Genomic DNA, 97,766 nt, shown 5'->3' with positions numbered 1-97,766 from the left:
GCGGGGATCGCCGTGATGGCGGCTTACAGCCTCTGCTCGGAATCCTGCACGTACCTGCAGGGATCCATGCTCGGCCTGGATCTCAAGTACCTGGGCATGCTTTACATGGGGGCTGTACTAGCTGCCGGCGGTCTCGGGAAGAACGCCGCCTGCGCGATCCTGCTGTCCCTGGGCTTGGGCGTGGAAGTCTTTTTACTCGGCTTCCAGGTCATGAACGGCGTTTACTGTCCCTATTGCCTCGCCTTCGCCGCCGTGGTCATCGTTCTCTTCGCAATGCATCTTGAGAGGATCAGGCCGTCGACGGCGATTCTCTTCGCCATAATCGGGTTATCCGTGTTCCTCTGCCTCTTTTCCGGGTCAGCGACGCCGGCCTACGCCGAAGAGACTCGGATACCCTCCTTCGGGAATGGCCCCGTCAGGGTGAGAATCTACACCGATTATTTCTGTCCTCCCTGCCGCTCGATGGAGCAGGAACTGGAGCCGATCGTCATCGACCTGGTCAGGCGGCGGATCGCCGCAGTCACCTTCGTAGATACGCCCGTCCACAGGGAAACGATCCTCTACGCGAAATGTTTCCTGGGAATGGTGACTGGGAGAAGAGATGTCTCCCAGATCCTCTGGGCGAGAGCCGCTCTCTTCAAGGCGGCGGAGAAAAATATCCGGAGCCTGCCGGACCTGGAAGCCTTCCTGGGCAAAAGGGGCCTGAAGTGCCGGTACGTCGATTCTTCCCAGGCCTTTGAAACCTTCGGCAAACATCTCAGGGATGACCGTATCGATTCCACACCATCCTGCGTAATCGAGGGGCCGGGCGGCAGGAAGAAATTCACCGGCGCACGGGAGATATTGAGGGCGCTGACCCGCCTGGGGGAAGGCGCATGAAAATAAACAACGTGTCTATAGTCTGGAGCACGGTCCGGAAGCTCTCCGGGTGGTCGAGTATTTGCCATTCGATGGCACACCGGGTTCGCCCCGGCAAGTGTCTCAATCGCACGAACATAATAAACATTATTATGCTGACTCAGGCGAAGGCCCGTACCGGATCATTTTCGGGGTTTTCCGGCGTGGAGAATATTCGACCGAAAAACCCCAACGGAGGGGAAAAATGGTCGAATACTCGACCATGCACGTCAGCCTTTAATTAAGGAAGGAGGTCCATTCATGAACCAAACGCCGATAATGCCCCGTTCACATCTTCAATCGTTCGTTTTGCCCGGCAGGCGCGCGAATCGGATTCTCAGGGAAGGTCTGGAGGTCACGATCGGTCACCATGCCGAGGCCGCAATCCTGCGGAAGTTTATCCACTGGACCGGCCGCCTCTGGGATTTCGACCAGTTCATGCACGAGGAACGTGCGCGCGGGGAACAGGAGTTCCAGGACGATCCGCCCGAAAGCGGCTGGATGGAAAAAACGGCGGACGATATCCTCAGCGAATCGATTCCGTCCTTGAGCAGGCATGCAATCAGGAAACATCTCAAGTCGCTCGTCCGGAAGGGATTTCTCTATGAGCGGGAAGACCCGGTGTATCCGTGGGAACACGAGCTCCAATACCGGGTGAATCTCTTCAAGCTCCGAAAGGCCCTGGCCAGGCGGGGATATCACCTGGATGAACGCGATTTCGGTTGAGTGATGAAACGACGGGACTGTCGACAAAACTTAAAAAGAACACCAAGGAGGTGTGCAAATGAATCTGGGACTGGATGTCGGGTACGGGGACGTGAAGGCCGTTTACCAGCGCGAGGGAATTCTGGAGATGCTCAAGTTCCCGACGGCGATCGCTTACGCGGAGCGGGAAGTCGGGGATCTGTCGGCCTTTACCGGGGGCGAGGAATACGAATACCGTGGCAGGAAATACCTCGTCGGCAGGGAAGCCCTGGTCGGTGCCTTTTCAACGCGGAGCTTCGAGTTCATGAAGAGGTACTCGCCCCTTTTCGTCTTCAAGGCGGTGAAGAAAATCCACCGGAAGACCGGTGAACTCGTCACGGACGTCGCCATGGGACTCCCCCTTTCCCATTACACGGACGTGAACCTGAAGGAACTCGTTCCCCTCCTGCAGCGGATCGAGGTGGGCCGCGAGGTCCTGGAATTGAACGCGCGGTTCTATCCCCAGGGTCTCGGGGTTCTCGCGGACTACCGGCTGTCCCAGGCGGGAGACGTCAACGCGCGGACGGACCATGACATGATCATTCTCGACATCGGGTTCAACACCGTGGACGTCATCGTGGTCGAGCGTGGACGGATCGTCAAGGGCGAATCCGACACCCTGGAGAGGCACGGGGTGTCGAAGATCTCCCTGGACCTTGCCAGGGGAATCAAGGTCCGGATGCAGCTTGATCTTTCCGAACAGGAATCGAAGGACGTGCTTAGCCAAGGCAGGATCCGGGTGTACGGCGCAGAACGGGATCTCTCCGAACTGGTCAGGGATTCGGCGGAGAAATATATTGACTGGCTGATCCAGGAAGTGCGCTCGAAGTGGACGGCAAGGATACAGCGCGCGGAGAAGGTCATCATCGCCGGCGGAGGCGCCTATTACCTCCAGGAGCACATCCCGAAGGAATACCTGCCGCTCGTTCACGTACCCGATCGCCCCGAGTATGCCAATGCGAGAGGTTTTCTGAAGGCGCTGGACGTGGAATCAAGGAAATGACCACAAAGCATGAAATCACCCTGAGGATCACCCTGACTGACGAGGAATTGATCCGGAAGATCCGCTCGATTTCCCAGCCGGACCGCGGGCGGGTGATACAGAGAGCCCTCAAAGTTTACTTCGATACGGTCGGCGGCAGGGAAGTTTACGAGATGCTCTCGAAGGAAGTGCCGGGCGCTATGCCGGGAAGAAGAGAAGACGCGCCGCCCCGTCGAGGCGCCCCGGACAAGCTGAAAGACGTTTTGGGTGATTTCTGATTTGGATTATGAAAGGTGATCAGTCGAATGAATCTCAAAACCATGAGCGACAGAAAAGAGGAATAAATGAGGTCGATGGGGCCGCTGGATAAGGAGGTCTTAAGATGAAGCGCACCATTCTAAGAATGCCGGCTGTGAAATTTGAATCAGGGCTTTCCCGGTCAACTCTCTACTTACGCATTTCACAAGGACCATGGACTCGGCCGGTGTCACTTGGCTCGCGGGCGGTCGGATGGCCTTCAGCCGAAGTGGAGGCACTGAACGCGGCGCGTATTGCAGGCAGAACCGATGAAGAAGTACGATCTCTGGTCCAAGAACTGGAAGCTGCCCGCAGGAACGCAAGGTAAGAGGGATGCCTGAAGTCAGACACATAAATTGTCCTGACTCATGCTTGACTCGACGTACACTGTCAAATTAAGTCTCGGTCAGATTATTGATTATTACCTTCAAATCCTTAACCCGGCTACGACTCGTGTTTCCGAGGAATTTATTGAAATCATTATGTTAGGGGAATGCTCTTGCATAGCAGCTTCCATTTCATAATGTGCAAATGAAGTCAAAAAAATTTTAATATATCACCGTCATCATTCTTCCATGCGTATTGTCGGCCGTTGCTATAAGCCAAAGCCAAGGAGGTTGATGAACCCCAGTTCCCCCGACAAGTTTGGCAGCGGGGGGCTAACATTATGATGCGCAGGATTTTCTCCGTTCATGGTCGCCTCCAGAAAAATTTCCCAAGCGCCTTTGCAGGGCTAAGGAACGAGAGACTGAAAATACCCGATCCACAAAGCTTCTGGCGGAGAAGCAGGCGGGGAGGCTTATACCGCAAGTTCGGGCAGCATCACAGGCAGGGCGCCGGGCGCATTTTCTGGACCATTTCTTTAATTTTGTGAGCAGAAAAATTGCATAATATTGTCGATTTTAAAAGGATAGCGTGATAATAAGTCCCTAATATGATAGGCCGATGAACAAGTTCCATCTTGTATGATCATGCTGGAGGGAAATATGGCTGGCTGACAGAACCCTGCTTCTTGATAAAAAGAGCGGGGTTTTTTTATACCGAATTGTCTGCCTGTCAATTTAGGCTAAATACCATCGAGGTCTCATGGAAAAAGTGAGGGCAAAACGAAGGTCAGTAAGTCAGCGCATCGGGGAAAAAGGCGAAGGTATATTTCGTATTTGGGGTACCGATAATCATCTTATTCCTCAAAAAACTGAGCGAGATTATGGCATCGATTTTTTCTGTCAAGTAATGGAACCTGTCGGATCATCCAGCGAAGAGATTACGGGAGCGGTTATTGGAACTCAAGTACGCAGCATTACGGGCAAGTCACGCCCCCGAGTTTTGGTCGATAAGACCGATATCGAAAGTGCTCTCCGCCTCAGTGTCCCATATTGTCTGATTGGAATTGATACTGATAACCAACATGTCCACCACTTATTTCTAGACGAACCCCTTCTCGAAGAGTTTTATTCATTTATTTGCTCGAAAAATGAGACAATGAGCCTACGGTTAGATAGATTTGAATTTGGCCCAGAGGCATTCAAGGCATCCCTTGCAAGAGCATGCTCGCCAGCTACTCAAAGCCGCTTGAAATTGATCAAGGTCAATCTCAAAATAACGTCAGACATTCCTGGAGCAGATCTCAAGATATATCAAACGCCAAGTACTGGATTAGCTATTGTAGACGTTCCCTGGATAACCCAGATTTTCAAGCTTCCGGCAGATAGACGCGAAGCAGCCGCTACAATGGTTTTTGAAGAAGGCAAATTTTCTAAATCGGTCATTTCACAAATTCCGATAAAAGAAATCTTTGCACCTGTTAAGTCTTTGGTAGACGGCCCAATCCTCTTTCGGGGTGCTTTTGAAGAGGAGGTAGAGCTATATGTAAGGCACCAGGGTAAACAGAAAACTGCCACCTTTGCCTTGCGGCGCATAGAGGACGAACGGGCATACGTTAGCGAGTCGGGTCTCATTTTAGTCATTTCCGACGCAAGACTCGATGGAGGAGTCTATAAACATTTCATGGATCTTCGGATTACCGCTTCAAATGCGGTTTCGCTAAGCAACTCATCTAAGACTTTGGATTTCTTAGAATTGCTTAATCCTGGTGCGGTTATCAATGAGGTTGGTCGAGAGGGCATCCCCATCGAACATTGGCTGGACTTACATCGTATTGGTCCGTTTGTATCAGCCATTGAAAAGGCATATAAATTTCTTGACCTCAATCTTTCTGAGGTCTTCTTGGCCGATCTCCAAAATGAAGAATTTGGAAAGACAATCACCCTTCTTGAGTCACTGATTGACGGAATTGAAATTCAACAAATCATGCCTGGCTTTGTTCTCGGACCAGCTGCCGGGACACCTCCAAAAAATGAATTATGGCGGCGTACTGCATTTCGAATTCCCATTGTAGCCAATTTAAAGAAACGAGCCGTCGAGACTTGGGTAGAGGGCACAGGAGATGTATATGTTTGCGAAGAGCCTAGCGTCATATGCGGTTTTCGGGCAACCAGTCAAGAGAGTTGGACATGCCTTCTTAGGGAGACACGTTACCAGATAGGACCCCATCCGGAAGTATGGGTAAGCAAGAATTGGCCTGCAATTCCCTTATTTAAGGAAAAACCAGAAGTTACCTGGACGTTTGGGAGTGGCATTGAACATCCGTTAGAAGGAGATATAAGGCCATTAGTTGATGATTAACTGGTTACATTCATTCACCAGATCCCTACTCATGTTTCGTCGGGCGGGAGGAAGCAATGGCAACCATTGACGACGTGATCACATGGGCTAACACCTTGCCAGCATGGCAGGGCGACGCCGTTCGACGCTTCCTGGTAGCGTGCGACGCACCAATCAGTGCTCAGGATTATTCGGAGATATTGACGTTAGCCAAAACAGACTTGAAGCTTACACCACCCCCGGAGAATATAACGCCGATTCCACCCGCTGCGGGCATGTTCTCAGGTGCTCCGGCAACGAGCGTCGCTGTCAAGCTGCTATCAATTTCCGATATCCGCGATGTCAACATCATCCACCCTGGCCAAACACAGCCTTTCTCCGAAAATGGCGTGACAGTTGTGTATGGTCGTAACGGCTCAGGCAAGTCAGGCTACTCCCGGATCCTGAAACTGGCTTGCCGGGCACGCGACAAAGACGAGCGTATTCTCCCGAATGTTTTTTCGACAGCACCAGCCGGAACACCGAGCGCGATTCTGAAAATTAAACAGGATGCCGAGACAAAGGATATCAGTTGGACACAGGGTAGCCCCGCAGATCCGATCCTGACCAATATAACCGTCTTTGATAGCCGCTGCGCGAGGGTCATCACGGATGACCGTAACGAGATCAGTTATCTTCCGTATGGGGCTGAAGTTTTTCAAAAATTGGCAGATGTCGTACTGAGGGTAAAGGCTGATTTAGAGGCAGAGGTTACGCCGCTTTTACCGGTCCAGGACTCAGGCGTGGTAGCGGGCACTCTATCAGCTACCTTTCTCGAATCCTTGTCGGAAACAACCAAGGATGAGATCATCCAAGCCGCGATCACATGGACACCTGTGGATGAAGAAGCATTGGCTAAGAGTGAAGAGCTGGCTCGTGCATCGGACGTAACAAAAGCAACTCAAGAAATCGCTAAACTTGAAAGGATAAAGAAGCGTGTCCTGGATGCTTCCAGCACCGTGTCAGGAATCGTATCCGCGTGTATGGATCTTACGAATCAAGAGTTCAGGAGGATTTTGCAAGAGTTAAGCGCCGCGCAACTCGCACATGAGACTGCTGTTGCCGAACGGAAGACGCCTGAACCACTGCCAGGAGTCGCGTCTACAAATCAATGGGAAATTCTTTATAAGGCAGCAAAGCAATACTCTGAGGAGATAGCCTATCCAGGCGAAGACTTTCCAAAAACAACGGACGCTGTCTGTGTGCTTTGTCAACAACCGCTCGGCGACGATGCAGTTGCTCGTTTTGTCCGTTTTAAGAAGTTCATGGAGGATGCCACAAGCACAGTGCTCGCGGCCAAGCGGGCTGCGCTGAAGTCGCTCCTTGACAAGGTTGAAGAAGTAGCTCCCCTGACGGGCCAGGCGCTCGATTCCATCGTCGATGAACTGGCCAGTCTGGATGTCAAGGCAGCAGATGCCCTACGAACCTATCACGCAGCAGTTCTTGCTCGCAAAGCCGCAGCAGTAGAGCTGCTTAAAGAAGGTACAGACCCAGATAAAGTACTGAAACTTCAAGATTGGCCTGAGTCAGTTGCGGCGTCACTGCAAGCAGTTGCGCAAAATCTCTCTCAAAAAGTAGTCGAAATTATAAATGCAGCAAAACCTGAAGAATACAAGAAACTCCTTACCAAAATAGCTGAACTCAAATCGCGCAAGGCTCTGAGTGCACGGAAATCCGACATAATCGCGTACGTTTCGAAAGCCCTCCGCAACGCAGTCCTGCGCCGAGCGGCTGCAACCCTTCGTACTCGTGAGATCACCAATCAAGGTAAAGCGATAATCTGCAAGAACCTAACGCCAGAGCTGGTAAGAGCTTTCAAGACGGAATTAGAAGCACTGGGAGCGATCCGGATGCCCGTATCGGTAAAGCCTTGCGGAGCTACCGGCGAGACATCACACGAGATGCTGCTGGAAGGCGGAAACGCGCTTGGGCGGACGCGCATGTCTCAAATCCTTAGTGAAGGTGAAGCGCGGGCCATCGCAATAGCAGGCTTCTTGTCGGAGCTTAAGCTTGCGCCACATGCAAATGCCATCGTGCTGGATGATCCGGTTTCCTCGCTAGATCATGTGTTCACTAGAAAAATCGCTGCACGGCTCGCCAGAGAAGGGCTGAAACGACAGGTCATCATCTTCACGCACAATATTGCCTTCCTGATGGAGTTAGAGGATGCGTGTATGGATCTGGCCAAGGCGGGTACCCCAGTTGCAGTCGCGGTGCATACGCTGCATCGGGGTGCCAAATCTTCTGGAATAACGGTGGATGGAGTGCCATGGCATGCCATGAAAGTCAATCAACGTGCTCACTACCTAGAGCAATTGGTTAACAAGATCAAATTATTGTATGAAGACAAAGTCTCTGAATACAACGAAAATGCGGCCCGTATCTATGGTCTGTTACGCGAAGCCTGGGAATCCTGTGTCGAGGACGATTTATTTTACAATGTGGTGTGCAGATACCGGAATAGTGTGCAGACGCTTAAGCTCATCCATGTCTCTATCGAGGACACTGACATCCACAGCATTGATCTCAACATGTCAAAAGCGAGCACATGGATGACGGGTCACGATAAATCAAAGATGCTGGACGATAATCGGCCTGCGCCTGATGAATTACTCGCGGACATCAAGGCGTTGCGAGATTTTTCGAAAAAGCTCATTGACCGCCGTAAGGAAACGGAGAAACGGCGCAAGGATCTTTTAAAGCCAGCGTTAGCATAAGCATACACCACCATACCGTGAAATAAAAAACCAAATGCCCTAGCGATCATAAATCGCCCCTGTCGCGTCCCCATCAGCACAGAGATTAACGGCCAGCAGGCAGCCGATCATCGAAAAAGTAAAGTTAAATAATAATTCCACATTTCATCTCGTCATCAATAAGTTGTTCCGAAAAGCGAATTCCATCTTTGTTTTGACGTCAAGTATCGAACCTAGGATTTTATTCTTAACGCAATTACCTAAACTTGTTGACTACGTCTGGAGGAAAGATATAAAATATAATGAGCGTGAAAAAGATCCAAAATTTGGGGGCATTTTTGGGGGTATTCATAAAAATCGAATAGCGAATTTTGAAGCATAAACAGTAATTTTGGCTTATTATTCGACTCCCGCCTCCACCAGAAATACACAATATTATCAACGAACTGCATTATCGGGGAGCCGCTTGGGGTACTTTGAGCGGCTCGAGCTGTATACTCTTCCACAAATATCGACCCGTCGTTGTGCGGGTCAAATAAATTGTAAAAGTTAGGATCTCTCCGTACAGATAGCTAGAAAAAGTGGCAGTCAGTTTTCTCTACCGGTGCCTTGTTCGACTCTTTCAATCTCTGTTGTCTGCTTCGTCCTTTTCCCTCCGGATCAGGTCGCGTGCACGCATGGGGTTATTGATTCCCGCAAAACTGACTTCGATCCCCCCTGTTCCTGCAGAGGCAATCTCGATGGTACCAAGTCCGAAAAGACGTTCGAGAATGCTTTGCTTGACATTGATGTTCCTGATGTCACGAACTCCGATCTCGTGAATCTTGCGCGAGATGATGCCGGCCTTGGACATCACCCGTTTGTTCGTCAGCGTGTAGACTTTGAAATTTCTGTCCAGCAGGGCGTACACGATGAACAACAGTCCAAGCCCGAACAGCGGGAGAAGAATGACGCCAAAAATGAAGTGACCGAGATAGTAGAGATAGGAAGGGTTGCCTTTCCACAGGTCGTTCTCGACCTGAAGTTTCGATTTCTTGGGTTGCGGGGGCGGGGGTGCCGCCGCCGCTTGTCTGTTCCTGCCGTCGAGAAACTCGCCACAATGCTTGCACTTGACCGCCGCGAGGAGAATAGCCTCGCCACAGAACGAGCATGCCTTTGTCTGATTCTGAGGCGGAGGTGGAGAAGCAGTAGGTGCTGTGGGTTGTGGATCTGGGAGTGTGATTGCCCTATTGCACGAAGGACAGTTGATCTGCTGGCCGAGTATTTCCTCCGGTGCTTCCAGGGACTGTTTGCAGTGCGGGCAGTTAAATCTGAAGCCAGCCATGACCCGATCCTTTCTTCTTCATTCCGGTGTCGAACATTGCATGGGCGAACCCTCATAAGACCTGCGATTGTTTTTTCCTGTCCGTATATGCCGCCGTTGAATATATGCAATGAACCGTGATACTGTCAATTATTCCGAGTATCCATGGCATTCTTCATAATTTATTCAGGGGTTTATCCAGATCCTCATAAGACCCCTGGTTACAGGGCATCCATCGGGCTACATACTGCGGATGAACCCCGGTTCAGAGCATGAGTATAGACCATGGTGGTCTTTACATCTTCATGCCCCCAAAACTCCTGCCCTGATGGGTCGGCGGCGGTATCTTATGCGATTGGCGCGGCTTGATTTGTCTGTGGTTGTATCGCCAGCGCCGTTGTCGTTATCGGTTTTGGCAAGAATGTGAATGCTTTGCAGATTTAGGAAAATCTATGGCAAAAATGGAAGGGGATTGCAAGGTGTTTTTAAGAATCCTGGAGGGATATCGCTCAAACAGTTCTAACCGCATTCAATCGCTTTGCCCGAATGCTCATGGTGCGGCTTTGTCTTTGAAGTGGCATGTAACAGATGACGAAGAAAATCTCACTTCAAGACGCAACAAATACCCCTCCCGTCCCGAAAAACACCACCCTCCTGCATGTTTCACCCCGTATCATTGTTCCCCTGAACGTCATCACTCTACCGACTCCCTCGCACAGTCAAACATTTTCAGTATAACCTCCGCCCATCGACCGGCTGGAAGGATTTCGGTCCAGCGGGCACGGCATGTATCAGCGGGTGATGGTGTCGGTGCTGTGCAGGCGCACTTCGGTTCCAGCCTGGGCCTATTGGATGCCATGCCCGCTTTACGCGGAAAGAGTCGCCAGTGGTTACGTCCGTGAGCCGATCTTTGCGGCTTTATCCGGACGAAAGCGTTTGACAATCGGCCCCTGCCTGAATATATTAGAAGATATTTTAAGTTGGGAAAGTTGTGTCCAGCATCCCCGTTACCGCCTCTGGCGTGGCAAGCAAACCAAACGCCCATGAAAAACTGGAGAGATAGACGAGATGGAAGATCGTTGGTTATCAGTAGACGAGATAAGTAAATACTTGGGTATCAGCAACGACACCGTGTACCGCTGGATCGACAGGCATGCGATGCCCGCCCATCGCATGGGCCGTCTCTGGAAGTTCAAGAAGGAACAGGTCGATGCTTGGGTGGAGACCGGCGGTGCGGCGGACAAAAGCAGGCAGGATCAGGCTGGGTGAGCAGAAAAAACGGAAATAGCAATTCAGTTGGTCCGGACATCGGGATCCTTCCCGGGCATCTCTGGGAGGCGGCCAATATCCTGCGTGGACCTGTGGACGCAGCCGATTTCAAGACCTACATCTTCCCCCTGCTGTTCTACAAGCGCCTGTGCGACGTCTATGACGAGGAACTGGCCGATGCGCTGGAAGAATCCGGCGGCGATCAGGAATATGCCGCGCTGCCCGAACAGCACCGCTTCCAGATTCCGGCCGGGGCGCATTGGAAAAAGACCCGCACCAGGGTCAGGAACGTGGGCAAAGCCATCCAGGATGCCCTGCGATCCATCGAAAAAGCCAATCCCGACACTCTGTATGGAGTCTTCGGTGATGCTCAGTGGACCAACAAGGACCGCCTGCCGGATCACATGCTGCGCGAGCTGATCGAACATTTCAGCTCGCAGACGCTTTCACTCTCCAACTGCCCGGAAGATGAGCTGGGCATAGGCTATGAATTTCTGATCAAAAAGTTTGCCGACGATTCCGGCCATACTGCTGCAGAGTTCTATACCAACCGCACCGTGGTTCATCTGATGACCGAGATGCTCGAACCCAAACCGGGTGAGTCGATCTATGATCCCACCTGCGGTTCTGCGGGCATGCTGCTTTCCGCCGTCGCTCACCTGAAGCGGCAGAATAAGGAGTGGCGGAACCTGCGGCTGTTCGGCCAGGAGCGTAATCTGCTTACCTCGGCCATCGGACGTATGAACCTGTTCCTGCACGGCATCGAGGACTTCCGCATTGTCCGGGGCGATACCCTGGCCAATCCCGTTTTTGTCGAAGGTGATCGGCTCATGCAGTTCGATGTAGTCCTGGCCAATCCGCCGTACTCCATCAAGCAGTGGGACCGCGATGCCTGGTCTGCTGATCCGTGGGGACGGAACATCTATGGCACCCCACCCCAGGGCCGCGCCGATTATGCCTTCTGGCAGCATATCATCAGAAGCATGAAGGCCGGAAGCGGCCGCTGCGCCATCTTGTTTCCCAACGGTGTCCTTTTCCGAAACGAAGAGTCGGCCATGCGCGAGAAGCTGGTCGCCCATGATGTGGTGGAGTGTGTGCTGGGTCTTGGCCCCAACCTCTTTTACAACTCGCCGATGGAAGCTTGTGTCGTCATCTGCCGCATGAACAAGCCCAGGGAGCGCAGGAACAAAGTACTTTTCATCAATGCGGTGAACGAGGTGACCCGAGAGCGGGCACAGAGTTTCCTTACCGGGGATCACATCCAGCGCATTGTCTCTGCCTACCGGACTTTCGGTGACGAGGATGGTTTCGCCCGGGTGGTCAGCAAAGATGAGATCCGTGAGAAAGGCAGCAACCTCAGCATCCCGCTATATGTACGGGCGGAAACGACTGCAGTGTATCGGGTGGCGGAGGAACAAGCGCTATATGGAAAAACCAGCCTCAAGCAGGCCATCGCAGACTGGCAGAAAAGTTCAATGGCCTTGCGGAAGTCGATGGATGAGCTTTTCGAAGTGCTTGAGCAACAGACAGATCATTTCAGTGGTGCCAGGAAAATGATTCAGGACCAAGTTCCTGACGCCGGGAAATTGATCGTGGCCTCCGGCGGAAAAGGGTCTCGAACACGAAAGCGGAGAAAGGAATGAGCGAACTGACTAAAAACAATCACGGCCCGGACTACGCGCACCTTCTCGCCGAGGTGAAAGAGCGCGTTCGTTCGGCCCAGTACACCGCGCTGAAAGCGGTCAATACCGAACTGGTCGGGTTGTATTGGGATATCGGGCGGATGATTGTGGAACGACAGACAGACGCCGAGCATGGCACAGCCATCGCCGAACAGTTGTCCAATGACCTGCGGACGGAGTTTCCAGGAATCAGAGGTTTTTCTCGGCGCAATGTTTTCTACATGCGGGAGTTTTACCTGCTTTACTGCGATGACAAGCGAGTGCAACCACTGGTTGCACAAATCGGCTGGACTCATAATCTGGTGATATTTCAACGCTGCAAAGACCCCCTGGAACGTGAATTCTATATCCGCATGACCCGCAAATTCGGCTGGTCCAGGAACGTCCTTGTCCACCAGATTGACAATCAGAGCTATGGAAAATCCCTGCTCGGCCAGACCAATTTCGACCAGACACTGACGCCCAGGCTGCGCGCCCAGGCCAAGCTGGCGGTGAAGGATGAATACACCTTCGATTTCCTGGAACTGGGCGAGGAACACAGCGAACGGGAGCTGGAACGGGCGCTCATTGCCCGGATTGAGGATTTTCTGCGGGCCATGGGCGGCATGTTCGCCTTTATGGGAAGCCAGTACCGGCTGGAGATCGATGGCAAAGAGTTTTTTATCGATCTCTTGCTGTTTCATCGGCGCCTGCGCTGCCTTGTCGCCATTGAATTGAAAGTCGGTGAATTCCTGCCGGAGTTTGTCGGCAAGATGCAGTTTTACCTGACCGCGCTGGACCGGCAGGTTCGTCAGGAAGACGAAAACTCTTCCATCGGCATCATTCTATGCAAAGAAAAGAGCCGCACCATTGTAGAATACGCCCTGCATAACAGCCGCAAGCCCATCGGCGTGGCAACTTACAAAATCACCCGCACACTGCCCAGGGAGCTAAAGGGCCAACTCCCCCGGCCGGAAGAGATCGCAGCCTTGCTAGAGGGGATTGAAGAATGATGAAGAGAATCAATGTACTAAAAAACACCAACGAGCATCCCTTGGTGGCCAGTTGCATTTTTCACTACGAGTTCGAATTCATCCATCCCTTTGCCGACGGCAACGACCGCATGGGGTCGGTTGCGGCAAACCTTGATTCTCCGGCATTGGAAGCCGCTCCTTTTGTCGAGTTCATGTTGGTGCGTTACACGATACCGTGCGCGAAGCTGTGTCGACCGACCATGTAGGCGACCAAGTAGCGGCATTGACCCGTGCGATTGGGAGCGGCGAACCGGGCAGTAACGATTTGATGTAGGCCTTGGATTTGTCCCACCGCCCTACGTTCCGGAACAACTACCTCAATCCGGCCCTGGAAGATGAATGGATCGAACGCACACAACCGGATTCCCCGCGCAGCCCTACTCAGCGCTATCGGTTGACCGGTACATGCCGACGAGCAGCAGAGGGATGCTTGCGACAAACTCGCGGCATGGCTTGTGACAATCGGGCCGTGGCATATCAGATCGATGGAGATAGTGACAAGAGATGGTACCGGACGGTGAACAAGATGAGCTGCGGCTGCGCGAGGAGAACGCCCGCCTCAAGGAACTACTGACCCGGCACGGTATCGCCTGGGAAGAACCGGCCATCCCTGAACCAGTCCCCGTCCCAACCGAATCCGCATCATCCCCAACCCATTTCACCACCGATGACAAAATTGCCCTGTTCCGCCGCCTGTTCCGTGGACGCGAGGATGTCTATCCCCAGCGCTGGGAGTCGGCCAAGGGCACATCGGGCTATTCACCGGCCTGTAGCAATAAGTGGAAGCCCGGCGTCTGCCATAAACCCAGGGTGAAATGTGGCGACTGCAACCAGCGGCAATTGTTGCCGGTGACCGATCAGGTGATCTATGACCATTTGGCCGGGAAGCAGACCATCGGCGTCTATCCGCTCCTGCGTGATGACAGTTGCTACTTTCTGGCGGCTGACTTCGATGAGGCCGACTGGCGGGAGGATGCCCAGGCTTTCATGCAATCCTGCCGGGAGCTCGGCATTCCGGCGGCGCTGGAGATTTCCCGCTCCGGCAACGGTGCTCACGCCTGGATCTTTTGTGCCGAGCCGGTTCCGGCCCGCGAGGCCCGGCAACTCGGGGCCGCTTTGATCAGCCACACCTGCAACCGCACCCGGCAATTGTCACTGGCCGGCTACGACCGCTTGTTTCCCAATCAGGACACCATGCCCAAAGGCGGCTTCGGCAACCTGATCGCGCTGCCCCTGCAGAAACAGCCGAGAGAATCAGGGCGCAGCGTGTTCGTCGATGAACACCTGCAACCCTATTCAGACCAGTGGGCTTTTCTTGCATCCATTCGTCCCATATCCCGGCGGGACTTGGAAGACGCCATTTTGCGGGCCAGTGGCGGCCGTCATCCCCTGGATGTGGCCTTTGCCGCTGAGGAAGAGGAAAGCAAACCCTGGCAACGTCAATCGCCTGTGCCCGCCCGGATTGCCGGTCCACTACCGGAATCACTGAGCCTGGTGCTGGCTAACCAGATTTTCATCGCCAAGGCCGATCTGCCACAGCCACTGGCCAACCGCCTGATCCGACTCGCCGCCTTCCAAAATCCGGAGTTCTACAAGACCCAAGCCATGCGTCTGCCGGTGTGGAACAAGCCGCGCATCATCGGCTGTGCCGAGAATTTTCCCCGGCATATCGGCCTACCGCGAGGCTGCCTCGATGCGGCGCTCGACCTGTTACAGGAGAATGACATCCGTCCGGTGCTACAGGATGAGCGCCTTTTGGGACGGAAGGTGACGGCCAAGTTCACCGGCACCTTACGCAGGGACCAGAAAGCAGCGGTGCGGGAGATGCTCAAACACGAGGTCGGCGTACTCTGCGCTCCGACAGCCTTCGGAAAGACCGTTACCGCCTCAGTCCTGATCGCCCGGCGCAAGGTCAGCACGCTGGTGCTGGTCCATCGCACCGCACTGCTGCGCCAGTGGCAGGAGCGGTTGACTGGATTTCTTGAGTTCCCGAAAGGAAGCTTGGGTGTCATCGGCGGCGGCAAGAAGAAACCGTCCGGCAAGATCGACATCGCGGTCATGCAGTCTCTTGCCCGTCGGGAGGATCTTGGCGAACTGCTCGACCAGTATGGACAGATCATCATCGACGAATGCCATCACCTGTCGGCCTTTTCCTTCGAGGCAATCCTCAAACAGGCCAAGTCGAAATTCGTGGTGGGCCTGACCGCCACCCCGATACGCCGCGACGGGCATCAGCCGATCATCTTCATGCAGTGCGGGCCGATTCGCCACAGTGCCGCCAGACCGGAAACCGCCCCGGCGCAACTGGAGGTATGGCCGAAGGTGCTACCCGCGCCGGAGATCCCGCCGGATTCACCGATCCAGGATGTGTTCCGCATCCTTACCAACGATGCGACCCGCAACCGCCGCATCGTCGGGGATGTACTGGCCGCCTGCCGCGAAGGGCGAAAGGTGCTGGTGCTTACCGAGCGTACAGGACATCTGCCGCTGTTGCGGGAGGCGTTGGGGGATGGGGTCGAACACTGCTTTGTCCTGCATGGCCGCTTGTCGAAAAAACAGCGAACAGCTGTGTTTGCCGAGCTGGAGGAATTGGACGAGTCGGCACCGAGGGTACTACTTGCCACAGGCCGCCTGATTGGCGAAGGATTCGACCATCCGCCGCTCGATACGCTGGTGCTGGCTATGCCGATCTCCTGGAAGGGAACCTTGCAGCAATACGCAGGACGTCTGCACCGGGAACACGCCGACAAGCAGGATGTGCGCATCTACGATTACGCCGAGACAGATCAGCCACAGCTCAACCGCATGTGGGACAAACGCCGGCGCGGCTATAGGGCCATGGGATACGAGATCAAACCGATGGAAACCGTTATTTTAGGAACAGGCGCGAACCTAAAAAACAGACGGCCGCTATTGTAAGCTCGCAGCTCCATCTCCAGCAGAAACCGCCAGACCGGCACGACCTGGATGGTGCCGAAGCCCACGGTGATGATTTCATCGGTACGCCGGGTCGACGCATCCTTCATCCGACTGTTCCTTCGCGCCGGAGAACATTTTTCTTTCATGCTTTCATCCTGTCCGGTTGTGGACGAGATCGTTGATCTCCGTCATAACGGAATCCACAGGAAAACCATACTGTTCTGCCGCTTCCCGGAGGGTGAGAAACAGCCCCCGGCAGCAGACGCAGACCCCCAATTCCGCCTCCAGTCGCTTGAAGATTCTCTCCGTTTCCCGGTGCCGGCTGATGATGTCCAGGATCGTCATCTCAGGCGTGATGATGTCTGCCCTCTCTGCCGCCCTTTGCCCTGGCCGGGTCTCCGGGTTCTTTTCGTCGTTCATCTCAGCGCCTCCCGGATCGCCCGGGGGATGTGCCCGATCATCTCCCCGACCTGGGTGGCCGGTGTGGGCCGGGCATGGTGTCCCGCGAGCCGGTTGCTTCGCAGGGCCGCCACGGCCGCATCCCGAAGGTTCATCCCTCCCTCGATGAGTGCGGAGACGATGCCGGTCACGGTATCGCCGGTTCCCCCTATGGCCTCCATCGCCTCTTCCGAGGGGTGGTCAACGGTGGCGAGGATTCCGCTTTCATCGGCCAGATAATCCCGTTCCCCCTTGACAAGCAGGTACCGGGCCGCGTTGCGGTGCAGGTAGGCCCGGGCGATGAGGTCCGGGACGCGGCAGTTTTCGTGGAGAATGAAGCCTCGGGTGTAGAAGGGATGGGGCGCCTCCTCGTCGGCCAGAAAGGCCAACTCCCCCACATCGGGGGTGAAGAGGTCGTAGAACGGGGCCGCTCCGCTCATCTTGGCCGCATACATGAAGCCGGCATCGGCGATCAACCGAGGTTTCGGGTCCAAGGTCCCGAGCAACGCTTGCAGGCACCTGTGCCAATGGACGATGGGCTGGAGATAATGGAAGACGATGGTTTGAAAATGGGTACGGGACAAGGTCTCGATGAGATGGGCGTAGAGGCTGCGGCTGCCCTTGCCCGTTCCCGTATCGCCCGCCAGATAGGCGTAGGGCATAGGCCGGCCGAGAGCCTCGGCCGTCTTCACTGCCGCCGCGAGCAGGGCCGGCGTGCCCCGATGGACGGCTACGCTCTCCCCTCCGATCCGCACCTGTTCATCCTGGAGGCAGACTTTTCCTTCGGTCAACGGAAAGTCGTTGGCCGGCACGGTTCCCACTACACAGAGCATCGGCGTCTGACCTCCTCGTAAGCGAGTTGCAGTGCGTAACCGCAGAGGGTGTGTCCGATTTTCCGGGGGCTGGGAGCGGAAGCGAGGTGTTTTCCCACCATCGAGGCGGCCAGAAAGGGCACGTCGGGACAACCGCCGCCGGAGATGTTGACGATCGTCAGGCTTTCCTTGTCCACGGTCAGCTTCATGTTGGCCGCCCGGACCATGAGGTGTCTGCCGAAATCCTTGGTTTGGAAGAGATTCACGGGCTGGAGTAACGGACCGGTCACCGGGACAAGGCTCAGGGGCGGCAGTCCCGCCTCGGTGAGGATTCTGAGTATCCGCAATTCCTCGATCAGGGGGAATTCGATGACCAGATCGCACCCCTGGCGGATCTCCGGCGGCGGCCCCATGACCCGGATCTCCCGACCGTCTTGCTTCAACAGGTTTTCCGCCTGAATCACCTCGCTGGTGTTTTCAAACACCAGAATCCCCCGGTCTGCCTGAGAGGCATGCCCGGGAGATTTCCCCTCGACGTCCTTGGCTTTTCGCAAACCGAACAGATTCAGCATGGCTATTCCTTGTTGATCACGATACGGAAGACGCCCTCTTCCTCATTGATCCCGGCCACGACCCAGCCCTTGCTCGCCGCGGCCCGGGACACGTTTTCCCTGGAGGCCTCGTTGTCCACCAGAACGATCATCTCACTTGCTTCGCCCGACTTGATGGCATCAAGAGTCATCAGCACCGGCTGAGGACAGGAAAGGCCGCGGGCATCGATGGTTTTACTCATTGTGTTTCCTCCTTCTTAGGCGATTTTGGTTTTCATGGTAAAGCCGATGAACAGACAGACCGCGAAGCCCGTGATCACCGCCGGGATGCCGTAGGGACCAATGCCGGTCGCCGAACTGGCCAGGCCGAAGTTATGGGCGATCCCGGCCCCGACGATCATGCCCAGAACAAACACGGCAGCGTCTCCGTCCCCCTCGCCGGCCAGAAAGAGCTGACGGCCCGGACAGCCGCCGGCCAGGCAGAAGGCCAGGCCCGAGAGGGCCATGCCCAGAAAGTTCCAGAGGTGCATCGTGTGGGCAATGGGCTGACCCTCGAAACCGGGCCTGAACTGCCCGAGGATGAAATTGACCGCGAAGGCGGTAACGATCAGGGCGATGAACCCGGACAGGAGGTGCATCTGCCGGAAGAGGACGAAATCCCGAATGGCGCCCATGGTGCAGAAGCGGCTTCGCTGGGCGAGAAAGCCGATGAGAAGCCCCACAACGAGCGAGATCGCCAGTGGTGCGTGCATCGAGCCCGGTCCCTTGAGGCTGTAAAAAAGGATCCCGCTTTTGGGCTCTCCGCTGATCTGGGGAAAGAGCAGCAGGAGTGCGAGCAGCCCCAGCATGAACAGGGGCAGCATCCATCCCGCCGCGGCATGGGTCTTCTGGGTCCTTCCCAGGTTGTACCCCCCTTTCAGAAAGAGTGTACCGATCCAGATGCCGAAGATGAGGCCTCCGAGCCCCAGGATGGCGTTCCCGTCGCCGCCGGCCAGTCGCAGGGCCGCCCGCCAGGGGCAGCCAAGAAAGACCAGGGCTCCGATCATGGCGAAGATCCCGAGGAAGAAACGCACGATCGGCGCGGAGCCGACCCGAGGCTTGAATTCCTTGAACAGATAGGCCGCTATCAGCGACCCGAGGACGAAGCCGATGATTTCGGGCCGGATGTATTGCACCACATCGGCCCGGTGCAGTCCCAACGCCCCGGCGATATCCCGTTCGAAGCAGGCCACACAGACCCCCATGTTACCGGGATTCCCCCATTTCTGAAGCAACGGCGCCAAGATGCCGATGACGGTGCCCGCACCGATGATGCCCAACGCTCCGGCGAAGATGTTCTTAACACCCTTCATGGAAATACCTCCTCCTGTGATGTGATGCCCCCCGGACCCGCCGGACTGTCGTCGGACAAAAGCTGTCTTGCGGATTGAGTGTTGAAAGCGGCAGAGCATGTTCGCGTCACAATCCCCGGAGCCGGTCGCGGCAAATCGGAACCCGCCGCAGGTACAAAGGACAGGGCGCCGCAAAGGAAACGGCGGAGACGCTTTCCGGGGTTATGGTTGATGCTGTCGTGTGATGGGAACAAAGCTGCCACCTGACCGTGCCGTGCCGTTATCTCAACGGCACGACCTTCAGGGGGCTAAAGGACAAGCAGGGGAGAAACGGCGGGACGACGTCTTCCGGAGAACCGCCCGGGTTCTCTGGCATCGCCTCATATTAAGGGTGTGAAAATAAGCAATCTGTGAATCACTGATCCTACCCCAAATGTGTCGTCTTGGAGGTTACCGAATTCTCTCTAAATTTTTTGCACCATATAAGTAAAATGATCATGTGTCAACAAAGATGTTGGCAAATATTGCGTCCCATCTCAGAAGCACGTAAACCATCCGGGTTATAGGGTACCATCACAGGGGTGACCTTCAAGCGACTGACCCGGTCCTCCCACCGTCGCACACCGGCAGACAAAGGTGATGGAACTTTTCAAGACCTGCCGACGGTCTTCCCAGCTACCAGCTGCGCAGCCAGCTCAAGGGCGTCCACCGGCCAGAGGCACTCGGGCCTCGGACGGTGGACGCCGGGACGCCCGGCTTTGGGACGGCAGTTGAGAATCCGGTCGACCCATCGGCTGGGTATGGCATCCAGGCCATATACAGCACCCACAAGCGCCCCGCAGATCGCCGCGTTGGTGTCGGTGTCTCCGCCGTGCATGACGGTGCCGACGACGGCCTCTTCCAGGTTCGGTGCATGCAGGAGCTGCCACAGGGCGTTGCGGAATGCCGTCAGGACCCATCCCTGCCGGTGGACATAGTCGGCGGGTGGGGCTTCGGCGGCGCCTCGGACCGCCTCCAGGAGGCTCGCATCCACCCCCATATCTTCAGCCCAGGTTACGATCCGCTCGTATAGATTTCGGCCGTTGCATCCCAGACGGACGGCCTGTGCAATCGCCATTGTGAACAATGCGTTGGCTTGCTGACAAACCGGATGGGGATGGGTGATCGCCCCATCTTGTCGCGCCCACTCGGCGACATGTTCCAAGGCATGATTGGCTCCGAAAATACCCAGCGGGCTGATCCGCATCATCGCCCCATTGGCCTGACTGTCACGATCGACAGCCCCCCGCAGACCTTTGAAAATGGTCTTGCCGCAATCGCAGGGATCGGAATCCAGCCAGAACAGGTAAGCCTTCCTGGCTTCCCCGGGATCATACCGCCCCCGATCCACCAGCATGCGGGCCAGCAACAGCGCCATCTCTGAATCATCGGTCGGTTGACCGGCAATTGTGTTCCAGGTTCCTCCACCGGAAAGTTCCCGGACACCGTCGGGATATTCCTGTCGAATCTGTTCGGGTGTTTGGAACTCAACCAGGCTTCCCAACGCATCACCGGCGAGCTGTCCGAGGAGACAGCCCCGTGCTCGTTCCACCATTCCTTCCCGATGCGACGCTCGAATCATCAAACCTCCCACAGATGCCTGCTTTTCAGGTCGTCACAAGAACGGCCCGGATATGCCACCACAAGCGTGGAATAACCCGTCGATACGTCTGTCACACACACGTTCGGCTCTTTCGTTGCTGATCACCCCTCTGTGCCGATGTAAGAGAGACACTTCCCCACCAAATGCGAAAGACGCGATCCCAAGTAAAGTCAGCCGCAAATTCAGAGCTTGCCACGATTGTTTCATCCTTGTGTTTTCTCAGTGCCGGCTAACGCCCCGCATACCCGGTTGGCAATGGAACGCAGCAGAATTGCCAGTCCGAACGGTATCGAAACGAGAACCCCGGGAGGCCGGGATACCTGGAGCATGTCGTCGCGTCCTGTTCTGCCGGGGAGTCATTCCCTGAAGTTTATCTGTGAATGGGGATAGAGGCGCAGCAGGAGCGCCCTGATTTCTTCCCTGTCACCTCCATCAACGAGCTCAACCATGGTGATCGCCCTTCCTTCGTCGTCGAACCCCTCCTGCCATGACACCACATACCCGGGAACCTCCACGAACATGCATCCCCCGACACCACAGCAGGAATTGTCGACGACACCGACGCCGACGGCATAGAGGACGTCCCGGTCGCCGAAACGTAACCGCTTCTCTTCAAGGCAGACAACGTACCCTGAAATCGACCGTATCTCGCATCCGATGTCCTTATGAACGTAGGACTCCATGCCCGGCACCCTCCTGTGAAGACCCTTGAAAAACTGTCGATTGTGTCATTTCGACCACGGGAAGACTGAAACAGCGACCGGCGTTCAGAACAGCCTGCCCACATCCTGTACTCTTTGACGGGCCTCCGCCACCATTGTTTCAAGAAGCTCCTCGCAGGGAAGGACATCATGAACGAGACCGATGGATTGTCCGACCATCAGGGGTGACTTGTCTACGTCCCCCTCTTCCCAGGCCTGGCTCATACGGTCGCCGGAAATCAGCGGATAGAGGTCCTCAAAGGTTCCTCCCCGCTTTTCGATCTCACTGATTTCCCTGACCACCTGGTTCTTGAGGGCCCTGCCTTGCAGGTTAAGGCTCTTGCAGATAAGGGTGGTCTCGTTTTCCTGGCGCTTGACGATCTCCTGCTTGATGTTGTCGTGCACGTGGCACTCCCGGGTGGCAATGAAGCGGGTTGCCATCATCACTCCCCCGGCCCCCAACATCAGAGCGGCCGCGAGGGACCGTCCGTTCGCGATGCCTCCCACGGTCACCACGGGAATCTTGACAGATTCCACGATGCGCGGCGTGAGGACCATGGTGGTGACGTCATCGTCGAGGGGATGCCCTCCTTCCTCAATGCCGGCGGCGTAAACGCCGTCATAGCCGACTTTTTCCACGTGTCTCGCGTGACGTACGGAACCCACCTTGTGAAAGATCTTCACACCCGCCTTTTTCAGCCTGTCTATCTGATCGAGTCCCACCGCCTTGTCCAGGGGCATGCCTGAAACCTCTATGCCGGCAACCTGCTCCTCGGCACAGACCTTCAGGTAGATCATGTGGTGTTCGGCGGTGATCCGCACCGAGGGAAGAATCGTGATCCCTACCATGAATGGTTTGTCCGTCAACTTCCGCGTTTCTTCTATGGCGGCGCGAAACTCCGCCTCGCTCTCATAATTCCCGGCTGTGAGGTTTCCCATGCCCCCGGCGTTGGAAATGGCGGCACAGAGCACCGGCTTGGCGACCCATTGCATTGCCCCGCAGATTACGGGGTACTTGATTCCAAACATTTCCGTTATCGCTGTTTTCATGCCAACTCCTTGCATTGTCGTAGTTATCGTCCATCGGTTCCTTCATCGACCATGGATCACACCACTCCTTTGACGTCCTTCCCTCAGATCAACACGGCGCAATCCTCCAGGGGATAGGCCGCGCAGGAATGGATGTAGCCGAATTGCCGGTCTGATTTTCTGATCGGTGTTCCCCGGGGCTGGAAGACCGTTCCTGAAAGAAGTTTCAGTCGGCACAGGCTGCACTCGCCGGACCGGCAGAGGCTCGGTACCGGAATTCCGTTTTTTTCCAGCGTCGTAAGAATCGATTCAGTCGCCGGCGCCCGTATCGTGGCGGTTTTCACTCCCCCCACGGACAGCGAAAAGACGGCATCTTTCTTCACTTCTTCCGGCCACCCCGGCTGCTCCCAGACCTGGAGCGGCGGGCCGGACATTTCACGGCGGACGGATCGCCGGGGGATTCCCATCGCCTCGAGTTCGGGGAGGCAGAAATCATACATCCCCTGGGGTCCGCATATGAAAAAGGTCGCGTCATGCAGGGTTTTCATCTCTTCTTTCACAACGCTCCCGGTAATGAAGCCGCGTCTCCCGTCGTATTGTTCATCAGGATTTTCAATGACCGGAACGTAATGAATGTTGGCCGATACCGCGGCAATTCGCTCGATCTCTTCCCCGAAAATGATATCCGTTGAATCGCGGTTTCCGTAAAAGAGGAACACCCTGCGGTCAAGTCCCCGGTCGTAAATCTCACGGATCATGCTCATGAACGGTGTGATGCCGCTTCCCCCGGCAATGAAGGCCACCACAGGCCGGTGTATAATGGGATTGTAGTAGAAGGTGCCCACCGGACCGGAAGTTTCTATCAGGTCGCCGATTTGGATGGTGTCAAGCAAGTGGTTTGACACAAGCCCCTCTTCAACCCGACGGATCGTAACGTCGTACCAGGCCGTCTGGTTTGGGGGCGAGGAGATGCTGTAGGGCCGGGCTGTTCTGATCTTCCCGATAGTAAGAAAGAGCGTGACATACTGACCGGCAAGAAAGGGCGGGAGTTGACCGTCGGCCGGGATGAGCCTGAAGGTCGCGGTGGAGGAAGTTTCCTGAATGATCTCCCTCACTCTGAGGGTCATGCGCGGTGGATGGAGAGCGTTGATATACCTGGCTACCTCACCCCGTTCAAGGCTGTAGTCACTTCCGAAGCGCCTGGACAGTTCGATTTCTTTCAGAACCTCTTCGTAGCAGTCCATCTGTGGTGCCAGTTCATCATTCATGGCGCGTTCCTCCCCCCTTTCATTTCTTTTATAACGGCCCTGGCCGCCGCGGCACCTGATTCCAACGTCGGCTGGAAGCCCGGATACCCCATCCACGCACCGGCACCGTGCAGCCCCTTCAGGTGGCTTCGGGGCGGGACAAACATGGTAGAGTCCTTTCTGAAATGGTTGAAGCCGTAAATAGCGCCGCGGGGATGCCCCAGATACCGCAGATGGGTAATGGGTGTAGCTATCTCCATTTCCTCAACGTGGGTTCGCAGGCCCGGATAGACCTTCTCCGCCAGTGAAATCATGGCGTCACCCATTTTAAATTTCATCTCGGCGTAACGGGCGGGAGGCACCTTGAGCCAGGATTCGCCATACTTGAGCGTCACCAGGGTTACCTGGCATGTGCCGGGAGGGGAGAAGTCCGGCACGATGAGGTCGTAGCAGGTCATCATCAGGAAGTCCCTGTCATCGATGTCCACAACCTTCATTTTCTCATATCCGACATCGACATCCGTTGACTGGGAGAGAAAATGGGTTGCCTCGGGGATGCCGGCTTCCCCGGGTGTGCAGTCCAAACCCATGTAAACGCAGAAGGCCGACTGGCTGACGGAAGCCTGCCGCAGCTCGGGAATCACGCTTTCAGGAACCTCCTCCGGGTCGAGGAGTTCCATGTATGTGGCGATCTTGGAGGCATTCGATATGACGTAGTCGGCACGTATTTCATCGCCCTCGTCGGTGATGACCCCCGTACGGCACCGTTTTTCACGACGATTTTCTTCGCACCGCAATTATAGCGGACAGAACTCCCGGCAGTGATGATCGCGTCGGCGATGGCGTTGGACATGGCCTGTGAGCCGCCCTTCAGGTAGTAGGGTTTAAACTCTATGTAGCTGAACAGCAGAGCCGCGAAATCGTTGAATGAAAGGTGCCGGGGAGGAAGCCCCATGTACGCCCAGTAGGGGGTGATCACGAATTTGAGGAGGGGATCTTCAAAGTATTCATCGAGTACTTCCCGGGTGCTCCTCAGGGCATGGGTGAAGAACAGCGGATATTTTTCGCGGCTTCTTTCGGGATCCCTCATGTAAACGGCGCTGATCACCTCGATGAAATAGGCCTTCAGGAAGTCGAAAAACCGTTGTACGGCCTCTTTCTCCCGGGGGAAACGATTCGAAAGAACAGCGACTGTCTCTTCCCAGTCGGGACGCAGGGTTATGTCGATCGCATCGGCCACGGTAACGCGAAACAGATCGGTCATGGGAACGAAGTCAAGCTTGTCCATAACCCCCAGCCGGGTCAACAGTCCCCGAAGAGGACCGGGGTACTCGGGACTTCCCATCCCGCTTAACTGGTGGAGTGCCACCTCAAATTCGAAACGCCCTCTGCAGAAACTGGTTCCGCATCCGCCGGGTATATTGTGGCGTTCAAGGACCAGGACATTGATCCCTCTTCGGGCCAGTGTGGCGGCGGCGGTCAGCCCGCCGTTTCCCGCGCCTATAACGATAACGTCGAAATCAGTCATACCCCCTTCCTCCCGTCGGGACCCCCTTTGTAACTGTTGCGGTGTTCCGCTCGAAAGAGCGTTCTCTATCCCTTGAAAAAGGACTGAACGAGCTTAAAAAACTCTCCGGAAAAAACCATGATCGCCTGGTTTCGATTTTCAACGTTGATGGCGGCTTCCAGGGATGGCGCGTCAATGTTCTGATCCAGAACACGCTTGGTCAGTTTCAACGCGCCGTGGCTTTTTGCCGCCATGGCCCGCGCGTACGACAGGGCTTTCTCGCGGAGATCTCCCCTCGGAACGACACTGTTTACAAGCCCGATGCGCTCCGCCTCTTCAGCCATGACTTTCCTTCCGGTGAGAAGCACATCAGCGGCCCTGGCCGGGCCCACCAGGCGGGGAAGATAGTAGGAACAGCCCAGTTCGCCGCCCGAAAGGCCGATGTTGATATAGGAAGCGACAAAATACGCCTCGGGCGTGGCGATACGCACATCACTGGCCAGAGCCATGGAAAATCCGCCGCCCGCGGCGGGTCCGTCGACGGCCGATATGATGGGTTGGGAGATACGCCGCATGCCGAGAATAAGACCGGCGTATCGTTCCTGGACATGTTTCAGGAACAACTCGGGGTCCTTGAAGACATCCGTGTCCTTATAAAGGATCGCGTCATTGAGGTCGGCGCCGGCGGAATAGGCATTCCCGGCGCCGGTAATGACGAGGACCTTGCAGGACGACTCGACATGAGACAAAATCTGGAACAGGTGATCGAATTCGGCAAGCATGTCCACGTTTATGGCATTCAGCTGTTCCGGACGGTTCATGGTCACCAGCCCGATGGATGGCTCCACTTCCTCGAAAATCAGTGTCTTCCATGTGTTCGGAATGTTCATCATCTCAACCACTCCGTTTCTGCCGCTCCGGCTCCGGCGGTTCCCGCGGGAACAGTCCGTCGGTGGCGTTCCCCCGGCACTCCCCTCATGCATGCCGTCTCCGGGGAAAGTGCCCCGGAGGTTCGCCATGAATTCCGAAAAGGTCAATTTCCCTTGAACATCGGTTTCCTCTTTTCCCACATGGCCGTGATGGCCTCCATCATGTCCTCGTTGGGAATGGCCGCCGAGTTCTTCTGGGCCACGTAGGCGAGCCCCGGATACACACCGTTGTCCCGGCTGTAATTGATCACGTCCTTGACGCCCTGGACAGTGAGCGGAGGCAGGGCGGCCAGTTCTTCGGCCAGATCCCTCACGGCGGCATAGAGGGCCTCCCTGTCATCGCACACTCGCGTGACAAACCCCATTTTCAGTGCCTCTTCGGCACTGAAATCGCGGCCCGTGAGGGCCAGTTCCCTGAACCAGCCGTGGCCTATGATATAGGGAACGCGCTGCAGTGTGCCCATATCGGCTATGATGCCGATCCGTGTTTCCCGGATGGAGAAAAGGGCATCCTTCGACGCGTACCGGATATCACAGGCGCAGCACAGGTCGATTCCGCCGCCGATACAGTGTCCGTGCAGGGCTGCGATGACGGGCTTTCTGCACCTTTCAATGGAGTTCATACCCTCCTGCATACGGAGTACTTTCCACTGGAGCCACTCGCGCCAGCGGGCTGAACCGTCGCCCAAAAGCTCCTGGGCCGCCATGAGGTCGAGCCCGGCGGTGAAGCTCTTTCCTTCGGCCTTTATGACCACAACCCGCACTTCGGGATCTTCGTCGAACCCGTTCATGATCGGGGGCAGTTCATCGAAAAACTCGATGGTCATGGTATTGCGTTTTTCCGGACGATTTAAGGTCAGCCAGGCGATGGCCCCTTCTTTTTCGATCTTGAATATCTCGTCTCTGCTCATTGTTCACCTCATGCGTCTTGTTTCGGGGCATTAAATGCCCGTTGACACTTCCGGGGGCAGGCGGGTACCGAACTGTGGCCGATTCCTTTCCCCGTGACGGGTACCGGGCCTTTCATGAAAACAGCCCCGTCTTGTCGAATTCATCGATCTGGCTGTCCGCGTAGCCCAGTTCCCGGAGCACTTCCCGAGTGTGGGTCCCCGCCTGCACGCCGGCCATCCCGTACTCCGGGGGCGTTCTTGAAAACTTGAGGGGATTCGCCAACTGCCGGACCGTGCCTCCCCGGGGAAGCCGGACGTCCACCACGAGACCCCGTTGTACAACATGGGGGTCCACCAGGACTTCGTCAAGGGTGAGTACCGGCTCCACGCAGGCGTCGGGTCCATTGAATATGCTCATCCACTCATCGAGGGACCGGGACCTCAGTATCTCCCGCACTTCCTCCTTTACCGCGGAAGCGTTTTGCGGCGCCGGACCGCCGGCGACCAGGTCGGGCCGACCGATGGCCTCACAGAAGGCTGAAAAAAAGTGAGGCTCCAGGCCGCCGAAGCTCAGGTGCCTGCCGTCGGCAGTTTCGTAGAAATCATAGAGGGTGCCGCCGTTCAAAAGAAATTCCTCCCTGCCCGGAGCCGTTTCACCGGCCAGGACACTCGATCCCACGAGGGCATTGAAAGCGACGCACCCGTCGGTCATCGAGATGTCTATGCACTGCCCCTCGCCTGTGGCCAGACGATGGACCACGGCGGCAAGGATGCCGATAATCGCGTTGTGCGAGCCCGAGGCAACGTCGGCAATCTGCATCCCCATCAGCGACGGCCCCGAGTCGCGCCGTCCCGAGTAGGACATGAGGCCCGACCTGGCCAGGTAGTTGATATCGTGACCGGCCCGCTCTTTCAGGGGGCCCGTCTGTCCGTACCCGCTGAGGGAACAGTAAATGAGGGCGGGGTTTGTTTTTTTCAGGCTTTCGTAATCAAGACCCAGCTTTGCCATGACACCGGGACGGAACTGTTCGACGATTATGTCATATTCCTTTATCAGTTGATGAACGATCCTTACCGCCCGGCCATCCTTCAGGTTAAGGGCAAGACATCGTTTTCCACGCCCGAGAAAGGCCGTCGCAAAGGATAGATTGGTATCGTCCAGGTAGGGTGGAACGAGGGATGCCATGTCGGGCCGGGTAGAGGATGCGATTTTCAGAACACGGGCACCCATATCGGCAAGATACACGGTAGCGTAGGGACCGGGCAAGAGCGTCGTAAAATCAAGCACCTTTAAAGTCTTGAGAGGGCCCGCCATGTCTTTTCTCCCTGTCCCGGCACGCGACGTCGCGGTCGCGCTGCCGTTACAACCCCATGAATCGTGCGGCTATTTGTTTCATGATTTCGTTGGTTCCCGCGAAAATGCGGCTCACCCTGACGTCGCGCCAGGCTCGCGCGATCGGGTATTCCTCACAGTAGCCGCACCCGCCGTGAAGCTGGAGGCATCGATCGGCCAGGCGATTTGCCATGTCCGTAATCCAGTACTTGGCCATGGAAACCTCCACGACAAGGCTCCGACCCTCCATGTGGTCCACGATGAACTTGTCAAGAAAGGTTCTTCCCAGCTTAACCTCCGTGGCCATCTCTACGATGGTGAACTGGTTGATCTGAAAACTCGACATGGGGGACCACTTCTTTTTCGAGGTATCTTCGAACGGTGTCCCTGAACATGACGTGTTCTTCGGTGTACTGAATAATCTCCATGGCCCGCTGTCCTTTCAGGAAGCTCCCCGCTCAGGGGTTCGCGGTATCCCGGACAAAGGCGGCGATGAAAATGGATTTCAATGTTTTCTTCACCAACTGCCTGTAGTTTTCTTTTTCAAGCTTGATTACAGGCCCAAACACGTTTTCACCGGCGATGAAATTGTGTATGGAATTCATGATCGCCAGGACGGAAGCCATCGATTGGGGCAGGTGTTCCGCATCCTCGCCGAGCCCCATGGAATGGACGATGTCACGAGTGAATTCAGGAACCTTCAGATCCTGGCTCGCCTCATACCGGGTCTTGGTAAAATAACGGTAGAGTACAAGATTCGATATCTCGGGATTATTGAAAAGATAGTCCGTCATGACGTCAATGCCGATGGCGATGCGTTCTTCCAGGGGTTTCCCGCGGATCGAGCGTTCCACTTCCGTGAGCTTCTTTCCAAGATCGTTGTTGATATCGATAATGACAGCCTCATAGAGGTCCTTTTTCTCACCCCAGTGGTAGTGGAGAGATGAAATATCTATCCCCACGTCGCGGGCGATCATTCTCATGGTGGTTCCATGAAAGCCGTATTCGCCGAAAATCCGGCGCGCGGCCGACAGTATTTTCGCTTTTATGGACTCCGGGTTCTGCCGGGCCTTTTCAAGTATTGACTGCATTGTTCCCTTTCAAGATCAGTTCAATGGCGCGGTCGATGTCGTCATACCGCCGGAGCCGAGGGGATTCCGCTTCCCGGGCTTTCCGGCCGGGTACAGAATCCGGCCGGAATTTCTCTGGCGGTTTTATAAAAGGAGCTTGTACAAAGCGTCCTCTATCAGACGTTTTTCGACTTTTTTTTACGAGTTCGTCTTCTTTCATCGGATGTTCTTCGACTCTTTGCAAGGCTGTCAACCCTGAAGCACAGGACCGAGTACGCTGAACATCTCGAAGAGCTGATCGAAGTACTTGGGATTTTCAAGGCTGATGATCCTGCTCCAGTTTTCCATGACATCTTCCGGCGTGGGAATTTCCTTCCCTCCCTCCGAGAGGACGGCGCCGGGACCCGTCAGGATGGCCGACCTGCTGTAGTATCCCAGCGCGGCGTTGATAAACATTCCCGAATCCCGGCACTGTTCCGAACACATGTAGAGAACCGGGGGCATGACGAACTCGGGCTTGAGTTTCTCGAACAGATCGGGCGGCAGGACGTCTTCGGTCAACCGCGATCCCGCAACGGGAACGATGACGTTGACCTTGATGTTGTACTTGACACCCTCCAGTTTCAGGGTATTGGTCAGGCCGATCAGCCCCATCTTCGCGGACGAGTAGTTGGTCTGGCCGAAGTTGCCGAAAAGCCCCGCGCCCGAGGTGGTCATTATGATTCTGCCGTATCCGTTTTCCCGCATGTTTTCAAAGGCCGGCCTCGAAACGCAGTAGGCTCCCTTCAGGTGAACGCCCATGACGGCATCCCAGCTTTCCTCGTCCATCTTGGCAAAAGACTTGTCCCTCAGAATACCGGCGTTGTTGATCAGGATGTCCACCTTGCCGTAGGCGTCCAGGGCCGTTTTTACGATATTCCGACCGCCATCCACGGTGGCCACGCTGTCAAAGTTGGGAACGGCCTCACCACCGGCGGCCTTGATTTCTTCAACTACGAGGTTTGCCGCCGCGTCGCTTGAACCCGAGCCGTCCCTCGATCCGCCGAGGTCGTTTATTACAACCTTGGCACCTCTCCTCGCCAGTTCCAGCGCGTAGCATCTTCCGAGGCCGGCGCCGGCGCCGGTGACAATTGCCACTCTCCCCGTAAAATCGATTGCTGACATAGCTGTTTCCTCCTGAAATTCATGATCGGGAACTATCCGCTCCTCTGCCCGGCAGGGCCGCTTCAAATCTTCCGGTAATCTTGACCTCACCGTTCTGGTCTGTGGCCGTCACATCGCAGGCAATGATGTTCTCGCCCTTTTCAACACGTTTGTCCGTCACGGTACCGGTGACGGTTATGGTGCTGTTCTGTTGTGTCATCCCGGCAAAGCGAACGCCGAACTTTTTAATGTACTTCTGGGGGATCCAGGACGACACGGCGCGACCGACAATCCCCATGACAAACATCCCGTGGGCTATGGCACCATTTTTCAAGCCGACCGCCCGGGCGAACTCATCATCGGTATGCAGGGGATTGAAATCACCTGACGCACCCGCATACCTGACGAAATTCCCTTTCTGGAGGGGACCTTTGACCAGTTCAGGCATCGCGTCCCCGACATCGATGTCTTCAAAATAAAGTTGTTCCGCCATAGGTTATCCCTCCTTATTTCCTCTCAATAAGCAGCGATCTGGCCTTGGCCACCTTTTCGCCCCTCTGGTTGGTGTAAAGGATTTCAACGGTTACCATGTCCATCTTTGATCCCGATTTGCTCGTTTTCTCCTCCATGCCGACGACCTTCGGCGTACCGGATATCACGTCCCCGGGATAGATGGCCTGATAGTACTCGTACTCCTCCTCCCCATGGAGCACCATCATGATGTTGATCTTGAGATCGTCGATCATGCCCGGCATGTCGCCGGCCCACAACATCGGAACCGTAAGGAAGGTCAGCGGCGCCGGTGTATCTTTGTACCCGGCCTGCAGAGCGATTTCCCTGTCCCGGTACACCGGGTTCCGGTCGCCGAGGGCACGGACCATTTCCCGTATTTTACCCCGCTCCACTTCCCAGACGATAGGGGCATATTCCGTTCCTGTCTTTGACATGTCAGCCATAGTTCATCTCCTTTTTTTACCGGCGTTTTTACACATCCCCTCTCCCCACAATGGCGATACTGCAGATATTCATCATCGGGAAACCGCCCAGGTTATGGGTCAGCCCTAACTTCGGATCATTCAACTGACGGTCTCCCGCCCGTCCCTGGAGCTGCAGATACATCTCATAGAGCATCCTGATGCCCGAGGCACCGATCGGGTGACCGAAACATTTGAGCCCTCCGTCTACCTGACAGGGTATCGTCCCGTCACGATCGAAGAAACCGTCCATGACGTCCCGGGAGGCCTTTCCCCGCTCGGAAATATGGAGATCCTCCATGGTGACAAGCTCCGTAATGGAAAAACAGTCATGAACCTCCATCATGCTGATTTCTTTGCGTGGATTTTGAATACCCGCTTCTTCGTAGGCCATGGCGCTCGCCCTGGCGGTGGTGACAAAGTGTGCCCCGTCCCAGTCGTCATAGGCTATTTCCGTCCCGCTGCTCAGGGACAGCTGAAGGGCCTTGACGGTAACGAGGTCCTTCTTGCCCATTGATTTCGCGATTTCGGGGGTAGTGACAATGGCGCAGGCGGCCCCGTCGCTCACGCCGCAACAGTCGAAGAGCCCCAGGGGAAAGGCGATCATGGGGGAGTTAAGCACCTGCTCTTCCGTAATCACTCTCCTCAGGTGCGCCTTGGGGTTCAGGGCGCCGTTGGCGTGGCTTTTGACGGATATGTGTGCCATGGCTTTCTTCACGTCCCGGATGTCGATTTCGTACCGTGCCGCATAGCCCGTGGCAAGCATGGCGAAACATCCGGGGGCCGTCGCGTTGGGGAACCAGAGGGAATTGTAGGGCCCCATGGCGGTGCTGAACTCGGGAAGTCCCCCGTAACCAATGTCCTTCAATTTTTCCACGCCGATTGCCATGGCGATATCGACGGCTCCGGCGGCAACGGCGTAGACGGCGCCTCTGAAGGCTTCCGTTCCCGTGGCACAGTAGTTTTCAACCCTCGTCACGGCGATGTTCGGCAGGCGCAGCGCGAAAGCCGCGGGCAGGGCACTCTTTCCCACATTCACTTCATCAAGGCAGCTCCCCATCCAGGCGGCGCCGATGTCCTTCTTGTCTATTCCCGCGTCGGCAATACATTCCTCAAAGGCTTCTACCATCAAGTCTTCGGCACCGTCATTCCAGCGCTCGCCGAATTTCGTGCAGCCCATACCGATAATAGCTACCGTATCCCGTATTCCCCGTGCCATGGTTCACCTCCTATCCTTCCACCCGGGGAACGGCCTTCCAGAAGTAACCCGTAAAGCCCCGTTCCCTGTCCTGGTTGCGCCTTCTGAAAGACATTCTGACCGGCATACCGACCGCGACCTGCTCCACAGTGCAGTCGGTAAAATCAACGAACGTCCTGCCGCCGCCTTCGAAACCAACCATGCCATAGACCGCCGGCGGATGTACCGATGCCGCAAGCATGTCGCCCGTGTACATGAGAACCTTTGCCTTTTTGTCGGAGAATTCATATTCTGTAAAATCGTCGACACTTCCACAGTCGGGATTCACGCACACCGAATTACCCGGGTACTGGGCCGTTCCGCACCTGTTGCATTTGAGACCCACAAGCCCGTACAGGCTCTTTCGGTTCCGCCAGAGGACCGTCAGGGAACTACTGGGATTTGCTTCTCCTCTGATTCCCTGGTCCGCCTTGATCAGGTCACGGAACTTTGAAAACTTCTGGTAGCTGTCAAGTTCGGTCCTTGATTCCAGACAGCCCTTCACCCCGCGTCGGGACCTGAGTTTCTCTATGTTTTCCGTGATTTCAAAGGCCAGAACGTCGCAGCCCTGACCGAAGCCCGCCAGCAGAATCCTGTCTCCGGGACGGGCTTCCTCAAGAGCCGCGGCGAACATCAGAAACGGATGGGCCGTTCCCGTGTCTCCGCAGACGGCATGCATGTTGTCTTGCACTTTCGCCGGATCGACGCCCAGCTTTTTCGCGATGCCCCTGTGGGTTCCTCCGAAATAGCAGGGATAGACAACCTTGTTGAAATCTTCTATTCTCATGCCCGTCTTCTTCAGGAAACCGGCCACCGCCCGGGGAATGATTTTTCCGTACCCTTCATCGCGCGACCAGCGTTCTTCCCAGCTGTAGTCAAACTCCTTGTTCCATCCCCGGTAGTGATCCACAAAATCGACGTTGACTGAATAACTCCCCTTGAATTCCGCGATGACATCCTGTGTGCCGAAGAGGAGGGCCGTGGCGCCGTCTCCGTAAAACATCTCCAGCATGGCGGCCATCCTGGTCCCGCGCTGATCCGCCGCGGCAACGAGCACGTTTTTCTTCGCTCCCGATCCCAGGGCCTCGAGGGCGGAGATCGCCGCCGTTGTCGCCGCCTTGGTGCAGGCCGTAAAATCGGCGTTCATGACCCCCCCTTCCGGCGCATTCAGCGCCGTCGAAAGGATGCCCGCATGCAGGCGGTCGGCAAAGGGGAGTGTCGTGCTGGCCAGGTAGATTCCGTCAAGTGCCCCGCGGTCTTTCCCGGTCATGCAGTCGTAAGCGGCCGCCACGGCCATGCTCACCGCGTCTTCATCCCAGTTTGCCACCGCTTTCTCGCCTTGAGCAACAGCCATGATTACCGGGAAATACCAGGCCATATTCCGGACGATGAGCATCCTGCTCAACCGGTACCGGGGAATATGAACCCCGTAGGAAGTGACACCTGCCATTACACGCCCTCCTTTCACTGTAAGTGTGATGTCTCTATCCCTTGAAGCCCCCTGTCTCCGGACGACGCATCTTGATTCCGCCGTGAACCGTACAGTCCGGGGACATGATGCCATCGACACATTCAATTCCATGATTCCATCATTTGATGTAATGATGTTTAAACGAATACTACGGATTGTCAAGAAAAAGCGGCGGGGAAAATCCCTTTTCCCGAATAACCATGGACACTGATGAAGCCATCACCCATCGAACGTTTTCGCTTTTTTGCAAGCCCTTCAAGCTGCCGATCGAAAGGGCGGGGATTCCGGGGAAATCCCTTTGACAGGAATCCTGTTTTTTCATATACTCCCGCCGCTCACTCAACAATGATCCGGCTTCATCCGCCCCATCGACCGAGGCCCGGAAAAGAGTCCGGTAGCCGCGCATGGATTGTCTCGTATGACTGATCATAAGGAATATCCTCCCTCCTGGCTTCCCTGGATCATGTGGGGGCTGGGAGCCGCTTTTTATATGAGCGGCTTTTACCAGCGGGTCGCCCCGGCGGTCATGACGGATCATCTGATGGCCGATTTCAGCATCGGCGCTGCCTCTCTGGGAAATCTTTCGGCATTTTATTTTTACAGCTATGTCGCCGTTCAGATCCCCACGGGCATTCTTGTCGATTCATGGGGACCCAAAAAACTGCTCACCCTGGGGGCTTTCGCCTCCTGTTTGGGGGCCTTTCTTTTCGCCGCCGCTCCTGCCATCATGATCGCCAATGCCGGCCGCCTCCTGATCGGCGGGGGCGTGGGTGTCGCCTGGGTCGCGCTGCTCAAGCTCTCCATGCACTGGTTCAACCCCCGAAGATTTGCCACTATAGCCGGTCTGGCCCTTTGCTGCGGTGTCGTGGGGGCCGTGTCGGCCGGTGTGCCCCTGCGGATCATGCTGGACCATTTTGGGTGGAGGCCTGTGATGCTGGTGTCGGCCGGTCTCTCCCTGGTTGTTGCCGTGGCGATTCTGATCGTGGTTCGGGACGACCCCTCCGAACATGGTTATGCCGGTTTTATGCCGCCCGACGCCTTCAGATCCGCTTCGACCCTGTCGGTACTCGAGGGGCTGATGAAGGTGTTCCGCTACAAGAACACCTGGCTGCTGACTTTTGCCCCCGCAGGGCTCACGGGATCCGTGCTTGCCTTTTCGGGTCTCTGGGGAATCCCCTTTCTGTCGACCCACTACGGGCTGTCCCCCGCGAAGAGCGCCGCCCTGACATCCGCCCTTCTTACGGCCTTTGCCTTTGGCGGACCCGTGTCGGGAGCATTGTCCGACAGGATCGGCCGGCGGAAGCCTCTGTTCCTGGGAGGCTGCCTGATTGCCGGTGCGGGCTGGGCCATGATCCTGTTCATACCCGGGTGGCCGGTATGGCTCCTGACAGTGTTGCTCATCATCGCGGGATTCGCTTCGGGTACCATGGTCCTGAGTTTCGCTTTCGCCAAGGAATCGGTACCATCCTCATTGGCCGGTACTGTAACCGGAGTCTGTAACACGGGGATCATGACGGGACCCATGGTACTCCAGCCGGCCATGGGGTGGGTCCTTGACAGGAATTGGAGCGGCCTTATTGAAAACGGGGTGAGGATCTACCATATGGAGGCGTACCGCTCGGCCTTCGTCCTCATGATCATCGGTTCGATCCTCGCGGCACTTCTCATTTATTTCACCACTGAAACACACTGCCGTCAAAGCGTCACGTGAGCATGACCGCTGTCAGCTCAATTTATTCCGGAGTTCGTGGAGGCGGGCCGCCTGGAGGATGAAGGCCTCCAGGAGCGCCGTGATGATTCGGGGAAAGCGGTTACCGTCGCTTTCTATGGTCGGGAAGGGCAAGATATCGATCCTGCCGGCGAGTTTGCGTACCTTTTCGTCACCGGGAGGCTGCGGATCCTTTTTCCCCGCCGTTTCATGAATCTACCCCCCTCAGGCGGATCATCATCCGACCTTTCCAGGTACTGTTTGGCGTACACTCCTTCACAGGACATCGCACGCGGCCCCCCCGCCCGTATCTGATTGCGGTACCGCGGCAGAGAACGCGCCCACGAGAACAGAACGAATGGTCTCGTGGTCCTTGGCATGGGCGAGTACGGTGACTCGATCCCATCCCTGCAGATTGGTTGATCCTTTGGGAACCACAATGTCCTTGTCCCGTGTTATCAGGACAATCACCGATCCGGCAGGAAGCTGCAAATCAGCGATGGCACATCCGATTGCCCCGTGTGGATCAGGCAGATCAACGACCATCAGGTCGAAGTCGCTTTCGGCCATGGTAACGAGTTCCAGGTCGAACAGGGGTTTTGGCCGCAGGGGGCACATGAGGTTGAGCAACCGTGCCACCCATCCCAGTGTGGACCCCTGTATCGCGATGGACAACAGAACGGCAAAAAACACGAGATTGAAGACCTCCTGTCCGATGGCAAGCCCGGCAGCCGCCGGGTAGGTGGCCAGGACGATGGGAACCGAGCCTCGAAGACCGGCCCAGGCGATAAATGTCTTGTTTCTCCATCCAAGCCTCATACCCGTCGTGCCCAACAATACCGCGAAAGGTCGTGAAATCAGGGTCAGAACCAGGAACAGCAGAATGCCGTCCAACCAGATTGCTCCCCACTGATGGGGGAAGACCTGGAGCCCCATCAAGGCGAACATGCCGACGTTGGCGATGGTGGAGATTGCTGATGAGAAATTCGTCACCCCCTGTTTGTAGACGAATGGGCGGTTTCCCATCAGGTAGCCCGCCACAAACACCGCCAGCATTCCGCTGGCATGGATCATTTCGGTCAGCCCGTAGATCAGCAGGATGATTCCCAATGAAAGCACATAGTAGTAACCGCGGTCCGGTGATTTAAGGCGATTGAACAGCCACAGTGCCGCCTTGGCGAGAAACCAGCCGCAGAACGGCCCGGCCGCGAACTTCCAGATGAAAAGCAACACAGGCATATGCCAGGCGGTGTGGGTGGTGGTGATCCCGTCAATCACCGCCACGGTGAGCAGGATCGCCATCGGGTCGTTGGCGGCGCTTTCGATTTCAACTGTGGACGAGAGCTTTGACGGCAGAGGTTGTCGGCGGAGTATCGAAAAGATTGCCGCCGCGTCGGTGGACGAAATGATCGCGGCGAGCAGAAGCGCCTTGTGAAGCGACCAGTTGAACACACCATAAAGAACACCGAAGGTTGCCAGAGCCGTCAGGACGACGCCCCAGGTGGCAAGTCCGCCCGCGGGAAGGGCGACTGCCTGAAAGTTTGCGCGTCTGGTGGTGAAACCGCCGTGAAACAGTATGAATACCAGGGCCAGATTCGCGATTCTATTGGTCAATCCGATATCATCAAAGTGCCAGAGCCTCAGAACATCACTGCCGAAGAGAATACCCGCGCCAAGGGCAATCAGTATGACCGGCACACTCCAGCGATCGAGCCATACGGCAGCCAGGGCAATCGCAATCAACAGAATTGGTACAACCACATAGACAACATCCATAATCCCTGCTATTCGTCTTTCTTTCGTATGACGGTTTCGTAAAACGGCACCGGAGCCATGACCTCCGGAACTATGGCCGGATGCCTGATTACGCTCCGGCCTTCGTCACTGCGGCGCACCTCACAGTACGCCTCATTCATCAGGATGTGCGCGCCGTGCCTCAAGGAACTTTTACGAAACCGTCCTCCATCGGAGGTTTTAAGGCTCTTCAGGAGTTCGTTAAGTATCGTTCACGGGGGGAATCATCATGGCCCCTCAACGCTTCGATTCAGGCACCTACCCCCGCGGCCCGTCGGAGCGAACAACCGTCATCCGCGCCGCTTTCTCGGGCCGCCCGGCATCGATGGTCAGGTTCCCTGTAGATACCTCCCCGCGCTGTTGTCCGCCTCTCCCGCACATACTCCACGACCAGTCGACGGCGGTTCGATTTTCTTGTATTCATACAGATGATCCGGGTATCCTGGATAGGCCACAGGCGTTCACAAGCGGGCATCTGCCCGGAATTCATGGTCATGGAGCAACGCGCCTTCGCGGTTGGGTTTGGAGTAAATCATAGCCGGCTTCTTCCTGTCAAGGCTGACGGCTTCGTAAAATAGCCGATTCATAGCCTCCGGGGTGTGCTCTCCGTGCCGGTCGTGGCCCGTACGATGCGCGGCCGTGCGTCCGCACCCGTCACGCGTCTTATGGCCGGTGCACGAACCAGCTTCGTGGAGGTGAGCGTGGTGGATGGTCTTGCTCATAATGCCGCATCCCCACAAGAGATGACCGCTCCGTTACCGCGCGGGACGGATGGCTCGATCCGTGTCACCCGACGCCTGAATCAAACCGGGCTCGAGGCGGTTTCGCCTCTGTGAATCGTCAGGCGCCGCGATCCAGTATCTGTTTGAGCACCACCGCCTCATTGTGCAACTGATCCCGGGCCGCATACACAAGGGTGATGTTTTTTTGGCGCGAAAGTGCCTGAAGCTCTGACAAGGCGGGATTGTTTTTCAGCTCGGCGCGATACCGCTTTTCGAACTCCTCCCACTTCTCCGGGTCATGGCCGAACCATTGACGAAGCTCGGTGGACGGCGCGACCTCTTTGATCCAACGGTCGATCTTGGCTTTTGCCTTGGTTAATCCCCGGGGCCAGAGCCTGTCGACGAGTATTCGCTCACCGTCGGTTCCGGCCGGACTTTCATACGCTCGTTTCAACATAACGGTCATACATTCCTCCATGCGCGCCTGAAACACTGCCTGATGACTTTGTAAAAGGGTATCGGAGGCATGACCTCCGCATTGCAACCGGATACCTGGTGGGCTTCTCGCGGCTGCGCATCATTCCCCAGGATGTGCCGCCGTGCCTCAAGGACCTTTTGCAGAACCATCGCGTTTGACGGTGGTTCCGGCGATCTTGTACGGAATCGTTCAGATATATCTGAACGATTTTATTTCGGAAGATAATCACTGTACTCTATGAAATATCGATAGAAAGCAACCGCTATGAGGGAGTGTGTGATCGTACCGTTGCGCAGCAACTCATGTATTTCGTGAAGAGGGACGAGTACGATCTCGATGTCTTCCTGCTCGTCAAGATCCTGTTTCTGCAGGCGGGAGACATTCTTCGCCAGAAAGGTGTGGCACATGTTGTCGAAAAAGGCAGGATTGGGGTGAACAGAACCAAGGGGGATCATCTCTTCCGCTATGTAACCCGTCTCTTCCAGCAGTTCTCTCCCGGCCGCCATCCCAAGCGACTCGCCATCATCGACGACACCACCAGGCAACTCCAGCGTTGCCCGGCGAATTCCGTGACGCCACTGATTTATCATAATCACCTGATTGTCGGCCGTAAGGGGAATGACATTGACCCAGTCCGGCGACTCAAGGACAACGAAGTCGTGGGCTTTACCCGTCCTGGGGGAACGGGCACGGTCTTTCCGCAGGGAAAATATCCCGAAGGAATACTCTTCTATGCTTCTGATGAAGTCCCATGGTTTTACCGGCATAAAAAATTTCTACAGAAAAAGGGTGTCGTGGTCAAGTCTTAATACCGACGCTTCGTACATCCGATTAGTCTTCTCCGTTGCTTTGCCCACTCTCTTTGTCATTGAGGCCGTTCCCCCACGTCATTGAGGCCATCCCCCACGTCATTTCGACCGCAGGGAGAAATCTTTCATGCCTCACAATGTGCCCGCCATGCCTCAAGGATCTCTTTTGCGACATCGTCCTCCATCGGACGATGTCCTGATTTATTCGAGGTCATCCATGGTGCGTACCTTGTATCCCCGTGTCATTTACTCCTTGACGGCTCTTTTTTTTTGCGATACATTCCCGCGATCACGGTTGAATGAACGATCATTCACGCCCCGCGGAGCAGGACGATGAGATATACCGACAAACGCTGCGATATTATGGAGGCGGCCCTGGAACTCATTGCCGAACATGGTTTTCACGGAGCGCCGATGTCCGACATAGCTGAAAAAGCGGGCGTAGCCGCGGGAACCATCTACCGCTATTTTGAAAGTAAAGATATTCTGATAAACGAGTTGAACCAGGAGCTTGAAACAATTGTCTCGTCACTGCTTCTCGAAGAATTCCCCGAGGGGGGGACAGTACAGGAGCGCTTCTGCCACGTGGTGCGGGCACTGTTCCGCTACTTTATCGATCATCCCCTTCAATTTCGCTTTATGGAGCAGTACTCCTATTCTCCCTACGGCGTCTCGCGAAGACGGGACAAGCTCCTGGGAATCAGGGGAGATGCTGATCGACAGTTGTTCAGAATGGCCATTGAGGAAGGTGTGGCTGAAGCGACACTGAAAAATTTTCCCGTGATGGTGCTCTGCGGGCTGGCGTTCGGCCCTATGGTGTCCCTGGTCCGGGACCATATTCTCGGCTTCATCCACCTCGATGACGTACTTATAGACCGCATAACCGAAGCGTGCTGGGATGCCGTGAAACGGTGAGTCCGCGATTATAAACGGCGCGGGTCTCTTCCCTGGGCTACAGTGTTTACGTTACCATAACCACATCCCGCCCGTGGAGGGTATAACGAATCAGGAAAGACCGGTATCATCATATTCTATACATGAGGTAGTCCATGAGCAGATTCCCGCAAATCCTGGTATATGGCGTTATCGTCGTTGTCTTCAGTCTGGCTGCGGCCGGCTGCGGCAACAACAACGAGGACGTGATTTTGCCGCCGCCGGAGGTTGCCGTTGTGACGATCGAACAGCAACCGGTCGTGATGACCACCGAATTGCCCGGTCGGACAAGCTCCTATCTGACCGCCGAAGTACGTCCTCAAGTGAGCGGCATTATCCAGAAGCGTCTTTTTACGGAAGGTTCAGATGTCGAGGCAGGACAGCCGCTGTTCCAGATTGACCCCGCCCTGTTCGAGGCGGCCCTGGCCCGGGCGGAAGCCAATCTGACCACGCTGGAATTGAAAGCCGGCCGTATGCAGAGGCTGCTCGACAACAAAGCGGTCAGCCGACAGGCCTACGATGACATCACTGCGGCCTTAAAGCAGGCGCGGGCAGAGGCGCAAACGGCGCGCATCAACCTGAAATACACGACCATAACCGCCCCGATTTCCGGGCGCATCGGCAGATCAAGCGTTACGGTAGGCGCCCTGGTTACCGCTCATCAGCCGGTGGCGCTGGCGACCATCCGGCAGCTCGACCCGATGTATGTCGATGTCACCCAATCCACCGCGGACATTCAGCGCCTGCGTCTCCTTCTGCAATCGGGGGAGCTCACCCGCAATAATACGGATCTGCAGAGCGTGCGACTGGTGTTGGGCGACGGCACCCCGTACCCGCTCACAGGAACACTGCAATTCCGCGATGTCAGCGTCGACCCGACGACCGGTTCCGTTATCCTGCGCATTGTTTTCCCCAATCCGGGAGAAATTCTTCTGCCGGGCATGTTCGTACGGGCCGTCCTGAAGGAGGGTGTCAACGAGAAAGCCATTCTGATTCCACAACAGTCGGTGTCGCGCAACCCCAAAGGGGAGCCTTTTGTTTTTATTGTGGATGAGGAAGGCAAGGCGCAACTGCGGTACGTCACGCTGGACCGTGAAATCGGCACTTCCTGGCTGGTGCGCTCGGGGCTGGTTCCCGATGAAAAAGTGATCGTGGAAGGGATGTTGAGGGTGACCCCGGGCATTGGGGTAAACGCCGTGCCCTTTGACGAAGAAAAAGCGGACAGCAGTGCCGAAGCGGCGGACAGAACAAAACAATAAAGGTGCCTGATGCTATCTAAATTCTTTCTGGAGCGGCCGGTTTTCGCTTGGGTCATTGCCATCATCATCATGTCGGGAGGCGTGCTGGCGATTTACAATCTTCCTATTTCCCAGTATCCGGAAATGGCACCGCCGGGCATCGCCGTCTTCACATCGTATCCCGGAGCATCGTCCGAAACGGTGGAAAACAGTGTCACCCAGGTTATCGAACAGAACATGACCGGCCTTGATAACCTGATCTATATGTCCTCCTCCAGCGATTCAGCGGGCGGTTCGCGGCTGGAGCTGAAATTCGCTCCCGGCACAGACCCGAATATCGCCTGGTCCCAAGTGCAAAATAAAGTGCAGGCAACGATGCGGAGCCTGCCCGACGCGGTTCAGGTTCAGGGTGTCAATGTCCGCAAATCCACCAGCAACTATCTGATGATCGTGGGGTTGATTTCGGAAGACGGCAGCATGGACGGCACGGATCTGCGGGATTATGCCAAGTCAAACCTGGAAAGAGTCCTCGCGCGGATTCCCGGCGTCGGCGAAGTGGAGTCTTTCGGCGGCGGCTATGCCATGCGGGTCTGGCTCAACCCCGAAAAGCTCACAGACTACTTTCTGACCGTCGAAGATGTGCTGACCGCTTTGAAGGCTTATAACGTGGAGGTTTCCGCGGGACAGTTCGGCGGAGCGCCGGCGGTTCCCGGACAGCGTCTGAACGCTCCCATCGTTATCCAGAACATGCTTTCGACGCCCGAGGAGTTCGCCGCCATTCTGCTGCGCACCAATCCTGACGGTTCCGTCGTCCGCCTTGGAGACGTAGGCCGCACCGAACTGGGAACAGAAATTTATGATATCGGCGTGGCTTCCGACGGAAAGGCCTCCGCCGGTATCGCCGTCCGCCAGGCACCGGGCGCCAACGCTCTGAGGACGGCGGACGCGGTAAAGGCCAAGATGGCGGAGATGAGCCGCTTCTTCCCGCCCGGGATGAAAGTCACCTATCCCAACGATTCCACCGTTTTTATCAAAGTCGCCATTGCCGAGGTCGTCAAAACTCTGGTGATCGCTATAATACTGGTGTTTCTCGTCATGTGGCTTTTTCTGGGCAGCCTGCGCGCCACGTTTATCCCTACCATCGCTGTTCCCGTGGTTATTCTGGGGACCTTCGCCACCTTATGGTTTTTCGGCTTCACCATCAACATGCTGACGATGTTCGCCATGGTTCTGGCTATCGGCCTTCTTGTGGATGACGCGATTGTTGTGGTGGAAAATGTGGAAAGAATCATGCGTGACGAAAATCTTCCACCGAAACAGGCCACGGCTAAATCCATGGAGCAGATCACGACTGCGCTTATCGGCATCGGCCTGGTACTTTCGGCCGTTTTCGGCCCGATGGCCTTTTTCCCCGGTTCCACCGGCGTGATCTACCGCCAATTTTCGATAACCATTATTTCCGCCATGCTGCTGTCCGTTGTGGTGGCACTGATTTTGACACCGGTACTGTGCGCGTCATTGCTTAAACCGATCAAAGCGGGTCATGATCCCGCTCAAAATACGATTTTTTTCCTGCGCCCCTTTTTTTCCTGGTTTAATAAAATGTTCTTCAGATTTCGCGAGTGGTATGTGGGCGTGGTCGGACTTTCCCTTTTTCGCAAAAAACGTTTTCTGGCCGCTTTTCTTATCGTTCTCATCTTGATGGCTGTTCTGTTTGTGCGCATGCCCACGGCCTATTTACCGGATGAAGATCAGGGAATACTGCTGGCTCAGGTGATGATGCCCACGGGGGCGACGCTGGAGCAGACAGGCGAAATCGTCGGGCGGATTCAAAAGTACTTCAACGAAAATGAAAAAGAAGCTGTGGAAACGATTATGACTGTCACCGGTATCGGATTTTCCGGTCGATCGCAAAATAACGGCATGGTGTTTTTAAGATTGAAAGACTGGCATCTGCGCGACAAAGAACATCTGAAAACAAAAGCCATCGTCGAGAGGGCCATGCAAGAGTTCTCCGGCATCCGCAACGCGACTGTTTATGTCTTTGAGCCACCCCCCGTCCCTGAATTAGGTATGTCCACGGGTTTTGATTTCCAGCTTCTCGACCGCGGCAATCTCGGCCACCAGGCACTGATGGAAGGCCAGAACCAGTTATTGGAAATAGTGGAACAGGACCCCCGCGTTACCAAAGTGCGCCCCAACAGCCTGCCCGATGTCCCCGAATACCGCATCGACGTGGATTGGGAAAAAGCGGGCGCGCTGGGCCTTCCCATTACATTCATTCACCGGACCATCTCCGCTTCTTTCGGCAGTGCCTATGTAAATGACTTCACGCACGGCGGCCGCGTTAAAAAAGTTCTCCTGCAGGCGGACGCCCCTTTCCGCATGTTGCCTAAAGATCTGGAAAATCTGTACGTCCGCAACATGCAGGGGGAAATGGTTCCTTTTTCCTCCTTCGCTTCCGGCCGGTGGATATCCGGCGCTCCTAAAAAGAGCCGCTTCAACGGCTTCCCCGCCATCAATATCTGGGGCGAACCCGCACCCGGCAGAAGCTCGGGCGAAGCCATGAAGGCTATGGAAGAAGCGGTGCGGAAACTTCCGGCCGGTTTCGGGTTCGACTGGAGCGGCCTTTCCTATCAGGAGCGGATGGCCAGCACACAGGCTCCCATGCTGTACGCCTTTTCCATTTTCGTGATTTTTCTGTGCCTGGCCGCGCTGTACGAGAGCTGGACGGTTCCCGTTTCGATACTTCTGGTGATCCCCCTGGGAGTCCTCGGCGGTATTATCGCATCAAGTACCAGAGGACTGGCCAACGACGTTTATTTCCAGATCGGTTTGCTCACCACGCTCGGCCTGGGCACCAAAAATGCCATTCTGATTGTACAGTTCGCAAAAAAAGGGTTGGAAAACGGCTTGGGGCTGATCGAGGCAACGATTGAAGGAGCGAGGCTGAGATTCAGACCGATTATCATGACTTCGCTGGCTTTCGGCTTTGGTGTTCTGCCATTGGCGCTTACCACCGGCGCCAGCGCGGGAGCCCAGAATGCCATCGGTACCAGTGTTCTGGGGGGGATGATCACAGCCACGGTTCTGATAGTTATTTTCGCACCTCTTTTTTATGTGATAATTGAAATGTTTTTCGGTCGACAGCAAAGACAGCGGGCACAGACAGGCACAAGCGCGGACAATTTCTTCACAGGGCTCAAAGATAAATTTTCCGGCCGCCGGCAAAGATAGCATCAGACGGCGCAAAGCGCATATTCGCCGTTGACGGGCGCCTGCGGGAAATCGTCGGGGACACTTCACGCAACAATCGCGATCAGTGGACAGCCACGCTCAATAACGAGGAGACCTTTAAAAACGATCGGTTTCGTCATTTCGAACGCTCCCCTGTCGCTTCGAACGCACGTGAGAAGTCTGAAATATCCCTCGCTTTGCTCGGGACAGGGATTTCTCGTCGCTACGCTCCTCGAAATGACACAATCGCGATGCTCCTCGAAATGACAACATTCAATAAGGCCTCACGAGGTTTGCAGCTCATACAAAACCTTTGACTCTGTACGTTCCATCCGGAATCTGTTGCTTTCTTCAGGGCATATTCCCTGTGGAATACAGTTTGAGAAGGAACATCGATCTTGAGAGACACTGTGACACTGTTCCGCCGGATGCGCCAGCGGACACGGATGACCCCGCGACCATTGCTGCTCTTTCTCCTCGTCATGACGGTCCTGTCCTGTCACGGGGTACCTGCCGAAGCCGATTCCCGCAGGGACCACAGGGCGAGAACGTCCGACACCGTTACCCTCTATCTGGAAAACGACCTGTTCGGTTTCAAGAACAGGGATCGCTACTATACCCATGGAACGAAACTGTCATGGATATCACGGGATCTCGATAACTATCGAGAGGTCCTGAACCTGCCGGACTGGATGCTCCGGTTGATCGATAGCCTTCCTTACGTCAATGATCCCGGGGACATCCGAACAGTCTCCCTCTCCCTGGGGCAGAACATATACACGCCGGAAGACAAGGAGCGCGGTGATCTTGTACGGGATGACCGGCCTTACGCGGGTGTAACGTACCTGGGGCTGGGTCTCCAGAGCAAAAGTACGCGCAGGATGGACACCCTTGAACTGAATCTCGGCATTGTGGGACGCCACTCCTACGCGCAGGACTGTCAGGTCGTTATTCACCGGAGAATGGGTTCCGTCAAACCCCGGGGTTGGGAACACCAGCTTCGTGACGAGCCGGTGTTGAACCTCTATTTCGAACGGAAGAGACGATATCTGGAGAGACGGTTTTCAGACGGATGGGGATTCGATGTCATTCCTCACCTGGGAGTGGCCGTCGGAAATCTCCTCACCGGGGTCAATCTCGGGGGCCAGGCCCGATTCGGATGGAATCTGCCGATCGATTTCGGCACCTACCTGATCCGGCCCGGTTCCGACAGCAGTGCTCCTCTTGACGACGGGGACCCCCGTTTCAATGAACCGATGCACCGTCTCGGCATACACCTTTTCTGCGCTATCGATACAAAAGCGGTTGCCCGGAATATATTTCTCGACGGAAGCACCTTTCGAGACAGCCACAGCGTTGACAAGAAGTACCTCGTGGCGGACTTCATCGCCGGTATCGGCGTGATCGCACACCGTTTTAAAATCACCTACTCGTATGTATTCCGGACGAAGGAGTTCACGTCACAGAGGGATGAACATCAGTTCGGGGCGATTGCCCTGTCATTTACGTTTTAAAGGAAGCATTGTCTATGGCGGCAATACCGGCCCTTTCCCCGAACCGGAAGAAACGGTTCAAGAAGTTACGCTCGAAAAAACACAGGGACAGGGAAGGACTGTTCCTGGCGGAAGGACTGAATGCCCTCAGAGAGGCTCTCAAGGAAAACCGTTATCCACTGAAGGCGATCATCGTGGCGGCGGATGCGGCGAAGGGAGCTACAGAACACCTCCTTCTTCAGACAGCCCTGACCGGCGATATTCCCCTGTACTCCTGTTCCCGTGAGACCTTGAGGGAACTATCCACGGAAGAACAACCGCAGGGAATCATCCTTGTCTGCGAAACAAGGACATATCCCCTGGACAGCATGGCCGGCGGAACGCAGGACCGCATGATTTACCTGGATGGCGTTTCCGACCCGGGAAACCTGGGATCGATCATGAGAACGGCCCTGTGGTTCGGCGTGGACCACATACTGATGGGACCATCCTGCGTCGACCCGTTCAATACAAAAGTCATCCGCTCGTCCGCGGGCGCACTCTTCGGGATGTCCATCGTTCAGGCCGTCGACACCGGAGACATTCTGAACCTCGCGCGCCGGGGCGGCTGGGAACTGGTCGCGACGGCCCCCCGAGGCGGAGAGGACCCCGGCAGTATCAAAAAATGCGGAAAATATATTTTCCTTCTCGGCAACGAGTCACGGGGACTCTCACCGGAACTGATGGACCAGGCGGACAGGACGATCACCATACCCGGCCGGGGGGGCGCAGAGTCGCTCAACCTCGCCGCCGCGGCCGCAATCCTCCTGTACGCGACAGGCGGGACGGAACACTGAAACGCGTCGTCCGGGAGGCATCTCTCTTCATGGGGAGTATACACCATGATCCCTGGTCCGCCCTGCCGAGAGAATTTTTCACAGACCCACGGGCCCGATGAATCACACCAGCCGAGAAAAGACTATCATCGACCCGTCAAGAACGGTGATGATCTCCGGTGGAAGGGCCGTGCCTCTCATCCTCACCACCGTCCTTGTCAGGCCGGGACAAACTCTCAAGGACCTTTCGTTTTTTCTCAACTTCTGGTATGAGTGACCACTGATCTGAGGACTTCGCCCTGCCGTAGGCACCGCGCGGTTTTGAGTATTTCAGAAAAAGAAAAAGGAGCGCACCTCTATGAAAGACATCGTCATCGTTTCCGCCTGCCGAACGGCAATCGGCACCTTCGGCGGAAGTCTCAGGGACACCAACGGAGCCGTTATAGCCAGTGTCACCATGAAGGAAGCAATTAAAAGGGCGGGCATCACTGTGGATATGGTGGATGATATCCGCTACGGATGCTGTCTCGAACCGGTCGATACCCTCAACGTGGCCCGCGTGGCTTCCCTTCTGGCGGGCATTCCTGAAACATCGACAGCCGTCACCATCAACCGTGTCTGCATTTCCGGCATGGAAGCGGTTATTTCCGGCATGGCCATGATACAGGCAGGGCTTGCGGAAATCATACTGGCAGGCGGCGTGGAGCATATGTCCGGCGTTCCCTACACCGTTCCCGGGGCCCGCTGGGGCTGCCGCCTGCAGGATCAGGCACTCGTTGACTGGTTGATTCACGCCCTGCATTGCGGATCCCACATCATGCCAAACCCTGAAGACGGGCCCGTCAAAGAAGGCATGCCCCTGGAACTCTTCCGGGGCAAGCCCTATATCATGGGACACACGGCCGAATTCGTCGCCCAGATGATGAACATATCCCGGGAGGAAATGGATGAAGTGGCGCTGCGCAGCCACAACAGGGCCGAAATGGCAACAGTGGAAGGGTTTTTCAAGGAAGAAATCGTACCTGTCGAACTACCCGGCAAGCGGGGTAAACCACCGGTCATCTTCGACAGGGATGAGCATTTTCGTCCCGGCTTGACCATGGAGGCCCTGCAAGACATGCCCCCGGCCTTCATTCCCAAGATCGGTAAAGTTACGGCCGGAAATGCTTCCGGGATCAACGACGGATCAAGCGGCATGATCATAATGTCAGCCGAGAAGGCCCGGGAACTGGGTCTTGAACCCATTGCCCGTATCAAGGCCGTTGGTTACGGAGGCGTACATCCCTCCGTCATGGGTCTGGGACCGGTTCCGGCAGTGCGCAATCTTACGGAACGGTCCGGGCTGGCCGTGGGTGATTTTGAAATCATCGAACTGAACGAGGCCTTTGCCGCCCAGTACATCGGCTGTGAGAAAGAGCTGGGGATCAACAGGGAGATAACCAATATCTGCGGATCGGGCATCGGGCTCGGCCATCCCGTGGGATCCACGGGATCCCGCATCATGGTAACGCTGCTCCACACCATGAAAAGAAACGGCAACACCCTGGGGCTGGCTACGCTGTGCGGCGGCGGCGGCGTGTCAATGGCATGCGCCCTGGAAATGATATAAGGCCGGGCAACAGACAGGAGAAGAGCAAGAAAATGAAGGAAAGAGATTCTTTTTACACCTTTCAGGGGGCATCGCGCTATGTTCTTGACGCCGAACTGGCAAAAATCGTCAACGTTACCATGGCCCTCGAAATGCCCCTGCTGCTCAAGGGAGAGCCGGGGACGGGCAAAACGATGCTGGCCCATGCCATCGCCGAGAGCCTGAAGATGCCGCTCATTGTGCTGAACGTAAAGTCCGGCATGAAACTGGTGGAAGCGCTGTACCAGTACGATACGCTGACCCGTCTCAATGACAGCCGCTTCGGTGACTCGAGCCGGGATGTAAGCAATATCGAAGAATACATCCGCATGGGCAAAATCGGTCAGGCCTTTACGGCGGAACAGCGGACCGTTCTGCTCATCGACGAGATAGACAAGGCGGATACGGATTTCCAGGATGACATGCTGGATATCCTGGACCAGATGCAGTTCGACATCATGGAAATCGACAGGACGGTGACGGCCCGGCACCGTCCCGTGGTTATCATTACATCGAACGCCAAGAAGGATCTTTCCGACCCCTTTCTGGGGCGGTGCAACTTTCACCACATCGCTTTTCCCGACCCGGAAATAATGCAGCAGATCCTCAATGTCCACTTCCCCTCCATCGAGGAAGACCTGATGCAGGCCTGTATCAGCGCCTTCTACCGGCTTCGGCGGCTGCAGGGAATCGAAAAGAAACCGGCCACCCGGGAACTGATCAATTGGATCCGGGCCCTCAGAGCGGATCCCCATTTCGAGGTGTCGTCACTGAAAAGGAGTTCTCCCCCTTACCTGGGCGTTCTCTTCAAAAAAAGCTCCGACCTTGCCATGGCCTCCCGCTACACGGGTACAGGCTGAAGGGGGAAATCGGAGCCGTGTTTTCAGCATTTTTCTATACCTTGAAAGGCCGCGGGATTCCCGTCACACCCACGGCCTACCTGCGTCTCCATAAGGCCATGAGCCTGGGCCTGATCCTCTCCATAGACGATTTGTACTCCGTGGCCCGGGCGATCCTCGTCAAAAGCGAACGCTATTTTGACCTCTATGACAAGGTTTTTTCGCATCATTTCAAGGACGCCGACCTGGATGACATCGGCGACATGGAACTGGACGCCCTGACCCGGGAACTGCTGCGGGACTGGCTGAAGAACCCGAAAGACGTGGCGGATGTTCTGGACATCAGCGAGGAACAGTTGAGTGCCATGACGCCCGACGAGGTACTCCAGTATTTTCTCGACCGACTCAAGGACCAGGAGGGAGCACATCACGGCGGTTCACGATGGATCGGCACGGGAGGCACTTCACCCGTGGGACATTCGGGGAACCACCCTGGGGGTATGCGCGTGGGAGGAGTGTCCCGGAACAAATCGGCCGTCAAGGTCGCCCTGGACCGGCGCTACAGAGATTATACCCAGGATGGCCCTCTCACCCAGTCCCAGATGGGAGAAGCCCTGAAGCGGCTCCGCCGCATGGTTCCCGAAGGCGCCCGGGATGTGGTCAATGTGGACAAAACAATCTACGAGACCATGAGGAACGCCGGAGAAATCGAGATTGTTTTTGATCACCGTCTGACCGACCGTCTCAAGGTGATCCTGATGATCGACAACGGTGGCTGGTCCATGGACCCTTATATATACACGGTGCAGACCCTCTTCGACTACGCTCGGAACCAGTTCAAGGATCTCACTACCTTCTATTTCCACAACACGATCTACGACACGGTCTGGCTTGACCCGCCACGGCGGCACAAGCCTGAATCGGTTCTCGACTTCGCCTCCCGAGATCCGGAAACCCGGATCATCCTGGTGGGCGATGCCAGCATGGGTCACCATGAACTGGTCTCCCGCGGAGGCGCTATCAGCTTCGGTGCGCGATCCCGCACACCCAGCATCGAAAACCTTCACTTCCTCGCCGATACCTTCCGTCATTCCCTGTGGCTTAACCCCAGTCCCGAGGAAGAATGGGAGTACATCCGGACCGTCAAGGCGATCAGACAAATTTTCCCGATGTTTCCCCTCACACTGGACGGGCTGGATCAGGCTGTTGGGTATCTCGTCGCGAAACACTGAACGGCATCCGCCGCCCGGTACTGCCCCGGCCGTCTGCCGGCGGCATCAGGCTTCCTCCACGTTGAGATCCCTGAAATACTCCGCTATGTTTTCACAGTGGTCGGAAATACGCTCCTGGTTGACAAGAACCCCGAGATAGATCGGACCTGATTCGGCCTGGCAGATTTTGCTGCAGACCCGCTCAAGATGATTGAGCTTGGCATTGGCGACCAGTTTGTCGATCTGCTCTTCCCGGGCGAAGATGGCCTCCATCGTCGTTTGGCTGTAGGTTCCCATCAGAGAAAGGGCGTCGTCGAGGTTGGCGGTTACAAGAGACCGGATCTCTGCCAGGTCATTGTCGGCAAATTCCGAAAAACAGACCATCTTCCGTGATTTTATTTCAGCGAGTTCACTGATGTTGGTTGAGTGATCGGCGATACGCTCGATATCATCCACCAGCGATGAATAGAGGAGCAGTTGCTTCGATGTGGACCTGGTGAGGAGACCTTCAGACACGCGCCGGAGAAAGATACCGATTTCCCATTTCAGGGAGTTGACGACGTTTTCAATATGACCCACAGTCTGCAGATTGCCGCTTTGAAAGCAGTCTATCAATCCTGCGGCGAGTAAATACATCCTTCGGGCAAGTACCATCTCCCGTTCCATTTCTTTCCGAGCCGCTTCCAGAGCAAGCTCCGCGTTCCCGAGGAGACGCTCGTCGAGAAAATCGGGCCAGAGCGAAAAAATCTCCCCCCGTTTCGGATACAGCACCCGTGCCAAATGGGCGAACCAGGGGAGAGTCGGGATAAAAATAAAGGCCACAAGCACGTTGAAGATAATGTGCCCCAGGGCTATCTGTTGGGAGACGCTCGACGAAAGGTTCTTCAGCACGGCCAGAAAAAGCGGGAAGGCTGCCAGACACACAACAGCCCCGACGAACTTGAAGAAGACATGCGACAAGACGACCCGCCTGCCCTCGGCATTGGCCGCCAGGGCGGTGAAGACGATAACCGCCGTGAACGCCGTACCGAGATTGGCCCCGATTACAAAAGGAAGGGCCGCCTCCAGGGAAAGCATACCATGGCCGGCAAGGATAACCAGAAGAGCGATTGGTATTGCCGAAGACTGCACCAGAACGGTAAATCCGCATCCGATGAGAACACCTGTAAGGGGACTTACGGTTTCATGGAAAAACTGCAGTATGGCGGGACTTTCCTTGAGAGGCTCCATGGCGTGAGACACAATGGTCAGGCCGAAAAACATGAGACCGAAATAAAAGATTCCCTCTCCCAGAGGCTTGAGTTTCCCCTTGCCCGTCACCCAGAGAAACGCTCCGGCAATGACAAACAAGGGTGAAAGATCGGTAACCCGCCAGACAACGAGCTGTACTGTGATGGTCGTTCCGATATCGGCCCCGATGATGACGCCGAGAGAGTGGAAAAAACTCATGAGACCGGCGCTGACGAGCCCCACCGTGAGAGCAGTGGTCGCCGTGCTGCTCTGGAACAGTACAGTCAGCAAGAAACCTGTGACAACACCCCAGAGAGGAGTTCTCACGGCATAGCCGAAGAGTTCCCGGGTACGGGTACTCGTGACGGATCGGCGAACCGTCTCGGTGACATGGACCATGGCGAAAAGAAAAAGCACCAGACCCGTTACTACCATAAAAAAAGGGGTAATCATTGTACAGAGCGATCCTTAACGGCGTTACCTGCAACGACAGGATAACTTTTCCCCCCGGTTGAGGACAGTGAAAAGACGACGGGCGCTTTAAAACGTCAGTACCTGATATCCCTGTTCCAGGTATTGTGCCAGCGCGGGATGTCCCTTCATCTCCGCGCACAGCGGCAATCCCTGTTGCCGTGCACTCTCCAGGGCTCCCATTTTACTCGCGCAGGCTTGGCAGACGCAATCGATCATGCCCCGTTTCCGGACTTCGCTGTACAGATTCGCAAAGGGGCTTTCGGGATCAGTGAGTTCTTTTACGGCTCTGGTCGCGCTTCCCTCGATCACCACCTTTACATCGTAGCCCTTTTCTTCCATGTCAAGCGCGTTAAGCAGAACATGGACGAAACACATGGACTCCCCGTTAAAGGCTGCCAACAGAACTTTTTTGCTCATTACGTTTCCCTCCCGACAGTGTTTTGTTTGTTACCGTATCACGTGACGCGATGATTACAGGCGCTCCCCCTGCCTGCCGATGACAATCGTCTCCAGGGGAACGGCTGCCCCGGCCCGTTCCATCGCCGTCCACAGAATCCGGGGCAGCCCCTGACAGCAGGGCACGTCCATGATCAGGACGGTGACACTGTTGATATGATTGCCGCGGAATATATCGGTAAATCTTTCAACGTAGGCCTCGGCATCGTCAAACTTCGGACATCCCGAAAGGAGAATTTTCCCCTTTAAGAATTCCCGGTGAAAACCGGGGCTGGCACAGGCTGTACAGTCGGCCGCCACGAGGAGATCGGCATCCTTCAAAAAGGGGGCGGTCGGGGGAATCAACCTGATTTTTACGGGCCAGTGGGTAAGTTCCGATGCCTCCCCTTCCTGCCGGACCGGTTCATTCGCCGCCCGGCAGGAATCCGGCACGTCGAAGGTTGTTATCTGTGACGACGGGCACCCGCAGGCCATGAGCTCCGGTGATGGATCGATGGAAAACATCCGGGCCTTCCGGAGGGCCTCCACGGCCTTTTCGTCGAACTCCTCGGCTTCCCGTTCAATGAGATATATGGCGCCCTGGGGACACTCGCCCAGACATGCTCCCAGGCCGTCACAGTACCTGTCGCCTACCAGACGGGCCTTCCCCTCCAGAAGCCTGATGGCCCCCTCGGAGCAGGAGGGAATGCAGAGCCCGCAGCCGTCACATTTTTCTTCGTCTATATGTACGATTGTACGCAGATGTTTCACTTCTTTTTTTCTCCTTGACCTGACCTCTGTTCGGTATCGAGAGGTGTCACGCTCGACATGCCGAAGGTTCTCTGTGCAGGCCTTACCGGACCGGTATCAGAGACTCCGCGGCATCCCCTCAATCGCGGGGAGCCCTCCGGCAGCATCGAAAGCCGGGGGGCCGCGGCACTGTCACTGATGAGTCACGCCCGGAAGCCATCGCCACGGATGGGACCAGACGTGTATGATTGTACTTCTATTAAGGGACTTCATCCCCCCGATTTGAATCGGCCGTTTTTGTCCTGTCTGCCACCTGGCAGGAGTTCCTCAGTCACGTATTGATGCCCATGCGGGGCAGTATCCAGAGCTGGAGGGCGAGCCAGCCCACCACAATGAGAATCAGTATGACAAGTTGTTTCATCGGTACAATGTCTCCCCAAGGTGTATTTATGGTTACTATAACCATTGTTGCTCCCATGTACAAGTTCGACGGCTTCGCAAAAAGTCCGGATGCATGACCTCCGGTATTATATGCCTGGATGCCCCCGTTACCCTCTCCTTGGTCCCTGTGGCGTACTCCACGGTGCGCGCCCTGACTGCGCTACTTTTTCACAAGGCCGTCCTCCATCGGACATTTTTCGATTTTGTACGAGGTCGTCAAGTTTCATGGCCGTTGCAACGGCAACGGGGAAGAATGCTGAAAATAACTTGACATATGGTTTTTCGGGACCTACATTTCAGGCCCGGTCGGAGCCGGATCCACGGCACGGCTGTTGCTGAGAGAGAGTTCCCCCTATGAAGATAGGATTACTGGGTCTTCCTGGTTCCGGAAAAACAACCATTTTCAATGCTTTGACAGGTATGCAGGCCCCCGTCGGCGGCTATGCCTCGGCAAAGACGGAGCCGAACCTCGCCGTGGTGACGGTTGCCGATGATCGAGTTAATCGCCTCGCTCAAATCTACAAACCGAAAAAAACCGTCTTCGCCACTGTTGAATGTGTTGATTTCGTCGGCTTTTCCAAGGATTCAACCCGGGACAGCGCCTTTTCCGCAAGTCAGACGGCCCTGATAAAGACACTGGACGCCCTTGCCCTGGTGATACGGAACTTCGATGACGTCGTGGAAGGTGAACCGACACCTGTGCGCGATCTCGAGATCATCGAAACGGAACTGCTCCTGGCGGACCTGATTCTCGTGGAACAGCGTCGGGAAAAGATAGCCCGGACCATGGACCGGGGAAAGAAAACGGCTGAACTGCAATCGGAGGAACAGGTTCTCAAAAGTGTTCAGGCATACCTCGACGACAACCGCCCCTTGAGGACAATTGATTTTACCGGAGACGAGGAACGCCTCATAAGCGGATTCCAGTTCCTGTCCAGGAAACCGGTCATGGTGGTCGTCAATTCATCGGAAATACATTTCGGCAGCAGCGGTTCGCTGATCCGCGCCCTGGAAGGACGATTCCGGGTCATAGAATTCGCGGGGCTCTTCGAGATGGAACTGTCCCGCTTGAGTGACGAAGAGGAGGCGAAACTCTTTATGGAAGACATGGGCATCACCGAATCGGCCCGCCATCGTCTCACCCGTTTCGCCTATGAAACCCTTGGGTACATCAGCTTCCTCACCGTCGGGCCTGACGAAGTACGGGCATGGACCCTGCGACGAGGGGCAAGCGCCCTCGAAGCGGCCCGCACTATTCATTCAGATCTCGCGCGGGGGTTTATCCGGGCGGAATGTTATACCTACGATGACCTGGTACACCTGGGATCCGAGAAAGCAGCCCGTGAACAGGGCCGGTTCAGGCTGGAAGGAAAGGACTATACCGTTCAAGACGGAGATGTTCTCAACATCCGGTTCAGCGTTTGATTCGTCGAATCCGTGCCTCTTCGAAAATCGAGTCCTGCACCGTTATGGATAATCACAGTCCTCGCCATCTCGTAAAAAACAAAAAACATCCTATGGAGAACTCTCCTGACAGGAGGTCTTGTGTCGTCTCTGGCTCGTCTCTTCCCCGCACTCGGGGATGTTCATTTTCGCGCCCTCTGGTTGGGCATGCTGCCGGGTATCCTGGCCATGCAGATGTTTTTTTTCGTCAACGGATATTTCGCTTTTCAACTGACCGGCGCCGCTTCATCCATAGGCATCATCTGGCTTGGGTTCGGTATTCCCAACCTGCTCTTCGCCCTGCCGGGCGGTGTCGTGGCCGATCACTACTCAAAGCGTCGTGTCCTTCTCATTACCCAGGTATTCCTCATGGGAGGCGCTGTAGTGACGGCCCTGCTGGTCCTGACCGGTGCCATCATGATCTGGCACATGGTGCTCATCGGAACCGTCATGGGAACGGCCTTTACCTTCCACATGCCGGCCAGGCAATCCTTCTCCGCCCAGTTGGTCACCCCTGCGTATCTCATGAATGCCATGGCCCTGAACGGTGCCGGTCTTAATGTCTGCCGCCTGCTGGGACCGCCTCTGGCAGCGGTGCTGATCGGCATATCATGGATCAACGTGGGCGGAACCTACGTGATCATGGCCGTCATGTTCGCCCTGGTCATCTTCAGCCTGTTCCGCATCACCCACAGCGGCTCCCCCGACGGCGGGAAAAAGACCCAGACGGGGTTCCGAAGCATGATCGATGGAATTCTGTATATTCGTCACAATTCCGTTGTCCTGATTCTTCTTATCATGAGCCTTGCCCCCATCATGCTCGGCCTTCCCTATCAGGCGCTGATGCCCGTTTTCGCGGAACGGGTTTTTTTCACAGGTCCCCGTGGTCTGGGCATGCTCATGATGGCCAACGGCGTGGGGGCCATGGCGGGCTCTCTCATCATTGCGTCGCTCCGGGAACTGAAGAATCGCGGTCTGGTACAGATAGGCCTGGGCATCCTTTTCGGTCTTTCTCTCGCCCTGTTTTCCCTGGTCACGTCCTATGTCCTGGCCCTGGCCGTGCTTTTCGTCGTGGGCATCGCATCCTCTTCCTACCTGGCACTCAACGCGACCCTGATAATGGAAAATTCAGACAGGGGCTACCATGGACGGGTCATGAGCATTTATATGCTTACCTTTTCGGCCCTTCCTCTCGGAAACGCGGTCCTGAGCGTCTTCGCCGACAGCATCGGAGCCCCCGCAACCGTCGGCATCGGCGGCCTCCTTCTGGCCGGGACAGTCTTTATCTTCGGCCGTTTGAGCCGTTCCTACCGCGCCCTGTGATACAGCCGGGCCGTTTTCTGCCGACACCAGAGTTTTTTTGCGAAGAACGGTAAAAGGATGCTATAGTACATGCTCAATATCCCGCTTGAAATCCATCATGTGAACCACATCATCAACAAAGAGGAGGTGGCGCCATGCAGGCCCTGTTTACATTGACATCATCGGAATCGAAGCGACTCATTGCCAAGGCGGTGGCCGCGATGCCCGAAGTTCAGGAAGCCATGAATGAAGGCTATCTCATCATCGGCAGGGGATCGACCAACGCCTATATTGCCGAGGAACTCCTGGAACGGACAATCGAAAAAGAAAAATACGTGGCCGGCCAGGTCATACGGGGCGTTCCCTGTGCCCTTATGCGCGGCGTGAGACTTCAGCCGGTTGTTTTTCACAGGGGGAACCTCCTGGAAGTCGAGCCCTCATCATTGCTCGACAAGCTCGGCCGGGGCGACATTCTCCTGAAGGGAGCCAACGCCATCGATCATTCCGGGGCCATCGGCGTCTTTATGGCGAGCCCCCTGGGCGGAACTATGGGTGAATTTTACCTGCCCATGCAAGCCCGGGGAAGCACAATCATTTACCCCGTCGGCCTGGAAAAAATGATTCCTTCCGTTGAAGAAGCGGCCCGCATGGGAGGCATCCTGACCTTCGAACGCAGCATCGGCGTCCCCGTGGGCATGGTGTGCGTGGCCGACGGCATCCCTTACACCGAGCTGGACGCCCTGGAGGAACTCTTCGGTGTCGATGCGGTCCACTTTGCTTCGGGAGGATACGGCGGCGCTGAAGGGTGCGTTACCATCGCCATTGAAGGAGACGATGTCGATGTTAATGATTGTGTTGATTTTATAGAAGAAACGATAAAGGGCGAACCGCCTCTGCCGGCGGTAAAAACGCCCTGCGGCACCTGTCCCGTCCTCTGCAGCTTCCAGGGGAAGGACGAAACGGATCTGCCGCCCTACTTGCGCGGAGAATGACACCGGCCATGGGCGGTGGTGTTCCCTTCACCGCATCAGTTTGATTTTCATGGTCACTGTCGCTTTACAGGGCCATCCGCGGCTCCCTGTCAGGACGTCCCGGATGCCCCGCTTTCCAGCGCTACGGCCCCCGTACTGGCTATGTCCTTCACGCCGAGAGGCTTGAGAAAATGCAGGGCCGTTTCAACTTCCATCCTGGTCCCGACAATCTGGAGGATACAGTAGGAGTCTTTCATGGAAACCACGGTACAGCCGAACATATCGACAGCACGAAAAAGATCGGACCTGTTTTTCGTGGTTACGGGAAGCCCCATGAGCATCATCTCGCGCTTCACCGAGTGAGAGTCATCCAGGACGGTGACGGACAGAACGTCCACCAGGCGGTCTAACTGCTTTCTCACCTTCTCCATGAAGTTCGGATCGACCTTGCTCACGGACGTTATGCGCGAAACGTTCGGCGATATGGTTTCCGCGACGCAGAGACTCTCGATGTTGTAGCCCAGCCGCCCGAAGACGCCCGCCACTCGTGACAGGACACCGGGTCTGTTATTGACGAGCATGGATATGACATGTTCCCTGACTTCACTTTTCACCGGCACACTCCTCTCAGATCATTCAGACCGCCCGTAAATCATTTCAATGTTCGATTTCCCGGGAGGAATGATGGGATAGACAAAGTTGTCCTCGTCCACGAGAACCTCGAGCAGGAAGGGACCTTCGGCCCGGCTGAGTTTTTCAATGCCCGCGGCGGGATCCTGGACCGAAACCTTTTCCGACGGGATACCGAAGCCTCTGGCAATCCCGGTTATGTCGACCCTGTCGGACAGCCTGCTGTCGCGAAACCGGGAATGATAAAAATGATGCTGTATCTGGCGGATCATACCCAGGTTACCGTTATTGTAAACGACGATCTTGACGGGAACATTGTAATATCCGATGGTGGCCAGTTCCTGTACGTTCATGAAGAAACCGCCGTCTCCCGTGAAAGCGACGACTTCGTGATCGGGAGCCCCGATCCCGGCACCCATGGCGGCGGGAAGGCTGAAGCCCATCGTTCCCATACCACCACTGGTTATCAGACCCCGGGGAATCCTCACCTTCCATGAGCGGACCGTCCATATCTGATTCAGCCCCACATCGGCTACCGCTATGGTTTTTTGGGGCATGCTCGCCTGCACCTGACGAATGAATTCTCCGGCAGGGCCGCACCCGTCGGCACAACCCTCTTTTTCAATGCGACTCCTCTCACCCTCAATCCGCGTGAGCCAGTCCTTCCGGTTTTTCGTTGTCACCAGACCGAGCAGTTCTTTCAGTGCCACCCGGATGTCAATGACTGCGGAAATGTCGGTCTTTATGTTCTTGCCTATGGATGTCGGATCCACGTCAATCTGGGCGATGGTTGCAAGGGGAGCGAATTCTTCGATCAGTGAAGTGGTGCGATCGCTGAAGCGGGCTCCCACGGCAAGGATAAAATCAGCCTGGTGTACCACGCGGTTCGCCAGGTCCATCCCGTGGGTGCCGATGAGACCGAGGTTGAAGCCGTTGGTGGTGTGGGCCGAACCGATGCCCATCATCGTGGTTACAAAGGGAATGCTCCCCTTTTCTACGACGTCCGAAAGCTCTGTGAATGCCTGGGCAAGCTTGACGCCTCCGCCGACAAGGAGAACGGGACGTTCCGATTCGTTGAGCAGACGGGCTATCTGCTTGAGACGGGGCTGTTCTTCGTCACCGAATTGAACCTGTTCGGGCTTGACGAACCCCACCTCTCGATGTTCCTCCTCGTCACACAGGGCATTCATCACGTCTCTGGGCAGATCGATCAGCACGGGGCCCGGTCGGCCGCCCCTGGCTATGGCCATGGCCTCCCTGACGGTGGATGCCACCTCCCGGGGATCCTGCACAAGAAAACTGTGCTTTGTGATAGGCATGGTGATCCCGATAATATCCGTCTCCTGGAAAGCATCGCTTCCCAGGAGATTGGTGGTAACCTGTCCCGTGAGGGCTATGAGAGGTGTTGAATCCATGTATGCCGTGGCTATTCCGGTGACGAGGTTCGTGGCGCCTGGTCCCGATGTGGCGAGACAGACCCCCACTTTGCCCGTGGCCCGGGCGTACCCGTCGGCGGCATGGGCCGCTCCCTGTTCGTGCCTGACAAGATAGTGTCGAAGAGCACATTCTTCCATACAATCATGAATGGGGAGGGTGCTCGCGCCGGGATACCCGAAAATATCATCCACTCCTTCTTCCTTCAGCGTTTTTAAAAGTATCTCTGCTCCTTTTCTTTTCATGATCAACTCTCCGTTATTGTCCTGAGGTAAACTAAAAAAACCGCCATCCTTCCGGAAGCGGCTTTTTCATCAAAAAAAGCCGCGGGCTTTTCAGGGTCCGCGGCTCGATCAATACTGCTGTGTCAGTTCAGTCAAGCGGCAGTCCCCGAGGGTACTACTACAGGTACATATACGTTGCGTACCACACATACCGGCTGACTGTTCATTCGTTTCCATCCTCCCAAAGCACTAGCATAACAGGTACGTCACATATACGAAGAAATCGACAATGTCAAGAAAAAACAGGCCCCCGGCACACCCATGGTCATTCCTCCCATGATTCCCGGTCGCGCTTCAGAAAAGTGCCGAGATCACTTCCGGCGGCATCCCGGTGCCCCGGGGAAAAGCTTTTTTCAACCGCCATGGATTCCGTGGGTTCCGTCCCCTCAAGGTAGCTTTCGAAAACACTCGTCTTCGAACCCGCCGGAGCGGGTCGTCCCGTTTCCGGGTCTATGCGGACAAACACGACTCCCTCGGGAGAAGTGAAGGTCTCCACGGGCTTCGACTCGAGAGCCTTTTCCATGAAATACAAAAAGATCGGGCTTGCCGCCCGCGAACCCGTTTCCAGTCTCCCGAGGGGCCTGAAATCATCGAAACCAACCCAAACGGCGGCCACCAGCGATGGCGTGTATCCGATGAACCAGGCATCCCTGAGGTCGTTGGTCGTACCCGTTTTTCCCGCCACGGGCCTTCCCAGGGCCTTCACGCGCCAGCCCGTTCCGCTTTGGACGACCCCTTGTAGAAGATGGCTGGTTATGAAGGCGATGCGCGGGTCGATGGCCCGCTTCAGAGATGGCTTGTTTTCCTCGATTACAGTACCGCTCCTGTCGACAATCATCCGTATGAAGAAAGGTTCAGCCTGGTCCCCGTTATTGGCAAACACGCTGAAGGCCCGGACGGTTTCGAGCAGGGTGATACCCGAACTCCCCAGGGCCAGAGACAGGTCCCGTGCCAGGGGGGAGGTGATCCCCATGTTCCGTATGTAATCAAGCGCGTACTCGATACCCATATCCTTGAGAATCTTGATGGTAACCAGGTTTCTGGAGCGAATGAGAGCCGTCCTCAGGGTTGTGGGTCCATGGAATGTTTCTTCGTAATTGCGCGGTTTCCAGGCACTGTCCTGAAGGGTGTCCCGGTAGACGATCGGGGTGTCCATAACGATCGTGGACGGCGTCATTCCCCTGTCGAAGGCAGCAGCATAGATGAGGGGCTTGAAGGATGAGCCTGGTTGCCGCACGGCCTGGGTGGCCCGGTTAAACTCGCTTTCTTCAAAGTTCCGGCCGCCCACCATGGCTTTTATTGCACCGGTCCGGCTTTCGATGCACATCAGGGCTCCCTGGACCTCGGGCTCCTGCTCAAGCTCCAGCAACAGGGGGGAGAGCGGCTCGCCGGCACGAGCGTCGAGGACTCGCGCCTCGACCACATCACCTGCTCGAAGTATCGCGTCGGGATCTTTGTTTCCTGTCGCCCAGGCCATGTCCTTCATGGCCATGACCGCTTCAAGGGGACCTATGCGGAGTCGCGCCATCTTTTCCTCCCGATCGATCCCGGTGACCAGGGCGGAGACAATCCGGCCGGTTTCAGGAATAGATCGTCCCAGATCAATCCACAGGGCTTCGAGGAAAGCTTCGAACCGTTCAGGCGGAATGTTTTCGGGAGCCCCCCGGTATCCCTGGCGGTGATCCAGTTCCCGGAGACCGCGGTCCACGGCATCCCGGGCGGCTTTCTGCATCGACACGTTCAGCGTGGTGTAGACTTCCAGCCCCTCCTTGTAGAGCACCCGGCTGCTGTAGCGCTCCTGGATATAACGTCGGACAAGCTCGGTGAAATGAGGAGCGATTTTCTCCACATCACCCGGTTTCTTAAAGGCGAGAGGTTCTTCGAAGGCTTCAGTCCTCTCATTCGCCGTAATGTAGCCTTCATCGACCATCCTGCTGAGAACATAGGCCTGTCTCTGCCGGGCCCGTTCCAGGCGGAAGAGCGGGCTGTAGGTGCTTGGCGCTTTCGGAAGGCCGGCGAGCAGGGCGGCTTCGGCAAGGGAAAGGTTCTTCGCCTCTTTTCCGAAATAGCGTTCAGATGCCGCTTCAATGCCGTAGGTTCCATGGCCGAGGTAAATCTGGTTCAGATAGAGATTGAGTATCTCATGTTTTTTCAGGTACCGTTCGATTTTCAGGGCGAGAAGTGCCTCCCGCACCTTCCGCATGTAGCTCTTTTCCGGGGTCAGAAAGAGCGTTTTCGCAACCTGTTGGGTTATGGTGCTTCCCCCCTGGACTATCCGGAGGGCCTGAAGGTTTTTGAAAAAAGCCCTTACAATTCCCTGGAAGTCCAGCCCCCGGTGGCTGAAAAAGCGGGAATCCTCGGCGGATATGAAGGCCTGTATGACATGAGGCGGAAGTTCCTGTATGTTGATAACCCTCCGGTCCTCAAGATAAAATTGGTCGATAAGCTCATTGTTGTCGGCATAGACCCGGGTTACGATGCTGGGGCGATAATCCCTGAGGACTGATATACTGGGCAGATCCCTGTCGAGAAAATAGAGAAAAACTCCCGCGAATATACAGGCGGAAAGAACCAGGGCGACACAAGCCGGGAACAGTCTCGCGAACCTGCACCTTTTCTTGCCTGGATCGACCTGCCTGTTGCTCCGGGAAGCCATGCCTGTTGTTCCCCTCATGTGCCACTGTCGCCTGCCCCGTCGCGGACTTCTTCACTAACCTTCTTTTCTCCTTTTTTAATCACCCAAATGCTTAGTTCATAGAGCATAATTATGGGGATTGCCAGGAGCAGCTGGGTCACAACATCGGGGGGGGTAAGGAGGGCACCCACGATGAAACTTACTAATATCGCATACTTTCTTCTTTTTTTCAGAATGGCGGAATTCACAATGCCGACCCTGGCCAAAAAATACATGAAAATGGGCAGTTCAAACACAACGGCGAAGGCGATCAGCAACTTCATGGTGAATCCCAGGTATTCCCGCATGGAAATCATGGGCCGTATAAACTCGGTGGTAAAGGTGAGGAAAAAGGCGAATCCCAGGGGGAACACCAGGAAATAGGCAAAAAGGGCGCCTCCGATAAAGAACAGCGAGGAAATCACTACAAAGGGTACTATGTATTTTTTTTCCGATGAATACAGTCCGGGTGATACGAACTTCCATACTTGGTAAAGACTGTAGGGACTGGTAAGAAAAATAGCCGCGAAAAAGGATACCTTGAGGTAGGTGAAAAATGCCTCGGGAAGGCTTGTGAATATCATCGAGCCCTCGCCGGGCATGACTCCTTCCAGGGGATACATGATAATCCCGAAAATCCGTTCTTTGAAAAAGAAACAAAGAACAAACCCGACGCACAGGACGATCAGGACGCGGATAAGGCGGGTACGCAGTTCCTCAAGGTGGTCGGTGAGGGGCATTTTTTCTTCGTCGATTACGGTATCATTCATGGGAGAACTTCATGCGCGGGCGCATTCAGGGAGTTTCACGCGGAAAATACTATGAATGGGACGGCGGTTGCTCCTCTTCTTCGCTTGTGTCGTTGTCGCTGTCTTTGACATCCTCTGCAGCCTCCGCAGCAGGAGAGGCGCCTTTGTCCTGGTTCTTGAGAGCACCGTGGATAAGGGAATTTTTTATATCATCGGCATCTTTCTTGAATTCATCGACATGGAGACTTTCCTTGACATCGTCTGCGGCCCGCCGGAATTCAGCAAGCCCTTTTCCAAGTGATTTCGCCAGGTCGGGTAGTTTTTTCGGCCCGATAATGATGAGGGCAACGACCAGGATCACTACGAGTTCAGTCATTCCGATACCAAACATAAAGCGCCTTCTTCCTGCTGAGAATAATGTGAGGACTATACCCGGAGTTTACGATTATTGTCAATCAGTTTCCGGTTCCGCTGCTGTCCGCTCATCCGGACAGGCCGACCGGCCTTGCGTCGTTTCATCCTTCAGGACGACACGTATGTCTTCCACGAGTTGCTGCGCCAGGGCGGCCATGACCTCGTTCATGGCTTCCACCAGACCGGCAGGTCCGTCCCCGGCAATGATCTTCTCCCGGCTGTAGGTGTTTTGAAACAGCACACGCTCCGGCACGCTCTTTGGGAGGGTGTCCAGGAAAGTCGCCGTAAACCGGAGAACCGCCTTCCTGCTTCCGTGGTCGATTTCCTCATGGCAGTCGATGAGCCTCCCCTCCAGGCAGTAGCGGCTTTTCTCATAGGCGTAATCGACGAAAAGGGCCTTGAACATGTGGGCGTCCAGGAGCGTTGAGGCCACGTATTCCGTAACCATATCGGCGGGGCTGTCTTTCCACCGATGGTAGTGATAAGCCGCGCTCCTGAAGGGAGCGGACCGGTATATCATCGCATTTCCCCGGCAGTGGTGTGCCGCAGTAAAGCGCAGGACCGCCACCGTATCCTGCGTGAGGGGAGTGCCCCGCGAGGGGGATACCCCTAATTCGGGCTGTTCGAGTACATAGCCGGCTATCTCCGGGGTCGCGGTTCTCCCCCCGGCACATCCGGATATGACAAGAAGGACCGTGACGGCCATCACCGCCGGTATGGCGGCCCTGAAAAAATTTTTTCTCATGATTCTACCGTTCTCCTCCTCCGGCCGGCTCCGGCGGTCTGCTGAACAGTATGTCCGAGGGATTCAGGGAAAGCCGCCTGACAATGTCGTCGATGGCCTGTGTCGTACCGCGAAGCCGGGAACTTATGTCCCTGATTTCAAGAGCCGTGAAACGCACCGTCCTTTCAAGCTCTTCCATGAGTTCGCCCGTCTGCTCCTCCAAGGCATCCATACGGTCTCGAGCATGCCCTGTCGCCCCGGGAATGTCGGCCTCCGTTACGGCCCTTTCAACCAGATCAACGACCCTTCGTGTGTCCGCGAGCAGGCCGGTCAGCTCCGCAACGATTCGTTCCGGCTCTCCTTCGGCCATTATCCGGTCAAGACCGCCAAGGGTTCGTTCCAGGCGACGCATCGAGCCATCGAGGCTAAGGATCAGGTCTGTTATTTTCGGATTGTTCAGGATGACATCAGCCGCCCTGACCGCAGAGTGGAGATCCCGGGACAACTCCTTGAGGTCGATCTCGCCGATCTGGTCCGCAATGGTGTTGATCCGCGTAAAGATTTCGCTTATCCCCGACGGTCGTGAGGGAATAAGGGGATATTCGGGGAGGAAGGAATGCTCCTGAATCGTTTCCGGATCGTCCTTTGACCGCCTGTTGAGTTCCACGAAAACCATCCCCGTGATGCCGAGGGGCTTCAGTTGCGCCACTGTCGCGCGCTGAAGCTCCTCATCGATATTTATTTTCATGACAACCTCAATGAGTCGGTTATCCGGCGCGATACCTATACTCTCAACGCGGCCCACGGTGACTCCGCGGTACTTGACCGTCGAATCGGCGGAAAGACCCTGCACGGATTCGTCAAAATACGTGACGTACCTGTCGCCTCCGGCAAAGTAATCGGATGCGCCAAGCCACACCACGGCGGCCACACCGATCAGGATGCCGATGATGACAAAGAGACCGATCATAAACCGCGACCTGTTTCCCGCCATTGTCACTCTCCTCGCGAACCCTTCAGCCAACTCGCCTGTTGAGAAAATTTGTAACCCGCAGGTCCCGTGAACTGTGCATCAGTTCACGGGGATCACCTTCCGCTATGACTCCCTTCTCTTCGCCGTCAAGCATAATCACGCGGTGAGCTATGTTAAGAATCGATTGAAGTTCGTGACTGACGACGATCATCGTGGTCCCCATACCCTCGTTGATACTGACGATCGTCCTGTCCAGCTCCGCCGACGTCACGGGGTCCAGGCCCGCCGAGGGCTCATCGAAAAAGAGAATCTCCGGATCCCGGACCATGGCCCGGGCCAGGCCCGCTCTTTTCTTCATGCCTCCCGACAGTTCAGCCGGCAGCAGGTCATCATACCCGTCGAGACGGACCATGCCGAGTTTCATGCGAACGAGCATTTCCTTCAGTCTTGCCGGCATGTCGGCATGTTCCGCCAGGGGGAGGAATATGTTTTCCGACAGCGTCATCGACCCCAGCAATCCACCGGACTGGAACAGCACTCCGAACCGTTGGCGGATACGGACCCTGGTTGCTTCATCGGCGGCGTGGATATCGATGCCGTTGATGAGCACCCGCCCCTCAACAGGGGTGAAAAGGCCGATCATGTGTTTCATCAGGACAGTCTTTCCCGAACCGCTTCTTCCCATGATCACCAGGACTTCGCCACGGTATACCTTGAAGCTCACATCCTTCAGGATCGTTGTCCCTTCGAGTCGGGCCGTCAAACCTTCAACACTGACGACTTCTTCCCGACTTTCATCGTTCATGGTGTCTCCCGCTCCGTCAAGACCGCCGGCCATATCCGCCGCGCGGGCGCTTCGCCATCATGGTTGCTGCCGCCTCAACGGCCATGTATCACAGGTAGTGAAAGACGACAGCAAAAATTGAATCGGCAAGTACTATCAAAAATATGGACGTTACGACGGCCGAGGTTGTGGCCGTTCCGACGCCTTCTGCTCCCCGCTCCACCCGCAGCCCCCGGTGGCAACCGATGCCGGATATGATGGCCGCAAAAACGACAGACTTGATAAGGCCCGTGGTAATGTCGGACACGGCGATGCTGTTGCCGGTCTGGTTGATATAGGTCATGAAGGTCAGGTCAAGACCAAGGACACCCACCACCAGGCCTCCTGCCAGGCCGAACAAGTCCGCGTAGAGCGTCAGGAGGGGCACTACGATAAAAGCGGCCATAACCCGGGGGACAACGAGAAATTTCATGGGATCGAATCCCATGATGACAAGGGCATCGACCTCTTCATTGACCACCATGGTACCGAGTTCCGCGGCAAAGGCTGAACCCGACCGTCCCGCGACTATAATGGCCGTCATCAGGGGTGCCAGTTCCTTGACCATGGCTATGCCCACAAGGGGGGCTACAAAAATGTTTCCACCCAACGGTTTTAACTGTAGTGACGACATGAAAGCGATGATGAGACCAACGAGCAAACTGATAAGGCCCACGATGGGAAGTCCCTGAACGCCTATCCGCCTGACGTTGCTCGCCACGTCAACCCACCTGATTTCCGGGACATGCGCGAGAGAGTGCACAAAGGCCAGGATGATTTCTCCCAGGAATGTAATGAGGGCCCTGAACTCTCTCGCCGCTGTGATTGTCATGTCCCCGATTCCAGCGACGGGGCGCACCGCCTGTTCCTGCGGATGGGGAAGGCCTCCGGACAGATGTTTCACATCCGCGAGACTCATGATCTTCCGGGTATGAGAGCTGAGATTGGTCAGTTCAACGGGTAATCCACCGTCTTCAGCCTCTTCTTTGAAGGTCGCAATGAGCAGAGCGGCCGCTGTATCGAAATAGTCAACGCCGGAACAATCGATGGTCAGTCTCGACGGCTTCAAGTCCTGAACATGGGATTTCATGTCAGTGGAAACACGGGGCATGGTGTCGAGAGACAGGGATCCCATAAGGGAAATCACCACGTGACTCATGGCGGAACCCGTAACATTCAGGCGCACGCTTCCGTCTCGCTTCTTCACGGCGACATTCCTCCCATGAGGGGAACCGACCGTCCCGCCCGTCTATTGCCGCTCTACCGTTTGCCCCTGTGCAGGATACCTTTTGTTATATTACAGAGGTGATTGCTGATTCTCTCAATATTGGTGAGTATGTCGGAGAAGACAAGACCCGCATTCTGGATGCATGACCCTTCTTCCATGCGCTTCAGGTGGTTGAGCTTGTACTGGTCAATGAGAACGTCGATTTCCCGCTCGATAATGAGGGTTATTCGGGCCGCCCTCTCGTCATTCCTGTCCAGGGCCTGTTTTGTGTGTTTCATCAACGCCTCGGTTTTGTCGAAAAGACGCCCCATTTCGGCCTGCGCCTGGGACGAAAAACTGAGGTCCTTCTCATAGAGACGTTGAGAAAGGTTGACTATATCTTCGCAATAGTCGCCGACTTTTTCAACATCATTGACGCTGTGGAGAATGGCCGGAACCAGTCGACGCTGCTTGTCGCTCAGACCCGCCTGGGTGATCCCTACGAGATAGGAGGTGATTTTCTTCTGCATATCATCAACGGAGCTTTCATCGACCATTATTTCACTCCGTAGTTTGTGGCTATAGCTTTCAATACACTCCCGTGTCTTCTGAAGCATGTCCCGGCAGACGGAAAGCATGACCGACAGCTCCCTGATGGAGGCACCGATGGCCAGAGCAGGCGTCGACATCAGGGAAGGTTCCAGGAACCCTCCTTCCTTCTTCTCGTAATCCTCTCCTGGAACCAGCTTCTCCAGCAATGTTACGAAGAAAGGAACAAAGGGCAGCATAATTATGGTGTTGAATACGTTGAATATGGTATGCGTGTTGGCGATCTGACGGGCGATATCTCCGGAAAGTATGGGCATACAGTGCAGGTAAAGCGGAATCATGGGGAGCGCTATGGCGGTTCCGATTATATTGAAAAGGGTGTGACCGAGGGCAAGACGTTTGCTTGCCCGCCTGCCGCCTATGCTCGCGATGAGCGCCGTGATGCAGGTACCGATGTTGTCACCAAACACCAGATACACCGACGCGGGCAGGTCGAGCAGGCCGGCCGAGGCAAAGGCGATAACGATCCCTACGGTTGTGCTGCTGCTCTGGAGAATGACCGTGATGATGATACCCGTCAGCACTCCCAGCAGGGGGTACGTTCCGAAGGAAAGAAAGAACCGTATCATGGTATCGTTCTCGGCCAGAGGCTTCACCGATGACCCCATCAGCGCGAGACCGAGAAAGAGAATACCGAACCCGAGCAGCGCCAGGGCCTTTTTTTTTGTCTTCTCCTTCCTGGCAAAAAGGTGAATCATTGCTCCGGCAAAAACAATAACGAAGGCTGACTTGGTCAGCTTGAAGGCGATCAGCTGGGCCGTCAGGGTGGTACCGATGTTCGCCCCGAAAATGACGGGAAGGGCGGCAACGAGGGTGAGCATGCCCGCGTTGAGAAATCCGATGAGTATAACCGATACGGCACTTGAGCTCTGGACGAGAGAGGTTACGATGGCGCCCAGGAAGGCGGATTTTACACGGTTTGAAGTTATCTTTTCGAGAAGGTCCCGAAAAAGACCCAGTGACAAGGCTTTCAGAGAGTTGCTCATGAGGTGGATGCCGAAGAGAAACAGTCCCAACCCACCCACGACTCCGGCTATTACTTCAGCATACATACTCTGAAAACCTCGGAAAATAAGGAGCCATACCGGGGAAACAGTGTTTCGAGATGAACATAACCAATTGTATTTATTATCTCTGTCGTCTGTCCCTGCCTGAATACCTATATGATTAGGAACCCCCTGTCAAACACTATTTGAAAGAGGACTCTCGCGATACCAGCGTCTCATGTCTTGACTGAACCCGATCAAATTGATTATCCAATCCTATACCGACAGGTGTGATGACCTGTGCGTTTTCAACACAGACACGTGGACTGCCCGGAGCGGGGAAAGGAGAACATCATGTTTGATTATCTGCTGTCTAAAGATCAGCTCGCCTTCAGGGACGAAATCCGTGACCTGGTACGATGGGTTCCCAGGGAAATGATTCTCGATATGGACAGGGACAAGATCACGTTTCCCGTGGAATTTCTCCGGGAGGCCGGTCGTCGGAACCTGTTGGGCTGTCGTTATCCGAAAGAATGGGGCGGCCGGGAGATGGACTGGGTAACCACCTGCATGGCCATGGAAGAGGTAGGGACCCTGGGATACGAATTCGCCTGTGTATTCGGCGTCGGAGCCGAACTGGTCTGTGACGCCGTCATTCTCCATGGAACGGATGATCAGAAGGAACGGTATGTCAGGCCTCTTTTGAAAGGTGATCTCTTCGCCGCCGAATGTCTTACGGAACCGCGAGGCGGGTCCGACTTTTTCGGCGCCGTCACCGTCGCGGAAGACCGGGGCGATCATTTTCTCCTGAAGGGCCAGAAACGTTTCATCGTCGGTGGAGAAAGGGCCGATTTTTTCCTGGTCTACGCGCGGACGGACACCGGTCCCGACGCAAAACCCCGGAACTCAATCACCGCCTTTATCGTCGATCGGGGACCGGGAGTTACAACACAATATCTTTACGGACTCATGGGCTGTCGGGGCGGCGGAACAGCACGGATCGTCTTCGACAACGTGAAGGTGCCTCGGGAAAATATCCTGGGCCGTCTCAATGGAGGCTACGATGTTTTCAACACCATGATGATCCCCGAACGGCTGGGTACGGCAGCCATGACTATCGGCGCCGCCCGCCCGGCACTTGAAATCGCCACGAATTACACAACTCGGCGAAAGGCCTTCGGCCGGGTCATAGCACGGTTCCAGGGCGTGAGCTTTCAGATCGCCGAGGGCGCCATGCTGCTCGACGCGGCCCGGTCCATGGCCTATTGTACCGCCCGGGCTGTGGATGAAAACGTGCCCATGCATCGAATCAGGCGTATGGTTTCGGAGAGCAAGAAGTTCATCACCGAAGCCTGTCAGAAGGTAGTTCACAATGCGATGCAGGTGACAGGCGGCATCGGGTACACGAACATTCTTCCCATCGAGCGGATTCATCGGGACATCCGCCTCGCTTCCATCTGGACTGGAACGAGCGAGGTAATGTCAATGATCACCGCTCACGAATGGTACCGGGAATACCTGGCTGAAAAGGCTCAGAAGAATATTCGTGATTACGAGTCCGACGCGGAAGAAGCCGGGGCGGAGGATGAACTGATCTACGAATGACGACGAAAAAAGCTGTCGACGGTCACCGCCCGCTCTACTGGACTATCCAGGTGGTTCCGTCGGGACCATCCTTGAGGTGAACACCCCGTGCGAGAAGAGAATCCCGGATCCGGTCCGCCTTCGCCCAGTCTCGATCACGGCGGGCCTGGGCCCGTTCTCCGATACGCGCCTCAATTTCATCGCTGTCGAGATCGCGTACGCGGAGTTCCCGTTCCCGATCGGCCCGGAAGTATTCCTTGGGCTCCTCAAGGAACAGACCGAGGACTTTCCCCAGATCACGCAAGCAATTTCGTGCCCTGTCGAGGACAAAGAGTGATTCCCGGGATGGTTTGGGACCGATCTCTTCCAGATAGCCGTTGATCTGTCGAACGGTATCAAAAATGTAGCCGATGGCCCGGGCTGTATTGAAATCATCGTCCATGGCTTCCGTGAAGCGCTCGGGGAGCAGGTTGATCTTCCCGAACATATCGCGGTCTTTGCCCGTAAGGTTTTTTTCGGAAAGATCGTCGATGATCTCGCCGTCGGCACAGCGTTGTTTCACCGCCAGGATCATGCGATAAAACCGCTCAATGGCAACCCGGGCTTCCCTGAGGCTTTCATCGGAAAAATCGATGATTGTCCGATAATGGCTCTGGAGCATAAAAAGACGTACCACTTCGGGATGGTACTGCTTGAGGATGTCCTCGATGGTAAAAACATTACCCAGAGATTTTGACATCTTCTCACTGTTGATTTTCACAAATCCGTTATGGATCCAGTATCGGGCGAATGGTTTATCCGAAGCCCCTTCGGACTGGGCAATTTCGTTTTCATGGTGGGGGAATATCAAGTCCTCCCCACCACCGTGAATGTCGAATGTTTCCCCGAGGTATCGCTGGCTCATGGCGGAACATTCTATGTGCCATCCCGGGCGGCCTCGTCCCCAGGGACTGTCCCACCAGGGTTCTCCTTCCTTCGCGGCTTTCCAGAGAACAAAGTCGAAGGGATTTTTCTTCCGCTCATCCACTTCAACACGGGCACCGGCCATCATCTCGTCGAGGGATCGTCCCGACAATTTTCCGTACCGGGAAAACCGGTCGACGGGATAAAACACGTCTCCATTCGTACGGTAGGCAAGCCCCTTTTCCAGAAGTCGCTCGATGAGCCGGATCATTCCCTTGATGTTCTCGGTGGCCCGTGGTGTCACGGTGGGACGGGATACCCCGAGGGCATCCATATCCTCGTTGTGGCGTCGGATATAGGTGCCGGCAATTGTATCTATGTCGACGCCCTCGGCCCGCGCCCTTTCGATTATCTTGTCGTCCACATCGGTGAAGTTCTTGACAAAGGTTGTATTGTAACCACGGTACTTCAGATAGCGGAATATGACATCGAAGACAATGGCAGACCGGGCGTGTCCGATGTGACAAACATCGTAAGCGGTGATACCGCAGACGTACAGGCCCACCTTCCCATCTTCCAGGGGGTGAAACTCTTCCTTGCGTCTGGTCATGGTGTTGTAGATTTTCAAGGTCATGGCAACTACCTCACTGCCTTTCATAGAACGACGCTTCTCAAAGAACGGAGGGCAGGCCGCACCCGGAGCGCATCCGTTGAATAGTTGAAAGGAAGCCGGTCATCGTCGAATTGAATGTTCAGGGAAACAGAGGAACCAGCCCAAGACCCCGATCCTCGGGCAGGCCGAACATGATGTTCATGTTCTGGATTGCCTGGCCGGCGGCTCCCTTGATAAGGTTATCGATAGCCGAGATAACCAGTATCTGCCCGGTCGAGTCGTCGACGGCAATTCCCAGGTCACAGAAGTTGGAACCTTTCACCGAGGAAATAGAGGGAACAATACCCTCATCACAGATCCTCACAAAAGGCGCGTTACTGTAAAATTCCCGGTACACCTCGATCAGGTCGGCAGGTCGGACATTCTTTGCTGGTGTGCCGTACATGGTACTCAGAATGCCTCGGTTTGCCGGAATCAGGTGCGGTGTAAAAATGACCCTGATGTCGAAACCCGCGAGAAGCGAGAGTTCCTGTTCAATTTCCGGCCTGTGCCGATGGGCGCCGACCTTGTAGGCCTTGAAGCCCTCGTTGACCTCACAGAAGAGCGTTCCCGCGTTCAGTGTCCTGCCGGCACCGCTTGCCCCCGACTTGGCGTCGATGATGAGAGTTCGGCTGTCGATCCACCCGCCCTTCAGGAGCGGGGCCAGTCCCAGAATCGCACACGTGGGATAACACCCGGGGTTTGCCGTAAGCCGGGCTTCGGTAATCGCGTCCCGGTACAACTCCGGGAGGCCGTAGACTGCCTCCGGGAGAAGCTCCGGAGAACGGTGGGGCAGGTACCATTTCTCATAGGTCACCGGGTCGCGCAATCGAAAGTCGGCGCTCAAATCGATGACCTTCTTGCGGGCCTCGAGAAACCGGGGAGCGGAATCCATTGCCTCTCCGTGGGGAACGGCGAGGAATACGGCGTCACAGAACTCGGCAACCGCCTCCGGTGACGCGTCCATGAACTCGAGATCCGTGAGTCCCCTGAAATGGGGGTACAGGTCCGGCACGGCTGTCCCCCTGTACCGGCGCGATGTGATGGCCGTAACTTCACAGTCGGGGTGGTTCAACAGTAACCGCAACAGTTCCTGCCCGGTATAGCCGCTCCCTCCGTAAATACCGATTTTCACCATCGAAGACCTCCAGCAAAAAGGGGGCCGGAGCCCCCTGTGCCGTTGCACCTGACTGTTACCGTTTCGAGTATTGGAACCGCTTGCGCGCACCCGGCTGACCGTACTTCTTCCGTTCCTTGATCCGGGCATCACGGGTGAGGAAACCAGCCTTCCTGAGAACCGCCTTCAGAGATTCGTCATATTCCACAAGTGCTTTTGATATACCGTGCTTGATCGCCCCGGCCTGTCCCGAGGTCCCCCCTCCGCGAACGTTTACCCGGACATCGAATTTTCCCCTCATATCCGTCACATCCAGGGGGCGATTAACGAGATTCTTCACCGTTTCGAGCTGGAAGTAGTCATCAAAGTTTCTCTTGTTGACCACAAACTCTCCCGAACCTTCCCGCATCCATACCCGGGCCACGGCCGTCTTTCTCTTGCCCGTCGCGTAGTATTGTTTTACCGCCATGTACCGTTCCTCTTTTTCAGCTTTTGTATTCCGGAATCTTGGGTAACTGCGCCCCGTGAGGGTGTTCGCTTCCGGCGTAAATTTTGAGTTTCTTGAGCATTTTCCTTCCCAGGGTGTTTTTGGGAAGCATTCCCCTCACGGCCATGCGCAGGAGATTCTCGGGTTTTTTTTCGAGCACATCTCTGGCCGTAGCCGATTTCAATCCCCCGGGATAACCGCTGTGCCGGTAATACACTTTTTCGGCACGTTTTCTGCCCGTCAGTGTAATCTTTTCAGCATTGATGACCACGACAAAATCGCCCGTATCGACGTGGGGTGTGTAGAGAGGCGAATTTTTGCCCTTAAGTCTTCGGGCGATATCGCTGGCCAGACGTCCCAAGACCTGTCCGTCCGCGTCGTAGAGATACCATTCCCGTGTTATGTCCCCGCTTTTTGCGCTGTAGGTTTTCATAATCCACCGTGAATCAGTATTAAAAAATAAAAGTGTACCCTATGCAATTACTCCGTCCTTGTCAAGAGGAAAAAGCTGTCCCCGCGGGCGACAGGCGATGCGCGCCGCTTCCGACCCGCCGGGTTTTTCTAATCCCCGTGGGGAAGGCTGCCCGTAATCTCCGGCATGGTACCCAAACCGGCAAGAGTGATAATCAGCATGAATGCCCGGTCATCGTAGCTGTCGGTGTACTTTAACACCACGTCCCAGCATTGTTTCCGGTAGGCAACGCCGTAGGTGGTTTCCAGGCCTTTTTTCTCCATCCGGTCGTATATCCGTTCAAGAAAAAGAGTGAGACAATCCGTTATCCGCCCATTGAAGCCGATATCGAACTGCTCAACCACGTTTTTTGTGTACCGATATTCCATCGTGGCCGAATCCCCCCTCCAGTCCTGAAGTTGGAGAAGTCCGTTCAAGATTCTCCAGTGGCTGTTATAGGCGTCCAGCGAGGCGTCACCGCTGAACCGCACGAATGGATGAGGCGTCAAGGAAAGCTCCATGTCATATTCGCTGAAAGGTTTCTTTTTTTCACCCCCGGCAGGCACGGCCCGTCTCGCTTCCCGGATGTTGTAGGACTGGCCTATCTTGAAGTTTGCAAGTTCCCGGTACGATTTGACACCCTCATCATCCTTGAGCCGCGCCGTAAACGTATTGTTAATGGAATAGGAAACACGGTTTTCTTCATCCACAAAAGGAACGAAATCAGGCCGGTTGTCCTGGGATACATATGGGCTGAAACGATATGATATTTCAGGGATTATAGAATGACGCACCACATCTATGGAACCCTTGCCAACTGAAAACAGGCGGCTCACCTCTGACGTCAGGGTTGAACCGACATGATACAGGGTCCTGCCGGCGCGTCTTCCGGGCTGCTTACCGGTGCTGTCTTTACTGTCCCAGCGGGTTTCCCGGATACCCGCCTCCGGAATAAATCGGAAATAATTTCCCGCCCTGAGAGGAAGCGATATGACGGGAGCCGCATCAAAAACATGGCCCCTGTAGCCTGTTTCCCGGTAATAGTAGCCATAGGACGAATCTATCTCGAAGTCAAAGGGGGTATTCAAAAAGGGCTGTTTCATACCCGTAAAGGTGATCTCGGGATATTTCTGAAGTGTCCTTTCATTGGAATGAAGGCGCAGATTGTCCTTATATTCTCCCAGCGCCGTGATATTGAAACGTTCCCAGGCCTTGGTGAGTCGGACCGTCGATGTTAGATAGGCGAGGTTCTTGTCTCCCGTGAAATCCACACGCCGGAACGGTCGGTCACCGCTCTCACCATAGTGGTCACTGTAATAATTATGTGACTCGAAATCCCGGAAATACCAGTTGTCTGAAATCTTTTTCATGTTCGCTCTGATCGACAGGCCTGAATCGAAACGGCTCTCATGGTCCAGATACCATGACCATCGGTCCCGTGACTCCCGCCAGTCTCTGAAAAGCTCCCCGTCACCGTCCCTGGTCGTAATATCCATGCCGTCCCTGAGATAGTCGGCGTAGAAGGTCCCGAAAGAATTCTCGCCGAGAAAGTACCGGAACTCCGCTCCCTGCTGGTATCCCCGTTTGTCCATGTAGCGTTGGAACAGGGTGACGTCCATGGCGTCCGACAGGACGTGGTAGTAGGGGATCCCCACATCCCAGCCCAGCTTGTCACTGGAGTAGGCAATCCTCGGGTACAGAAACCCCGACTGGCGGGTCGTCTTGGCAGGGAATATCATCCAGGGGATGTACAGTACCGGGAAGTCACGTATTCTGAAGGTTCCGTGTCTGATTGTTCCGTACCCGTCGATGGCTACGTTAATCCTTCGGCCCGTAATTTTCCAGTCAGGTACATCCCCGCAGCAGGTCGTCACTTCGGCATCCAGAAGACGGTACTCACCCTCTCCCCGTTTCTCGATGGTCTTTCCCCTGAGGAATACCTGACTGGGATCATAAAAAATCCTGCCGTCGAAAATGGTCCCCACCTTTGTGTTGACATTGAGCACAGTGCGGGACCCCTCCATGATATCCCCGCCGCTTTGTATGAAGACATTTCCCTCGGCCCCGGCGTCGCCGGACTGAACCTCGAGGCAGGCCCGATCAGCCTTCAGGTATCCTCCATCGAAGGTAATAACCACATCTCCTTCCGCCTCATAGCCTTCCGGGTCGCTGATATACCGAATACGTTCAGCCTCGATATGAGTCGGCCCCGATGGATTCTTCTGTGCCATGGTGAGGCAGGGCTGGAGCAGCCAAAAAACAGCCAGGACAAATACGACGGCCGATGCTGTGATAAACCGGAACATGGACAGGGGGCTCCCTCTTTGTGATGTCGCTTCCAGTACACATTTCACCGCATGGATAGCACAAAGAATGGGATTTGAAAAACCTAAACTCTGACGGCTTCGCATTCGATGGTCCCGCGACTTACGGGGACGTCACGCTCTGTCTTCCGCCCGCTTAACGGCACCGACCAGATACAGTGAACCGGCTACCAGGATCAGGTCCTTTTCATCAGCCAGTTCCCGGGCACGAAGCATCGCTTTCTCAGGATCGGGAACAGACTCATAGGTGGTCCCCCGCCCCACAGGAAGCCACGTCTCCCGGCCCGAAAGATGAAGCGCCCTGTCTGACCCTGACTGAGGTTCGGTGATAATAATGGTGTCAGCCATGGCGGCAAGAAGGGAAAGCATGGTCTTGTATCGTTTGTCTCTCATGACACCGAAGACGACGAAAAGTCGCTCCCAGGTGAAATCGTTCTTGAGGGACCGGCAGAGCGCTCTTACTCCTTCGGGATTGTGGGCCCCGTCAACGATGACCAGGGGGCTACGGTCGATTATCTCAAGCCTGCCCTCCCAGCGGACAGATGCCATGCCACCGATGATGGCTTCGTCATCCACGGTCATGCCCTTTTCTGAAAGGATTTCGATCGAGGCAAGGGCCAGGGCGGCGTTTTTCACCTGGTATCCCCCTGCCAGCGGGAGTGGCACATCGTTGAGTGCGCGCGTCAATCCGCGGTAGGAGATTCTCTGTTCTCCCCGGCGTCGGGCGGCAAAATCCCTGCCGGCCCTGATGAGTCGCGCCCGGCGTTCCTCCGCAATCGATTCGAAGACATCGAGTGCCCGCTTTTGTGTCGCCCCGGTTATGCAGATCCCTCCCTCCTTGATGATTCCGCCCTTCTCGGCGGCTATACGGGATATACTTCTCCCCAGGTACCGTTCATGTTCCAATGAAATAGTGGTGATAAGGGAAACCTCGGGAACAACACAGTTGGTGGCGTCAAGCCGGCCTCCCAGGCCTGTCTCGATCACGGCGACATCAACTGAATGCCGTTGAAAATGGAGAAAGGCCAGTGCCGTGACAACTTCGAAAAAAGTCAATTCATCGGTCACGCGCGGACGAAGGAGTGTGACCAGCCGCGCCAGCTCGTCCTCACCGATCATGACACCGTCGATCCTGATACGTTCCCTGAAACAAACGAGATGGGGCGACGTGTAAAGACCAACCCTGTACCCCGCCCGCTTAACAATGGAAGCGATCATGGCGGCAACGGAACCCTTGCCGTTGCTGCCCGCGATGTGTATGGTCCTTAATGACCTGTGGGGATTTCCGAGAGACTCGAGAAGCTCTGTTACGGGGCCGAGACCAAGATGGATTCCACGATTTTCGAGACTGAAGAGATAGTCAAGCGCTGTCTTGATGTCCATGAAGTGTTACGGTCCCTGTCCCGATGGCCGGCGAGACATCGGTTGGGAGATGAATCCGGGGTTTGGAAGAAAAAAGCAAGCCATGGCCCGCGCGCCGACAGGTGCCATGGCTTTCCTGGTTACCGCGAACAGGGATCAACCGCGAAGCATGTCAATCGGGCAGAATTTTGAATACCTCGTCTCCTGCCCGGACACGGTTGGAAACCCTGATTCCGATGTAGTCGCCCGGTACGGCCTTTTCAATCTTTTGATTGTTCACTTCCATCGAAGAAATGGTGTCTTCAAAATCCGACGTATGACCCGTGAACCGCACGCGATCACCGTTGACCAACTCTCCTTCCGTGATTTTTACGGCCGCGACACCGGGTTTTGAGAAAAATTTCATTACTTCGCCGACTTTTATCTCCGCCATTATGTCACCTCCCTCGAATCATGACCTGTCACAACAGGAATACACGGTGAAAAATACCGTACACCACAGCGTTTTCTCCACTACAGGGTATTCAATCGGCGGTGACGGGACAGTTCCCCTGCAGGGGAACGCATTTCATGAAATGTTTAACAAGTATATCGACTGGCCCTGAAAAATCAAGACTAAAAAAGAGGCAGGATTCTCATCCTGCCTCTTCATCGATATATGCGCATGGATCGCGCCTGTTATTTCGAGGTTTTTTTCGGCTCCGCTGCCGGCATGAGTTCAATCACGGAAAGGGGGGCATTGTCACCCAGGCGGACCCCCGACTTCATGATCCGGGTATAACCGCCGGCCCTGTCCCTGTAGCGAGCCGAAAGCACATCGAATACCTTTTCAGTGGTTTCCCGGTCACGAATAAAGGAAAGCGCCTGCCTCCTCGCGTGCAGCGTTCCCCGTTTCCCAAGGGTTATCATTTTTTCTGCCGCGCTTCGGAGTTCCTTGGCCTTGGCATCGGTGGTCACTACCTTTTCATGCTTCAAAAGCGAGGTCACAAGGTTTCTCATCATCGCCTTTCTGTGGCTTGATGTCCTCCCCAGCTTCCTTCCGGCCCTTCTGTGACGCATTGTATTCAGATCCTTTCTCGATCCTGACGCCTGTCGATTCTATGGACTCTCGTCATCAGGCGACGGCGGAGGAAAATCAATTTTCATGCCCAGAGACAATCCCATTTCAGCGAGTATCTCTTTTATCTCGTTCAGGGACTTTCTGCCAAAGTTTTTTGTCTTCAGCATTTCCGCTTCAGTCCTCTGGACCAGTTCACCGATGTACTGTATGCCCGTATTCCTCAGACAATTCGCCGAACGTACCGAGAGTTCCAGTTCATCGACACTTCTGTAGAGATTCTCATTTTCTTGTGACTCTTCTTCATGTTCAGGAGGTTCGTCAACATCTTCCTGCTCATCGAAATTAATGAACACTTCGATCTGTTCTTTCAGAATTCTCGCGGCATAGGAAAGTGCGTCCTCGGGCCGTACACCACCGTCGGTCCATATTTCCATGACCAGCCTGTCGTAATCGGTGATGTGTCCCACCCGGGCGTTGGAAACGGAATAGGCGACTTTCCGTATGGGCGAAAAAATGGCATCGATGTTAATTGTTCCTTCCGGCTGGTCCGGCTCTTTTTCGTTTTTGGCCGGCACATACCCCTTCCCCGTCTTAACATTCAAATCCGCCTTCAAGACACCGCCCCGAGACAGTGTCGCGATATGGTGGTCAGGGTTCAGAATGGTCACGGACCCGTCGGTTATGATATTTCCCGCCGTGACGACACCTTCTCCCACGGCATTGATGGAGAGTACCTTCTGTTCATCCTTGTGCATCTTGAGACGCACGCCCTTAAGATTCAGCACGATAGTTGTGACATCCTCTTTTACACCCGGAATCGTTGAAAATTCATGAAGCACCCCGTCAATCCTCACGGATGTGATCGCGGCGCCATGGATCGAAGAAAGAAGGACTCTTCTCAATGAGTTGCCGAGGGTCGTCCCGAACCCTTTTTCCAACGGCTGGCAGTCAAATTCACCGTAAGACGGGGTATGAGTTTTCCCATCCACCTCTATTCTTCTGGGTTTTATCAGACTGTGCCAGTTTTTCTGCATAGCATCAATTCCTCATAAAGTACACGGTGTTAACTACTTGGAGTAAAACTCGACCACCATCTGTTCCTCAACGGGCATCGTCAAATCCTCCCGTGAGGGCAATGCCTTCAGAAGGGCGGAAAAATTATCCTTGTCGAGCTCTATCCACTGCGGCACACCCCTGCGCGCGACGGTGTCCATGGCTTCAAGGATGCGAACGGTTTTCCTGGATTTCTCTCGCACCGCCACCGTATCCCCCATTGCCACAAGATACGATGGAATGGTTACTTTTCTGCCGTTTACGAGAAAATGGCCGTGTCTGACAAGTTGGCGCGCGTCACTTCTCGAACCTGCGAATCCCATACGGTACACCATATTGTCCAGTCGTCTTTCCAGGAAGAGGAGGAGATTTGTTCCCGTCACACCCTTGCCCCGTTCAGCCTTGTAAAAGAAGCTCTTGAACTGCTTTTCCATGAGGCCGTACATTCTTTTGAGCTTCTGCTTCTCCCGGAGCTGGGTTCCATAATCGGACCGCTTCTTCCGGGCCCGGGTCTGTCCGTGCTCTCCCGGCGCGTAGCCCCGTCTCTCAAAAGCACATTTGTCGCTGTAACAGCGGTCTCCCTTCAAAAACAATTTTATCCCTTCGGTCCGGCATAACTTACATTGAGATTCTCTGTATCGTGCCAAAATGTTCCTCCGTTCAATACGTTCCCTGCATGTCCCGTGACTGCCTGTTTTCTGATTCAGACTCTCCTGCGCTTCGGCGGACGGCATCCGTTATGGGGGATGGGCGTCACGTCCCGAATCAGCGTTACCGTCAGGCCCGCCGCCTGGAGCGCCCGCAGGGCGGATTCCCTGCCCGCTCCCGGACCCTTGACAAATACCTGGACGCTCCTGAGTCCCTGAAGCTTCGCCTTCTTGACTGCTTCCGTGGCGGTCGTCTGGGCGGCGAAGGGCGTGCTCTTCCGGGACCCCTTGAACCCCTGGGCACCGCCGGAGGACCACGCGATGGCGTTTCCACTCATATCGGTGATGGTGACGATGGTATTATTGAAGGTCGAGTGGATGTGAGCGATGCCTTCAGTTATGTTCTTTTTTTCTTTCTTCTTCGTACCCTTGCGTGCTGGTCGAGCCATTATGCCTCCCCATATTCCTTATTTCTTTCTCTTCGCGCTTCCGATGGCCCGACGGGGTCCCTTCCTGGTCCTGGCATTGGTCACTGTCCGCTGTCCCCTGACGGGAAGTCCCTTTCTGTGACGAAGACCCCTGTAGGCGCCTATATCCATGAGGCGTTTTATAGACATGGTCATGTCTCTCCGAAGGTCGCCCTCGACCCGGTACTCCCGATCGATGATGCTCCTGATCGCCGCGATCTGGTCATCGGCAAGCTTGTCGCTGTTTGTCTCCAAGGCGACGCCTGCTTCTTCAAGGATCAGTTTCGCCTTCGATTTTCCGATACCATAGATATAGGTAAGAGCGATATCCATACGCTTGTTTCTCGGCAAATCAACACCTGCAATTCGTGCCACTGAACACCTCTCCTTCCTTATCCCTGACGTTGCTTATGCTTCGGATTCTCGCATATAACACGTACGACCCCGTGTCGTTTCACTATCTTGCACTTGTCGCATATCTTCTTGACCGATGCCCGTACTTTCACGTGTTCTTCTCCATTCGTCCATTGACACTACTTGGACCGATAGGTGATCCGTCCTCGAGTCAAATCGTAGGGTGACAACTCTATGGTGACCTTGTCCCCCGGTAAAATCCTGATAAAATGCATTCTCATTTTTCCTGAAATGTGGGCCAGAACCCGATGTCCGTTTTCGAGTTCAACCCGGAACATGGCGTTGGGCAACGGTTCGATAACCGTCCCCTCAACCACGATGGATTCTTCCTTTGCCATAATACTCCCGTTACATCCCGCGGCCTGCCCCGATCCTTCAGGCAGGCACGCTTAAAATCCGGGGGCCCTGTTCCGTAATAGCCACCGTGTGTTCAAAGTGGGCTGAAAGCTTACCGTCAAGGGTGACTACGGTCCACCCGTCCTCTTTCACAACCACTTCATGGGTTCCTTCGTTGATCATGGGTTCAATCGCAAAAACCATCCCGGCCTTGAGAACGATGCCGCGCCCCGGAGATCCGAAATTCGGGATCGGCGGATCTTCATGAAGCTCTTTTCCGATGCCGTGCCCCACGTAATCCCGAACGGGTGAAAACCCCGCCTTTTCAACGTGGGTCTGGACGGCGTTCGATATGTCTCCAAGCCGGTTCCCAACCCGGGCTTCCTGCACTGCCAGGTCGAGAGCTTCCCGCGTCACACGCACCAGGCGTTCCGCCGATGGGGAGACCTGACCGATCGGTATGGTTACCGCCGCGTCTCCGTAGTACCCGCCGTAGTAAACACCGAAATCCAGGCTCGCGATATCTCCCTCTTTCAAAATCCGCTTCGAGGGAAAACCATGAACCACTTCTTCGTTAATCGAGGCGCACAGAGAGAAGGGAAAACCCCCGTATCCCTTGAAGGCCGGCAGGGCTCCCCGGATTCGCACCGCTTCCTCGGCCCGCCTGTCGAGTTCCAGAGTCGTAATGCCCGGCCTCACGAGCTCCCGAAGGAGTTCCAGAACCTCGGCAACGATGGCGTTGCTCTCCCTCATTGTTTCAATTTCTTCGGGAGTCTTCAAAACAACCATCGTTTTTCTCTTATCTTCGTCTGGCCAGTTTCCCTTTTTTCATAAACCCTTCATACTGGCGGGTCAGCAGGTGCGTTTCTATCTGCCCCGCCGTGTCAAGGGCGACGCCGACCACGATCAGCAACGCCGTGCCGCCAAAATAAAAAGGAACGTGGAACTGGCTTATGAGAATACTGGGCAGAACACAAACAGCCGATACGTACAAGGCACCGCTGAAGGTTATCCGCGTCAGAATCCAGTCCAGGTGTTCGGCCGTTTTCTTCCCCGGCCTGATCCCCGGTATATAACCGCCGTGTTTCTTCATGTTGTCGGCCACATCAACAGGGTTGAAGGTGACGGCCGTGTAAAAATAGCAGAAAAATATAATAAATGCCACGTAGAGCGATTCGAAGACCATTCGTCCCGGCATGAGGTAACTCGCCACCATGTTCATCCAGGGATGGGGGACAAAGTTGGCTATCGTCGCCGGGAACATGATGATGGACGACGCGAATATGGCCGGAATGACGCCCGCCGTGTTGACCTTGAGGGGCAGATGCGTCGTCTGGCCGCCGTACATTTTTCTCCCTATAACACGTTTCGCGTACTGAACGGGAATTCTCCTCTGGCCGCTCTCCACGAAAACGATAAACCCCACCACGGCAAGCATGAACACAAACAGGGCGATGACAAAAAATATGCCCAGTTCTCCCGTCCAGAGAAGACGGGTCGTATTGACCACCGCCGCGGGCAGGGTTACGATAATACCGGCGAAAATGAGAAGCGATATCCCGTTGCCGATTCCTTTTTCCGTTATGGTCTCGCCGAGCCACATAAGGAAGGAGGTCCCCGCGGTCAACGTAATGACGCCCATGATACGGAAGGACCATCCCGGTTCGAGGACGACGGAAAGCCCCGTGGGACCGGCCATGCTTTCGAGACCGACCGATATTCCAAAGCCCTGTATGATACTCAGGATAACAGTTCCATACCGGGTGTACTGTGTTATTTTTCTCCGGCCCGCCTCGCCCTCCTTCTTGAGTTTTTCCAGGTGCGGCACGGCTACGGTCAGCAACTGCAGGATGATCGAAGCGCTGATGTAGGGCATGATGCCCAGGGCAAATACGGACAGCGTCCTCAAGGCGCCGCCGGCAAACATGTCAAAGAGCCCGAGAAGAGAGCCCCGGGCCTGCTCGAAAAAGGCGGCCAGGGCTATCGTATCGATGCCCGGCGTCGGAACGTGGGCACCCACCCGATAGACAGCGAGAAGAGCCAGGGTGAAAAGAATCCGCTTCTGCAGTTCCGGTATTTTTGTTATGTTTTTGATTCCGCTGAACAAATTACAGGACCTCTATTGTACCGCCTGACGCTTCAATTTTCTCACGGGCCGATTTCGATACGCCCGCCGCTTTCACTGTGAGCGGAACAGAGATCTCGCCTTTTCCCAGGACCTTGATGCCGTCTCCGGTGCGCTTTATGATGCGTCGGGCCAGCAGAGCTTCCGCGTCGACGACCGATCCTTCGGGAAAAGCATTGAGCCGGAATACATTGACGGCGACGATGTCTTGCCGGAAGGGGTTTCTGAAACCCCGTTTCGGAAGACGACGCGTAAGCGGCATCTGGCCGCCCTCAAACCCGGGCTTGACCTTTCCTCCGGAGCGGGCGTTCTGACCCTTCGTTCCTCTGCAGGAAGTCCCTCCACGACCCGATCCGTCACCACGACCGACGCGTTTTCTGCGTTTCTTCGCCCCGGGGGGAGGCTTTAATTCATTCAACTTCATGACGCGTCTCCACTATATTCCTCGGCTGAAACAAGATGGCTGACCTTTCTGATCATCCCGTTGATTTCAGGAGTATTTTCAAGATATACCGTTTTCCCCACCTTTCCGAGACCCATACCGCGGAGTATCTCTCGCTGTTTGCCCGGTCGTCCAATGGGACTGCGCACCAATTTTACCTTCAGTTGTTTCGCCACAACGGACACCTCAACACATTTATAATTCCGACAGTTCTTTGTTTCTCAAGGAAGCGATATGTTCGGGGGCTCTCAATTCCTTGAGGCCCGCCATGGTTGCCTTGACAAGGTTATGGGGGTTATGGGATCCGAGGCACTTTGTCAGGATATTGTGAATGCCCGCCACCTCGAGGACGGCACGGACAGCCCCTCCGGCGATAAGCCCCGTACCTTTCGCGGCGGGCTTCAGGAGGACTCTGCCGGACCCATAGTGGCCGATAACAGTATGGGGTATCGTTCCATCCTTGACGGCAACGCGAACCATGTTTTTCTTCGCCATTTCCGATCCCTTACGGATAGCCTCCGGTACTTCCTGGGCTTTTCCGAGACCGATACCGACAGATCCGTTTCCGTCTCCCACGACCATAACGGCGCTGAACCTGAATCTCCGGCCGCCCTTGACTACTTTTGCCGTTCTTTTGATCGCTATTACCTTGTCGAGAAGTTCGTTCTCTTCCATGTTATTCTTTTCCACTGTCAGCTAGATTTTCAACCCTTCCCGCCGTGCCCCGTCCGCAAGAGCCTTCACCCGCCCGTGATAGAGGTAGGGACCCCTGTCATAGAGGGCCTCGGTGATATCCTGGGCCATGAGCCGCCTGGCGATGAGCCGACCTACTTCAAGGGCGGCGTCGACTTTTTTCATTGTCTTGCAGGTGTTTTTCAGTTCACTGCTGTGTACCGATGCTTCAGCGATGGTGACGCCCCGATCATCATCGATGGCCTGCACGTAAATATAGCGGGAACTCCTGAAAACGGAAAGACGCGGACGCTTCCCCGTTCCTGATATCTTGCTGCGCACGCGTACCGTGCGCCGATCTCTTACTTTTTTGAGTTTCTTTTCAGCAGACACTGTTCGTCGCTCCTCGTGGGTTTCCTGCTATCAGCTTCCCGCCGATTTTCCAACTTTCCTGCGCACCGTTTCGCCGGCATAGCGGATTCCTTTCCCCTTGTACGGTTCCGGTTTCTTGATGCCTCGTATTTCAGCCGCCACTTTTCCCACCAGTTCTTTGTCGATACCGCCAATGGTCAGGTTGAGCTGCCGTTCGACGGTAACCGTAATGCCCTCGGGAATCTTGTATTCAACGGGTTTTGAAAAACCCACCAGCAGTTTCAATACGCTTCCTTCGACTTCTCCCCGGTATCCGACACCGACAATTTCAAGTTTCTTTTCGTAGCCCCGGCTGACTCCCTGCACCATGTTCGCCACCAGCGTCCGTGCCAGTCCCTGATAGGCCCGTACGCGGCGATCATCGGACCGCCGGACCACCATGACAGTCGATCCGTCGACAGAGAGTTCAACTTCGCCGGGAATCGTTCGCGTCAGTGACCCCTTCGGCCCATCCACCCTGACAAGACCGTCCTCCATAACAACGGTGACATTGTCAGGGACTGTTATCGGCTCTTTACCAATTCTCGACATGAATACATCTCCCGATCCCGGCTGATATATACGTGAACAGCGCCTACCAGACGCCGCAGATCAGTTCACCACCCACATTGAGCGCTCGCGCTTCCTTGTCGGTCATGACTCCCTTCGACGTGGATACTATCGCCACCCCATAGCCGTTGAGAACCGGGGGAATACTCTGGCTTTGAGCGTATATTCTGCGGCTTGGCTTGCTGATTCTCTGCAGATCCCGAATGACCGTTTCCTTGGATTGGGAATATTTCAGATATATTCTCAGCATATTATGCCCTGTCCTTGCCTCTTTCTTCACATCATATCCGTTTATGTAGCCGGTTCTTTTCAGCACCTTCGCGATCTCGGTGTTCATTTTTGAAAGAAGGACATCGACGCTTTTGACCTTGTTCCGGTTCGCGTTTCTTATTCTGGTGAGCATGTCAGCAATCGGATCAGTTATGGCCATAGTTCATACCCCTTACCAACTCGCCTTGATAACGCCGGGAATCCCTCCATCGAGTGCCCGTGTTCTCAGGCATATCCGGCACATGTCAAATTTTCGATAGTAGGCGCGCGCTCTTCCGCAGAGGGGACATCGATTATATTCCCGTACAGAAAACTTCTGTTTCCTTTTCGATTTTACCATCAAGGACGTTTTTGCCACGCTCACTCCTCCAGCAGCTAGTTTCGAAAGGCCAGACCCATCAGTCGAAGCAACTCCCGCGCCTCATCGTCCGTCTGTGCCGTTGTAACAATAGTGATGTTCAGACCAAGGACCTTCTCTATCTTGTCAAGATCCGTTTCGGGGAAAATATAGTGTTCGTTGACGCCCGTCGAGAAGTTTCCTCTCCCATCGAAGGACCGGGGGGAAATACCCCTGAAATCCCTGATCCGGGGGATGGCGACATTGACAAAGCGGTCAAAGAACTCATACATCCGGTCACTCCTGAGAGTCACCATGCACCCGATGGACATGCCCTTTCTCAGTTTGAAGGTGGCAATCGATTTCTTCGCCTTTGTGATAACCGGTTTCTGACCGCTGATCATGGCGAGTTCAGCCACCGCGCCGTCAAGGATCTTCACGTTCTGTATGGCCTCCCCCAGCCCCATGTTCAGAACGATCTTCTCGAGCCGGGGAACTTCCATTCTGTTCCTGTAGCCGAATTTCTTTGTCAGAGCGGGAAGGACCTCGCTTCTGTAGTATTCTTTCAGTCTCGCCATTGACCTGTCCTTTGACTATGCGTCAAGTACCTCGCCGCACTTCCTGCAGACACGTACTTTCTTGCCGTCTTCAAGTTTCCTGTACCCCACGCGGATCCCCTTCTCACATTTTCCGCAGAGGACCATGACGTTTGAAAGATGGATCGAACCTTCTTTCTGGAGGATCCCGCCTTTACCTTTTCCGTCGGGACGCTGGTGTTTTTTTACGAAGTTTACCTTCTCCACCACGACTCTTCCCTTATCCTGAAGAATGGAAAGAATCTTTCCGGTCTTTCCCTTTTCCTTGCCCGCGAGGATTTTTACAGTGTCACCTTTTTTTACATGCATGGGCTTCTTCCCGCTATCTGCTTTCCCTGATGTTCACGGTTAGAGCGCTTCAGGCGCCAGTGAAACTATTTTCATGAACTGCCTGGCCCGTAACTCCCGGGCCACGGGTCCGAATATTCTTGTTCCCACGGGCTCCATATTATCGTTTATAAGAACAGCGGCATTATCGTCGAACCGCAAACTGGTTCCGTCGTCACGGCTCGTTTCTTTCGTTGTTCTCACCACCACGGCCTTCATGACATCTCCCTTTTTCACTTTCCCGTGGGGCATCGCCTCTTTCACGGAAACGATTATGACGTCACCAACCCGGGCGTACCGTCTTTTCGACCCGCCGAGAACCTTAATGCAACTCACCCGTTTGGCACCGGAGTTGTCCGCCACATTCAAGGATGTCTGCATCTGTATCATAAGGACCACCTCATACCTTGCAGCATTCTACCTGGCCTTCTCAATGATCTGCCTGACCCGCCATCTTTTTTCCTTGCTCAGAGGCCTGGACTCAGCAATCAGCACACGATCTCCGATACCGCAGCTGTTTTCTTCGTCGTGGGCCTTATATGTGACGTGTCGTTTTATGTACTTGTGAAACTTCGGGAACTTTACCAGCCGCTCTGTCCGTACGACAACTGTCTTGTCCATTTTGTCGCTGACGACGATTCCCTGAAGGGTTTTCCGTGGCTTGCGCTGATCCATTCCTGCTATTGTACCCCCTTTTCCCTGAGAATTGTCTTTATCAGGGCGATATTCCTGCGGGTCTTCCCCAGCGATGCCGATGATTCAAGCTGGCCCGCCGTGTTGCGGAAGCGCAACCTGAAAAGGTCTTCCTCCAGGCGCTTCTCCCTCTGCTGCAGCTCCTCAACACTTAACTCTCTGACGTCTTTAGACTTCATCCAATATCTCCCGGGATAGGAATTTCGTCGCTACGGGAAGTTTCTGGGCCGCCAGCTTGAAGGCCTCGCGGGCGATTTCCTTGGGGATTCCTTCCATTTCATAGAGAACGGCTCCTCTCCTGACGACGGCAACCCATTCTTCCGGAGAACCCTTCCCCTTCCCCATTCGCGTTTCAAGAGGCTTCCTGGTTATGGGTTTATGGGGGAATATGCGTATCCAGACCTTGCCTCCGCGCCTGACGTGGCGAGTAATGGCGATACGGGCGGCCTCGATCTGGCGAGCCGTGATCTGGCCGTTTTCAACGGCTTGCAACCCATACTCACCGAAGTCAACCTTGTTCCCTCGCTGGGCCTTACCCCCCAGGGAACCCCTCATTTTCTGTGCTTTTCGGTATTTTACTCGTTTTGGAGCCAGCATAATTTCCCGTCCTGTCTGACCGTACCCGTTTCACCTTGTGACCGCACCGGATCACGCTTATTCTTTCCCCGGGTAGCGCAACTCGCGCCCCACGCGGCAGAATCTCACCCAAAATTTTGGTTTCACACGGCACTAGCACCGTGTCACGCTTACTCTTTCCCCGGGTAACGCAACTCGCGCCCCACGCGGCGGAATCTGACCTAAAATTTTGGTTTCACACGGCACTAGGTAGTCGCCGCTTTTCCCTCGGGCAACACTTCTCCGTGGAATATGAGCACCTTGACCCCGATCCTCCCGTAGGTCGTGTTCGCCTCCGCCAATCCGTAATCAATGTCCGCCCGCAACGTATGAAGAGGCACGCGGCCTTCGCGATACCATTCCCGCCGCGCCATCTCGGCACCACCGAGCCGTCCCGCACAGGTAACCCTGATTCCCTGGGCACCGAATTTCATGGCTGTCTGAACGCCTCGCTTCATCGCCCGTCGAAAAGCGACCCGGCGTTCCAACTGCAGCGCTATATTTTCCGCCACAAGCTGCGCATCCACCTCGGGCTTGCGCACCTCGAGTATATTGATGATGGCCTCACCGGACATGAACCGCTCGAGTTCGGCCTTGATCTTTTCAATTTCCGAACCCTTCCTGCCGATGATGATACCGGGCCTGGCCGTGTAAATATTTATTTTTGCTTTTTCCGCAGCCCGCTCAATTTCAATTTTCGATATGCCGGCATGATAAAATTTCTTTTTCAGGAAGTTCCTGATCTTGATATCCTCATGCAACAGCTTGCTGTAGTTCTTACCCGCAAACCATCGGGAATTCCACGTTTTGTTGATCCCCAGCCTGAATCCGATCGGATTTACTTTCTGGCCCAAGGCCTCACCTCCTCAACCGTTACCGTTCCGCCACTATTACGGTGATGTTGCTGGTCTTTTTTCGTATCGGCGCCACTCTTCCCTGCGCCCGCGACCGCCACCGTTTCAGCGTGGGCCCGGGGCCAACATAGGCTTCTTTCACGTAGAGGACGGATTCATCCATGTTGGGATTCTGTGCCGCGTTGGCAACAGCCGACTTCAACAGCTTTCCGATGATCTGCGCCGCTTTTTTCTCCGTAAATTTCAGTACCGTCTCGGCTTCCTCGATCCGCTTTCCGCGGATCAGGTCAATCACCAATGATACCTTCTGCGGTGATATGCGCACATATTTGGCTATGGCTTTCGCTTGCATGTCCTGCAACCCCGTACCTGTCGTTGACGCTTCGTTATCTCTTCCTCAGTTTCGATTTTCTATCCCCTGCGTGACCGTAAAATGTGCGTGTGGGAGCAAATTCGCCGAGTTTGTGGCCCACCATGTTTTCCGTTACATACACGGGGATAAACTTTTTCCCGTTATGCACCGCGAAGGTATGCCCGAGCAGTTCGGGGGTAATCGTGGAACGGCGGGACCACGTTTTTATTACCGCTCTACTCCCCGCTTCTTCGGCCTTACGCACTTTTTTCAGAAGCTTTTCTTCGATGTAGGGACCTTTCTTTACCGAACGCGCCACGTTTAACCTCTCTTCTTCACGATATATTTGTCGGATTCCTTGCTGCGCTTTCGTGTCTTGTAGCCCTTCGTGGGAACGCCCCAAGGTGTACAGGGATGACGACCGCCGGACGACTTTCCCTCCCCTCCGCCCATGGGATGATCCACGGGGTTCTTGACGACACCCCTGACATGCGGACGGATTCCAAGCCATCGCGCCCTTCCGGCCTTGCCGAGACTGATATTCTCGTGCTCGATATTTCCAACCTGGCCGATGGTCGCCTTACATTCGATCCGTACCTTGCGGACTTCGCCCGAAGGAAGACGAATCAGCGCGTATGAGCCCTCCTTTGCCATCAACTGGCCGTAGGATCCCGCACTCCTGATTATCTGCCCCCCTTTGCCGATCTTAAGCTCAAGGTTGTGAATCAGCGTACCCAGGGGGATGCTCTTCAGGGGCAGGGCGTTTCCGGGCTTAACGTCGGCACTTTCGCTGCTGATGACGGTATCTCCGGGCTGCAGACCCACGGGAGCCAGTATGTAGCGTTTTTCCCCGTCACGGTAAGAGAGAAGCGCGATACGAGAAGAGCGATTCGGGTCGTATTCGATGGCCACAACCCGGGCCGGTATGTCTGTTTTCTCCCGCTTGAAATCAATCAGCCGGTACGCGCGCTTGTGCCCTCCACCCTTGTAGCGGCTTGTCATCCTTCCGTAGTTGTTGCGCCCTCCCGATTTCTTCAGGGGCCGCAGCAACGACTTTTCGGAAGCGCAACCGGTTATTTCTTCAAAGGACGCCCCCGTCTGCAGCCGCCTTCCCGGCGATGTCGGCTTATACGTTTTAATCCCCATGTACCATTGTCCTTTTATACGCCTTCAAAGAGTTCGATCGTGTTGCCCGGAGCAAGGGTGACAATCGCCTTCTTCCAGTGATTTCGCCTGCCGACTATTCTTCCGCGGCGCTTTGTCTTTCCCCGCATATTGACGGTACGTACATCAGCCACCCTGACCTTGAAAATCTTTTCCACGGCCCGTCTTACGTCTATCTTCGTAGCGGAACGATCTATCTCAAAGACATAGGCATTGTCCTGCTCACGCAAAATCGTACTTTTTTCCGTTATCAGGGGCCGCTTTATGACTGAATACAATTCCATCATGACAACAACGCCCCCTCTATCATTTTTACCGACGGCTCCATGAGAACCACCGTGTCGTAGCGCAACAGGTCATAGACGTTGATGCCTTCAGCCCTCATCATCTTGACATCGGGTATGTTCCGGGACGATTTGTCAAGAACTGTATCCTCCCTGTCCAGCACAAAGAGTGTTTTTGCCAGTTCGAAGCGATCCATTACTTCCTTGAACCGCTTTGTTCTGATTTCTTCCATGGGAAATTCCCTGAGAATAATCAGCTGGTTTTCTTTCAACTTCATGCTCAACGCAGACTTGAGAGCCGCCTTGCGTACTTTCCTCGGAACCTTGAAGGAGTAACTGCGGGGATGGGGACCGAAAACAACACCGCCCCCCTTCCAGAGAGGTGAACGTATGGTTCCAGCCCGCGCCCTTCCGGTTCCCTTCTGCCTCCAGGGTTTTTTCCCGCCTCCGTGCACGTCGCCCCTACGCTTTGTCGATGCCGTACCGCTCCTTCGCTGTGCCCGCTGCATGGTCACAACTTCATAGATGACGTCGGTATTGACGGGAACCGCAAACACGCGATCGTCAAGATCAACCTCGCCGACCTCGTTTCTGTTTATGTCGTATACTGCCTGAAGGGCCATCACGCTCTCTCCAAAAAATCCTATTTAACGGCGTCCTTGATGAAGACGATACCGCTGGTGCTGCCCGGAACGGCACCCTTGACGAGAATCAGATTGCTCTCGGGCCTGACGCCCACGACGACCAGGTTTTGAGCCGTCTTGTGGCTATTCCCCGCGTGGCCGGGAAGCTTGGTCCCCTTGAATACTCTCGCGGGAGATGCGCTGGCACCGATTGAACCCGGGGCCCGGTGAAACATGGATCCATGGGAGGCCCTGCCGCCACCGAAGCCATGCCGCTTGATGACACCGGCAAAACCTTTACCCTTGGTAGTTCCCACCACATCGACGCGATCACCGATGGAAAAAATGTCCGCCCTTAATTCCTGCCCGACTTCGTAATCTTCCGGAGTTTCGGTTCTGATCTCCTTGAGGACCCTGAAAAAACCCTTGTCGGCTTTCTTGAAGTGCCCCTGCAGGGGCTTGGTGGTCCGTTTTTCTCTGCGCCGCTCAAATCCGATCTGCACCGCCCCGTATCCGTCTGTTTCCTTTGTTTTTTTCTGGATGACCACACAAGGCCCCGCTTCCACGACCGTCACAGGAATGACAGAGCCATCCTCCCAAAATATCTGGGTCATACCCAGTTTCTTGCCTATCAATCCCCGTTTCATAGCCGACACTGTTCCCTAAACCCTGTGTAAGAAAAAGGAGGAGATTGGCTGTAATCCCTCACCATCTCCCCGCATTGTCTATCGTTACAATTTGATTTCCACATCAACACCGGCCGACAGGTCGAGTTTCATCAACGTGTCGACGGTTGCCTGTGTGGGCTCGATTATGTCGATCAGTCTCTTGTGCGTCCGGATCTCGAACTGCTCCCTGGATTTTTTATCCACATGGGGCGACCGGTTCACGCAGTATCGGTTGATGTCCGTGGGGAGCGGGATCGGCCCCGCAACACGGGCTCCCGTTCTCTTCGCCGTTTCTACGATATCTTCCGCCGACCGGTCGAGCAGCTTGTAATCGTAGGATTTGAGCCTGATGCGTATCTTTTGATTTTCCATGAGTTCCTGTTAACCCGAAATACTGTTTCGATTTTATTCCAGAATCTTGCTGACGACGCCCGCGCCGACGGTTCTGCCGCCTTCACGGATAGCGAACCGGAGTTGTTCTTCCATGGCTATGGGCGTGATCAACTCTCCCCTCAGCTCGACGTTATCGCCGGGCATGACCATCTCGACTCCTTCGGGAAGGTGCGCGACGCCCGTCACGTCTGTCGTTCTGAAGTAAAACTGCGGCCGGTAGCCTTCGAAGAAGGGGGTGTGTCGTCCGCCCTCTTCCTTGGTCAGAACATAGACCTGGGCCACAAATTTCGTATGGGGAGTGATCGAACCGGGCTTTGCCACGACCTGGCCCCGCTCCACTTCTTCCCGCTTGGTCCCTCTGAGAAGAACGCCCACGTCATCTCCCGCACGGCCTTCGTCGAGGGTCTTTCTGAACATCTCGACACCGGTGCAGACCGTCTTGAAAGTGGGCCGGATACCGACCACTTCAACTTCCTCGCCGGTTCTGATGATGCCACGATCGATTCTTCCCGTCACAACGGTACCCCTGCCCGATATGGTGAAAACATCGCCTATGGGCATGAGGAAGGGTTTATCCGTGTCTCTCACAGGTTCGGGAATAAAGGTGTCGACGGCATCCATCAGTTCCTTGATGCACCTGGCATCCTCTGAATTCGGATCGTCCGTCTCAAGTGCCTTCAGGGCGGAACCGCGGATGATAGGCAGTTCATCGCCGGGAAACTCGTAGGCCGTGAGAAGCTCTCGCAGTTCCAGTTCGACAAGGTCCAGCAGTTCAGGATCATCGACAAGGTCAACCTTGTTCATGAACACAACTATATAGGGAACCTGCACCTGGCGGGCGAGGAGTATATGCTCACGAGTCTGGGGCATGGGTCCGTCGGAGGCGGCAACGACCAGAATGGTTCCGTCCATGTGGGCGGCTCCCGAAATCATGTTCTTTATATAGTCGGCGTGACCGGGGCAATCCACGTGCGCATAGTGGCGCTTGTCCGTTTCGTATTCAACGTGAGAGATGTTGATGGTTACGCCTCGCTCCTTCTCCTCGGGCGCATTGTCGATCTGCTCAAAGGCCATGAAATCGGCAAGGCCCTTTGAGGACAGGTGCTTTGTTATCGCGGCAGTCAAGGTTGTTTTGCCGTGATCGACATGGCCGATTGTCCCAATATTGAGATGGGGCTTTTTCCTTTCAAATTTTTTCTTCGCCATAACCAATGCCTCCTTTAGTTAAAATGGGCGCTATCACCCGTGCGTAAAACAGACAATTCAATCAATTCCGACGGTACGGAACAACCTCGACTGTAAAACTCTGCCGGCTCAGCCGCCACCCTGACGCAGGGCGGTTTCAGGCAACGAACATTCTTGATGAAGTCGAAAAACGTCCGATAGAGGACGGCTTTGTAAAAAGTTCCTTGAGGCAAGGCGCGCACATCCTGAAGAATGAGGTGTACTGTGGGGTACGCCGCAACGACGAAGGAAAGAGCGCAATCAAGCATCCGGCTATAGTGCCGGAGACATGCCTCCGGTACCATTGTACAAAGCAGTCATTCTTCAGAACCGGTAATGAGCGAAGGCCTTGTTTGCCTCGGCCATCTTGTGGGTATCCTCTCTTTTCTTTACGGAGGCACCCCGGTTGCTTGCGGCATCCATGAATTCGGCCGCGAGTTTTTCCTCCATGCTTCTCCCGGGACGGCTTTTCGCGTTCCCTATTATCCATCGAATGGCAAGGGCAATACGTCGATCGGGTCTCACTTCCGTCGGAACCTGGTAGGTGGCGCCGCCCACCCTCTTCGATTTAACCTCAAGAACAGGTTTTACGTTCTCGAGGGCCCGCTCAAACACTGACAGCGGTGATTCCTTCATGCGCTCTTCCACAAGATCGAGCGAGTCGTACAGTATCGACTCCGCAACGCTCTTTTTGCCTCGCTTCAAAAGATTGTTGATGAACCGGGCAATCAGCACGTTGTTGTACTTTTGATCCGGCATCACTTTTCGTTTCGCTACGTCTCGTCTTCTCGGCATACATCCATCCCTGCTTCTTCGAGATTATTTCGGTCTTTTGGCACCGTATTTGGACCGGCCCTGTTTCCTGTCCTGCACACCGACGGCGTCAAGGGCCCCCCGCACGATATGGTACCGTACGCCGGGAAGATCCTTCACTCTGCCACCCCGTAAAAGAACAACGGAATGCTCCTGTAGATTATGACCGATCCCGGGTATGTAGGATGTTACTTCATAGCCGCTGGTCAAGCGAACACGAGCCACTTTCCTCAAAGCCGAATTAGGCTTCTTGGGTGTCGTCGTGTATACCCTGACGCAAACGCCCCGGCGCTGGGGACACCCCCTGAGGGCAGGGACCGCCGTTGTCTTCTTCGGCGTTTTTCTCCCTTTTCTGATCAACTGGTTAATTGTCGGCATTCTTCCTCCCTGTACCCCTCTGCCGCGCAGGAACGTTTTTATCAACAGCAAAGACGCTGGTATCTATCAATTCACGGCCCCGCTGTCAAGGGTTTTCTCGTCAATTCCCCCATTTATTTGCGCGGTATCCCCCTCTGATTCATCCTCGGACCCGATGACCCTGATGCCGAGTTTTCTGTAGGCGGCAAGTCCCGTACCCGCCGGGATCAGTCGTCCCATGATGACGTTTTCCTTCAAACCCCGCAGGTGATCCACCTTGCCCGACAAGGCCGCCTCGGTGAGCACCCGGGTCGTCTCCTGGAAGGAGGCGGCGGAAATGAAGCTGTTCGTACTGAGAGACGCCTTGGTAATACCAAGCAGGAGGGGCTCTCCCGTGGCGGGTTTGCCGCCTTTTGCCATGATCCTGTTGTTTTCATCCTCGAAACGCAAACGGTCGGCCTGCTCGTCACCGAGGAATTTCGTATCGCCGGGATCGACAATACGGATCTTTCGAAGCATCTGTCGTACAATTATCTCGATATGCTTGTCGTTGATCTTGACTCCCTGAAGTCGGTAGACTTCCTGCACTTCATCCACCAGGTAACGGGCCAGTTCCTTGTCGCCCTTTATAGTCAGGATGTCGTGGGGATTGCTGGCCCCCTCCATGAGAGACTGACCGGCGATCACCATGTCTCCCTCCTGGACGCTGACGTGTTTGCCCTTGGGAATGAGATATTCCTTGGGTTCCCCCACATCAGGGGTTATGATCACCTGTCGCTTACCCTTGATGTCGTCCCCGTAGCTTACGATGCCGTCAATTTCAGCTATGACGGCGTGCTCCTTGGGCTTTCT

105 protein-coding genes and 1 pseudogene are annotated in these 97,766 nt (G+C 55.3%); 26 read left to right on the top strand and 80 right to left on the bottom strand.

Features of this window, described 5'->3' with window-relative positions:
- The 7 genes from M0Q23_04805 to M0Q23_04775 form a co-directional block, all read left to right on the top strand.
- The coding region (locus tag M0Q23_04805) for a thioredoxin domain-containing protein (protein ID MCK9527961.1) at positions 1–879 on the top strand (879 nt) is incomplete at its 5' end.
- 279 nt (positions 880–1,158) lie between these two features.
- On the top strand, positions 1,159–1,623 hold the full coding sequence (locus M0Q23_04800; GenBank protein ID MCK9527960.1) for a hypothetical protein: 465 nt from the start codon (positions 1,159–1,161) through the stop codon (positions 1,621–1,623).
- Between the two features lie 58 nt (positions 1,624–1,681).
- Positions 1,682–2,644, top strand: a complete 963-nt coding sequence (locus tag M0Q23_04795; protein MCK9527959.1) for a ParM/StbA family protein — start codon at positions 1,682–1,684, stop codon at positions 2,642–2,644.
- Positions 2,641–2,901, top strand: coding sequence for a hypothetical protein (locus M0Q23_04790; GenBank protein ID MCK9527958.1), 261 nt, complete (start codon positions 2,641–2,643; stop codon positions 2,899–2,901). The genes M0Q23_04795 and M0Q23_04790 overlap by 4 nt, the downstream gene beginning before the upstream one ends.
- Before the next feature lie 125 nt (positions 2,902–3,026).
- Complete coding sequence (locus M0Q23_04785) at positions 3,027–3,248, top strand: AlpA family phage regulatory protein (protein ID MCK9527957.1); 222 nt, start codon at positions 3,027–3,029, stop codon at positions 3,246–3,248.
- A gap of 758 nt (positions 3,249–4,006) precedes the next feature.
- Positions 4,007–5,605: a hypothetical protein gene (locus M0Q23_04780; GenBank protein ID MCK9527956.1), complete on the top strand. Its 1,599-nt coding sequence runs from the start codon at positions 4,007–4,009 to the stop codon at positions 5,603–5,605.
- A gap of 56 nt (positions 5,606–5,661) precedes the next feature.
- Positions 5,662–8,340 (top strand): AAA family ATPase, encoded by a 2,679-nt coding sequence (locus M0Q23_04775; GenBank protein ID MCK9527955.1) that lies wholly within the window; start codon positions 5,662–5,664, stop codon positions 8,338–8,340.
- 601 nt (positions 8,341–8,941) lie between these two features.
- On the opposite strand, the gene M0Q23_04770 is transcribed toward M0Q23_04775, so the two are convergent.
- Positions 8,942–9,643, bottom strand: a complete 702-nt coding sequence (locus M0Q23_04770; protein ID MCK9527954.1) for a PH domain-containing protein — start codon at positions 9,641–9,643, stop codon at positions 8,942–8,944.
- Between the two features lie 765 nt (positions 9,644–10,408).
- Here M0Q23_04770 and M0Q23_04765 point away from each other — a divergent pair.
- The 6 genes from M0Q23_04765 (at position 10,409) to M0Q23_04740 (ending at position 16,505) form a co-directional block, all read left to right on the top strand.
- Positions 10,409–10,669, top strand: a complete 261-nt coding sequence (locus M0Q23_04765) for a hypothetical protein (protein ID MCK9527953.1) — start codon at positions 10,409–10,411, stop codon at positions 10,667–10,669.
- 21 nt (positions 10,670–10,690) lie between these two features.
- Positions 10,691–10,891: a helix-turn-helix domain-containing protein gene (locus tag M0Q23_04760; GenBank protein MCK9527952.1), complete on the top strand. Its 201-nt coding sequence runs from the start codon at positions 10,691–10,693 to the stop codon at positions 10,889–10,891.
- Complete coding sequence (locus tag M0Q23_04755) at positions 10,888–12,534, top strand: type I restriction-modification system subunit M (GenBank protein MCK9527951.1); 1,647 nt, start codon at positions 10,888–10,890, stop codon at positions 12,532–12,534. Before M0Q23_04760 ends, M0Q23_04755 begins: the two co-directional genes overlap by 4 nt.
- Positions 12,531–13,565: a PDDEXK nuclease domain-containing protein gene (locus M0Q23_04750; GenBank protein ID MCK9527950.1), complete on the top strand. Its 1,035-nt coding sequence runs from the start codon at positions 12,531–12,533 to the stop codon at positions 13,563–13,565. The genes M0Q23_04755 and M0Q23_04750 overlap by 4 nt, the downstream gene beginning before the upstream one ends.
- Positions 13,562–13,792 carry a Fic family protein gene (locus tag M0Q23_04745; GenBank protein MCK9527949.1) on the top strand — a complete coding sequence of 77 codons (231 nt, stop codon included), beginning with the start codon at positions 13,562–13,564 and terminating at the stop codon, positions 13,790–13,792. Before M0Q23_04750 ends, M0Q23_04745 begins: the two co-directional genes overlap by 4 nt.
- Positions 13,793–14,090: 298 nt before the next feature.
- Entirely contained in the window at positions 14,091–16,505 is a 2,415-nt protein-coding gene (locus M0Q23_04740; GenBank protein MCK9527948.1) for a DEAD/DEAH box helicase family protein, read from the top strand.
- Positions 16,506–16,655: 150 nt separating this feature from the next.
- Here the strand turns inward: M0Q23_04740 and M0Q23_04735 are convergent, their stop codons facing one another.
- The 21 genes from M0Q23_04735 to M0Q23_04635 form a co-directional block, all read right to left on the bottom strand.
- Positions 16,656–16,925 carry a DUF1858 domain-containing protein gene (locus tag M0Q23_04735; GenBank protein MCK9527947.1) on the bottom strand — a complete coding sequence of 90 codons (270 nt, stop codon included), beginning with the start codon at positions 16,923–16,925 and terminating at the stop codon, positions 16,656–16,658.
- Positions 16,922–17,776 carry a sugar kinase gene (locus tag M0Q23_04730; protein ID MCK9527946.1) on the bottom strand — a complete coding sequence of 285 codons (855 nt, stop codon included), beginning with the start codon at positions 17,774–17,776 and terminating at the stop codon, positions 16,922–16,924. Before M0Q23_04730 ends, M0Q23_04735 begins: the two co-directional genes overlap by 4 nt.
- Complete coding sequence (locus M0Q23_04725) at positions 17,764–18,327, bottom strand: DUF3343 domain-containing protein (protein ID MCK9527945.1); 564 nt, start codon at positions 18,325–18,327, stop codon at positions 17,764–17,766. Before M0Q23_04725 ends, M0Q23_04730 begins: the two co-directional genes overlap by 13 nt.
- A gap of 2 nt (positions 18,328–18,329) precedes the next feature.
- Complete coding sequence (locus tag M0Q23_04720) at positions 18,330–18,548, bottom strand: sulfurtransferase TusA family protein (GenBank protein MCK9527944.1); 219 nt, start codon at positions 18,546–18,548, stop codon at positions 18,330–18,332.
- 15 nt (positions 18,549–18,563) lie between these two features.
- Positions 18,564–19,658: a YedE family putative selenium transporter gene (gene yedE / locus M0Q23_04715; protein ID MCK9527943.1), complete on the bottom strand. Its 1,095-nt coding sequence runs from the start codon at positions 19,656–19,658 to the stop codon at positions 18,564–18,566.
- Between the two features lie 628 nt (positions 19,659–20,286).
- Positions 20,287–21,231, bottom strand: a complete 945-nt coding sequence (locus M0Q23_04710; GenBank protein MCK9527942.1) for an ADP-ribosylglycohydrolase family protein — start codon at positions 21,229–21,231, stop codon at positions 20,287–20,289.
- A gap of 404 nt (positions 21,232–21,635) precedes the next feature.
- Complete coding sequence (locus M0Q23_04705; protein ID MCK9527941.1) at positions 21,636–21,962, bottom strand: hypothetical protein; 327 nt, start codon at positions 21,960–21,962, stop codon at positions 21,636–21,638.
- An 84-nt stretch (positions 21,963–22,046) separates the two neighbouring features.
- Positions 22,047–23,030 (bottom strand): nitronate monooxygenase family protein, encoded by a 984-nt coding sequence (locus M0Q23_04700; protein MCK9527940.1) that lies wholly within the window; start codon positions 23,028–23,030, stop codon positions 22,047–22,049.
- Positions 23,031–23,113: 83 nt separating this feature from the next.
- Positions 23,114–24,277 carry an FAD-binding oxidoreductase gene (locus tag M0Q23_04695; GenBank protein MCK9527939.1) on the bottom strand — a complete coding sequence of 388 codons (1,164 nt, stop codon included), beginning with the start codon at positions 24,275–24,277 and terminating at the stop codon, positions 23,114–23,116.
- Positions 24,274–24,900 carry a hypothetical protein gene (locus tag M0Q23_04690; GenBank protein ID MCK9527938.1) on the bottom strand — a complete coding sequence of 209 codons (627 nt, stop codon included), beginning with the start codon at positions 24,898–24,900 and terminating at the stop codon, positions 24,274–24,276. The genes M0Q23_04695 and M0Q23_04690 overlap by 4 nt, the downstream gene beginning before the upstream one ends.
- Complete coding sequence (locus tag M0Q23_04685; protein MCK9527937.1) at positions 24,897–25,784, bottom strand: NAD(P)/FAD-dependent oxidoreductase; 888 nt, start codon at positions 25,782–25,784, stop codon at positions 24,897–24,899. Before M0Q23_04685 ends, M0Q23_04690 begins: the two co-directional genes overlap by 4 nt.
- Before the next feature lie 65 nt (positions 25,785–25,849).
- Positions 25,850–26,746 (bottom strand): enoyl-CoA hydratase-related protein, encoded by an 897-nt coding sequence (locus M0Q23_04680; protein ID MCK9527936.1) that lies wholly within the window; start codon positions 26,744–26,746, stop codon positions 25,850–25,852.
- Positions 26,747–26,796: 50 nt separating this feature from the next.
- Entirely contained in the window at positions 26,797–27,603 is an 807-nt protein-coding gene (locus tag M0Q23_04675) for a crotonase/enoyl-CoA hydratase family protein (GenBank protein ID MCK9527935.1), read from the bottom strand.
- Positions 27,604–27,715: 112 nt separating this feature from the next.
- On the bottom strand, positions 27,716–28,897 hold the full coding sequence (locus tag M0Q23_04670; protein ID MCK9527934.1) for a CoA transferase: 1,182 nt from the start codon (positions 28,895–28,897) through the stop codon (positions 27,716–27,718).
- Positions 28,898–28,943: 46 nt separating this feature from the next.
- Positions 28,944–29,261 (bottom strand): hypothetical protein, encoded by a 318-nt coding sequence (locus tag M0Q23_04665; GenBank protein ID MCK9527933.1) that lies wholly within the window; start codon positions 29,259–29,261, stop codon positions 28,944–28,946.
- A 112-nt stretch (positions 29,262–29,373) separates the two neighbouring features.
- On the bottom strand, positions 29,374–30,006 hold the full coding sequence (locus tag M0Q23_04660; GenBank protein ID MCK9527932.1) for a TetR/AcrR family transcriptional regulator: 633 nt from the start codon (positions 30,004–30,006) through the stop codon (positions 29,374–29,376).
- A gap of 228 nt (positions 30,007–30,234) precedes the next feature.
- Positions 30,235–31,149, bottom strand: coding sequence for an SDR family oxidoreductase (locus M0Q23_04655; protein ID MCK9527931.1), 915 nt, complete (start codon positions 31,147–31,149; stop codon positions 30,235–30,237).
- A gap of 19 nt (positions 31,150–31,168) precedes the next feature.
- Positions 31,169–31,621 (bottom strand): hypothetical protein, encoded by a 453-nt coding sequence (locus M0Q23_04650; protein MCK9527930.1) that lies wholly within the window; start codon positions 31,619–31,621, stop codon positions 31,169–31,171.
- Between the two features lie 13 nt (positions 31,622–31,634).
- Positions 31,635–32,084, bottom strand: coding sequence for a MaoC family dehydratase N-terminal domain-containing protein (locus M0Q23_04645; GenBank protein MCK9527929.1), 450 nt, complete (start codon positions 32,082–32,084; stop codon positions 31,635–31,637).
- Between the two features lie 28 nt (positions 32,085–32,112).
- On the bottom strand, positions 32,113–33,321 hold the full coding sequence (locus M0Q23_04640) for an acetyl-CoA acetyltransferase (protein MCK9527928.1): 1,209 nt from the start codon (positions 33,319–33,321) through the stop codon (positions 32,113–32,115).
- 10 nt (positions 33,322–33,331) lie between these two features.
- Entirely contained in the window at positions 33,332–34,789 is a 1,458-nt protein-coding gene (locus M0Q23_04635) for an OB-fold domain-containing protein (protein ID MCK9527927.1), read from the bottom strand.
- A gap of 439 nt (positions 34,790–35,228) precedes the next feature.
- Here M0Q23_04635 and M0Q23_04630 point away from each other — a divergent pair, with 439 nt between their 5' ends.
- Positions 35,229–36,521 (top strand): MFS transporter, encoded by a 1,293-nt coding sequence (locus M0Q23_04630; GenBank protein MCK9527926.1) that lies wholly within the window; start codon positions 35,229–35,231, stop codon positions 36,519–36,521.
- A gap of 273 nt (positions 36,522–36,794) precedes the next feature.
- Here the strand turns inward: M0Q23_04630 and M0Q23_04625 are convergent, their stop codons facing one another.
- From M0Q23_04625 to M0Q23_04610, 4 genes are all read right to left on the bottom strand, one after another.
- Positions 36,795–38,294: a potassium/proton antiporter gene (locus M0Q23_04625; protein MCK9527925.1), complete on the bottom strand. Its 1,500-nt coding sequence runs from the start codon at positions 38,292–38,294 to the stop codon at positions 36,795–36,797.
- Between the two features lie 268 nt (positions 38,295–38,562).
- Positions 38,563–38,808, bottom strand: a complete 246-nt coding sequence (locus M0Q23_04620) for a hypothetical protein (protein MCK9527924.1) — start codon at positions 38,806–38,808, stop codon at positions 38,563–38,565.
- 344 nt (positions 38,809–39,152) lie between these two features.
- Positions 39,153–39,500 (bottom strand): DUF488 domain-containing protein, encoded by a 348-nt coding sequence (locus tag M0Q23_04615; protein ID MCK9527923.1) that lies wholly within the window; start codon positions 39,498–39,500, stop codon positions 39,153–39,155.
- A gap of 221 nt (positions 39,501–39,721) precedes the next feature.
- Entirely contained in the window at positions 39,722–40,102 is a 381-nt protein-coding gene (locus M0Q23_04610; GenBank protein ID MCK9527922.1) for an NUDIX hydrolase, read from the bottom strand.
- Positions 40,103–40,654: 552 nt separating this feature from the next.
- Here M0Q23_04610 and M0Q23_04605 point away from each other — a divergent pair.
- The 8 genes from M0Q23_04605 (at position 40,655) to M0Q23_04570 (ending at position 51,735) form a co-directional block, all read left to right on the top strand.
- Entirely contained in the window at positions 40,655–41,236 is a 582-nt protein-coding gene (locus M0Q23_04605; GenBank protein MCK9527921.1) for a TetR/AcrR family transcriptional regulator, read from the top strand.
- A 134-nt stretch (positions 41,237–41,370) separates the two neighbouring features.
- A complete protein-coding gene (locus M0Q23_04600) occupies positions 41,371–42,513 on the top strand; it encodes an efflux RND transporter periplasmic adaptor subunit (protein ID MCK9527920.1) in 1,143 nt (380 codons plus the stop codon).
- 9 nt (positions 42,514–42,522) lie between these two features.
- A complete protein-coding gene (locus M0Q23_04595; protein ID MCK9527919.1) occupies positions 42,523–45,729 on the top strand; it encodes an efflux RND transporter permease subunit in 3,207 nt (1,068 codons plus the stop codon).
- A gap of 398 nt (positions 45,730–46,127) precedes the next feature.
- Positions 46,128–47,243, top strand: a complete 1,116-nt coding sequence (locus tag M0Q23_04590) for a lipid A deacylase LpxR family protein (GenBank protein ID MCK9527918.1) — start codon at positions 46,128–46,130, stop codon at positions 47,241–47,243.
- A gap of 14 nt (positions 47,244–47,257) precedes the next feature.
- Entirely contained in the window at positions 47,258–48,058 is an 801-nt protein-coding gene (locus M0Q23_04585) for an RNA methyltransferase (protein ID MCK9527917.1), read from the top strand.
- A 337-nt stretch (positions 48,059–48,395) separates the two neighbouring features.
- Positions 48,396–49,646 (top strand): acetyl-CoA C-acyltransferase, encoded by a 1,251-nt coding sequence (locus M0Q23_04580; protein ID MCK9527916.1) that lies wholly within the window; start codon positions 48,396–48,398, stop codon positions 49,644–49,646.
- A gap of 32 nt (positions 49,647–49,678) precedes the next feature.
- Positions 49,679–50,524, top strand: coding sequence for a MoxR family ATPase (locus M0Q23_04575; protein ID MCK9527915.1), 846 nt, complete (start codon positions 49,679–49,681; stop codon positions 50,522–50,524).
- Positions 50,525–50,541: 17 nt separating this feature from the next.
- Positions 50,542–51,735, top strand: coding sequence for a hypothetical protein (locus M0Q23_04570; GenBank protein MCK9527914.1), 1,194 nt, complete (start codon positions 50,542–50,544; stop codon positions 51,733–51,735).
- A gap of 45 nt (positions 51,736–51,780) precedes the next feature.
- On the opposite strand, the gene M0Q23_04565 is transcribed toward M0Q23_04570, so the two are convergent.
- The 3 genes from M0Q23_04565 to M0Q23_04555 form a co-directional block, all read right to left on the bottom strand.
- Positions 51,781–53,397: a Na/Pi cotransporter family protein gene (locus M0Q23_04565; protein MCK9527913.1), complete on the bottom strand. Its 1,617-nt coding sequence runs from the start codon at positions 53,395–53,397 to the stop codon at positions 51,781–51,783.
- 87 nt (positions 53,398–53,484) lie between these two features.
- Positions 53,485–53,835 (bottom strand): DsrE family protein, encoded by a 351-nt coding sequence (locus M0Q23_04560; protein MCK9527912.1) that lies wholly within the window; start codon positions 53,833–53,835, stop codon positions 53,485–53,487.
- 54 nt (positions 53,836–53,889) lie between these two features.
- Positions 53,890–54,624 (bottom strand): 4Fe-4S binding protein, encoded by a 735-nt coding sequence (locus tag M0Q23_04555; protein MCK9527911.1) that lies wholly within the window; start codon positions 54,622–54,624, stop codon positions 53,890–53,892.
- 774 nt (positions 54,625–55,398) lie between these two features.
- On the opposite strand from M0Q23_04555, the gene M0Q23_04550 reads away from it, so the two are divergent.
- The 3 genes from M0Q23_04550 to M0Q23_04540 all read left to right on the top strand — a co-directional run bounded on the left by M0Q23_04550 (position 55,399) and on the right by M0Q23_04540 (position 58,781).
- Positions 55,399–56,469 carry a YchF family ATPase gene (locus M0Q23_04550; GenBank protein ID MCK9527910.1) on the top strand — a complete coding sequence of 357 codons (1,071 nt, stop codon included), beginning with the start codon at positions 55,399–55,401 and terminating at the stop codon, positions 56,467–56,469.
- A 120-nt stretch (positions 56,470–56,589) separates the two neighbouring features.
- Positions 56,590–57,810, top strand: a complete 1,221-nt coding sequence (locus tag M0Q23_04545) for an MFS transporter (GenBank protein ID MCK9527909.1) — start codon at positions 56,590–56,592, stop codon at positions 57,808–57,810.
- Positions 57,811–57,944: 134 nt separating this feature from the next.
- Positions 57,945–58,781 carry a hypothetical protein gene (locus tag M0Q23_04540; GenBank protein MCK9527908.1) on the top strand — a complete coding sequence of 279 codons (837 nt, stop codon included), beginning with the start codon at positions 57,945–57,947 and terminating at the stop codon, positions 58,779–58,781.
- 89 nt (positions 58,782–58,870) lie between these two features.
- On the opposite strand, the gene ilvN is transcribed toward M0Q23_04540, so the two are convergent.
- The 10 genes and pseudogenes from ilvN to M0Q23_04490 form a co-directional block, all read right to left on the bottom strand.
- Complete coding sequence (gene ilvN, locus M0Q23_04535; protein ID MCK9527907.1) at positions 58,871–59,374, bottom strand: acetolactate synthase small subunit; 504 nt, start codon at positions 59,372–59,374, stop codon at positions 58,871–58,873.
- Between the two features lie 18 nt (positions 59,375–59,392).
- Positions 59,393–61,069, bottom strand: coding sequence for a biosynthetic-type acetolactate synthase large subunit (gene ilvB, locus M0Q23_04530; protein MCK9527906.1), 1,677 nt, complete (start codon positions 61,067–61,069; stop codon positions 59,393–59,395).
- Between the two features lie 304 nt (positions 61,070–61,373).
- Entirely contained in the window at positions 61,374–63,764 is a 2,391-nt protein-coding gene (locus tag M0Q23_04525; GenBank protein ID MCK9527905.1) for a PBP1A family penicillin-binding protein, read from the bottom strand.
- A 14-nt stretch (positions 63,765–63,778) separates the two neighbouring features.
- Positions 63,779–64,552: a twin-arginine translocase subunit TatC gene (gene tatC / locus M0Q23_04520; protein ID MCK9527904.1), complete on the bottom strand. Its 774-nt coding sequence runs from the start codon at positions 64,550–64,552 to the stop codon at positions 63,779–63,781.
- Between the two features lie 244 nt (positions 64,553–64,796).
- Positions 64,797–64,907, bottom strand: a pseudogene (locus M0Q23_04515) (twin-arginine translocase TatA/TatE family subunit).
- Between the two features lie 75 nt (positions 64,908–64,982).
- A complete protein-coding gene (locus M0Q23_04510; GenBank protein ID MCK9527903.1) occupies positions 64,983–65,690 on the bottom strand; it encodes an ABC-type transport auxiliary lipoprotein family protein in 708 nt (235 codons plus the stop codon).
- A 4-nt stretch (positions 65,691–65,694) separates the two neighbouring features.
- Positions 65,695–66,663 carry an MlaD family protein gene (locus M0Q23_04505; GenBank protein ID MCK9527902.1) on the bottom strand — a complete coding sequence of 323 codons (969 nt, stop codon included), beginning with the start codon at positions 66,661–66,663 and terminating at the stop codon, positions 65,695–65,697.
- Between the two features lie 22 nt (positions 66,664–66,685).
- The gene (locus tag M0Q23_04500) at positions 66,686–67,447 is read right to left on the bottom strand and encodes an ATP-binding cassette domain-containing protein (protein ID MCK9527901.1); all 762 of its coding nucleotides are present in this window, start codon (positions 67,445–67,447) and stop codon (positions 66,686–66,688) included.
- Between the two features lie 88 nt (positions 67,448–67,535).
- Positions 67,536–68,672, bottom strand: coding sequence for an ABC transporter permease (locus M0Q23_04495; protein MCK9527900.1), 1,137 nt, complete (start codon positions 68,670–68,672; stop codon positions 67,536–67,538).
- A 53-nt stretch (positions 68,673–68,725) separates the two neighbouring features.
- Positions 68,726–70,333 carry a Na/Pi cotransporter family protein gene (locus tag M0Q23_04490; GenBank protein ID MCK9527899.1) on the bottom strand — a complete coding sequence of 536 codons (1,608 nt, stop codon included), beginning with the start codon at positions 70,331–70,333 and terminating at the stop codon, positions 68,726–68,728.
- 288 nt (positions 70,334–70,621) lie between these two features.
- On the opposite strand from M0Q23_04490, the gene M0Q23_04485 reads away from it, so the two are divergent.
- On the top strand, positions 70,622–71,872 hold the full coding sequence (locus M0Q23_04485) for an acyl-CoA/acyl-ACP dehydrogenase (protein MCK9527898.1): 1,251 nt from the start codon (positions 70,622–70,624) through the stop codon (positions 71,870–71,872).
- Positions 71,873–71,906: 34 nt separating this feature from the next.
- Here M0Q23_04485 and cysS read toward each other — a convergent pair whose 3' ends face one another.
- From cysS to M0Q23_04280, 41 genes are all read right to left on the bottom strand, one after another.
- Positions 71,907–73,412, bottom strand: coding sequence for a cysteine--tRNA ligase (gene cysS, locus M0Q23_04480; protein ID MCK9527897.1), 1,506 nt, complete (start codon positions 73,410–73,412; stop codon positions 71,907–71,909).
- 94 nt (positions 73,413–73,506) lie between these two features.
- Positions 73,507–74,544, bottom strand: a complete 1,038-nt coding sequence (gene argC, locus M0Q23_04475; protein MCK9527896.1) for an N-acetyl-gamma-glutamyl-phosphate reductase — start codon at positions 74,542–74,544, stop codon at positions 73,507–73,509.
- Between the two features lie 55 nt (positions 74,545–74,599).
- On the bottom strand, positions 74,600–74,992 hold the full coding sequence (gene rpsI, locus M0Q23_04470; protein MCK9527895.1) for a 30S ribosomal protein S9: 393 nt from the start codon (positions 74,990–74,992) through the stop codon (positions 74,600–74,602).
- Between the two features lie 16 nt (positions 74,993–75,008).
- A complete protein-coding gene (gene rplM, locus M0Q23_04465) occupies positions 75,009–75,443 on the bottom strand; it encodes a 50S ribosomal protein L13 (GenBank protein MCK9527894.1) in 435 nt (144 codons plus the stop codon).
- 128 nt (positions 75,444–75,571) lie between these two features.
- On the bottom strand, positions 75,572–77,767 hold the full coding sequence (lptD, locus tag M0Q23_04460) for an LPS assembly protein LptD (protein ID MCK9527893.1): 2,196 nt from the start codon (positions 77,765–77,767) through the stop codon (positions 75,572–75,574).
- 132 nt (positions 77,768–77,899) lie between these two features.
- Positions 77,900–79,168 carry a bifunctional folylpolyglutamate synthase/dihydrofolate synthase gene (locus M0Q23_04455; protein ID MCK9527892.1) on the bottom strand — a complete coding sequence of 423 codons (1,269 nt, stop codon included), beginning with the start codon at positions 79,166–79,168 and terminating at the stop codon, positions 77,900–77,902.
- 151 nt (positions 79,169–79,319) lie between these two features.
- On the bottom strand, positions 79,320–79,580 hold the full coding sequence (locus M0Q23_04450; GenBank protein MCK9527891.1) for a hypothetical protein: 261 nt from the start codon (positions 79,578–79,580) through the stop codon (positions 79,320–79,322).
- A 245-nt stretch (positions 79,581–79,825) separates the two neighbouring features.
- Entirely contained in the window at positions 79,826–80,206 is a 381-nt protein-coding gene (gene rplQ, locus M0Q23_04445; protein MCK9527890.1) for a 50S ribosomal protein L17, read from the bottom strand.
- 39 nt (positions 80,207–80,245) lie between these two features.
- The gene (locus M0Q23_04440) at positions 80,246–81,241 is read right to left on the bottom strand and encodes a DNA-directed RNA polymerase subunit alpha (protein ID MCK9527889.1); all 996 of its coding nucleotides are present in this window, start codon (positions 81,239–81,241) and stop codon (positions 80,246–80,248) included.
- 33 nt (positions 81,242–81,274) lie between these two features.
- Positions 81,275–81,907: a 30S ribosomal protein S4 gene (gene rpsD / locus M0Q23_04435; protein MCK9527888.1), complete on the bottom strand. Its 633-nt coding sequence runs from the start codon at positions 81,905–81,907 to the stop codon at positions 81,275–81,277.
- Positions 81,908–81,963: 56 nt separating this feature from the next.
- On the bottom strand, positions 81,964–82,356 hold the full coding sequence (rpsK, locus tag M0Q23_04430) for a 30S ribosomal protein S11 (protein ID MCK9527887.1): 393 nt from the start codon (positions 82,354–82,356) through the stop codon (positions 81,964–81,966).
- An 18-nt stretch (positions 82,357–82,374) separates the two neighbouring features.
- Positions 82,375–82,749: a 30S ribosomal protein S13 gene (gene rpsM, locus M0Q23_04425; GenBank protein MCK9527886.1), complete on the bottom strand. Its 375-nt coding sequence runs from the start codon at positions 82,747–82,749 to the stop codon at positions 82,375–82,377.
- 17 nt (positions 82,750–82,766) lie between these two features.
- Positions 82,767–82,880: a 50S ribosomal protein L36 gene (gene rpmJ / locus M0Q23_04420; GenBank protein MCK9527885.1), complete on the bottom strand. Its 114-nt coding sequence runs from the start codon at positions 82,878–82,880 to the stop codon at positions 82,767–82,769.
- Positions 82,881–82,907: 27 nt separating this feature from the next.
- Positions 82,908–83,126, bottom strand: a complete 219-nt coding sequence (gene infA, locus M0Q23_04415) for a translation initiation factor IF-1 (protein MCK9527884.1) — start codon at positions 83,124–83,126, stop codon at positions 82,908–82,910.
- 37 nt (positions 83,127–83,163) lie between these two features.
- Positions 83,164–83,913 (bottom strand): type I methionyl aminopeptidase, encoded by a 750-nt coding sequence (gene map / locus M0Q23_04410; protein ID MCK9527883.1) that lies wholly within the window; start codon positions 83,911–83,913, stop codon positions 83,164–83,166.
- 10 nt (positions 83,914–83,923) lie between these two features.
- Positions 83,924–85,231 (bottom strand): preprotein translocase subunit SecY, encoded by a 1,308-nt coding sequence (secY, locus tag M0Q23_04405; GenBank protein ID MCK9527882.1) that lies wholly within the window; start codon positions 85,229–85,231, stop codon positions 83,924–83,926.
- Between the two features lies 1 nt (position 85,232).
- The gene (gene rplO / locus M0Q23_04400; protein ID MCK9527881.1) at positions 85,233–85,673 is read right to left on the bottom strand and encodes a 50S ribosomal protein L15; all 441 of its coding nucleotides are present in this window, start codon (positions 85,671–85,673) and stop codon (positions 85,233–85,235) included.
- Positions 85,670–85,867 (bottom strand): 50S ribosomal protein L30, encoded by a 198-nt coding sequence (gene rpmD, locus M0Q23_04395; GenBank protein ID MCK9527880.1) that lies wholly within the window; start codon positions 85,865–85,867, stop codon positions 85,670–85,672. Before rpmD ends, rplO begins: the two co-directional genes overlap by 4 nt.
- A 19-nt stretch (positions 85,868–85,886) precedes the next feature.
- Positions 85,887–86,366, bottom strand: coding sequence for a 30S ribosomal protein S5 (gene rpsE, locus M0Q23_04390; GenBank protein MCK9527879.1), 480 nt, complete (start codon positions 86,364–86,366; stop codon positions 85,887–85,889).
- Between the two features lie 21 nt (positions 86,367–86,387).
- On the bottom strand, positions 86,388–86,756 hold the full coding sequence (gene rplR / locus M0Q23_04385; protein ID MCK9527878.1) for a 50S ribosomal protein L18: 369 nt from the start codon (positions 86,754–86,756) through the stop codon (positions 86,388–86,390).
- 30 nt (positions 86,757–86,786) lie between these two features.
- A complete protein-coding gene (gene rplF / locus M0Q23_04380; protein MCK9527877.1) occupies positions 86,787–87,326 on the bottom strand; it encodes a 50S ribosomal protein L6 in 540 nt (179 codons plus the stop codon).
- A 43-nt stretch (positions 87,327–87,369) separates the two neighbouring features.
- Positions 87,370–87,774 (bottom strand): 30S ribosomal protein S8, encoded by a 405-nt coding sequence (rpsH, locus tag M0Q23_04375; protein MCK9527876.1) that lies wholly within the window; start codon positions 87,772–87,774, stop codon positions 87,370–87,372.
- A 12-nt stretch (positions 87,775–87,786) separates the two neighbouring features.
- Positions 87,787–87,972 (bottom strand): type Z 30S ribosomal protein S14, encoded by a 186-nt coding sequence (locus tag M0Q23_04370; protein ID MCK9527875.1) that lies wholly within the window; start codon positions 87,970–87,972, stop codon positions 87,787–87,789.
- A 17-nt stretch (positions 87,973–87,989) separates the two neighbouring features.
- Positions 87,990–88,529: a 50S ribosomal protein L5 gene (gene rplE / locus M0Q23_04365; GenBank protein MCK9527874.1), complete on the bottom strand. Its 540-nt coding sequence runs from the start codon at positions 88,527–88,529 to the stop codon at positions 87,990–87,992.
- A 15-nt stretch (positions 88,530–88,544) separates the two neighbouring features.
- Positions 88,545–88,856, bottom strand: a complete 312-nt coding sequence (rplX, locus tag M0Q23_04360; GenBank protein MCK9527873.1) for a 50S ribosomal protein L24 — start codon at positions 88,854–88,856, stop codon at positions 88,545–88,547.
- A gap of 39 nt (positions 88,857–88,895) precedes the next feature.
- Positions 88,896–89,264: a 50S ribosomal protein L14 gene (rplN, locus tag M0Q23_04355; protein MCK9527872.1), complete on the bottom strand. Its 369-nt coding sequence runs from the start codon at positions 89,262–89,264 to the stop codon at positions 88,896–88,898.
- A gap of 27 nt (positions 89,265–89,291) precedes the next feature.
- Positions 89,292–89,549, bottom strand: a complete 258-nt coding sequence (gene rpsQ / locus M0Q23_04350; protein MCK9527871.1) for a 30S ribosomal protein S17 — start codon at positions 89,547–89,549, stop codon at positions 89,292–89,294.
- Positions 89,550–89,554: 5 nt separating this feature from the next.
- Entirely contained in the window at positions 89,555–89,746 is a 192-nt protein-coding gene (gene rpmC, locus M0Q23_04345; protein ID MCK9527870.1) for a 50S ribosomal protein L29, read from the bottom strand.
- Complete coding sequence (gene rplP, locus M0Q23_04340) at positions 89,736–90,164, bottom strand: 50S ribosomal protein L16 (GenBank protein MCK9527869.1); 429 nt, start codon at positions 90,162–90,164, stop codon at positions 89,736–89,738. Before rplP ends, rpmC begins: the two co-directional genes overlap by 11 nt.
- Before the next feature lie 224 nt (positions 90,165–90,388).
- The gene (gene rpsC / locus M0Q23_04335) at positions 90,389–91,036 is read right to left on the bottom strand and encodes a 30S ribosomal protein S3 (protein ID MCK9527868.1); all 648 of its coding nucleotides are present in this window, start codon (positions 91,034–91,036) and stop codon (positions 90,389–90,391) included.
- Between the two features lie 19 nt (positions 91,037–91,055).
- A complete protein-coding gene (gene rplV, locus M0Q23_04330; protein MCK9527867.1) occupies positions 91,056–91,388 on the bottom strand; it encodes a 50S ribosomal protein L22 in 333 nt (110 codons plus the stop codon).
- A 34-nt stretch (positions 91,389–91,422) separates the two neighbouring features.
- A complete protein-coding gene (rpsS, locus tag M0Q23_04325; protein ID MCK9527866.1) occupies positions 91,423–91,707 on the bottom strand; it encodes a 30S ribosomal protein S19 in 285 nt (94 codons plus the stop codon).
- A gap of 2 nt (positions 91,708–91,709) precedes the next feature.
- Positions 91,710–92,534 (bottom strand): 50S ribosomal protein L2, encoded by an 825-nt coding sequence (gene rplB, locus M0Q23_04320; protein MCK9527865.1) that lies wholly within the window; start codon positions 92,532–92,534, stop codon positions 91,710–91,712.
- Positions 92,535–92,548: 14 nt separating this feature from the next.
- On the bottom strand, positions 92,549–92,839 hold the full coding sequence (locus M0Q23_04315) for a 50S ribosomal protein L23 (GenBank protein MCK9527864.1): 291 nt from the start codon (positions 92,837–92,839) through the stop codon (positions 92,549–92,551).
- The gene (rplD, locus tag M0Q23_04310) at positions 92,836–93,459 is read right to left on the bottom strand and encodes a 50S ribosomal protein L4 (protein MCK9527863.1); all 624 of its coding nucleotides are present in this window, start codon (positions 93,457–93,459) and stop codon (positions 92,836–92,838) included. The genes M0Q23_04315 and rplD overlap by 4 nt, the downstream gene beginning before the upstream one ends.
- Before the next feature lie 20 nt (positions 93,460–93,479).
- Positions 93,480–94,106: a 50S ribosomal protein L3 gene (rplC, locus tag M0Q23_04305; protein ID MCK9527862.1), complete on the bottom strand. Its 627-nt coding sequence runs from the start codon at positions 94,104–94,106 to the stop codon at positions 93,480–93,482.
- An 84-nt stretch (positions 94,107–94,190) separates the two neighbouring features.
- Complete coding sequence (rpsJ, locus tag M0Q23_04300; protein MCK9527861.1) at positions 94,191–94,499, bottom strand: 30S ribosomal protein S10; 309 nt, start codon at positions 94,497–94,499, stop codon at positions 94,191–94,193.
- A gap of 33 nt (positions 94,500–94,532) precedes the next feature.
- Positions 94,533–95,726: an elongation factor Tu gene (gene tuf, locus M0Q23_04295; protein MCK9527860.1), complete on the bottom strand. Its 1,194-nt coding sequence runs from the start codon at positions 95,724–95,726 to the stop codon at positions 94,533–94,535.
- Between the two features lie 342 nt (positions 95,727–96,068).
- Positions 96,069–96,539 carry a 30S ribosomal protein S7 gene (rpsG, locus tag M0Q23_04290; GenBank protein ID MCK9527859.1) on the bottom strand — a complete coding sequence of 157 codons (471 nt, stop codon included), beginning with the start codon at positions 96,537–96,539 and terminating at the stop codon, positions 96,069–96,071.
- 24 nt (positions 96,540–96,563) lie between these two features.
- A complete protein-coding gene (gene rpsL / locus M0Q23_04285; protein ID MCK9527858.1) occupies positions 96,564–96,935 on the bottom strand; it encodes a 30S ribosomal protein S12 in 372 nt (123 codons plus the stop codon).
- A 66-nt stretch (positions 96,936–97,001) separates the two neighbouring features.
- Positions 97,002–97,766: DNA-directed RNA polymerase subunit beta' (locus tag M0Q23_04280; protein MCK9527857.1), on the bottom strand; the 765-nt coding region annotated here is incomplete at its 5' end.

The sequence above is a fragment of the Syntrophales bacterium genome, assembly GCA_023228425.1.
Classification (GTDB): Bacteria; Desulfobacterota; Syntrophia; order Syntrophales; family UBA2210; genus MLS-D.
This window is presented reverse-complemented; position numbering and strand designations above follow the sequence as displayed.

What these genes read in the sequence shown, in the direction of transcription:
- rpsE (MCK9527879.1), bottom strand. Translation starts at nt 86,366, where the DNA reads ATGGAAGAGAACGAACTTCTCGACAAGGTAATAGCGATCAAAAGAACG.
- rplD (MCK9527863.1), bottom strand. Translation starts at nt 93,459, where the DNA reads ATGGCCCTTCAGGCAGTATACGACATAAACAGAAACGAGGTCGGCGAG.
- rplF (MCK9527877.1), bottom strand. Translation starts at nt 87,326, where the DNA reads ATGTCGAGAATTGGTAAAGAGCCGATAACAGTCCCTGACAATGTCACC.
- M0Q23_04710 (MCK9527942.1), bottom strand. Translation starts at nt 21,231, where the DNA reads ATGGTGGAACGAGCACGGGGCTGTCTCCTCGGACAGCTCGCCGGTGAT.
- lptD (MCK9527893.1), bottom strand. Translation starts at nt 77,767, where the DNA reads ATGTTCCGGTTTATCACAGCATCGGCCGTCGTATTTGTCCTGGCTGTT.
- M0Q23_04490 (MCK9527899.1), bottom strand. Translation starts at nt 70,333, where the DNA reads ATGTATGCTGAAGTAATAGCCGGAGTCGTGGGTGGGTTGGGACTGTTT.
- M0Q23_04550 (MCK9527910.1), top strand. Translation starts at nt 55,399, where the DNA reads ATGAAGATAGGATTACTGGGTCTTCCTGGTTCCGGAAAAACAACCATT.
- M0Q23_04580 (MCK9527916.1), top strand. Translation starts at nt 48,396, where the DNA reads ATGAAAGACATCGTCATCGTTTCCGCCTGCCGAACGGCAATCGGCACC.
- M0Q23_04765 (MCK9527953.1), top strand. Translation starts at nt 10,409, where the DNA reads ATGTATCAGCGGGTGATGGTGTCGGTGCTGTGCAGGCGCACTTCGGTT.
- M0Q23_04635 (MCK9527927.1), bottom strand. Translation starts at nt 34,789, where the DNA reads ATGGCAGGTGTCACTTCCTACGGGGTTCATATTCCCCGGTACCGGTTG.
- M0Q23_04680 (MCK9527936.1), bottom strand. Translation starts at nt 26,746, where the DNA reads ATGCATGAGGGGAGTGCCGGGGGAACGCCACCGACGGACTGTTCCCGC.
- infA (MCK9527884.1), bottom strand. Translation starts at nt 83,126, where the DNA reads ATGGCAAAGGAAGAATCCATCGTGGTTGAGGGGACGGTTATCGAACCG.
- M0Q23_04440 (MCK9527889.1), bottom strand. Translation starts at nt 81,241, where the DNA reads ATGCAGAAAAACTGGCACAGTCTGATAAAACCCAGAAGAATAGAGGTG.
- M0Q23_04315 (MCK9527864.1), bottom strand. Translation starts at nt 92,839, where the DNA reads ATGATGGAATTGTATTCAGTCATAAAGCGGCCCCTGATAACGGAAAAA.
- M0Q23_04505 (MCK9527902.1), bottom strand. Translation starts at nt 66,663, where the DNA reads ATGGCGGGAAACAGGTCGCGGTTTATGATCGGTCTCTTTGTCATCATC.
- M0Q23_04640 (MCK9527928.1), bottom strand. Translation starts at nt 33,321, where the DNA reads ATGGCACGGGGAATACGGGATACGGTAGCTATTATCGGTATGGGCTGC.
- M0Q23_04615 (MCK9527923.1), bottom strand. Translation starts at nt 39,500, where the DNA reads ATGACCGTTATGTTGAAACGAGCGTATGAAAGTCCGGCCGGAACCGAC.
- M0Q23_04630 (MCK9527926.1), top strand. Translation starts at nt 35,229, where the DNA reads ATGACTGATCATAAGGAATATCCTCCCTCCTGGCTTCCCTGGATCATG.
- M0Q23_04750 (MCK9527950.1), top strand. Translation starts at nt 12,531, where the DNA reads ATGAGCGAACTGACTAAAAACAATCACGGCCCGGACTACGCGCACCTT.
- M0Q23_04620 (MCK9527924.1), bottom strand. Translation starts at nt 38,808, where the DNA reads ATGACCATGAATTCCGGGCAGATGCCCGCTTGTGAACGCCTGTGGCCT.
- M0Q23_04560 (MCK9527912.1), bottom strand. Translation starts at nt 53,835, where the DNA reads ATGAGCAAAAAAGTTCTGTTGGCAGCCTTTAACGGGGAGTCCATGTGT.
- M0Q23_04525 (MCK9527905.1), bottom strand. Translation starts at nt 63,764, where the DNA reads ATGGCTTCCCGGAGCAACAGGCAGGTCGATCCAGGCAAGAAAAGGTGC.
- rplQ (MCK9527890.1), bottom strand. Translation starts at nt 80,206, where the DNA reads ATGCGTCACAGAAGGGCCGGAAGGAAGCTGGGGAGGACATCAAGCCAC.
- yedE (MCK9527943.1), bottom strand. Translation starts at nt 19,658, where the DNA reads ATGAAGGGTGTTAAGAACATCTTCGCCGGAGCGTTGGGCATCATCGGT.
- M0Q23_04705 (MCK9527941.1), bottom strand. Translation starts at nt 21,962, where the DNA reads ATGGAGTCCTACGTTCATAAGGACATCGGATGCGAGATACGGTCGATT.
- M0Q23_04565 (MCK9527913.1), bottom strand. Translation starts at nt 53,397, where the DNA reads ATGATTACCCCTTTTTTTATGGTAGTAACGGGTCTGGTGCTTTTTCTT.
- M0Q23_04745 (MCK9527949.1), top strand. Translation starts at nt 13,562, where the DNA reads ATGATGAAGAGAATCAATGTACTAAAAAACACCAACGAGCATCCCTTG.
- M0Q23_04450 (MCK9527891.1), bottom strand. Translation starts at nt 79,580, where the DNA reads ATGGCGGAGATAAAAGTCGGCGAAGTAATGAAATTTTTCTCAAAACCC.
- M0Q23_04790 (MCK9527958.1), top strand. Translation starts at nt 2,641, where the DNA reads ATGACCACAAAGCATGAAATCACCCTGAGGATCACCCTGACTGACGAG.
- M0Q23_04725 (MCK9527945.1), bottom strand. Translation starts at nt 18,327, where the DNA reads ATGCTGAATCTGTTCGGTTTGCGAAAAGCCAAGGACGTCGAGGGGAAA.
- M0Q23_04775 (MCK9527955.1), top strand. Translation starts at nt 5,662, where the DNA reads ATGGCAACCATTGACGACGTGATCACATGGGCTAACACCTTGCCAGCA.
- M0Q23_04540 (MCK9527908.1), top strand. Translation starts at nt 57,945, where the DNA reads ATGCAGGCCCTGTTTACATTGACATCATCGGAATCGAAGCGACTCATT.
- M0Q23_04675 (MCK9527935.1), bottom strand. Translation starts at nt 27,603, where the DNA reads ATGAGCAGAGACGAGATATTCAAGATCGAAAAAGAAGGGGCCATCGCC.
- M0Q23_04485 (MCK9527898.1), top strand. Translation starts at nt 70,622, where the DNA reads ATGTTTGATTATCTGCTGTCTAAAGATCAGCTCGCCTTCAGGGACGAA.
- rplV (MCK9527867.1), bottom strand. Translation starts at nt 91,388, where the DNA reads ATGCAAGCGAAAGCCATAGCCAAATATGTGCGCATATCACCGCAGAAG.
- M0Q23_04575 (MCK9527915.1), top strand. Translation starts at nt 49,679, where the DNA reads ATGAAGGAAAGAGATTCTTTTTACACCTTTCAGGGGGCATCGCGCTAT.
- M0Q23_04770 (MCK9527954.1), bottom strand. Translation starts at nt 9,643, where the DNA reads ATGGCTGGCTTCAGATTTAACTGCCCGCACTGCAAACAGTCCCTGGAA.
- rplN (MCK9527872.1), bottom strand. Translation starts at nt 89,264, where the DNA reads ATGATACAGATGCAGACATCCTTGAATGTGGCGGACAACTCCGGTGCC.
- rpsK (MCK9527887.1), bottom strand. Translation starts at nt 82,356, where the DNA reads ATGGCTCGACCAGCACGCAAGGGTACGAAGAAGAAAGAAAAAAAGAAC.
- M0Q23_04695 (MCK9527939.1), bottom strand. Translation starts at nt 24,277, where the DNA reads ATGAATGATGAACTGGCACCACAGATGGACTGCTACGAAGAGGTTCTG.
- M0Q23_04645 (MCK9527929.1), bottom strand. Translation starts at nt 32,084, where the DNA reads ATGGCTGACATGTCAAAGACAGGAACGGAATATGCCCCTATCGTCTGG.
- M0Q23_04670 (MCK9527934.1), bottom strand. Translation starts at nt 28,897, where the DNA reads ATGGCGGGCCCTCTCAAGACTTTAAAGGTGCTTGATTTTACGACGCTC.
- M0Q23_04500 (MCK9527901.1), bottom strand. Translation starts at nt 67,447, where the DNA reads ATGAACGATGAAAGTCGGGAAGAAGTCGTCAGTGTTGAAGGTTTGACG.
- M0Q23_04735 (MCK9527947.1), bottom strand. Translation starts at nt 16,925, where the DNA reads ATGAACGACGAAAAGAACCCGGAGACCCGGCCAGGGCAAAGGGCGGCA.
- M0Q23_04780 (MCK9527956.1), top strand. Translation starts at nt 4,007, where the DNA reads ATGGAAAAAGTGAGGGCAAAACGAAGGTCAGTAAGTCAGCGCATCGGG.
- M0Q23_04650 (MCK9527930.1), bottom strand. Translation starts at nt 31,621, where the DNA reads ATGGCGGAACAACTTTATTTTGAAGACATCGATGTCGGGGACGCGATG.
- M0Q23_04510 (MCK9527903.1), bottom strand. Translation starts at nt 65,690, where the DNA reads ATGAGAAAAAATTTTTTCAGGGCCGCCATACCGGCGGTGATGGCCGTC.
- tatC (MCK9527904.1), bottom strand. Translation starts at nt 64,552, where the DNA reads ATGAATGATACCGTAATCGACGAAGAAAAAATGCCCCTCACCGACCAC.
- M0Q23_04795 (MCK9527959.1), top strand. Translation starts at nt 1,682, where the DNA reads ATGAATCTGGGACTGGATGTCGGGTACGGGGACGTGAAGGCCGTTTAC.
- M0Q23_04785 (MCK9527957.1), top strand. Translation starts at nt 3,027, where the DNA reads ATGCCGGCTGTGAAATTTGAATCAGGGCTTTCCCGGTCAACTCTCTAC.
- M0Q23_04655 (MCK9527931.1), bottom strand. Translation starts at nt 31,149, where the DNA reads ATGTCAGCAATCGATTTTACGGGGAGAGTGGCAATTGTCACCGGCGCC.
- M0Q23_04455 (MCK9527892.1), bottom strand. Translation starts at nt 79,168, where the DNA reads ATGGACATCAAGACAGCGCTTGACTATCTCTTCAGTCTCGAAAATCGT.
- rplM (MCK9527894.1), bottom strand. Translation starts at nt 75,443, where the DNA reads ATGAAAACCTACAGCGCAAAAAGCGGGGACATAACACGGGAATGGTAT.
- M0Q23_04660 (MCK9527932.1), bottom strand. Translation starts at nt 30,006, where the DNA reads ATGCAGTCAATACTTGAAAAGGCCCGGCAGAACCCGGAGTCCATAAAA.
- M0Q23_04600 (MCK9527920.1), top strand. Translation starts at nt 41,371, where the DNA reads ATGAGCAGATTCCCGCAAATCCTGGTATATGGCGTTATCGTCGTTGTC.
- rpsG (MCK9527859.1), bottom strand. Translation starts at nt 96,539, where the DNA reads ATGCCGAGAAGACGAGACGTAGCGAAACGAAAAGTGATGCCGGATCAA.
- rpsJ (MCK9527861.1), bottom strand. Translation starts at nt 94,499, where the DNA reads ATGGAAAATCAAAAGATACGCATCAGGCTCAAATCCTACGATTACAAG.
- rpmC (MCK9527870.1), bottom strand. Translation starts at nt 89,746, where the DNA reads ATGAAGTCTAAAGACGTCAGAGAGTTAAGTGTTGAGGAGCTGCAGCAG.
- M0Q23_04800 (MCK9527960.1), top strand. Translation starts at nt 1,159, where the DNA reads ATGAACCAAACGCCGATAATGCCCCGTTCACATCTTCAATCGTTCGTT.
- M0Q23_04595 (MCK9527919.1), top strand. Translation starts at nt 42,523, where the DNA reads ATGCTATCTAAATTCTTTCTGGAGCGGCCGGTTTTCGCTTGGGTCATT.
- rplO (MCK9527881.1), bottom strand. Translation starts at nt 85,673, where the DNA reads ATGAAGTTGAATGAATTAAAGCCTCCCCCCGGGGCGAAGAAACGCAGA.
- argC (MCK9527896.1), bottom strand. Translation starts at nt 74,544, where the DNA reads ATGGTGAAAATCGGTATTTACGGAGGGAGCGGCTATACCGGGCAGGAA.
- M0Q23_04730 (MCK9527946.1), bottom strand. Translation starts at nt 17,776, where the DNA reads ATGCTCTGTGTAGTGGGAACCGTGCCGGCCAACGACTTTCCGTTGACC.
- M0Q23_04610 (MCK9527922.1), bottom strand. Translation starts at nt 40,102, where the DNA reads ATGATAAATCAGTGGCGTCACGGAATTCGCCGGGCAACGCTGGAGTTG.
- rplB (MCK9527865.1), bottom strand. Translation starts at nt 92,534, where the DNA reads ATGGGGATTAAAACGTATAAGCCGACATCGCCGGGAAGGCGGCTGCAG.
- M0Q23_04625 (MCK9527925.1), bottom strand. Translation starts at nt 38,294, where the DNA reads ATGGATGTTGTCTATGTGGTTGTACCAATTCTGTTGATTGCGATTGCC.
- rplP (MCK9527869.1), bottom strand. Translation starts at nt 90,164, where the DNA reads ATGCTGGCTCCAAAACGAGTAAAATACCGAAAAGCACAGAAAATGAGG.
- rplC (MCK9527862.1), bottom strand. Translation starts at nt 94,106, where the DNA reads ATGAAACGGGGATTGATAGGCAAGAAACTGGGTATGACCCAGATATTT.
- ilvB (MCK9527906.1), bottom strand. Translation starts at nt 61,069, where the DNA reads ATGAAAAGAAAAGGAGCAGAGATACTTTTAAAAACGCTGAAGGAAGAA.
- rpsQ (MCK9527871.1), bottom strand. Translation starts at nt 89,549, where the DNA reads ATGGATCAGCGCAAGCCACGGAAAACCCTTCAGGGAATCGTCGTCAGC.
- cysS (MCK9527897.1), bottom strand. Translation starts at nt 73,412, where the DNA reads ATGAAAGGCAGTGAGGTAGTTGCCATGACCTTGAAAATCTACAACACC.
- M0Q23_04685 (MCK9527937.1), bottom strand. Translation starts at nt 25,784, where the DNA reads ATGACTGATTTCGACGTTATCGTTATAGGCGCGGGAAACGGCGGGCTG.
- rpsH (MCK9527876.1), bottom strand. Translation starts at nt 87,774, where the DNA reads ATGGCCATAACTGATCCGATTGCTGACATGCTCACCAGAATAAGAAAC.
- rplE (MCK9527874.1), bottom strand. Translation starts at nt 88,529, where the DNA reads ATGGCGAGACTGAAAGAATACTACAGAAGCGAGGTCCTTCCCGCTCTG.
- rpsL (MCK9527858.1), bottom strand. Translation starts at nt 96,935, where the DNA reads ATGCCGACAATTAACCAGTTGATCAGAAAAGGGAGAAAAACGCCGAAG.
- map (MCK9527883.1), bottom strand. Translation starts at nt 83,913, where the DNA reads ATGGTTGTTTTGAAGACTCCCGAAGAAATTGAAACAATGAGGGAGAGC.
- M0Q23_04740 (MCK9527948.1), top strand. Translation starts at nt 14,091, where the DNA reads ATGGTACCGGACGGTGAACAAGATGAGCTGCGGCTGCGCGAGGAGAAC.
- M0Q23_04720 (MCK9527944.1), bottom strand. Translation starts at nt 18,548, where the DNA reads ATGAGTAAAACCATCGATGCCCGCGGCCTTTCCTGTCCTCAGCCGGTG.
- tuf (MCK9527860.1), bottom strand. Translation starts at nt 95,726, where the DNA reads ATGGCGAAGAAAAAATTTGAAAGGAAAAAGCCCCATCTCAATATTGGG.
- M0Q23_04700 (MCK9527940.1), bottom strand. Translation starts at nt 23,030, where the DNA reads ATGAAAACAGCGATAACGGAAATGTTTGGAATCAAGTACCCCGTAATC.
- M0Q23_04665 (MCK9527933.1), bottom strand. Translation starts at nt 29,261, where the DNA reads ATGTCGAGTTTTCAGATCAACCAGTTCACCATCGTAGAGATGGCCACG.
- M0Q23_04605 (MCK9527921.1), top strand. Translation starts at nt 40,655, where the DNA reads ATGAGATATACCGACAAACGCTGCGATATTATGGAGGCGGCCCTGGAA.
- M0Q23_04760 (MCK9527952.1), top strand. Translation starts at nt 10,691, where the DNA reads ATGGAAGATCGTTGGTTATCAGTAGACGAGATAAGTAAATACTTGGGT.
- M0Q23_04585 (MCK9527917.1), top strand. Translation starts at nt 47,258, where the DNA reads ATGGCGGCAATACCGGCCCTTTCCCCGAACCGGAAGAAACGGTTCAAG.
- rplX (MCK9527873.1), bottom strand. Translation starts at nt 88,856, where the DNA reads ATGCATGTAAAAAAAGGTGACACTGTAAAAATCCTCGCGGGCAAGGAA.
- rpsI (MCK9527895.1), bottom strand. Translation starts at nt 74,992, where the DNA reads ATGGCGGTAAAACAATACTACGCGACGGGCAAGAGAAAGACGGCCGTG.